Origin of the sequence: Bradyrhizobium sp. SZCCHNR1093 (genome assembly GCF_032381175.1) — a bacterium.
GTDB lineage: Bacteria > Pseudomonadota > Alphaproteobacteria > Rhizobiales > Xanthobacteraceae > Bradyrhizobium.
The window spans coordinates 57,672-161,560 of record NZ_JAUHJJ010000010.1 but is presented as its reverse complement, the minus strand read 5'-3'; the positions used below and the strand labels follow the sequence as shown (position 1 = coordinate 161,560).

Annotated in this window: 155 protein-coding genes and 8 tRNA genes (2 of these 163 cut by a window edge); 105 read left to right on the top strand and 58 right to left on the bottom strand. The window is 61.1% G+C overall.

The genetic code is table 11. The features are described from left to right. The 17 genes from QX070_RS26650 to QX070_RS26570 all read right to left on the bottom strand — a co-directional run. Positions 1-1,603: the 5' portion of a tail fiber domain-containing protein gene (locus QX070_RS26650; protein WP_315740133.1), read on the bottom strand. Its footprint begins 194 nt before the window's first position; the window shows 1,603 of its 1,797 coding nt (coding positions 1-1,603); it begins with the start codon at positions 1,601-1,603; its stop codon lies beyond the left edge, outside the window. A gap of 5 nt (positions 1,604-1,608) precedes the next feature. Further along, positions 1,609-1,839 (bottom strand): hypothetical protein, encoded by a 231-nt coding sequence (locus tag QX070_RS26645; protein WP_315740132.1) that lies wholly within the window; start codon positions 1,837-1,839, stop codon positions 1,609-1,611. Between the two features lie 12 nt (positions 1,840-1,851). Then, the gene (locus QX070_RS26640) at positions 1,852-4,125 is read right to left on the bottom strand and encodes a hypothetical protein (RefSeq protein WP_315740131.1); all 2,274 of its coding nucleotides are present in this window, start codon (positions 4,123-4,125) and stop codon (positions 1,852-1,854) included. Positions 4,126-4,201: 76 nt separating this feature from the next. Further along, on the bottom strand, positions 4,202-5,413 hold the full coding sequence (locus tag QX070_RS26635; protein ID WP_315740130.1) for a phage tail protein I: 1,212 nt from the start codon (positions 5,411-5,413) through the stop codon (positions 4,202-4,204). Between the two features lie 3 nt (positions 5,414-5,416). Continuing rightward, positions 5,417-6,292 (bottom strand): baseplate J/gp47 family protein, encoded by an 876-nt coding sequence (locus QX070_RS26630; protein WP_315740129.1) that lies wholly within the window; start codon positions 6,290-6,292, stop codon positions 5,417-5,419. Between the two features lie 10 nt (positions 6,293-6,302). After that, entirely contained in the window at positions 6,303-6,662 is a 360-nt protein-coding gene (locus QX070_RS26625; protein WP_315740128.1) for a GPW/gp25 family protein, read from the bottom strand. Continuing rightward, the gene (locus QX070_RS26620; protein ID WP_315740127.1) at positions 6,643-6,900 is read right to left on the bottom strand and encodes a hypothetical protein; all 258 of its coding nucleotides are present in this window, start codon (positions 6,898-6,900) and stop codon (positions 6,643-6,645) included. Before QX070_RS26620 ends, QX070_RS26625 begins: the two co-directional genes overlap by 20 nt. Positions 6,901-6,915: 15 nt before the next feature. Then, entirely contained in the window at positions 6,916-8,382 is a 1,467-nt protein-coding gene (locus QX070_RS26615) for a hypothetical protein (RefSeq protein ID WP_315740126.1), read from the bottom strand. Then, positions 8,382-8,966 carry a hypothetical protein gene (locus tag QX070_RS26610; protein ID WP_315740125.1) on the bottom strand — a complete coding sequence of 195 codons (585 nt, stop codon included), beginning with the start codon at positions 8,964-8,966 and terminating at the stop codon, positions 8,382-8,384. The genes QX070_RS26615 and QX070_RS26610 overlap by 1 nt, the downstream gene beginning before the upstream one ends. A 2-nt stretch (positions 8,967-8,968) precedes the next feature. Beyond that, positions 8,969-9,457 (bottom strand): phage virion morphogenesis protein, encoded by a 489-nt coding sequence (locus QX070_RS26605; RefSeq protein ID WP_315740124.1) that lies wholly within the window; start codon positions 9,455-9,457, stop codon positions 8,969-8,971. Next, the gene (locus tag QX070_RS26600) at positions 9,457-9,897 is read right to left on the bottom strand and encodes a DUF1320 domain-containing protein (protein ID WP_315740123.1); all 441 of its coding nucleotides are present in this window, start codon (positions 9,895-9,897) and stop codon (positions 9,457-9,459) included. Before QX070_RS26600 ends, QX070_RS26605 begins: the two co-directional genes overlap by 1 nt. A gap of 17 nt (positions 9,898-9,914) precedes the next feature. After that, the gene (locus tag QX070_RS26595; protein ID WP_315740122.1) at positions 9,915-10,211 is read right to left on the bottom strand and encodes a hypothetical protein; all 297 of its coding nucleotides are present in this window, start codon (positions 10,209-10,211) and stop codon (positions 9,915-9,917) included. A gap of 84 nt (positions 10,212-10,295) precedes the next feature. Beyond that, positions 10,296-11,276, bottom strand: coding sequence for a major capsid protein (locus QX070_RS26590; protein ID WP_315740121.1), 981 nt, complete (start codon positions 11,274-11,276; stop codon positions 10,296-10,298). 105 nt (positions 11,277-11,381) lie between these two features. Beyond that, positions 11,382-12,446, bottom strand: coding sequence for a hypothetical protein (locus tag QX070_RS26585; protein ID WP_315740120.1), 1,065 nt, complete (start codon positions 12,444-12,446; stop codon positions 11,382-11,384). Further along, positions 12,437-12,512: transfer RNA gene (locus QX070_RS26580), tRNA-Asn, on the bottom strand. Before QX070_RS26580 ends, QX070_RS26585 begins: the two co-directional genes overlap by 10 nt. A gap of 262 nt (positions 12,513-12,774) precedes the next feature. Then, the gene (locus QX070_RS26575) at positions 12,775-13,056 is read right to left on the bottom strand and encodes a hypothetical protein (protein WP_315740119.1); all 282 of its coding nucleotides are present in this window, start codon (positions 13,054-13,056) and stop codon (positions 12,775-12,777) included. Positions 13,057-13,144: 88 nt separating this feature from the next. Continuing rightward, complete coding sequence (locus QX070_RS26570; RefSeq protein WP_315740118.1) at positions 13,145-13,414, bottom strand: hypothetical protein; 270 nt, start codon at positions 13,412-13,414, stop codon at positions 13,145-13,147. Between QX070_RS26570 and QX070_RS26565 the strand changes: the two genes are divergently transcribed. After that, positions 13,414-13,581, top strand: a complete 168-nt coding sequence (locus tag QX070_RS26565; protein WP_315740117.1) for a hypothetical protein — start codon at positions 13,414-13,416, stop codon at positions 13,579-13,581. The genes QX070_RS26570 and QX070_RS26565 overlap by 1 nt on opposite strands. Before the next feature lie 70 nt (positions 13,582-13,651). Here the strand turns inward: QX070_RS26565 and QX070_RS26560 are convergent, their stop codons facing one another. The 29 genes from QX070_RS26560 to QX070_RS26420 form a co-directional block, all read right to left on the bottom strand. Then, on the bottom strand, positions 13,652-15,268 hold the full coding sequence (locus QX070_RS26560) for a DUF4055 domain-containing protein (RefSeq protein ID WP_315740116.1): 1,617 nt from the start codon (positions 15,266-15,268) through the stop codon (positions 13,652-13,654). 20 nt (positions 15,269-15,288) lie between these two features. Continuing rightward, positions 15,289-16,755 (bottom strand): phage terminase large subunit, encoded by a 1,467-nt coding sequence (gene terL / locus QX070_RS26555; RefSeq protein WP_315740115.1) that lies wholly within the window; start codon positions 16,753-16,755, stop codon positions 15,289-15,291. A 12-nt stretch (positions 16,756-16,767) separates the two neighbouring features. Then, the gene (locus tag QX070_RS26550) at positions 16,768-16,989 is read right to left on the bottom strand and encodes a hypothetical protein (protein ID WP_315740114.1); all 222 of its coding nucleotides are present in this window, start codon (positions 16,987-16,989) and stop codon (positions 16,768-16,770) included. Between the two features lie 242 nt (positions 16,990-17,231). Further along, positions 17,232-17,771, bottom strand: a complete 540-nt coding sequence (locus QX070_RS26545) for a hypothetical protein (protein WP_315740113.1) — start codon at positions 17,769-17,771, stop codon at positions 17,232-17,234. A gap of 15 nt (positions 17,772-17,786) precedes the next feature. After that, positions 17,787-18,041, bottom strand: coding sequence for a hypothetical protein (locus QX070_RS26540; protein WP_315740112.1), 255 nt, complete (start codon positions 18,039-18,041; stop codon positions 17,787-17,789). Then, positions 18,005-18,334, bottom strand: a complete 330-nt coding sequence (locus QX070_RS26535; protein WP_315740111.1) for a thioredoxin family protein — start codon at positions 18,332-18,334, stop codon at positions 18,005-18,007. Before QX070_RS26535 ends, QX070_RS26540 begins: the two co-directional genes overlap by 37 nt. Beyond that, the gene (locus tag QX070_RS26530) at positions 18,331-18,741 is read right to left on the bottom strand and encodes a hypothetical protein (RefSeq protein ID WP_315740110.1); all 411 of its coding nucleotides are present in this window, start codon (positions 18,739-18,741) and stop codon (positions 18,331-18,333) included. Before QX070_RS26530 ends, QX070_RS26535 begins: the two co-directional genes overlap by 4 nt. 5 nt (positions 18,742-18,746) lie before the next feature. Then, complete coding sequence (locus QX070_RS26525) at positions 18,747-21,116, bottom strand: tail fiber domain-containing protein (RefSeq protein ID WP_315740109.1); 2,370 nt, start codon at positions 21,114-21,116, stop codon at positions 18,747-18,749. Positions 21,117-21,131: 15 nt separating this feature from the next. Continuing rightward, a tRNA-OTHER gene (locus QX070_RS26520) sits at positions 21,132-21,205 on the bottom strand. Continuing rightward, positions 21,186-21,380, bottom strand: coding sequence for a hypothetical protein (locus tag QX070_RS26515; protein WP_315740108.1), 195 nt, complete (start codon positions 21,378-21,380; stop codon positions 21,186-21,188). The genes QX070_RS26520 and QX070_RS26515 overlap by 20 nt, the downstream gene beginning before the upstream one ends. A gap of 14 nt (positions 21,381-21,394) precedes the next feature. Continuing rightward, positions 21,395-21,469, bottom strand: a tRNA-Met gene (locus tag QX070_RS26510). After that, a tRNA-Phe gene (locus QX070_RS26505) sits at positions 21,470-21,544 on the bottom strand. A gap of 68 nt (positions 21,545-21,612) precedes the next feature. Beyond that, positions 21,613-22,143, bottom strand: a complete 531-nt coding sequence (locus QX070_RS26500) for a hypothetical protein (protein WP_315740107.1) — start codon at positions 22,141-22,143, stop codon at positions 21,613-21,615. Positions 22,144-22,524: 381 nt separating this feature from the next. Continuing rightward, the gene (locus tag QX070_RS26495) at positions 22,525-22,728 is read right to left on the bottom strand and encodes a hypothetical protein (protein WP_315740106.1); all 204 of its coding nucleotides are present in this window, start codon (positions 22,726-22,728) and stop codon (positions 22,525-22,527) included. A gap of 330 nt (positions 22,729-23,058) precedes the next feature. After that, on the bottom strand, positions 23,059-23,322 hold the full coding sequence (locus QX070_RS26490; protein WP_315740105.1) for a hypothetical protein: 264 nt from the start codon (positions 23,320-23,322) through the stop codon (positions 23,059-23,061). A 2-nt stretch (positions 23,323-23,324) separates the two neighbouring features. Further along, positions 23,325-23,678: a hypothetical protein gene (locus tag QX070_RS26485; protein WP_315740104.1), complete on the bottom strand. Its 354-nt coding sequence runs from the start codon at positions 23,676-23,678 to the stop codon at positions 23,325-23,327. Then, positions 23,675-24,154: a hypothetical protein gene (locus tag QX070_RS26480; RefSeq protein ID WP_315740103.1), complete on the bottom strand. Its 480-nt coding sequence runs from the start codon at positions 24,152-24,154 to the stop codon at positions 23,675-23,677. Before QX070_RS26480 ends, QX070_RS26485 begins: the two co-directional genes overlap by 4 nt. A gap of 135 nt (positions 24,155-24,289) precedes the next feature. Further along, positions 24,290-24,460 carry a hypothetical protein gene (locus QX070_RS26475; RefSeq protein WP_315740102.1) on the bottom strand — a complete coding sequence of 57 codons (171 nt, stop codon included), beginning with the start codon at positions 24,458-24,460 and terminating at the stop codon, positions 24,290-24,292. After that, positions 24,457-24,594: a hypothetical protein gene (locus QX070_RS26470; RefSeq protein WP_315740101.1), complete on the bottom strand. Its 138-nt coding sequence runs from the start codon at positions 24,592-24,594 to the stop codon at positions 24,457-24,459. The genes QX070_RS26475 and QX070_RS26470 overlap by 4 nt, the downstream gene beginning before the upstream one ends. A gap of 3 nt (positions 24,595-24,597) precedes the next feature. Continuing rightward, positions 24,598-24,843 (bottom strand): hypothetical protein, encoded by a 246-nt coding sequence (locus QX070_RS26465; protein WP_315740100.1) that lies wholly within the window; start codon positions 24,841-24,843, stop codon positions 24,598-24,600. A 16-nt stretch (positions 24,844-24,859) separates the two neighbouring features. Beyond that, a tRNA-Gly gene (locus tag QX070_RS26460) sits at positions 24,860-24,934 on the bottom strand. Further along, a complete protein-coding gene (locus tag QX070_RS26455) occupies positions 24,914-25,060 on the bottom strand; it encodes a hypothetical protein (RefSeq protein ID WP_315740099.1) in 147 nt (48 codons plus the stop codon). Before QX070_RS26455 ends, QX070_RS26460 begins: the two co-directional genes overlap by 21 nt. A 13-nt stretch (positions 25,061-25,073) precedes the next feature. Next, the gene (locus QX070_RS26450; RefSeq protein WP_315740098.1) at positions 25,074-25,259 is read right to left on the bottom strand and encodes a hypothetical protein; all 186 of its coding nucleotides are present in this window, start codon (positions 25,257-25,259) and stop codon (positions 25,074-25,076) included. Positions 25,260-25,278: 19 nt separating this feature from the next. Next, positions 25,279-25,342 (bottom strand) — tRNA-OTHER (locus QX070_RS26445). Next, positions 25,333-25,587, bottom strand: a complete 255-nt coding sequence (locus tag QX070_RS26440) for a hypothetical protein (protein ID WP_315740097.1) — start codon at positions 25,585-25,587, stop codon at positions 25,333-25,335. Before QX070_RS26440 ends, QX070_RS26445 begins: the two co-directional genes overlap by 10 nt. After that, positions 25,574-26,005: a hypothetical protein gene (locus QX070_RS26435; protein WP_315740096.1), complete on the bottom strand. Its 432-nt coding sequence runs from the start codon at positions 26,003-26,005 to the stop codon at positions 25,574-25,576. Before QX070_RS26435 ends, QX070_RS26440 begins: the two co-directional genes overlap by 14 nt. Continuing rightward, positions 26,002-26,316 (bottom strand): hypothetical protein, encoded by a 315-nt coding sequence (locus QX070_RS26430; RefSeq protein WP_315740095.1) that lies wholly within the window; start codon positions 26,314-26,316, stop codon positions 26,002-26,004. The genes QX070_RS26435 and QX070_RS26430 overlap by 4 nt, the downstream gene beginning before the upstream one ends. Before the next feature lie 97 nt (positions 26,317-26,413). Beyond that, positions 26,414-26,734, bottom strand: a complete 321-nt coding sequence (locus QX070_RS26425; RefSeq protein ID WP_315740094.1) for a hypothetical protein — start codon at positions 26,732-26,734, stop codon at positions 26,414-26,416. 109 nt (positions 26,735-26,843) lie between these two features. After that, positions 26,844-27,020: a hypothetical protein gene (locus tag QX070_RS26420; protein ID WP_315740093.1), complete on the bottom strand. Its 177-nt coding sequence runs from the start codon at positions 27,018-27,020 to the stop codon at positions 26,844-26,846. Between the two features lie 710 nt (positions 27,021-27,730). Here QX070_RS26420 and QX070_RS26415 point away from each other — a divergent pair. Genes QX070_RS26415 through QX070_RS26405 form a run of 3 tightly spaced genes read left to right on the top strand, consistent with a single transcriptional unit; the run spans position 27,731 to position 29,260 of the window. Beyond that, complete coding sequence (locus QX070_RS26415; protein ID WP_315740092.1) at positions 27,731-28,216, top strand: hypothetical protein; 486 nt, start codon at positions 27,731-27,733, stop codon at positions 28,214-28,216. 34 nt (positions 28,217-28,250) lie between these two features. After that, entirely contained in the window at positions 28,251-28,523 is a 273-nt protein-coding gene (locus tag QX070_RS26410) for a hypothetical protein (protein ID WP_315740091.1), read from the top strand. A gap of 5 nt (positions 28,524-28,528) precedes the next feature. Further along, a complete protein-coding gene (locus tag QX070_RS26405) occupies positions 28,529-29,260 on the top strand; it encodes an SOS response-associated peptidase (RefSeq protein WP_315740090.1) in 732 nt (243 codons plus the stop codon). 90 nt (positions 29,261-29,350) lie between these two features. Here QX070_RS26405 and QX070_RS26400 read toward each other — a convergent pair whose 3' ends face one another. Continuing rightward, on the bottom strand, positions 29,351-29,965 hold the full coding sequence (locus QX070_RS26400; RefSeq protein WP_315740089.1) for a hypothetical protein: 615 nt from the start codon (positions 29,963-29,965) through the stop codon (positions 29,351-29,353). 567 nt (positions 29,966-30,532) lie between these two features. Between QX070_RS26400 and ligD the strand changes: the two genes are divergently transcribed. Next, positions 30,533-31,450 (top strand): non-homologous end-joining DNA ligase, encoded by a 918-nt coding sequence (gene ligD, locus QX070_RS26395; RefSeq protein WP_315740088.1) that lies wholly within the window; start codon positions 30,533-30,535, stop codon positions 31,448-31,450. A 147-nt stretch (positions 31,451-31,597) separates the two neighbouring features. On the opposite strand, the gene QX070_RS26390 is transcribed toward ligD, so the two are convergent. Beyond that, entirely contained in the window at positions 31,598-31,777 is a 180-nt protein-coding gene (locus QX070_RS26390; RefSeq protein WP_315740087.1) for a hypothetical protein, read from the bottom strand. 976 nt (positions 31,778-32,753) lie between these two features. Here QX070_RS26390 and QX070_RS26385 point away from each other — a divergent pair. From QX070_RS26385 to QX070_RS26235, 31 genes are all read left to right on the top strand, one after another. Beyond that, positions 32,754-32,978, top strand: coding sequence for a hypothetical protein (locus QX070_RS26385; protein WP_315740086.1), 225 nt, complete (start codon positions 32,754-32,756; stop codon positions 32,976-32,978). Between the two features lie 1,029 nt (positions 32,979-34,007). Further along, positions 34,008-34,205, top strand: a complete 198-nt coding sequence (locus QX070_RS26380; RefSeq protein ID WP_315740085.1) for a hypothetical protein — start codon at positions 34,008-34,010, stop codon at positions 34,203-34,205. Next, entirely contained in the window at positions 34,202-34,342 is a 141-nt protein-coding gene (locus QX070_RS26375; RefSeq protein WP_315740084.1) for a hypothetical protein, read from the top strand. The genes QX070_RS26380 and QX070_RS26375 overlap by 4 nt, the downstream gene beginning before the upstream one ends. Positions 34,343-35,051: 709 nt before the next feature. Beyond that, positions 35,052-35,837 (top strand): hypothetical protein, encoded by a 786-nt coding sequence (locus QX070_RS26370; protein ID WP_315740083.1) that lies wholly within the window; start codon positions 35,052-35,054, stop codon positions 35,835-35,837. Positions 35,838-36,034: 197 nt separating this feature from the next. Further along, a complete protein-coding gene (locus tag QX070_RS26365; RefSeq protein WP_315740082.1) occupies positions 36,035-36,511 on the top strand; it encodes a hypothetical protein in 477 nt (158 codons plus the stop codon). Further along, a complete protein-coding gene (locus QX070_RS26360) occupies positions 36,511-36,705 on the top strand; it encodes a hypothetical protein (protein WP_315740081.1) in 195 nt (64 codons plus the stop codon). The genes QX070_RS26365 and QX070_RS26360 overlap by 1 nt, the downstream gene beginning before the upstream one ends. Before the next feature lie 15 nt (positions 36,706-36,720). Continuing rightward, positions 36,721-36,984 (top strand): hypothetical protein, encoded by a 264-nt coding sequence (locus tag QX070_RS26355; protein ID WP_315740080.1) that lies wholly within the window; start codon positions 36,721-36,723, stop codon positions 36,982-36,984. A gap of 110 nt (positions 36,985-37,094) precedes the next feature. Beyond that, positions 37,095-37,379, top strand: a complete 285-nt coding sequence (locus QX070_RS26350) for a hypothetical protein (RefSeq protein WP_315740079.1) — start codon at positions 37,095-37,097, stop codon at positions 37,377-37,379. 518 nt (positions 37,380-37,897) lie between these two features. Beyond that, complete coding sequence (locus tag QX070_RS26345; protein WP_315740078.1) at positions 37,898-38,068, top strand: hypothetical protein; 171 nt, start codon at positions 37,898-37,900, stop codon at positions 38,066-38,068. 362 nt (positions 38,069-38,430) lie between these two features. After that, the gene (locus tag QX070_RS33070; RefSeq protein WP_409999104.1) at positions 38,431-38,670 is read left to right on the top strand and encodes a ribosomal protein L7/L12; all 240 of its coding nucleotides are present in this window, start codon (positions 38,431-38,433) and stop codon (positions 38,668-38,670) included. A 102-nt stretch (positions 38,671-38,772) separates the two neighbouring features. Next, on the top strand, positions 38,773-38,949 hold the full coding sequence (locus tag QX070_RS26335; RefSeq protein WP_315740077.1) for a hypothetical protein: 177 nt from the start codon (positions 38,773-38,775) through the stop codon (positions 38,947-38,949). Beyond that, positions 38,946-39,281, top strand: a complete 336-nt coding sequence (locus tag QX070_RS26330) for a hypothetical protein (RefSeq protein WP_315740076.1) — start codon at positions 38,946-38,948, stop codon at positions 39,279-39,281. Before QX070_RS26335 ends, QX070_RS26330 begins: the two co-directional genes overlap by 4 nt. Further along, positions 39,278-39,490, top strand: coding sequence for a hypothetical protein (locus tag QX070_RS26325; RefSeq protein WP_315740075.1), 213 nt, complete (start codon positions 39,278-39,280; stop codon positions 39,488-39,490). Before QX070_RS26330 ends, QX070_RS26325 begins: the two co-directional genes overlap by 4 nt. A gap of 1 nt (position 39,491) precedes the next feature. After that, positions 39,492-39,704 (top strand): hypothetical protein, encoded by a 213-nt coding sequence (locus QX070_RS26320; protein WP_315740074.1) that lies wholly within the window; start codon positions 39,492-39,494, stop codon positions 39,702-39,704. Beyond that, the gene (locus tag QX070_RS26315) at positions 39,691-39,873 is read left to right on the top strand and encodes a hypothetical protein (RefSeq protein ID WP_315740073.1); all 183 of its coding nucleotides are present in this window, start codon (positions 39,691-39,693) and stop codon (positions 39,871-39,873) included. The genes QX070_RS26320 and QX070_RS26315 overlap by 14 nt, the downstream gene beginning before the upstream one ends. Positions 39,874-39,881: 8 nt before the next feature. Further along, complete coding sequence (locus QX070_RS26310) at positions 39,882-40,388, top strand: hypothetical protein (RefSeq protein WP_315740072.1); 507 nt, start codon at positions 39,882-39,884, stop codon at positions 40,386-40,388. A gap of 21 nt (positions 40,389-40,409) precedes the next feature. After that, positions 40,410-40,595 (top strand): hypothetical protein, encoded by a 186-nt coding sequence (locus QX070_RS26305; RefSeq protein WP_315740071.1) that lies wholly within the window; start codon positions 40,410-40,412, stop codon positions 40,593-40,595. After that, entirely contained in the window at positions 40,592-41,065 is a 474-nt protein-coding gene (locus QX070_RS26300) for a hypothetical protein (protein ID WP_315740070.1), read from the top strand. The genes QX070_RS26305 and QX070_RS26300 overlap by 4 nt, the downstream gene beginning before the upstream one ends. A 480-nt stretch (positions 41,066-41,545) precedes the next feature. Continuing rightward, positions 41,546-41,761, top strand: a complete 216-nt coding sequence (locus tag QX070_RS26295; protein ID WP_315740069.1) for a hypothetical protein — start codon at positions 41,546-41,548, stop codon at positions 41,759-41,761. 11 nt (positions 41,762-41,772) lie between these two features. Then, on the top strand, positions 41,773-42,000 hold the full coding sequence (locus QX070_RS26290) for a hypothetical protein (RefSeq protein ID WP_315740068.1): 228 nt from the start codon (positions 41,773-41,775) through the stop codon (positions 41,998-42,000). Between the two features lie 295 nt (positions 42,001-42,295). Further along, positions 42,296-42,622, top strand: coding sequence for a hypothetical protein (locus QX070_RS26285; RefSeq protein WP_315740067.1), 327 nt, complete (start codon positions 42,296-42,298; stop codon positions 42,620-42,622). Beyond that, positions 42,609-42,986 carry a hypothetical protein gene (locus tag QX070_RS26280; protein ID WP_315740066.1) on the top strand — a complete coding sequence of 126 codons (378 nt, stop codon included), beginning with the start codon at positions 42,609-42,611 and terminating at the stop codon, positions 42,984-42,986. Before QX070_RS26285 ends, QX070_RS26280 begins: the two co-directional genes overlap by 14 nt. A 55-nt stretch (positions 42,987-43,041) precedes the next feature. Next, positions 43,042-43,629, top strand: a complete 588-nt coding sequence (locus QX070_RS26275) for a hypothetical protein (RefSeq protein WP_315740065.1) — start codon at positions 43,042-43,044, stop codon at positions 43,627-43,629. A 234-nt stretch (positions 43,630-43,863) separates the two neighbouring features. Further along, a tRNA-Glu gene (locus QX070_RS26270) sits at positions 43,864-43,938 on the top strand. Positions 43,939-44,182: 244 nt separating this feature from the next. Beyond that, positions 44,183-44,497, top strand: a complete 315-nt coding sequence (locus QX070_RS26265; protein WP_315740064.1) for a hypothetical protein — start codon at positions 44,183-44,185, stop codon at positions 44,495-44,497. Between the two features lie 106 nt (positions 44,498-44,603). Further along, a complete protein-coding gene (locus tag QX070_RS26260) occupies positions 44,604-44,801 on the top strand; it encodes a hypothetical protein (protein ID WP_315740063.1) in 198 nt (65 codons plus the stop codon). Then, positions 44,801-45,337 carry an HD domain-containing protein gene (locus tag QX070_RS26255; RefSeq protein ID WP_315740062.1) on the top strand — a complete coding sequence of 179 codons (537 nt, stop codon included), beginning with the start codon at positions 44,801-44,803 and terminating at the stop codon, positions 45,335-45,337. The genes QX070_RS26260 and QX070_RS26255 overlap by 1 nt, the downstream gene beginning before the upstream one ends. 10 nt (positions 45,338-45,347) lie before the next feature. After that, positions 45,348-45,728 (top strand): hypothetical protein, encoded by a 381-nt coding sequence (locus QX070_RS26250; RefSeq protein ID WP_315740061.1) that lies wholly within the window; start codon positions 45,348-45,350, stop codon positions 45,726-45,728. A 12-nt stretch (positions 45,729-45,740) separates the two neighbouring features. Further along, positions 45,741-46,262, top strand: coding sequence for a hypothetical protein (locus QX070_RS26245; RefSeq protein WP_315740060.1), 522 nt, complete (start codon positions 45,741-45,743; stop codon positions 46,260-46,262). Between the two features lie 26 nt (positions 46,263-46,288). Beyond that, a complete protein-coding gene (locus QX070_RS26240; protein ID WP_315740059.1) occupies positions 46,289-46,492 on the top strand; it encodes a hypothetical protein in 204 nt (67 codons plus the stop codon). Position 46,493: 1 nt separating this feature from the next. Beyond that, entirely contained in the window at positions 46,494-46,925 is a 432-nt protein-coding gene (locus QX070_RS26235) for a hypothetical protein (RefSeq protein WP_315740058.1), read from the top strand. Here QX070_RS26235 and QX070_RS26230 read toward each other — a convergent pair. After that, positions 46,909-47,568 (bottom strand): hypothetical protein, encoded by a 660-nt coding sequence (locus QX070_RS26230; protein ID WP_315740057.1) that lies wholly within the window; start codon positions 47,566-47,568, stop codon positions 46,909-46,911. The genes QX070_RS26235 and QX070_RS26230 overlap by 17 nt on opposite strands. A 3-nt stretch (positions 47,569-47,571) precedes the next feature. Here QX070_RS26230 and QX070_RS26225 point away from each other — a divergent pair, with 3 nt between their 5' ends. The 25 genes from QX070_RS26225 to QX070_RS26105 all read left to right on the top strand — a co-directional run bounded on the left by QX070_RS26225 (position 47,572) and on the right by QX070_RS26105 (position 64,889). Continuing rightward, positions 47,572-47,907 (top strand): hypothetical protein, encoded by a 336-nt coding sequence (locus QX070_RS26225; RefSeq protein ID WP_315740056.1) that lies wholly within the window; start codon positions 47,572-47,574, stop codon positions 47,905-47,907. Continuing rightward, on the top strand, positions 47,900-48,292 hold the full coding sequence (locus QX070_RS26220) for a hypothetical protein (RefSeq protein ID WP_315740055.1): 393 nt from the start codon (positions 47,900-47,902) through the stop codon (positions 48,290-48,292). The genes QX070_RS26225 and QX070_RS26220 overlap by 8 nt, the downstream gene beginning before the upstream one ends. Positions 48,293-48,379: 87 nt before the next feature. Then, complete coding sequence (locus QX070_RS26215; protein WP_315740054.1) at positions 48,380-49,135, top strand: hypothetical protein; 756 nt, start codon at positions 48,380-48,382, stop codon at positions 49,133-49,135. 74 nt (positions 49,136-49,209) lie between these two features. Beyond that, positions 49,210-49,584: a hypothetical protein gene (locus QX070_RS26210; protein ID WP_315740053.1), complete on the top strand. Its 375-nt coding sequence runs from the start codon at positions 49,210-49,212 to the stop codon at positions 49,582-49,584. Next, positions 49,581-49,874 carry a hypothetical protein gene (locus tag QX070_RS26205; RefSeq protein WP_315740052.1) on the top strand — a complete coding sequence of 98 codons (294 nt, stop codon included), beginning with the start codon at positions 49,581-49,583 and terminating at the stop codon, positions 49,872-49,874. The genes QX070_RS26210 and QX070_RS26205 overlap by 4 nt, the downstream gene beginning before the upstream one ends. A 149-nt stretch (positions 49,875-50,023) precedes the next feature. Then, on the top strand, positions 50,024-50,554 hold the full coding sequence (locus QX070_RS26200) for a hypothetical protein (protein ID WP_315740051.1): 531 nt from the start codon (positions 50,024-50,026) through the stop codon (positions 50,552-50,554). Positions 50,555-50,978: 424 nt separating this feature from the next. Next, positions 50,979-52,502 (top strand): hypothetical protein, encoded by a 1,524-nt coding sequence (locus tag QX070_RS26195; protein WP_315740050.1) that lies wholly within the window; start codon positions 50,979-50,981, stop codon positions 52,500-52,502. Positions 52,503-52,523: 21 nt separating this feature from the next. Then, positions 52,524-53,534 (top strand): M28 family peptidase, encoded by a 1,011-nt coding sequence (locus tag QX070_RS26190; protein ID WP_315740049.1) that lies wholly within the window; start codon positions 52,524-52,526, stop codon positions 53,532-53,534. A 39-nt stretch (positions 53,535-53,573) separates the two neighbouring features. Beyond that, positions 53,574-55,709 (top strand): ATP-binding protein, encoded by a 2,136-nt coding sequence (locus QX070_RS26185; protein ID WP_315740048.1) that lies wholly within the window; start codon positions 53,574-53,576, stop codon positions 55,707-55,709. A 17-nt stretch (positions 55,710-55,726) separates the two neighbouring features. Beyond that, positions 55,727-56,191, top strand: a complete 465-nt coding sequence (locus QX070_RS26180) for a hypothetical protein (RefSeq protein ID WP_315740047.1) — start codon at positions 55,727-55,729, stop codon at positions 56,189-56,191. Positions 56,192-56,199: 8 nt separating this feature from the next. Then, on the top strand, positions 56,200-58,212 hold the full coding sequence (locus tag QX070_RS26175; RefSeq protein ID WP_315740046.1) for a hypothetical protein: 2,013 nt from the start codon (positions 56,200-56,202) through the stop codon (positions 58,210-58,212). Positions 58,213-58,223: 11 nt separating this feature from the next. Continuing rightward, on the top strand, positions 58,224-58,640 hold the full coding sequence (locus QX070_RS26170; RefSeq protein WP_315740045.1) for a hypothetical protein: 417 nt from the start codon (positions 58,224-58,226) through the stop codon (positions 58,638-58,640). A gap of 150 nt (positions 58,641-58,790) precedes the next feature. Continuing rightward, on the top strand, positions 58,791-59,129 hold the full coding sequence (locus QX070_RS26165; protein WP_315740044.1) for a hypothetical protein: 339 nt from the start codon (positions 58,791-58,793) through the stop codon (positions 59,127-59,129). Between the two features lie 151 nt (positions 59,130-59,280). Then, positions 59,281-59,652 (top strand): hypothetical protein, encoded by a 372-nt coding sequence (locus QX070_RS26160; protein ID WP_315740043.1) that lies wholly within the window; start codon positions 59,281-59,283, stop codon positions 59,650-59,652. Next, on the top strand, positions 59,652-60,023 hold the full coding sequence (locus QX070_RS26155) for a hypothetical protein (RefSeq protein ID WP_315740042.1): 372 nt from the start codon (positions 59,652-59,654) through the stop codon (positions 60,021-60,023). The genes QX070_RS26160 and QX070_RS26155 overlap by 1 nt, the downstream gene beginning before the upstream one ends. Positions 60,024-60,092: 69 nt before the next feature. Beyond that, positions 60,093-61,718, top strand: a complete 1,626-nt coding sequence (locus tag QX070_RS26150; RefSeq protein WP_315740041.1) for an ATP-dependent helicase — start codon at positions 60,093-60,095, stop codon at positions 61,716-61,718. Continuing rightward, positions 61,718-62,086: a hypothetical protein gene (locus QX070_RS26145; RefSeq protein WP_315740040.1), complete on the top strand. Its 369-nt coding sequence runs from the start codon at positions 61,718-61,720 to the stop codon at positions 62,084-62,086. Before QX070_RS26150 ends, QX070_RS26145 begins: the two co-directional genes overlap by 1 nt. Positions 62,087-62,106: 20 nt before the next feature. Beyond that, positions 62,107-62,865: a hypothetical protein gene (locus QX070_RS26140; RefSeq protein WP_315740039.1), complete on the top strand. Its 759-nt coding sequence runs from the start codon at positions 62,107-62,109 to the stop codon at positions 62,863-62,865. Beyond that, the gene (locus QX070_RS26135) at positions 62,865-63,050 is read left to right on the top strand and encodes a hypothetical protein (RefSeq protein ID WP_315740038.1); all 186 of its coding nucleotides are present in this window, start codon (positions 62,865-62,867) and stop codon (positions 63,048-63,050) included. The genes QX070_RS26140 and QX070_RS26135 overlap by 1 nt, the downstream gene beginning before the upstream one ends. 9 nt (positions 63,051-63,059) lie before the next feature. After that, complete coding sequence (locus QX070_RS26130; RefSeq protein WP_315740037.1) at positions 63,060-63,383, top strand: hypothetical protein; 324 nt, start codon at positions 63,060-63,062, stop codon at positions 63,381-63,383. Further along, positions 63,367-63,636 (top strand): hypothetical protein, encoded by a 270-nt coding sequence (locus QX070_RS26125; protein WP_315740036.1) that lies wholly within the window; start codon positions 63,367-63,369, stop codon positions 63,634-63,636. The genes QX070_RS26130 and QX070_RS26125 overlap by 17 nt, the downstream gene beginning before the upstream one ends. 72 nt (positions 63,637-63,708) lie before the next feature. Continuing rightward, a complete protein-coding gene (locus QX070_RS26120; RefSeq protein ID WP_315740035.1) occupies positions 63,709-63,906 on the top strand; it encodes a hypothetical protein in 198 nt (65 codons plus the stop codon). Beyond that, entirely contained in the window at positions 63,903-64,088 is a 186-nt protein-coding gene (locus tag QX070_RS26115; protein ID WP_315740034.1) for a hypothetical protein, read from the top strand. Before QX070_RS26120 ends, QX070_RS26115 begins: the two co-directional genes overlap by 4 nt. A 154-nt stretch (positions 64,089-64,242) precedes the next feature. Continuing rightward, positions 64,243-64,500: a hypothetical protein gene (locus QX070_RS26110; protein WP_315740033.1), complete on the top strand. Its 258-nt coding sequence runs from the start codon at positions 64,243-64,245 to the stop codon at positions 64,498-64,500. Next, a complete protein-coding gene (locus tag QX070_RS26105; RefSeq protein WP_315740032.1) occupies positions 64,497-64,889 on the top strand; it encodes a hypothetical protein in 393 nt (130 codons plus the stop codon). Before QX070_RS26110 ends, QX070_RS26105 begins: the two co-directional genes overlap by 4 nt. Position 64,890: 1 nt before the next feature. Here QX070_RS26105 and QX070_RS26100 read toward each other — a convergent pair whose 3' ends face one another. Both QX070_RS26100 and QX070_RS26095 read right to left on the bottom strand, forming a co-directional pair. Beyond that, entirely contained in the window at positions 64,891-65,616 is a 726-nt protein-coding gene (locus tag QX070_RS26100; RefSeq protein WP_315740031.1) for a helix-turn-helix transcriptional regulator, read from the bottom strand. Positions 65,617-65,846: 230 nt separating this feature from the next. Then, positions 65,847-66,470, bottom strand: coding sequence for a hypothetical protein (locus QX070_RS26095; protein ID WP_315740030.1), 624 nt, complete (start codon positions 66,468-66,470; stop codon positions 65,847-65,849). A gap of 127 nt (positions 66,471-66,597) precedes the next feature. On the opposite strand from QX070_RS26095, the gene QX070_RS26090 reads away from it, so the two are divergent. The 33 genes from QX070_RS26090 (at position 66,598) to QX070_RS25930 (ending at position 89,366) form a co-directional block, all read left to right on the top strand. Further along, a complete protein-coding gene (locus tag QX070_RS26090; protein ID WP_315740029.1) occupies positions 66,598-67,425 on the top strand; it encodes a helix-turn-helix domain-containing protein in 828 nt (275 codons plus the stop codon). A 270-nt stretch (positions 67,426-67,695) separates the two neighbouring features. Then, positions 67,696-69,207 (top strand): DnaB-like helicase C-terminal domain-containing protein, encoded by a 1,512-nt coding sequence (locus QX070_RS26085; protein WP_315740028.1) that lies wholly within the window; start codon positions 67,696-67,698, stop codon positions 69,205-69,207. A 62-nt stretch (positions 69,208-69,269) separates the two neighbouring features. Continuing rightward, positions 69,270-69,884 carry a single-stranded DNA-binding protein gene (locus QX070_RS26080; RefSeq protein WP_315740027.1) on the top strand — a complete coding sequence of 205 codons (615 nt, stop codon included), beginning with the start codon at positions 69,270-69,272 and terminating at the stop codon, positions 69,882-69,884. 170 nt (positions 69,885-70,054) lie between these two features. After that, positions 70,055-70,444, top strand: coding sequence for a hypothetical protein (locus tag QX070_RS26075; protein WP_315740026.1), 390 nt, complete (start codon positions 70,055-70,057; stop codon positions 70,442-70,444). Positions 70,445-70,447: 3 nt separating this feature from the next. Continuing rightward, positions 70,448-70,804 (top strand): hypothetical protein, encoded by a 357-nt coding sequence (locus QX070_RS26070; protein ID WP_315740025.1) that lies wholly within the window; start codon positions 70,448-70,450, stop codon positions 70,802-70,804. Further along, positions 70,785-71,375 (top strand): hypothetical protein, encoded by a 591-nt coding sequence (locus QX070_RS26065; RefSeq protein ID WP_315740024.1) that lies wholly within the window; start codon positions 70,785-70,787, stop codon positions 71,373-71,375. The genes QX070_RS26070 and QX070_RS26065 overlap by 20 nt, the downstream gene beginning before the upstream one ends. Continuing rightward, the gene (locus QX070_RS26060; protein WP_315740023.1) at positions 71,365-72,006 is read left to right on the top strand and encodes a hypothetical protein; all 642 of its coding nucleotides are present in this window, start codon (positions 71,365-71,367) and stop codon (positions 72,004-72,006) included. The genes QX070_RS26065 and QX070_RS26060 overlap by 11 nt, the downstream gene beginning before the upstream one ends. A 22-nt stretch (positions 72,007-72,028) precedes the next feature. Further along, complete coding sequence (locus QX070_RS26055; RefSeq protein ID WP_315740022.1) at positions 72,029-72,403, top strand: hypothetical protein; 375 nt, start codon at positions 72,029-72,031, stop codon at positions 72,401-72,403. Positions 72,404-72,415: 12 nt separating this feature from the next. Next, complete coding sequence (gene dnaQ, locus QX070_RS26050; protein WP_315740021.1) at positions 72,416-73,114, top strand: DNA polymerase III subunit epsilon; 699 nt, start codon at positions 72,416-72,418, stop codon at positions 73,112-73,114. A gap of 17 nt (positions 73,115-73,131) precedes the next feature. Continuing rightward, complete coding sequence (locus QX070_RS26045) at positions 73,132-74,097, top strand: YqaJ viral recombinase family protein (RefSeq protein WP_315740020.1); 966 nt, start codon at positions 73,132-73,134, stop codon at positions 74,095-74,097. A gap of 36 nt (positions 74,098-74,133) precedes the next feature. Further along, positions 74,134-74,919, top strand: a complete 786-nt coding sequence (locus tag QX070_RS26040) for a hypothetical protein (protein ID WP_315740019.1) — start codon at positions 74,134-74,136, stop codon at positions 74,917-74,919. Then, complete coding sequence (locus QX070_RS26035) at positions 74,909-75,109, top strand: hypothetical protein (RefSeq protein ID WP_315740018.1); 201 nt, start codon at positions 74,909-74,911, stop codon at positions 75,107-75,109. Before QX070_RS26040 ends, QX070_RS26035 begins: the two co-directional genes overlap by 11 nt. 4 nt (positions 75,110-75,113) lie before the next feature. Then, positions 75,114-75,620 (top strand): hypothetical protein, encoded by a 507-nt coding sequence (locus tag QX070_RS26030; RefSeq protein ID WP_315740017.1) that lies wholly within the window; start codon positions 75,114-75,116, stop codon positions 75,618-75,620. After that, entirely contained in the window at positions 75,620-76,027 is a 408-nt protein-coding gene (locus tag QX070_RS26025; protein ID WP_315740016.1) for a hypothetical protein, read from the top strand. Before QX070_RS26030 ends, QX070_RS26025 begins: the two co-directional genes overlap by 1 nt. Before the next feature lie 134 nt (positions 76,028-76,161). Then, positions 76,162-76,428 carry a hypothetical protein gene (locus QX070_RS26020; RefSeq protein ID WP_315740015.1) on the top strand — a complete coding sequence of 89 codons (267 nt, stop codon included), beginning with the start codon at positions 76,162-76,164 and terminating at the stop codon, positions 76,426-76,428. Further along, positions 76,425-76,970 carry a hypothetical protein gene (locus QX070_RS26015; RefSeq protein WP_315740014.1) on the top strand — a complete coding sequence of 182 codons (546 nt, stop codon included), beginning with the start codon at positions 76,425-76,427 and terminating at the stop codon, positions 76,968-76,970. The genes QX070_RS26020 and QX070_RS26015 overlap by 4 nt, the downstream gene beginning before the upstream one ends. Beyond that, entirely contained in the window at positions 76,967-77,203 is a 237-nt protein-coding gene (locus tag QX070_RS26010) for a hypothetical protein (protein WP_315740013.1), read from the top strand. Before QX070_RS26015 ends, QX070_RS26010 begins: the two co-directional genes overlap by 4 nt. Before the next feature lie 4 nt (positions 77,204-77,207). Then, positions 77,208-77,630: a hypothetical protein gene (locus QX070_RS26005; RefSeq protein WP_315740012.1), complete on the top strand. Its 423-nt coding sequence runs from the start codon at positions 77,208-77,210 to the stop codon at positions 77,628-77,630. Next, a complete protein-coding gene (locus QX070_RS26000) occupies positions 77,630-78,184 on the top strand; it encodes a hypothetical protein (RefSeq protein WP_315740011.1) in 555 nt (184 codons plus the stop codon). Before QX070_RS26005 ends, QX070_RS26000 begins: the two co-directional genes overlap by 1 nt. Before the next feature lie 43 nt (positions 78,185-78,227). Then, positions 78,228-78,737 carry a hypothetical protein gene (locus QX070_RS25995; RefSeq protein WP_315740010.1) on the top strand — a complete coding sequence of 170 codons (510 nt, stop codon included), beginning with the start codon at positions 78,228-78,230 and terminating at the stop codon, positions 78,735-78,737. Between the two features lie 196 nt (positions 78,738-78,933). Then, positions 78,934-79,275 carry a hypothetical protein gene (locus QX070_RS25990; protein WP_315740009.1) on the top strand — a complete coding sequence of 114 codons (342 nt, stop codon included), beginning with the start codon at positions 78,934-78,936 and terminating at the stop codon, positions 79,273-79,275. Positions 79,276-79,307: 32 nt separating this feature from the next. Beyond that, positions 79,308-79,553, top strand: a complete 246-nt coding sequence (locus QX070_RS25985) for a hypothetical protein (RefSeq protein WP_315740008.1) — start codon at positions 79,308-79,310, stop codon at positions 79,551-79,553. After that, positions 79,550-82,972 carry an adenosylcobalamin-dependent ribonucleoside-diphosphate reductase gene (locus QX070_RS25980; protein ID WP_315740007.1) on the top strand — a complete coding sequence of 1,141 codons (3,423 nt, stop codon included), beginning with the start codon at positions 79,550-79,552 and terminating at the stop codon, positions 82,970-82,972. The genes QX070_RS25985 and QX070_RS25980 overlap by 4 nt, the downstream gene beginning before the upstream one ends. 253 nt (positions 82,973-83,225) lie before the next feature. After that, positions 83,226-83,681 carry a Tellurite resistance protein TerB gene (locus QX070_RS25975; RefSeq protein ID WP_315740006.1) on the top strand — a complete coding sequence of 152 codons (456 nt, stop codon included), beginning with the start codon at positions 83,226-83,228 and terminating at the stop codon, positions 83,679-83,681. Positions 83,682-83,748: 67 nt separating this feature from the next. Then, positions 83,749-84,402, top strand: a complete 654-nt coding sequence (locus tag QX070_RS25970) for a TerC family protein (RefSeq protein WP_315740005.1) — start codon at positions 83,749-83,751, stop codon at positions 84,400-84,402. Next, positions 84,402-84,737, top strand: coding sequence for a hypothetical protein (locus tag QX070_RS25965; protein ID WP_315740004.1), 336 nt, complete (start codon positions 84,402-84,404; stop codon positions 84,735-84,737). Before QX070_RS25970 ends, QX070_RS25965 begins: the two co-directional genes overlap by 1 nt. Then, on the top strand, positions 84,721-84,867 hold the full coding sequence (locus QX070_RS25960) for a hypothetical protein (protein ID WP_315740003.1): 147 nt from the start codon (positions 84,721-84,723) through the stop codon (positions 84,865-84,867). Before QX070_RS25965 ends, QX070_RS25960 begins: the two co-directional genes overlap by 17 nt. Then, positions 84,864-85,370 carry a hypothetical protein gene (locus QX070_RS25955; protein ID WP_315740002.1) on the top strand — a complete coding sequence of 169 codons (507 nt, stop codon included), beginning with the start codon at positions 84,864-84,866 and terminating at the stop codon, positions 85,368-85,370. The genes QX070_RS25960 and QX070_RS25955 overlap by 4 nt, the downstream gene beginning before the upstream one ends. Positions 85,371-85,431: 61 nt before the next feature. Further along, positions 85,432-85,821: a hypothetical protein gene (locus QX070_RS25950; RefSeq protein WP_315740001.1), complete on the top strand. Its 390-nt coding sequence runs from the start codon at positions 85,432-85,434 to the stop codon at positions 85,819-85,821. 210 nt (positions 85,822-86,031) lie between these two features. Beyond that, positions 86,032-86,490: a hypothetical protein gene (locus QX070_RS25945; protein ID WP_315740000.1), complete on the top strand. Its 459-nt coding sequence runs from the start codon at positions 86,032-86,034 to the stop codon at positions 86,488-86,490. Positions 86,491-86,708: 218 nt separating this feature from the next. Beyond that, on the top strand, positions 86,709-87,641 hold the full coding sequence (gene thyA, locus QX070_RS25940; RefSeq protein ID WP_315739999.1) for a thymidylate synthase: 933 nt from the start codon (positions 86,709-86,711) through the stop codon (positions 87,639-87,641). Next, complete coding sequence (locus QX070_RS25935) at positions 87,638-87,955, top strand: hypothetical protein (RefSeq protein ID WP_315739998.1); 318 nt, start codon at positions 87,638-87,640, stop codon at positions 87,953-87,955. Before thyA ends, QX070_RS25935 begins: the two co-directional genes overlap by 4 nt. A gap of 214 nt (positions 87,956-88,169) precedes the next feature. Then, complete coding sequence (locus QX070_RS25930; protein WP_315739997.1) at positions 88,170-89,366, top strand: tyrosine-type recombinase/integrase; 1,197 nt, start codon at positions 88,170-88,172, stop codon at positions 89,364-89,366. Positions 89,367-89,673: 307 nt separating this feature from the next. On the opposite strand, the gene QX070_RS25925 is transcribed toward QX070_RS25930, so the two are convergent. Continuing rightward, on the bottom strand, positions 89,674-90,813 hold the full coding sequence (locus QX070_RS25925; protein WP_315739996.1) for a hypothetical protein: 1,140 nt from the start codon (positions 90,811-90,813) through the stop codon (positions 89,674-89,676). Between the two features lie 27 nt (positions 90,814-90,840). Next, positions 90,841-91,617, bottom strand: coding sequence for a hypothetical protein (locus QX070_RS25920; protein ID WP_315739995.1), 777 nt, complete (start codon positions 91,615-91,617; stop codon positions 90,841-90,843). A 56-nt stretch (positions 91,618-91,673) separates the two neighbouring features. Here QX070_RS25920 and QX070_RS25915 point away from each other — a divergent pair, with 56 nt between their 5' ends. Beyond that, the gene (locus QX070_RS25915) at positions 91,674-92,417 is read left to right on the top strand and encodes a DUF3800 domain-containing protein (protein ID WP_315739994.1); all 744 of its coding nucleotides are present in this window, start codon (positions 91,674-91,676) and stop codon (positions 92,415-92,417) included. Between the two features lie 164 nt (positions 92,418-92,581). Here the strand turns inward: QX070_RS25915 and QX070_RS25910 are convergent, their stop codons facing one another. Together QX070_RS25910 and QX070_RS25905 are read right to left on the bottom strand one after the other, a co-directional pair. Further along, the gene (locus tag QX070_RS25910; RefSeq protein WP_315739993.1) at positions 92,582-92,734 is read right to left on the bottom strand and encodes a hypothetical protein; all 153 of its coding nucleotides are present in this window, start codon (positions 92,732-92,734) and stop codon (positions 92,582-92,584) included. A gap of 128 nt (positions 92,735-92,862) precedes the next feature. Beyond that, positions 92,863-92,939: transfer RNA gene (locus QX070_RS25905), tRNA-Pro, on the bottom strand. 229 nt (positions 92,940-93,168) lie between these two features. Between QX070_RS25905 and QX070_RS25900 the strand changes: the two genes are divergently transcribed. From QX070_RS25900 to QX070_RS25885, 4 genes are read left to right on the top strand one after another with little or no spacing between them, the layout of a single operon-like run. Next, entirely contained in the window at positions 93,169-94,167 is a 999-nt protein-coding gene (locus QX070_RS25900) for an L-threonylcarbamoyladenylate synthase (protein WP_315739992.1), read from the top strand. Positions 94,168-94,185: 18 nt separating this feature from the next. Continuing rightward, positions 94,186-95,613: an FAD-binding oxidoreductase gene (locus tag QX070_RS25895; protein ID WP_315739991.1), complete on the top strand. Its 1,428-nt coding sequence runs from the start codon at positions 94,186-94,188 to the stop codon at positions 95,611-95,613. A gap of 15 nt (positions 95,614-95,628) precedes the next feature. Then, on the top strand, positions 95,629-96,084 hold the full coding sequence (locus tag QX070_RS25890; protein WP_315739990.1) for a GNAT family acetyltransferase: 456 nt from the start codon (positions 95,629-95,631) through the stop codon (positions 96,082-96,084). A gap of 9 nt (positions 96,085-96,093) precedes the next feature. Next, positions 96,094-96,675, top strand: coding sequence for an NUDIX domain-containing protein (locus tag QX070_RS25885; protein ID WP_315739989.1), 582 nt, complete (start codon positions 96,094-96,096; stop codon positions 96,673-96,675). A 160-nt stretch (positions 96,676-96,835) separates the two neighbouring features. On the opposite strand, the gene QX070_RS25880 is transcribed toward QX070_RS25885, so the two are convergent. After that, positions 96,836-97,606, bottom strand: a complete 771-nt coding sequence (locus QX070_RS25880; RefSeq protein ID WP_315739988.1) for an SOS response-associated peptidase — start codon at positions 97,604-97,606, stop codon at positions 96,836-96,838. An 86-nt stretch (positions 97,607-97,692) separates the two neighbouring features. On the opposite strand from QX070_RS25880, the gene QX070_RS25875 reads away from it, so the two are divergent. The 4 genes from QX070_RS25875 (at position 97,693) to QX070_RS25860 (ending at position 99,563) form a co-directional block, all read left to right on the top strand. Next, positions 97,693-98,214 (top strand): hypothetical protein, encoded by a 522-nt coding sequence (locus QX070_RS25875; protein WP_315717204.1) that lies wholly within the window; start codon positions 97,693-97,695, stop codon positions 98,212-98,214. Positions 98,215-98,278: 64 nt separating this feature from the next. Beyond that, positions 98,279-98,698, top strand: coding sequence for an NUDIX hydrolase (locus tag QX070_RS25870; RefSeq protein ID WP_315739987.1), 420 nt, complete (start codon positions 98,279-98,281; stop codon positions 98,696-98,698). Between the two features lie 31 nt (positions 98,699-98,729). Further along, the gene (locus QX070_RS25865) at positions 98,730-99,128 is read left to right on the top strand and encodes a TIGR02301 family protein (protein ID WP_315717206.1); all 399 of its coding nucleotides are present in this window, start codon (positions 98,730-98,732) and stop codon (positions 99,126-99,128) included. Between the two features lie 168 nt (positions 99,129-99,296). Continuing rightward, on the top strand, positions 99,297-99,563 hold the full coding sequence (locus QX070_RS25860) for a hypothetical protein (RefSeq protein ID WP_315717207.1): 267 nt from the start codon (positions 99,297-99,299) through the stop codon (positions 99,561-99,563). Positions 99,564-100,416: 853 nt separating this feature from the next. On the opposite strand, the gene QX070_RS25855 is transcribed toward QX070_RS25860, so the two are convergent. Further along, the gene (locus QX070_RS25855) at positions 100,417-100,716 is read right to left on the bottom strand and encodes a hypothetical protein (RefSeq protein ID WP_315739986.1); all 300 of its coding nucleotides are present in this window, start codon (positions 100,714-100,716) and stop codon (positions 100,417-100,419) included. Between the two features lie 364 nt (positions 100,717-101,080). On the opposite strand from QX070_RS25855, the gene QX070_RS25850 reads away from it, so the two are divergent. Further along, positions 101,081-102,475, top strand: coding sequence for a serine hydrolase (locus QX070_RS25850; RefSeq protein ID WP_315739985.1), 1,395 nt, complete (start codon positions 101,081-101,083; stop codon positions 102,473-102,475). A gap of 198 nt (positions 102,476-102,673) precedes the next feature. Here the strand turns inward: QX070_RS25850 and QX070_RS25845 are convergent, their stop codons facing one another. After that, positions 102,674-103,117: a CBS domain-containing protein gene (locus QX070_RS25845; protein ID WP_315739984.1), complete on the bottom strand. Its 444-nt coding sequence runs from the start codon at positions 103,115-103,117 to the stop codon at positions 102,674-102,676. A 735-nt stretch (positions 103,118-103,852) separates the two neighbouring features. Here QX070_RS25845 and QX070_RS25840 point away from each other — a divergent pair. Continuing rightward, positions 103,853-103,889, top strand: the 5' portion of a protein-coding gene (locus QX070_RS25840; protein WP_315739983.1) for a protein phosphatase CheZ. It continues 485 nt past the right edge of the window; only the first 37 of its 522 coding nucleotides appear in the window; the start codon lies at positions 103,853-103,855; its stop codon lies off the right edge, out of view.

The following is a 103,889-nucleotide window of genomic DNA, read 5'->3' as shown; positions in this document are numbered from 1 at the left end:
CCTCACGCAGGTCCTGCGCCAGCAAACCAGCCTTCCGCCGCTTCTGCTCAGGCGCGTCCAAAACCTTGGCTAGCCTGCTCTGAGACCACGTAACACCGCGAAGTTTCCGGATTTTCACCAGCGCATCAGCGATGACCTGGATCTCGTCCTTCAGGCGAATGTCAGAGTATCCGTACGTGATGTCGCCTGTCGCGACGATCGAGCCGCCAGCGCCAGTTGGCAAAGCACCGACTCCAAGAGATCGCCGGAAATATCCGTCACCTGCAGCAGACACGCCGAAGCGCCAGTTCGCCCCATCCGACCATCCGCCGATTCGCCACCAGTTATCGCCATCGAGGCCGGCCTGCACCGCATAGGCACCGCGGTGATAGGTGACGAATGCGGCGCCCTGGTCAGGCGCATAGACCGCTAGGCCACCGTAGGTGTTGTGGTTGAAGCCGTATGTCTGTCCAGAGCTGAACTGGTGAATATGTTTGCCGGTCCACGTCGGCTGGATCGACATGTCGAGCCTGATGCTCGCATCCGACCGCATATAGGTCGTTGCCGTTCCGGCCGAAGCATTCATCGTCGCAGCCCCAGTCGGGGTCGCGAACGAGATGCCGAGGTTCGTCAGAGCCGCGGCCTTGTTCGGCAGGTCCCCGAGGTTCTGATCCTTCTGCAACCTCCCAGCCACCGAAGTGGTCAGTGCGCCGACGGCGCTCTCGTCGGACGCCAGCTGATCCGCGATCTCCTTGAGCGTGTCCAAGGTCCCGGGAGCACCATTGACCAGAGCGTCGATCGCGTTCTTGACGTAGGCGGTCGATGCCGCCTTCAGCGAGTTATCGCCGGCCGTGACGGTCGGTACTGTCGGGCTGACGGTGAAGTTGACAGAGGCGCTGAACGTGCCGCCGACGTCCTTCTTGATGTAGAATGACGGATCGAAGATCTGGGCGTTCGCCGCATAGGTCGCACACTGGTCGCGAGCTGCAAGAGCATCCGACTTCATCTGAGCGACCGCGGACTTGTCCTGACCGGTCTGGGTCGCGTACGTCGAAGCCGTGTCCCGATAGGCCTTCGCTGCGTCGCGGGCTGCCTGAGCATCCATCAACGCCTGCGTCACCACCTGCGGCAGCGCGGTGCCAACGTAGATGATCCAGTCCGAGAACGGTCCGGCATTGCCGAAAATCTGGATGGGCTGCAGGGTCAACTGGCCGCTGCTGCGGTTCCAGTTGACGAGCTTTGCGAACGCATAGTCGGTGGTGTTGGCCTGCCTGACGATCGTGACGAACGGCGATGGCGCGAAGAGGTCACGCTCTGCCTCATCAGGGATCGCGAAGGTCTGGGTGGTCGCGACGTTCAGCGTCACCGAGTTGTTGGCGTGCGCCAGCAGGAAGCCCTGCTCGGACACCAGCGCGATCTTGTCGAGCGCGGGCGCCAGAACGAGATCGAGACGGTTGAGTGCGAGTCCCTCGACGTAAGAGGTCAAGCCGCCGATGGCAGCAAGACCGTCCTCGTTCGAGTTGATTCGGCGGTCGAGGTCTTCGAAGCGCTGGTTCCAATACTCGGGGTCACCGAGATTATCCCTCGCCTTGACCCGATAGAATTGATCGTACCTGCGCGCCATCGGGCTTAGACCTCTTCGTAGCCGATGACGGCGTCACCGAGGCCAGCGATCAGGTTGCCCTTGACGATCACCTCGTGCCCGGGACGCGCCCAGATCTTGGGAGCGACCTCGATGGCCCGCGCGAGCTTCAGGCGATAGCTCTTCGCCGGATCGACGGCGAGCTTCGGAGGAGTATTCGTCGGCACAGCAACGGGTGCAGCAGCCGCCGGAGCGGCTGCGTTTTCAGTGTCGGCCATGAGGTTGGTTCCTTACTTGCTGTAGAACGACCGCTCGGCAACGTGGTACGTGACCTGCGGCGAGTTGGTCGTTCCGGTCTGCTCAATCGTGAACTGTGTGGTTCCGGCCGGCAGACTGAAGGTGTAGGTCTTCTCGTATCGCTTCGCCTTTGCATCCTTCAGCACCGTGACCGTGGTGTCGGGCGAGTATTCCGTCGAGCCGACCCGAACCGTCATCGCGTAGGTGTGCGGCGTCGGATCGAACATTTCGAGCAGGTTGACGAAGGTCAGGTTGTGCGTGACGTTCGACAGAGCCGGCACCGTCATCGTCGTCGAGACGTGCTTGAGGGCCGTCTTCGGCCGCGAGACATGGACGCGCGATCCCGTGAGATGCAGGATCGGCATCATGTCCCTGGTGCCGACGAAGCGAGCCCGGAACTGAGCCAGCGGCGGAGCGACCGCGAGCACGCCAGAGTTATCCTGGGTCAGCGGCTGCCACTCGCCGGTACCGTTCGGCCGCATCTCGTAGACAAGCTCGCACGAGCCCGGCACCCACTGCTCAGCGAGGATGTCGATGTCGCGGAAGCCGCCGTCGAGGTTGATCGGAGCGAACTCGATCGCGACCTGGGAGGAAGCGAACTGAGCGCCATAGACCTGGATCATCATGTCCTTGGTCAGGTCACCCATGTAGTAGATGCCGTCCGTCGAGTAGAAGAACGTACCGTCCAGATAGGACTGACCGTTGGTCATGCCGATCTGATGGTTCGCGTTCGAAATGAACACGAAGGCATAGCGCTTGCCCTTCGCGAGGAAGGTCGGCTGGATCGGACACAGGTTCCAACCCGTGACGATGTTCTGCTGCGCGTAGACCGTCTTTAGCACGACCTTTTCGAGGTCGGGCTGGCCTGCAGTCACCTCGCAGAGAGCGACGTGGATGTCTTCGTTCGCGGCCTTCTGGGTGATGTAGAAGCCCACCTGAGTCGCGATGATGTCGTTCGACACCAGGAAGGTCTGTGCAACCTGAGCACCAGTCACGGAGAGGTTCGTGGTGACCTCATACATGAACGGCTCTTCCCAGGTGTCGAGCCAGTAGTAGTCGGTCCGCTGTGACCAGGCGCCGTCACCGTTGCCGTGAACGTTGTAGTTGTTCGTGACCGTCGAGTATTCGATGGTGTTGAAGTCGTACAGATTGGTGGTGTCGACCGGATTTCCGGGCGTGCTCCAGGCGTTGCCGTTGGTGCAGACCGTGTAGCTTCCGCCGTACCGGATGCGGGTGCGGGACATGTACCCGACCTTCATCGAATGCACCTGGTAGCCGTACTGCGCGATGCCAAGCGACTCGGTGTAATTGCCGGTCTGGATCTTCAGCACGTTGGTGTATTTCGGCATCAGGTAGCCGCCGGCCATCGCCGCGTTCGGATCGTTCGCCGAGAACAGCGAGATCTCGAACTGGTTCGCGTTGGCGTTGTTGAAGCGGATGCCCTCCTCGACCCTGGCGTCGAAGCCCAGCAGCTTGCTGTTGGTCATGTCCGACTTCGTCTGATCGAGGAAGAAGTCGGTATCAAAGCCGGAGGCGTCAGCCGGATAGCGCAGGCTCTCCTTGACCCGAGCCAGGTCGAGGTAGATGCGGGACAGGTCGGAGGCGCTGCTCAGGCCGGTCATGCGGTTCGCGAGGTCGGCGAGGTCCGACGCCAGCGAGGTGACGCGCGGCTCGATGATCGACCGGAAGGTCTCCAGCAGGTCGGTCCGGATATCCAGTGCGTCGGTCGAGACGACCTTGTTCTGGTCCTGGATGTCGATCGAAACGATCTGCGTGGTGTCCAGCATCACATTCGCGATCACCACATGGGTGGCCGGGACAGCAGCCGGGACAGGGTCGGCAGCCTCGGCGCCGGCCGTGAAAACGATCTGGACGTTGCGGGAGCGGGTCATGGCGACCGAGCGCGGCTCCACGGTTCCCGTATCGACGTCCGTCAGATAGTCGCGCTGCTCGTCGTCGGTCTCGACCTCCTGGCCATAGGCCGAGATCGTCACGATGCGCCGGGCCGCTGCGGCCACGTAGGTGGCGAGCGACTGGGTCAGGACCGAGCGGAGTGCATAGACGGCGCCCGTATCGTAGACGCGACCTGCGCCGACCGTGACCTCGACCTGCCCGGTCTTGGTGATCATCAGTCCGGAGTACTTCCGTGTCGCAGAAACGGCATCGGCGACAATGTGGTCCATCGCCGTCTGAACGTATTCCTGGATGTTGTTGTGATCGGTCGCGGTCTGTTCCTGATAATCGCGAAAGATGACTTGCTGGTCCATCTAAGGGCCTCTTGCTGCGAACGCGAAAAGGCCCACCGTCCCCGCGGACGATGGGCTTAATGCATTCTGGTTATTGTCAGATGATGATCGGGCTGCCCGCGAACCGCGGCAGGCCGGCGACGAAGCCAGGCTTGGTGTCGGTATCGAGCAGGATCTTGTCGGTCATGCGCTTGGCCGCGATGATGGCCTGTCGGTTCTTGGTCATCAGCGTGCCGTCATGCGGCGTGAAGAAGCGCGTTTTCGGAGCAAATGGCTGCGCGAGACGTGCCTTGTATTTGCTCCACCGCGTCTGCATCTGGATCTTCAGCTCGGCCGAGTGCGGCTCGATGCCATACCGCCCGACGCCCATGAATTGGATCGATGGACGTTTGGCGTCTGCAGCGGACCCGTCATTGACCGCATACCGCTCGTAGGTGTGGTACGGTGCCATTGAGGGCACGAAGAACCGCTTGTGGATGGGGCGACCGGAATAGACGGCTTTGCCTTCCTTGCCGGAGATGGTGATCAGCTCCGGCGTGGTTGACACCGGCTCGATCTGCGGACCGACCGCTCTGCGCCATGGCGCGATGACGATCGGGGCGATCGTGACGATCCTGCTGGCTGCCGTGGATGGGATCGGAAACTTCTTCTTCAGGCCAAGCGGCGTGTTGCAGAATGTCGAATACGGCCGGACAGCCTTGATGTAGAGCCTGAAGTAGGTACCTTCGTTGTCGATCTTGGTGTCGGTCTCGACACCATTGACGACCCAGGACGCTCGCTTCGAAAGCCGCGTGATCGCCTCATTCGGCGTCGGGAACTTCTTCTTCAGAAAGCTGCTGTAGCGGCTTCCGCCTGAGAAGATGCGACGCCGGGCGGCGCCGCGCAGGTAATTCTGGTAGATCCGAACCTGCGGCAGCTTGGCGAGCCAGGCTTCCCGCTGCTCCTTGTTGAGCGAGGGGCCTGAGAACACCTTTGCCGGCGGCGTCGTGGCCTTCAGGACCTTGCTGTCGACGAGGTCGACGTAGGTCTCGATGGCCTTCAGCGTGCCCTTGATCTGGTGATGCTTGATCGCATTCGCGACCACGCTCCGGCGCTTCGTCAGCGGCCATTCCGAGTCCCACAGGTCTACCGAGACAGCCCAGGCCAGGTAAGGCAGCAGGTTCTCAGGGCAGGTCCACGGATTCCAGAGCTTCCGGATCGGGATGTCGATTTCGAGCAGGCGTTCGACCTGGGAGGCCAGCGTGCGCTCGTACTCCGTCGCATTCGGGGACAGGATGTGATCCATCCTGCGCGTCGGGAACGGGGCCATGGCTTACTCCAATCTAGTCGGGAGCGGCGTGACCTTCGCGGAATCGATGACGACGCACTGGTCATTGCCGGCCACGACATCGGCAGCCGGCGAGATCAGGTCGACGTTCTGGACGCCATTCTGGTTGAGCGCCGAAATGATTGCCGACCTGGTCAGATCGCGTCCGATCATGGAGACGTTGGTGCGGACCTTCGTCAGGGCCGTTCCGATGTCGCTCATGACCAGTGCGGCATCGGGTCCTGGATACAGCGTGACGTTGGCAACGATCTGCGTCCGCAGCGGCATGACCGGACAGACCGAGATGACGTCGGTCAGCGGCTTGATCCCTTTCTGGTTCAAGCGCTTCACGACGTTGGCGATGATGTCCTTGGTCGGTACCGGGTCGGTTCCGCTCTGCATGACGGCGACTTTGACGCCGCCGAATTTGTTGACCTTGGTCGCCGTTGCGTCGCGGATGCGGACGTCGGCGCTCAGGGCCTGGAAGATGTAGGCTCCCTCGGAGCCGGCCGTCGAATAGGCTTCTGGCGCCATCTGAGCGCGGCGCCGGAGGCTGTCATCCAGCTCGTCCGGCAGGCGCTCAACGCCGAAGAAGGCAGCCAGGTTTTCGAGGTCCGCGCCCTTGGCGAAGGCCAGCATGACGGCGCGTGCAGCGGCGTTGACCCGCGCTCGCACCAGGACCTCGCCGTAGGCCTGCGGCTCCAGGATGACGTTGGTCGGAGACTGTTCGAGGGCAAGCGCTGCCTTCAGCTTCGGGTTCTTTTCGAGAACCTCGTCCTTGTAGCGCTGGAGCAGAACCTCGTAATCAATGGTCTCGATGACGTCGGGTGGGGGAAGACGCGCGAAGTCGATATACAGCGCGGGCGACGTGTAATTGGGCATTCAACCCTCGCTAGATGGTGACCGAAGTTCTCCGCAGCACCTGCTCTACGAGGTCGATTCCATCGATGGTGATCGTGATCGCACCGGTCGCGTCGGCCTCGTCAATAGCCACTCGCGTGACCTTGAACTCCGGCTCGTAGGTGTTGATCGCGGCGATCGCGGCCATCATGCCGGACATCATCGTCTCCTCGTTGGAGGGCTTGTCCTGCATGTCCTGAAACTTCGACCCCCACCACGCCCGCATCAGGCGAACCTTGAGGCGGGTGGTGAGGATGACGAAGATGCTCTGCTTGATCCGGGGCCAGCCCTGGATCAGTTCGCCGGTCTCACGATCGATGTCGACCAGGTGCTCACTTGGAAGCGTTGCCATCGGCCGGCTTCTCCGAAGCAACGGCACCGAGCACCTTGGTCTCGACAGCCTTCGCCGCGGTCACCGCCTTGGTGACGGTCTCCTCGACCTTGGCCACGACGGCCTCGGCCTCTTCGACCTTCTCCTGCACGACGTGCTTGAGATACTTGACCTCAGCCTCGACCGCGGTGATGACGGAGCCGGCCGGCACCATGATGCCCTTGCGCCAGAAATCCTTGATAACTTCGTAGGTCTTCATTTTTCTTCTTTCTCGCTACGCGATCTTGGCCCAGACCACCTGAGATGGTCCAGCCTCTGTCATAACGCGCTGGTCAGCCTGCTCATTGGGTCCGGAGACTCCGAGGTTGACGCGCTCCTTCGTGATGTTGACCCATCGGCCATCGACGCCGGCCGAGCAGCTGTTCGCGCCCTTCACCTCGACGTGGTCTTTGTGGAATGTGACTGTCGTCCCATCGCCGTGCTTCAGGACAATCGCGTCCTGGTCCAGCTTGATGTTGGCTTGGTTCTCACCGTAGGTGACGTTCAGGTAGTTCTCAGTCCACTTGACGCTGGCCTTCTTGTCCTTGAACTGGATCTTGACCTGGTTCTCGTCCATCAGGACGTCGCCCTTGGCTCCCTTTTCGCCATAGCGGACGTTGACCAGCTTCTCATCCTGCCTGTAGTAGGACTTATTCTTGCCGACCGTCTTGAGGATCTTCTCCTTGTCGGCCAGCTGCCGCGTGACGCCGTCATCGCCCTCTTCCGGCACTTCCGGAAGCTTGGGCGGCTGCGTCTGCTGTGACTGCTGCTGTTGATCGGACGATGAGGCATCCGAGCTGCTCGTGTCCGAGCTGCCAGATCCGCTTCCACCTCCACCGCCGCCACCTCCTCCACTGCCGCCTGCAAGGCTCGCCGGGATGCCGGCCGCTCCGCCCGCGCCGCCGCCGATCATCTGACCGACGACGCCCATGAGGTTGCCGGAGGCGACCTGGTTGGCGATGCCGGCGAGATTGCCGAGTTGGGACAGCCCTGGGAGGCCGGACAAGTTGGCGAGCTGGCCAACATTGGCGAGCTGGCCGAGGTTGAGGCCCGACAGCTGCGAAAGGCCCGCCATGTTGGCGATGTTCGAGATGTCGAGGTTGGCGAGGTTGCCCAGGTTGCCGAGATTGCTGAGGCCGCCGAGCATGCCGGAGAAGTCCATGCCGCTTAGGCCGGCCATCTGGCTGATGCCTGCGAGATCGCCGAGACCAGAGATATCGCCGAGTCCCGTGGGGGCGCCCTGCTGCTTCTTCTTGGTCTTGATGATCAGGTGGTTCGAATCCTTGGTCTGGTGGATCCAGTGCTGCTGATCCTCTTTCTCGTGGATCAGCCCGACCGTCTCATCCTGCTTGCCGTGTGGCGATGGCGTGTCCGGGCCGTAATGGAACGGCTCGACCGTCCCCAGCTCGGGGATGCCGCCGACCGAGCGCAGGATGCCGTGCATCCCGATCTTCGGCGGAACCGAATACTTGATCGTCGCATGCGAGTGGCTTTGCCAGGGCTGCCAGTCGCTCTTGAAGGTGTCTTGCTTCGAGTAGGTCTCATTCCCGCTCGGGGTCTGATCCTCGCCGTCGTTCATCTTGACGTACCAGCGATTCTTCTCGAACTTGACCGCGACGATCTTTCCGAGCCGCTCCTTGTTCTGGAACTTGCGCTCCAAATCCTGGAGCCGGCGCTCCATCGCGTGAATTGCACGCACCATTACGGCACCTCGGGTGTCACATCGACCGTCTCGTCGCCGGACAGACCCGCTGCAGTCTCCACATGACCGAGGATCTTTGCCTTGGTGCTCGGCACCTTGGTGACCATCTGGCCGCTATTCCAGACGAAGTCTCGCTGCAGCACCTTGTTGGTGCCGATCATGAGATCGCTGTGCCACTCGACCACGCCGACAGAGACGCCTTCGCGCCTCAAGACAGGCTGGCTGATGCGCTTGAACTGGACGTTCTGAGCAGGAGCGGCATCGGGATGTCCAAACTGATTTTGATGAGCCCAGGTGGCCACGGTCTCGACCATGTCCCAGGCCCGCGAGTCGCCATCGAGCGACACGTATTTGTTCTCGTCGATCAAGACCACGACAACCCGGAGCAGAGCATTCAGCTCGCCCGTGAAGGTCGGATCGCTCTTCGAGGCCATCACCGCGACGCGAGCGCATGGCGTCTTCAGCGTCCAGTCGGCGATGTCTTTCTCATCGAACAGGCCGTCGTACCATTCGACGTCCATTGTCGGGTACAGCGTCTTGATCCCGTCGATGATCTTCTGGCGGAAGTCGACGACTTTTCCCATCATCAACCTCCGTGCGCGATATGGTCGCGGAGCATTTTCGAGATGCGTTTGACGTTCTCTTCCGAGAAGCCCATGAACGGACGCGCCGGCACCTTGTCGGCCTTGCTGTAGCGCTTGCCGCCACGCCGCGCCTTTCGGCCGGCATGGTTGAAGCCCTCCTGCATGAGCGATGCGTATTCGGTATCCGCCGTCAGCTCGAAGCCGTGGTCGTTCACGTCAGTGACCTCGATGCTGCGGGACAGCTCGCCGCTTTCGAACAGCGGCCTGTCATGCCCCTTCAGCGCGATGGTCACGTCGGACAGCGCAGCCCACAGCTCACCCTCTGGCGAGCGCTTGGTGCGAAGGATGCGGTTGATGGTGGCACGCTGCATGTACTCGGCAGCCTGCTCCATCACCGGATGGAGGTGCTCGGCGTCCTGTAGCAGCTTGGTGAGGCGGGCATTGAGGCGGGCGAGGTCTTCGGCATTCAGATCGACCGCAAAAGCGCCCATCAGGCCCTCCCGCAGTCGAACGACCGGCCACCTCGTGTGACGTTCGGGTTCGTGGTCGTGGTCACCGGGTTGCCATTGGCATCGGTGCCAGTCGTGGTGACCGGCGGCAGGCCGAGGCCGACCTTGCCGGAGGAAATCTTCTCGAGGATTGAAAGCGCGTCCTCGTAACGCACGCGCATCTCATCGGTCCGGCCAGTCCGGCCGAGTGCGATCTTGTAGACCGCGATGTCGATGGCGCAGTTCTTGACGATGCCCGGCGTCGGGACAACCGGGACCGTGTATTGCGACGACAGATAGGCGTCGCAGATCTCGTCGGCGCCGTCGAGTCCACGCTGGACAACCAGCGGGTCTGGTATGCCGTCACGGTCATAATCGGCTATGCGAACGAGGAGATCGGTCCCATAGAGATCGTCGATGTCATCCTTGGTCGCGTAGCCCATTATGAACCTCTGTCAGGTTACTTCTTCTTGGTCTTGGTGGCCGCAGCAGCGGCTTCGGCAGCAGCCTTGTCGGCAGCTTCCTTCTCAGCGGCTTCCTTGGCAGCAGCTTCAGCAGCAGCCTTCTCAGCAGCTTCCTTGGCGGCGGCTTCGGCAGCGGCCTTTGCAGCAGCATCGGCTGCAGCGTCGTCGGCCGACGCATTGCCGTGGAGGTTGGCGAAGCGCGCGGCGCGCACCTCGGGCGATACGATCCGCTGCTTGCGCAGACGAATGTTCGCAGCCGCCTCACGGGCTCGGAAGCCAGTCGTTCCAATCATGGATGTCTCCAAATAGCGAAAAAGCCCTCCCCGGCTTTCACCGAGGAGGGTCGATTTCAGTTCCTACCGTCTGAGGTCAGACGATTAGGAGCCCAGCTTGTGCTTGAACGCGACGATCCGGATGACCTTCGGATCGTAGACGCGCTGCCAGTTGGCGACGTCGGCCAGCTCGGAGTTCGCGGGGGTGACGCCGACCTGGTTGGCGCCGAGCCACTTGATGCCGCGGGGATGCATGACCCACTGGCGGCGCTGCACGATGTACTCCTGGCCCATGCCCTTCAGAGCCTGGCGCTCGACCTCGACCGGGGTCTTCGGCGACTTCTCGCCGTAGCCGATCGCGCCGGGGCCAAAGATGTAGGTGGTGAACACGCGGTTCGCGCCGGAGCCAGTCACCGGCATGCTGTCGTCCACGATGACGGTCTTCCCCATGTAGGTCGGGATCGTCAGCTTGCCCTCGGAGTCCGGCATGAACTCGATGAGGTCGGCCTTGACCATCGCCTTCAGGGTCAGCGAGTGGACGGCGACGGCGTTCAGGCCGCCCTGCTCGTCACCGAGCAAGAACGCGGCGTCGATGAACGAGTCGGCGTCGAAGTTCTCGGCACCGCCGGTCAGGCCGGAGATGTCGTTGACGTTGGCTGCCATGCCGGCCGAGCCCATTGCGCCCGCCAGGGTCGCGAGCAGAGCGGTCTGCATGCGGCGATTCCACCACTCGGCGAACCGGTTGGCGATCAGCTGGATCGGGTCGGCGCCGGACAGGTCGGACGACAGGTCGGACGCACCGAACGCCTTGCCGCGCAGCAGCTTCACGGCCACGTCCTGGCCGGTCGAGGTCTTGCTGACGGTCAGGTCGCTGTTGTCGTCGAGCACCTGCTCGGCGTCCGCGGCGTCCAGATCGTTGAAGAACGGCATGTTGACGGTCTTGCCGCTGATCTCCGCGTCGATGACGCTGGTCAGGTCGGTGATGATGCCCGACTGGAACAGGGCCGACTTCTGCGTCGAGAGCACCTGCACGTAGTTGTTGAATTCGGTCGGGACGATCATGTCCGCGAGACGAGTCTCAGTCATTTCTCACTCTTGCTTTTGTTGAGACGGCGTTTGCGGCTGCTTGCATTCAAGCAAACGCCCGGACAGAATCCGGGCGCATGCAATTGTTCGGATGGGCGAGAAGGGTTACTTCACGCCGGCCGCTGCTTTCAGCTGCTTGGCCAGTTCGGGTTTTTGGTTCGACAGCAGCATCTGCTGCGTCATGTTCCAGGTGTCCTTCATCCAGGGGTTGGTCTGACCACCACCTGCCGGAGGATTGCCGTGGGTGCCGGGTTGCGTTCCCAGACCGCGCTTCTCTTCCGGCTTGAAGAGCGAGGCGCGGCTCTCGCGGATCTCGGCGACGAGATCGGCGACAGTGAAGGGGGTGCCATTCACGTCCTTGATGCGGGGGTTGCCGTTGGTGTCGAGCACCTGGACGGAGACCTGACCGTCCTTCATGGACGTCTTGACGAACTTGGACACCAGCAGTTCGACGGCATCCCGCGCGTCGTCCAGTGGGTTTGCTTTTGCGACTTCAGACTTGATCTGGCTGTCGGCCATGATCGTCTGCAGTTGCCCCGTGAGGCTCTCGACCGTAGCGTTGGCGTTCTTGACCTGGGTGCTCAGCTCGGTCTCGCGCAGAGTCCACTGCGCGGTGAGCTGACCCTTCAGGGTCTCGAACTTCTCGCCTGCGATCCGATCCGCCTCTTTCGCGGGATCGAGCTTCGACAGTCGTTCTGCGGTTTCAACAGCCGTCCTGGCTGCGTCAGGGGTGATCTCTCCGAAGGCGGAGACACGCTCGATCGCGGTACGAGCCGCGCCGGCATCGAGGCCTTCGTAGGGCTTCAGCTGCTCTTTGAGGACTGCAACGTTGTTGCGCTCCGCTCCGAGAGCCGTCTTCAGGCCCTTGACGTCGTCGAGTTCGTAGCCTTCGGCCGGCGTGACGTTGAGGAAAAACTTCCCGTTCTTCTCGACGTAAAAGGCGCGATGGGCTTCATCGACGGTGTTGATATCGGTGACTACTGCTTTGAGCATTCCAATCCCTGGAAATGCGGGGCATCCCGCCCCTCGTGATAAAAGACCGCTCAAGCATCCCGCCTGAGGGTCGGTGATATCCCCGAGGATCCGGGGAATCGGAGATGCCAGCAGCGATCGTTCCGAGGCCGTCCCGGCGCTCGGTTGGTCATTGCTGGCGAATTGGATGGCTGGCACGGCAGGTCTCGAACCTGCGACCTCCTCGTTAACAGCGAGGCGCTCTACCGTCTGAGCTACATGCCAACGGAAAATGTTCAGCGGCGGCGCGGGCGTGCGGCACGCTCTTGGATATCTCTGCTCGTCTTGTGCGGGATGCGAGCTGAGACCGCTGAAGCCGCGCTCGACCATTCAAGGGAGCGCGGAACCGAAAGAGGTGGCCCGCCGGGCCAAAAAAATGCCCGCCAGGCGCGAACCGGGCGGGCAAGTGTGAGTGAGTGACCGATGCAGAAAAGCCGCCAGGGAGGTCCCGAGCGGCTTCTGGATGCTCTATGGAGAGAGCGTCGGATTACGCTGCGATCTGCAGCTCCTTGACGGGTTCGAGCTTGTCGAACTCCTCCGGTTTGGCGAACTGGATGGTGTCATCCTCGGTCAGGAGGACGACGTCGCCAGCGGCACAGGATTGCACGCCCCACGCCGACGACATGGTCAGACCCCCGAGGGAGTTGACCTTCAGCTCACCACTCTGCAGACGGCTGACGAGCCATTGCGGCGCGACCTCCTCGGCAGCCTGCCCCCAGAGGGGCAGTTTGAACGCTTGGACCAAGATCTTGCGGTGAAACAGGTTCATTTGCACACTATCTGCATTTCACCTGACTTGAACCACAATATACGCCCTTTGTCAAGTGTTCTGCAAACAGAAATGCAAATCGTGGAACTCAGCCATAGATCCAGACGTGGATGATGATGTAGAGGATGAAAATCCCCATCAGCGCCTTAAACGGGTGCATCAGGACCGGCTGCATCATGAGCCAGAAGTTGGTCTTCTCCTGCTCCCGAACCAGCCGCTCCAGCGCGAGCTGCTCGGGCGTCGGAGCTGGGGCCGGAGGTGGCGACGAGACGGGGGCCGGTGCCGCGCGTCGCGGCTGAACGCCTTCCTCGGGCAACCCCAGAAGCTTCTCCCACCACTTCAGCTTGACTGGTTCCATTGACCGGCTTCCTCCCCTTGACCGTGAACTTCGGCTCGAAGCAGATCGGGCAGCACCAGTATTCGTCACCGATCAGCTTGCCGAAGGCCACGACCGAGCGAGGGATCATCCGCACCAGCTCGCGCACGGGCGTGCCCTGCCTGTTGGTGCAGGGCTCGCACACGTAGCCTTCGCATTTGAATGAAAGCTTCTCGGTCATGGGCTGAACCGCCTACAACTTGCACGAATGCAAGTCAATTAGAACTGCGGCGTCGGGCGCGTCGAACCATTCGGGAAGTTCGGCTTCGGCTGAGTTTGGTTACCCGCGGGTGGTGTGGAGGCATTGCCTCCGGCTGGCGCCGCGGTGCCGTTGCCTGCCTTCGCCGGATCTGCCTGGGTCCACCGACCCGGCAGCATGTTCTCGCCGGCCGCCTGCATGTTCTCGTCAACAGCCTGCCACAAAGCAAGTTCCGCCTTTAGGTCGAACTCGTCGCCGAGCAGGTTGCGATCCCTGATCTCCTGCAGCAGCACTTCGCGCGACAGGCCGCGCTGAGACCACAGAGTGACGAGCTGGGCGACCTCAGCCAGGCGGTCGGCTGTGTTCGAGAACTCGGTGTTCAGGACCACGTTGACGTTGGAGTAGTCGGCGCCGGTCCAGTTGCCCATCATGCGGATTGCGCGCTCTAACGCATCCTGACAGTTGATCGCCATGTCGTGGACAACTGAGTGGACTCTGGTCTCCTGGATGTCACGCTCGTTCTGCGGGACGTACTGACGGTGCGTGCCCGTGACCGGGTTCAGCGCCATCATGTCCATCTGCATTTCGAGCTTCTCCAGATCCTTCATTCCTGAGTCGATCGCGGTGCCGCGGGGCTCGACGTAGTACCAGCGGCCGTTGGCCTCGGGTGCGTACAGCACCTTGTAGGGTCCGATGGCGAACTGCGCCTCGTCTTCCGGGTCGATCTGGACGCCGGAACAGGCCAGCATCGGGAAGCGGGCGGCCGACAGGATCGACCGCTGATCCGAGCTGGAGATCCAGTGCTCGATCTGCTTGTAGGCGAGGTCGATGAAGACCGGCCGCACCTGGTAGTCTGCTTCCTTCTCTCCGGCATAAAGGGTGACGAACGGCACCTCCGTCATATTGGTGAGCGGGGTCTCTTCGACGAATGTCCAGTTCGAGCCGCCAGAGGTGGCGAGCTGTTCCCAGAGCTGCACGATGCCCTTGCCATTCGACGTCGGGTCGATCTCAATGACCCGCATCTGGTTGTAGAGCACCTCCTTGAAGCCATCGCGATCGGCGCGCTGGCCTCGGATGCGGACGTGGACGGTCTTGGTGTCGCCGCCGACATACGCATCGTAGGCCGCGGCCACGTCGTCGACCTTGTACATCTTCATGAATGGCCGTGCGCCGGAGGCCTTCTGGTCCGCCAGGCTCTTCATGTTGTAGGTGTCGGGATGGTCCACCAGAATATGGCACATGCCGTCCAGCATGGCATTATTGAAGAACTGGTGGGCGAAGACGTGCAGGTGTGTGCCGATCAGGTCGATGTCCTGAACCCACAGATCGAGGTTCGGATCGCTGTGGATCACCTTCAGCAAGGTGCGGAAGGGCTTGGCTGATGCAGCATCCACCGCCTCGCGCAGCTTGTTGAGAGCGAACGTGGATGCCAAGCGCGACGCATAGCGGCTGTCGGATTCCTTCTCGTACTGAGGTAGGAATGTCGCCCCTTGGGCGCGCATGGTCTCGGTTCCGCCATAGACGGCGCGGAGCATCCTCGTGCGCTGCTGCATGGTCGTCGCGGCTGACGACAGCAGTCCAGGGTTACCGTCCTTGGGAGACGGCGTATACTTGATCTGTTGGATGGCGGTTGCCATGGTGGTGAGATGTCCTGACGTTACCAGTCAAGGACCGCCGCTCTCTTCGGACCGAGGAGTGAGTTGAATGCGTCGGCAGCAGCATCGACCTGGTCGTCGTAGGTGCCGAGTGGGAAGGTCTCCAGCTCGTCCGTGAAGACGGTGTTCCAGGAGCCTGGGACCATCTTGACGTTGCCGGCTTCCGCCTGCGCAGCGAATGCGGCAGCACGGACTTCCTTCGATCCTGTGGGGCGGGCAGTCTTAACGATGTAGCCGGCGAGCCGGCGAATGAAGCCCTGGACCTGGCTCTTGCCGGCCTGGCCTGGGTCTTGCGGGAGAAAGATCTGGACCGAGCGACCGTCGTTCTTGGCGGTCTCCTGGATCTTCTTCTCGACTTCGAGCGGCGATCCACGGAAGCGGATGACATGCTCGATGTAGAAGACCCCGTTGGAGTCCTTCGACATCAGGACGCCAACCGTGTAGTCGCCGTCAGAAGATGCCGCCAAATCCCATGCGCGGACCTTTGCCCGGCGCGGGGGAAGCTCAGCAACGGCGACCGGAGCGAACCAGTCAGCGCGGAACATGCCACCGTCGTCAGACATCGGCTGCTGCTGGTACAGGGCAGAGAACGAGCGCTCGCCGAGAACGTCGAGGCGATCCTGCAGAGCCGCGTAGGAGAAGCGGTGCGGAGCCAGCGGCTCGTTCGGCTTACGTCCGAGCGCGTCGCCCGGGACAGTGCCATCCTCGTTGAGGATCAGCTCACCGTCGGGTGTTTTCTTCACCCATGGCAGCGCCGGCAGATACAAGATCTCCCAGGGGAGGCCCTTGCCATCTTCCATGGCCTCAATGATGCGGCCGGCGATGTCGTCGTAGTGCCAGCGGGTCAAAGTCAGAATGATGGGCGCGTCTTCTTCGAGACGGGTGTAGACGACGTCGCGGTACCAGTCCCACTGGTCGTCGCGGAACGTTGCCGACTTGACCTCTTTGCGGTCCTTGATCGGGTCGTCGATCAGGAAGAGATGGGCACCCTTACCGGTGGTGCCGGTGCCGACGCCAACCGCGTAATATTGGCCGCCGCCGGACTCGTCCGTGAGCTGCCATTCATCGGCAGCGCGGATGTCGGGCCTGATCTTGATGTGCGGGAAGAGTCGCTCGAACTCCTTGCCCTTGATGATGTCTCGGACGTTTCGGCCGAAGCCGGTGGCGAAGTCGCCGTTGTAGGATGCCGAGATGATGTTCTTCGACGGATTCCGTGCCATGAACCAGGCGGGGAAGCGCCTGGTCGACAGCTCTGACTTTCCGTGCCGCGGCGGCGCGAAGATCATCAGCCGTTTGCACTCGCCGCGTTCGACACGCTCAAGGGCCTCTGCGATCTTGTAGTGGAACGGATCAGCGTAGTATTTCGGGAGTGTGTAGGTGGTGAAATCGATGAGGTGCTCGCGGCCCCTCCTACGACGCAGGATCTCGGCCGCTGCCTCCTCGGGGGAGACATCGGTGACCAAATTCACGATGATGGCCTTTTAGAACTTGAAGCCCGGCGCCTGGATCGTGAGATCGTCTTTATTGGCGGAGCGCGACTGGACTTCAAACATCACGGTAGGGGCGCCGTTGGTGATCGGGTCGCCGTAGAAACGGATGGTGCGGAGCCAGTTTCCATCGGTTTCCTGGACCAGGTCCGACACGGTGATGAGACGGGCGTCTTCCAGATTCACCTTCTGGTGCAGTGTGCTGAGCGCGGACATCTTCTTGATTTTCTCGAGTTTGTACTCCGGCCGATGCATCGAGCACCGACCAGAGCGACGCCGTGCGTCTTACGCTGGGAATGCCGTGGCGACAGGGGCCACAGGCTCGGGTATTGACGCCGGTTCTGCCCGCATGGGCTCCGGCTTGACATGAGGCGCGGCCACCACCATCGGCGGCTGCCGCATGAGCGCGGCGATGCGTTACCGGCGCACATCTTCTTCAAGTGGACGCCGGCTTCCCATCAATGAACGCTCTCTGGCTTCTCCTCAGCCTTCGGCTTCTTCGCGCGGCTCGCGAGTTCGAGCAGCTCATCCTCCGACATCTCGGAGGCCTCCTTGCGGACATTGAGGTTGGTGTGGTTCTCGTCCTTCTGGCCGAGGTAGTTCTTGCCAAGGAAGATGGAGGCTGGCGCGTTCTTGTCGGCCAGTGCCATCTGCTTACGTCTCAGGGAGACCTTGGCGTGCTGCAGCCCGTCATCCCAAACCTCACGCGCCTCAGGATAGACGTTGAAGAAGTTGGTCAGGGTGCGAGGGCTTACGCCGAGGATTGCGGCAGCCTCGTCTTGTGTGCCGAAAAGGCGGGCAATCTCGGCCAGAGCACGTAGCGTGTCCTCGTCAGGTTGAAGTTTCGTCTTGCGACGGCCGATCGGGCGGGCGAGAAGCTCATCGAGAAACTCGGTCTCTTTGGCGTCCTTCTCGGCGGCGGCTTTGGCTGCGGCTTCGCGAGCAGCCGCCTCCTCTTTCGTCGGCCGGCCGCGGCGACGCTTGGGCAGGTCGGTCATTGTTCTTCTTCTTGTTCAGTGGGGCCTGTCTTCGACCTGCACTCGGCCATCGCTCTTGATGTCTTCGATCGAGATCGCAGTCACCAGGCCTTCACCAGGCCATTCGACCAGGATGTATTCTGCCTCGTTGTGATCGTCGGTCTCTTCGTCGAAGCGATCGAACATGGCGATGATCGGAACGGCGAAACCGCCGTCGTAGACGATCGACATGGAGTCGAAGTCGATCGTGGAGCCTATTCCTTGGCCCCGGGAATCGCCGTCTTGATCCATTGCAAAATCTCAGCCTTGGAGCCGGCTCCGATGCGTGTTGCAGTCACGACGCCTTTGTCGATTGCGACGAGAGCTGGGATCTGGTTCACGCGGTAGAGCTGAGCTGCATTCATGCACTGCTCGACGTCCGCGACATAGAAGTCCACCTTCCCGTAGAGCTGCTTCTCGATATCATCCAACAGCGGCTTCATAGCCTTGCAGGGGTTGCACCAGCGAGCCTCGAACTTGACGACAATGGGACGCTTGGCCCCGTGGATCGTTTCGAGTGTGGTGGTGTCCGTGATGGATTTCATCGACTGAAGATCTTCTTGAAGGCCGACACGCCGCCGATACCGCAGACGGTCAGGATGATGTTGTTCTGCATGTTAGCGTACATGCCGGGCAACGATGCGACATGCCAGCTGCCGATTTCATGGCCGAGCAGCGGCATGGAGTCGAAGACGACAGCCGCGGCGTGCGATAGGAAGATGCCGAACGCCACCGGCACCATCCAGGCCGTGAACCAGTGTTCACGGTCTGCGGACCGCTGCTGGTTCACCATCCTGGCGATTTCGATCTTCGATCTGATGTCCTCGACGCCGATGGTCGTGTCAGCGCCGACCGCCGCCTTGTATTTTTCAAGGTCAGCGTCGGTCTTCTTGTTGAGCCAGGTCAGGAGGCCGTTGGCCAGACCCGGGATGAGAGAGAGTAAAGCCCACATGATCGTTATCCGTTAAAGCCGTTCGAGCGCGCCCAGCTCAACAGAGCCTCGATCTCCGTCTGCTGCGCCTTGATACCTTCGATGAGCACGGGAACGAGCTTGTCGTAGGCGACGGTGCGCCAGCGTTTTCCGTCGTTACCGTCGTCTGGAATCGAGAGATTGACGAGTTCGGGCAGGACGGCCTCGACCTGGTCGGCCAAGACCCCGATGTCACGTTCGCCCGACCTTCCAATCAGCTTCGTCTTACCGTTCCAGGTGAAGCGCACGCCGTCGAGCCGCCCGATGATGTCGAGTGCATCTGCGATCCTGACAATGTCGTCCTTCAGGGCAGGATCCGAATAGGCGGTGATGTTGCCGCCTGCAGTGACGTTGCCTGACGGGTCCGAATAGAAGGACCACGGTGCACGAGACCAGCCACCGAACCCGAAATATCCGTCAGCTCGGATGCCGAGCTTCAGCGCGTACGAATCGTTCCAGAAGGTCATGCCGGCGAGATTGCTGTCGCCGCTGCTGGGGGCGCGACAAACGAAGCTGCCCCTCGTTGCGCCGCCATCTTGCGACATGGCCATGCTGGCCGAAGCGCCGGTCAGCGATCCCGTCAACTGGACTGAGCCGTTGAGCGGCACATAGCTCGCCGGGTTGAAGTTCCCGGCGTGCCAGACACCATTGCCGCTGACAGTCAGCGTCGTGAAGGTACCATTGGTGAAGCGAGAGTCGTCGCCCGCAGCGACAGTGCCCGAGGCAGTGCCGACGTTCCTTGTCGCCGCGCCACCAAGGCCGGAGATGTCGCTGTAGGACAGCGTCACCGCACCGACGCGACCGGCAACGCTGGTCACTTCCGTCGCAAGTCCGTCGATCTTGTCCCAGGTGGTACCGTTGAAGACGATGCAGTCGCCCTGGTTCCACTGCGAGATGCCGTCGATCGCAGTCGTGCCGGCGACAGAGACCTTGTAGAGGGTGCCCTTCCTGCCGGTGCCAGAGGCAAGAGCCGGCGTGTTCGTAGAGGCGTTCCAGGTCCCCTGATAGTTCACAGAGCCGATGAGTGGCGCCACCGCGTTCGTGACGTAGGCCGTCGTTGCAATCGCCGTACTGTTGTCGCTTGCGGCGGGCGTCGGAGCAGTCGGGGTGCCCGTGAAGGCTGGCGAGTTCAGCGGAGCCCGCGTCGTATCGACAGGATGGACATGATCCTCGTGTGCCCACCTCGCGCTCGAGCCGACCGTTCCTGAGCCGCTGGGCGCGAGAGGCGTCGCGGTGCCGATCTTCGCGTCAACATAGGCGGTCGTCGCGATCTTGGCGGAGTTGTCGCCGGCTGCTGGTGTCGGTGCGGTCGGAGTGCCCGCAAAGGCCGGAGACGCAAGCGGCGCATAAGCTCCCAGGGTCGAAGTTAACGTTGACGAGGTGACGTACGCGGCCAACGTAGTCGTCAGCGCGGTGGAAGACACGTAGCTCGCCAGATTGGCGCTCACGTAAGCCGTGGTAGCAATCTTGGTGCTGTTATCCCCGGTGACCGGTGTCGGCGCGGTTGGAGTTCCGGCGAATTCCGGCGAGTTCAGCGGGGCGCCACCGAGATTGTGCAGCCCCGTCGAAGCACTCGCGACATCCGACAGATTGTTGATCGACAGCATGTCGCCGAGACCAGGAAGCCCCTGATCTCCCTTCGGACCTTGCGGGCCGACATCGCCCTTGTCGCCCTTTGGTCCCTGGATGCCCTGCAGGCCTTGGTCGCCGGTATCACCCTTCGGACCCCTGATGCCCTGGATACCTTGGAGACCTTGATCTCCGGTGGCGCCTTTGTCGCCCTTCGGTCCCTGAGGACCGATGGGGCCATCATCTCCTTTGTCGCCGTCATCGCCTTTGTCGCCCTTGGGGCCTTTCGGACCGATGTCACCTTTGAAGCCCTGAGGGCCGCGGAAAGGCCCGATGCCGATCCAGATGCCCTGCCTCCAAACCCATCCTGTGCCCGTCGCAGAAACGACATAGGCGTCACCGTCTGGGGCATTGGTCGGAAGATCCTCGTAGGCACCGACTTCGCCCTTCAGCGAAAAGCCACGGCCGGGATCGCCCTTGTCGCCCTTGGGACCAGGTTGGCCTGCTGGACCGGGAGGGCCCTTGATGCTCGGGAACATGTCCCTGAGCTGGGTGAGCGAGACGGTCCTGATCTGGTTGTTGACGAGGATGTCAATAGAGACGTCATCCTCATTCGGCCCTGATGGCGGACCGTTCGGCGCTTGCTCAGATGCGAGAGCGATCTGCCGGTTGAGGAGGAAGTACTTCGCGCCCTTCGCCGTCAGCTTGACAATGGAGTTTGCTGGGCAGAAGTCCGTGCCAATGTAGATGCCACTAGGTGCCCGCACCCGATAACGCAACGTGCTCATTGTTCTTCTGTTTGTTGGCACCAGGGGAGAGACTCGAACTCTCGCAGCGCAGTTTTGGAGACCGGCTGCCTACGCCGGAGGACCCTGATACGATCGCTTGTTGTGTGGTGAGGCCTGCCAGATGAAATCGTGCCGCTCGGCAACAGTTAGGTTGATTGAGGTGTCTGATTTGCCGCGCACGGTCAGACGAACGACGCCGGTCTCCGGATTCCGTTCAGCGCTGATCGAACCATCGGTGTTGGCGAGTGCTGCGACGCAGGTCATGGCGATACCGTGATTGGTGCCGGGGGCAAGGATCGAACTTGCGACAAGCGGATTATGACCCCGCTGCTCTACCGCTGAGCTACCCAGGCTGGTGTCAGGAGATGGGATCGAACCACCGCGCTCCGGGTTTCAACCGGAACCTCTTCCGTCTGAGCTATCCTGACGAAAATGGGCAAAGCCTTAGCGGGCGCAGGCCCACGTTAGGTGTATCCTGCGCCTCGCTTGTTCTGTTCTATGCGAAGATGCTGTCGATCTCCTCGTAGGTCGTGATCGTTCCGGCCGATATGCCTTCTAAAGCGACCTTCAGCTTTGCAGCTGCAGCCTGAGCCAGATCGTAGATTTCGACCGACAGCTGAGCGAAGACCTCCGTAGGGACCTCAATCACGTTGAACAGGCCGACTTGAAGGTAGATCGAAGTCGGCGGATTTGGCTGCTGCAGGCGAAGACTCAGACCATTAATCACCGTCAGGACGTCGGTCGTCGCAGGAACGGCAACCTGTGCGTCGCCGATCGTCACGATATAGCTCGACTTGGTGCCATACATCGAATTGGCATAGCCAAATAGCTGCCACTGAGCAGGAGGCGGCGGTGGCGGAGCTGTGAACTGGGTGCCATCCCAATGCCAGCCAGGGCCAGCCTGATCTGACTGCACCGCAATGATGCCATCGGGGAAGCCCGGCGGAGGATTACCAGGATCAGACTCGTATTCGACGACGTTGATGACGGTTCCGGTGCTGGTGTCAATAATTGCATATCGCGCCATGAGCGCTCTTCTCCGTGATGTTTCTGGCGTAAAACTGTTGGAGCTTCCACGGGGCGCAGGCCCTCCACTCCCTGACTATCCTGCGCTGCTCTGGCGCGACGCCAGCGCTCGGCTTGACGCATGGCCTCATTTAACCCGCCACCCCTATGTCTTCAGGTGACAGCCGGCGAGCACCGAGAAATTCACGCCCAGGAGCGACCCGACTCCTATCGTCTTTAGGGGCTTGTGGGTCAGCAACGCCACGGCGCGGTTCCCGCGCTGGATGCTTGATTGGCATCGTCGCTCGATGGGGCTTGTATGTCGGGATTTCCGCCCGATGTCCCTGAGCGCTCAGGGTCTGCCGGCACGCAGCGGGGGCGACCCGAGCCGTGCCGGCGGTGCTCACTTGTCCTTGCGATCCTCGAAGTGGATCATGGGCTGCAGCAGCGCGATGTAGAACGGCAGCAGGCCGATCACAACGGCCGCAAGCTCTGCGCTCATATACTGGGTCAGGAGCGGCTTCAGGTCGATTACCTGGAGCTGCTGCAGCAGAACCGGCGTGGCGCAGGTGAGAGCGGCGATGAAGGCATGCCAACGAATCCGCACTCGAGCCCGAAACTCTCGTACCTTGTCCATTGTTCTTCTTCTTGGTAGGCGTTTATGGGGCTCCGAGGTTTTGCAGCCGGTGGGCGCCGGCTGATTTGTTCTCGGAGCAGCACGGGGCGGGTAAAGGAGGCAAACCCCGCAGCCGTGCGGCCGGGCCGGGTCAGACGGTCTGCGCTATTTTTGGCGCAGCTCCCTGTTACACAACAGCTCCGGGTATTCGTGCACGTCAGCCGGCGGCCTTGCGACGCGCCCGCGCTTTGCGCTCCAGGCGCAGGTCGGTGATGATCCTGGCCCTGGAGACCTTCTTCTTCTTTTTCTTCTTTGTGGCCATCAGGCGATATGCTCCTGCGGGAGCCGCCAGTGCTGCGGCAGCGCGTCGATCGCCATGCTGGTGCTCGGGATCAGTTGCTCCAGAACCCAGTCGCAGTGCTCGTCCGAGACGCCGCGGGCGGGGTAGACCAGCAGGGAGTTCGAATACAGCTTGGCGATCTTCTGCCCGTATGTGACGGGCTCCCAGTCCTTGGGGTCAAGTCGCAGCCAGGCGATCATCACCTCGGCGTGCTTCTTGGTGTCGGCAACCATTGCGTTGCGCATGGTCAGTCTTTCTGGGCAATGGCGCGATCGATCCAGGCATAGATCGCTGGATTGTCGCGGCGAGCCATGATCATGACCGGCGTCAGCCGGTTCACGACGGTCTCCTCCTGGGCGCGGCTCTTGAGCGAGGCGGCGTGCCAGCAGGCATGATTGATCTCGTGTTCGAGGACTTCAGCGAACGATGAGTCCGGAAGGTCGTCTCGAACGTGGATGATGAAGTTGAAGCGGTCGCATAGACCCATCAGGTCTTGCTCGTCCGCGACAGCGGGATCCCAGTGCTCCAACTGGTAGACGAAGATCCCGATCTTGATCGTCGACGGAAGCTGGCGGCGATCCGGCAGAACGCCGCGTGTCATCTCAGGTCGTCCTTCGTGCAGTCACGCGCGATCAGGCGAACCTTCGTTCCCTTGACCCAGATGACCTCGGGGTGCGGGATCTCCGGCCGGTCACCATTCCAGCCCATGCCCCTGACCATCTTGCGGACCCGCGGCGGATACATCCGCCACATCAGAGACGACATCTCGACGGCGTGCCCTTCCCTCATGACGCCATTCTCATCGCGCCATCGCGAGGTCGCGGTATGGAAGCCGAATGCTGCCGCCTGGGTGGCACAGAACTGAGCACTGGGAAGCATTCCGAGCATCATGGTGCATGCGGAGGCGCAGTCGCCATCGACCACCACTGCCTCTCCTGAGGCCCGCAGACGGGAGTATTTGTCGATGAAGTCGACGATCTTCCCGCCGGGATCGTTCTTGATCACAACGGTGGCTTCGGCATGGGTAAAGACAAGCGCAAAGAGCCCGGCCAGAGCCAGGCGGACCAGGGCTTTCATGTCGGGGACTCCGGCTCGTCTCAACGGGCGGTCAAATGCTGGAGCGCATCTCGGCGAGGTTGAAGGTGAAGGCGCGCTCGATCGAGGTTTGCCAGATCACGTAGCTGAAGAGGAAGATCGACAGCGGGAACGGCATCAAAGATCCTCGTCCTCGTCTTCGATGTCCTCGAACATCGCTTCGAGCGTTTCGCTGATCCGGATTCCGGCCTGCTCGATGCCATCGCCGATATTGCAGATTCCTTGGCCGACACTTGCCAGGCCGAAATAGATCGCCAAGGCGATCATGAGGGTCTCGATGAAGCTCATTGTGCCTCGATGCAGAACAGGTTGTTGATTTTGTCAGTGGCCTCGTGTGCCTTGATGACGGCAGCCAGGTTCATGGCAGCGGAACGGGTCAGCAGAACCGCCGTCGCGATGCCGAACAGCCTGGCGGTACGCATTGATCAGATGATCGTGAGATGTCCGCAGCGGACGAGCCGGGTCATCCAGGCCTTCGCCTGGCCCTCGAAATCGATCATCTCGCCGCCGCTGGTCTGCCAGTGCGGGCGGATGATCACGATGCGATCGAACTGATAGCTGCGCGGGCTGTCGCCGTGCCGAAACACGCGCCAATGCCGGGTATCAAGATCAAACGCTGAGATGTATTTCTCGGCAATGTCCGTGCTCGCCGCGATGATGGCGTTCCCCATGGAACAGTCCTTGAATTGGAGCGAGGGGCGGGACTCGAACCCGCAACCATCTGCTTGGAAGGCAGACGCTCTACCGTTGAGCTACCCCAGCAATGAGATCTTGCAGCCGCTTCTCTTCCTGGCGGCACAGGGCTTGGCCGAGATCGGTGCGACGCTTCGGGTCTGTCAGGCAGGCCTTCAGATGCTTGATCTCGATCGGGATCAGAGAGGGCTTCATGCCGATTTCCTTGTTACGGCCAAAAGCCGAGCCAGATGCCCCAGCCATGGATGACGCCAACAGGCCATGCGATGGTGCCGACGAGCAGCAGAAGTGTGCGACCATCCTTGATGGTGGTTACGCCATGCGTGATCCAGGCGCTGGCCGCGATGATCAGGCAGCCGAAATACCAGTAGAGTAGCGTTGGGCTCAGCCTCATGATTCCTCATACGTTGGGTTGCCGAAGACTGGGCTCGAACCAGCGCATCCCCTGCGGGCATTCTCCCACTGAACTACTTCGGCGAAGGTGGCAGGAAGGGCTCCTCGAAGAGCCCCCTTTCCATGGCGACGGCGCGCATGGCTTTGAGGACGTCGTCGATCCGACGTTCCTTGATGGCGCCGACCGGCGTCAGGCCGCCGAGCATCTCATTTCCGCGGGCCATCCAGGCCTGCGCTTCGACCGTTCCGACCACCTGGTCCAGATGCTTGATGACTTGGTAGGCCTGCTTGGCGAGAGGCGATGTCGAGATCGGATCAGGCTTCGTCATGTCGAAGCACCGTTCGTGGTCCAGCCGATGCAGGATCGTAGATGCAGGCGATCTCGACCGCCTGTTCAGCATCCGCTCCGGCGCACATTGCGCCGAACGCATACTCCTTGCCAGATCCGATCGCAGTCCAATTCACCTTGCAGCGGTATGAACCGCCTTGCTCGAACACATCCACCTCCGGCTCACCATTCCTGGCGATGAGCCCGGTGTCGTATTCGCTCAGCTCCGGCGGATCTCCGATCTCACCAGCCAGAAACCAGCGGTGAAAGGCCTGAGCCCAGTTCAAGTTGCCAGAGCAGCCGCAAAGGGCTCCGTCGTCGCGCCTTACGATCTTGGTGACATGGCCAAACTTCGTCGACCCCTTGATGATGAGGGTGTCAGCCGCCATGACGCCGTCCTTGTAGGCAACTGTGGTCATGCGCCGGCCTTGATGAGCTGGCAGCCGTAGTTCTGGCCGCGCTTGATGAACTTGAATGAGCCGGTCACCGAACCCTTGACGAGGTGCGGGATCATGGCCTCGAAGTCCTTCAGGAAGACGATGACGATCTTGCCGTTGTGGTCCTTGAAGTCGAAATAGGCGGCGGACCTGCCGCGGCTGTAGCCGACATAGGTCAGCGTCGCCACGAACGGAGCGTTGTCGCGCCATTCGAGATCAGTCATCCAGCGGTCAGCCCAGTGCTGCTGGTTGCCATCCTTGTCGAATGGGATCTGGTATTGCCCCTTCGGCATCAGCGCTTCCCTGCCTCGACGTCTGCGACGAGAACCATGAATGCAATCGCGATAGCGAAGCCGATCAGGATCTGTGTGATCTCATGCGCGATCATGTTCACGCTGCCTCCTGCCGGCGGCGACGGCGGCGCCCAGGTACTGGCGCCTCAGCGGTCGTGACTGCATTGACCGCAGCGCTGGTGATGTCGTCCTGGACGGCTTCGAGCGCCTTCTCCATCGCGTGGAAGAACAGGAACTGGTGAACTAGGTCGTCGGAGACGTCATGATGCTGGATGGTCATCTCCTCGTGAGGAACGATGTCCGGCCCGATGGTGAGCGGCATCAGCATGTTCAGCGACTCGTCCCGGCGCAGCTGGGTCATGCCCGGCCGCCAGGTGCCGTGGCGCGTCCACAGCCTCAGCTCGTCGTCGAAAGCCATTTGCGCCTTCGAGATCAGTGCAGCACTCACGCCCATGAGGTCTGGCCTTCTCGCTTTGAAAGGGTGAGCCGGGCTGCCGTTGGCGAGCACCGGTCTCTGGGAAACTGGTTCAGAACGGACGACGCCGCTTGGGCTGCTCCGGCTTGGAGCGTCCGTAGAGGTTCTCGACGAGCAGAGTGCCGAGAGCGAGGATCGTGACGAGCGCCATGGCGACGAAGCCGAGGGTGATGAGTTTTAGGATCAGCTGGCTGATGACGACGACGAACTCGACGTCGGCGAGAATCACGAGCGTGCTCCCGGCGGCATTCCGAACCACCGCAGGATCCAGAACAGTCCGAGCACGGCGGCGAACACGGCCGGCGTCAGGACGAGGGATGCGAGTGGAGCCACAGGTGATCCTTTCCGCGCCTTCCCCCGGGGGACGCCAGCGTTGGAGGCCGGCGTTCCCGGGATCAGGGCGAACTGTCAGGTTTCTTGAATTTGCACGAATGCCAATCTAACTGTTCTGTACCCCAATATACGCCTTTCGTCAAGTCCACTGCAAACGCGAATGCAAATCACGGAACCTGATCGTCCCTGACCGGCTGCAGATGACGTGGCCGGCGCCCGCCGCCAGGCGGAGATGACATGGTTAGAATGGGGGTTATAGTGAGGGTTCTAGTATACGGTTATTGGTGTCGGCCAGTTTGACAGGGGGTGTCGGCGTATTTGACAGGGGGTGTCGGCCAGCTTGACAGGGGGTGTCGGCCAGTTTGACACCCCCTCCCCCTCCGCGGCGCCCTGTTTCGGTTGAGATCTGGGCGCGATAGCGCCCCCGCCCCTGGTGCGGGCAAACAGCATGGCCAGGACTGGCAACCTCAAGTATCGGGTCAAGCCCTGTCTCGCCCTTGGCTAGGAATTAGGAGATCAAGGGCCGGCTATTGGGGCACCGCGGTGACGGACGCCCCCAGACATAGCGGCTTCCCTTCCTCATCGATGTCGGGAATCCTGGGCGCCATGTCCCCGCGCATCATCCAAATCCCACTGTCCGGTGGCGATCGCAAGGCTCAGGCCAAGGGCGTGCGCAATGCTCATGGTCTGCACGACAGCTATTTCGCTCAGTCGCAGCTGATCCGCAGCGCGGCCGAGGAGAAACTTCGCGAAGCCGATCGGCTGGAGTGCGAAGCCTGGAACGCGATCATGTGGGCCGGCGGACCGGCTATGCCCGCGCCAGGCGAGCCGCAGGCTAACCCGACGATCGGAATGGCGCTCAATGCCGGTTTCGACTTTGTCGAGGCCAAGTGCAATCGCTGCCGGCGGATTTCGGTGGTCGCCCTGCGCGCGCTCGATCGGCCGCCGGCAACGCCGATCTGGAAGCTCGAGGCAGCGCTCTATTGCGAGCCGTGCAGCGAGAAGAGACGCTGGGGTCGGCAGCGCGCACACATTCTACGGCTCGCCTTCGCGGCACCGGATCCGGAGCCTGGTCGGGCCCGGGAGAGCTAACTATCCAGATTGTTGAGCTAGATCAGAGGTAGTCATGGACACCGAGAAAGAAATTCATTCCCTCTCCGCCGAAACACTCGCGCTGAGCATCGTTGTGGGGAATGTTCTAAGTAAGCTGGCGCTAAACCCCACACTCCGACAGGCAATTGCGGAAGGTTTCGACCAATCAGCCGACGTTGCTCAGACTCTAACTGAACATTTTGGAGCATCCGCCTCCCCAGATCACACAGTGAAGACCATAAAGATCGTCGAGGAGCTGAGGCAAATGGTGCTGGGGAAGGAAGGCCCACCTCGGCACTTCGTGTAGTTTCTATGTGCAATCTCTACTCGATGACCAAGAACGTCGACGCTATTCGCCGCCTGTTTGGCATCGCGCCGGAGCACAATCGAACCGGCAACCTGCCCTCCCTGCCCGGCATCTTCCCCGATTATCCCGCCCCGATCGTGCGCAACGCTGGCGATGGCCGCGAGCTCGTGATGGCGCGCTGGGGCATGCCTTCGTCACAACAGGCGCTGATGAACGCGACCAAGCGACGTGCCGAACGGCTTCAGGCCAAGGGCCAAACTGTCGATTTCAAGCAGCTGCTGCGCCTAGAGCCCGACAGCGGCACCACCAATATCCGAAATGTCGCGAGCAAGCATTGGAAGCGCTGGCTGGGCCCTGACCACCGCTGCCTGGTCCCATTCACCTCCTTCAGCGAATACGACGAGGTCAACGGCAAGAAGGTGCCGGTCTGGTTCGCGGCCAGCGAAGACCGTCCCCTGCTGGCGTTCGCAGGCTTGTGGACGCACTGGACCTCGGTTCGCAAGATCAAGGAGGGCGAGGTCTCGATCGACGTCTACGGCTTCCTGACCACTGATCCGAATGCGATCGTCAAACCGATCCATCTCAAGGCCATGCCGGTCATCCTAACCACGGCGGAAGAATACGACGTCTGGTTGCGTTCCCCATGGGACGAGGCGAAGGCGCTGCAACGGCCGCTGCCGGACGATGCGCTCCGGATCGTCGCGCGCGGTGCGCGGGAAGATCCTCAGGAGACTTAGATCATTGTGAGCATTCGAGGAATCGAAAGTCAGCGATCGATCCGCTGACCGACTGATTGAGCGGCGAGGGTGGGCTTCGTCACCGAGCCTCTAACCGGTATTAATCCCGATGAACAAATAGATTAGATCGTCGATTTCTGGACTGTTTGGCTTGTCAACCGTGACTTTGAGCCTAGTCGAGCTTTCAATTGCGGCTTTGATTGCTCCGGCTTTCTTCGGCCCGGGACCGGCAATGATACCCAGCTGACTCCCACCACCATCAGTCAAGGTGACGCCAGTCCAGCCAGCTCCTTTAAAGGCTTCATAGATCGTTTCCGCCAGCGGCCTTCCGAGTTGATTCAAATACATCAGCTGAACTCGGTGTTGCACCATCGGCCTCAGTTTTTCGGCTAAAGCCGCGATCTCCGCGTTTGACAGGACATCCCAATGCTTTCCCACGGTGACTGAGAGGACTTTGTTCATCCCGGCCAGTTCACCCTCCAACCGATCAATCTTTGTCTTGGCCTCATCCGGTGATCCGACCTTCAGTTTACTTTCGTATTCCGCGATACGCCGATCCAAAATCGAAATTTCGCCGTTCTTGAACCATGTGCCTATTACATACCCCCCTCCAAGCATAACAACCGCCAAGCTAACGAACGCCCAAGGCGCTGCGGTGAGAGCAGCCCAGTTCTCTGAGAACCATTTGACTGTGTCGGGTGACATGTCGTGATCGATTGTTTTCTATGGCGGGACCGTAACTCGCGCCCGCCGGTGGAGAACGCCAGCATACCCAAGACGGGTATTCAACTTCTACCTGACACTGGCGCGCGCCATCGGGCTGCCGTAGTTCGCCATGCTCAATAATCGCTTTCCCAAGCTGTTGTCTTCCCCAGGGCGCTTGGGATGGCTATTCCCCAACTTGCTCGCGATCTCGATAACGCCTCAGCAGGCGAAGGCATTTGTGCACAGTTCCGCGATGAAACTCCACCCAATGGGCGGTGGTTTCGCTTCTGTTTCGAAAGCTCCGGAAACCCCGCCGATATTCTGAGAGCGCCTTCCGAGAGCGCCGAATTTGATCCCATAGGGACTCTTTGGCAGAATCAAAGTGGCTCATGCTTTCAAATATTGCACTCGGATTTGCCCCTCCGCCACCCCTGTCGTCTACTACGATCAAACTTACCCACTGACCCGAGAGCTTTTCGCTCGCCGGGGCACGCAGGCAGGTGACGCACGGAACCAATCACGCGCCAAGGACTCGAATCGGTTATTTGTCTCTGGAGTCCCTGTGCAGTGGCGTTGCGTCGGCGGCCGAAAGCGATCCACACCAAGTTACCTTATCCCGGCTTCATCGAGCCGGCGCTCGCCACGTCCGTCGATCGCGTTCCCGCGGGTGAGCGCTGGGTTCATGAGATCAAGTTCGATGGCTATCGGGTCCAGGTGCATCTGCGCGAGGGCGCGGTAACGGTCTATACACGCCGCGGCCATGACTGGACGAAGCGCTTCCGCAAGGTTGCCGACGATGTTGGAGAGATCGGCGCGGGATCAGCGATCATCGACGGTGAGGTCGTGGTGCCCCAAACCAACGGTGCGACCGACTTTTCCGTGCTGCAGAACGAGCTTAAGGGGCGCTCCAAGAAGATCGTCCTGGTCGCCTTCGACCTACTCTATCTCAACGGATCAAACCTGCTCCAGCTGCCGCTGTTCGAGCGCAAGGCACAGCTTAAAAAGCTGGTCGCCGGCACAGACGTGCAATTCAGTGAGAGCTTCGAGATCGACGGCCACGAGATGTTTAGTCACGCCTGCAAGATCGGACTGGAAGGCGTCGTCTCGAAGGTGCGCGACAGCCGATATGTCTCCGGCCGCGGCAACGTTTGGGTCAAGAAGACCTGTGCCCAGCGCGAGACCTTGCCGATCGCCGGCTTCGCGCTCGACGGCGACAACTGGGACGGCATCTATCTCGGCCGCTACAAGGGCCGGGACCTTGTCTATGCCGGCAAGGTCGACCATGGCTTCGACCGCAACTCCGCCGACGAGCTACGGAGCCGGCTGAAGCCGCTGATCCGGGAAACACAGCCCTACGCGAAGCGCGTCGACCATCGCGGCGTTTGGGTTGAGCCGAGACTGCTCGCGGAGATCGAGTACCGGACAAAGTCGGCCGAAGGAAAACTCCGCCACCCCTACTTTAAGGGTTTGCGGGAGGACCTATGACGTGGACGCTGCTTTGGCAGAGACTACGCCTGGCGGCGTAGTCAATCTCATGCGGCCCAATGGGGCAACTACTGCTCGAGCAACACACTGGCGTTTGCTGCGGAAGTCAGGCCAACGTGAGTCACAGCGGAGCGCTCGCCAGCCTGCCTAATTGAACATACGACGCGAGGTCGGACGACCTTCCATGATGTCGTCGAGCATGAGCGAGATCAGCTCGACCAGTTCGTCATTCTCCATGAGCCGAAGCTCCGCCGTGACCTCTTCAGGACTATCGATACGCTCGTCGGTTAGGTGAATGTGAATGCGTTGGATTAGGCTGTCGCTCATGCGGCTTCCTCTTCGGATTGCCAGAACAGTGTGCCACATCCCGCACGTTCCTGCAATGTTCTTTTTCGGATTGACAGAAACACTATATGTCGGTATCGCGGACCGCACCTCCCGCATATTCGGTTGAGCCTGTCGGCGCATCACGGCGTACTGGATCCTGCTGCTCGCCCGCGGCATGGCGCATCGGAGATCATGCGTGCGGTTCTGGAGCGCCTAGTGAGCCCTGCCCGCTTTGCAATGTGGGAGAGGTCCCGCTGATGCCGGATGGATTCGTGGCCGAGGCGACCAACGACGAGCCGCTCGCCGATCTTCAGGATCTTGATGAGGTCGAGGAGGCTTTGGCGGCGCTTGTGGAAAGATCAAAAAATCTCAGCTAATCAATGAGATAGAACCGATATTCGCGCCAATCTGGTGCCATGGCGCGCACTCCCCTCATTGGCGGTCCGGATCGCAAGCCCGCTGCCGACATCGAACAGCGCCAGCCGTTCGGAGCGGAGGCGGACGAGATCCTAATATGCTCCCTGTGGTAAACTCATTTTAACGAGGTGCATGCGAGTCTGACGGTAAGCGGGGTAGGTCATTGGCCCTGTGAAACGGGAGAGGATGCGTCAACACCCTCTCCCATTCCCGTCCACCTTATGGAGGCTTGGTTAGATGCCCGCTCCACAAGATGACTTTTGGCGTTTCGTCGAGCTAATACTCGACGTCACGAAGCTGATCCTGCTGTACTTCCGCAGGTAATCTAAAAGCTTCACAAGCTGTTAGGAGGGCCCCGGACGTTTTCCGGGGCCTTTTCCTTGTTGGTTCTTGATTTTAACCTTCCCGCAGCCGGGTTAAAGAGTGTTTAATTGAGCGTCGCTCATTCTCTTCGCAAGCGTCGATTGGGCAACATTCGTTTCATAGATAGTTACCATGGAGCGCCACCCTGGCGTGGTCTGATCAATTCGATGACGAGATCGCTTTGCCGGATGGCGGCGTGGCGAGGACGCTTCGCGAGGCAGCCAACTACATCCTCTCGCTGCCAGGTCATATTCAGAAGCAGCGCGAGTGGCAGACCGCGATCGAGATCCTGATCGGCGCCGCGGAGGATCGTGACTTCCGGCTGCACGCCTGGATCGCGATGAAGCAGGCGCTCGGCAAGGACGCCCTTCATCCGGAGCCGCCGAAGAAGCGCGCCAAGAGCTACAAGACCATTCGGTAGAATCCCGGTAACTAATCACGGTCTCGTGAGTCTTGCCGGGCTATATGTGGATAAACTGCTGTGTAGCTTGCACTCAGGCCCCATCCGCCGTCTTCTGGCTGGCGGTGGGAGGGGACCGGTATCCGTCCTGCAAGATCGAAACCGGCCCCGCTCGCCTGGCGCGCCCAGCAGCAGGTGGTCTATCAGCGTAGAGTCGATAGGCCGCCTGCACTGGTCATTCACAAGCTGTGAACTGCGCAACAGTGTCAGCATCGTCCGGCTTGTTTGGCAAGACCCGATTGTACGAGCGGCGTACGGAGTTAACAGGATTGCACCGATCTGGTTCCGGGACGCCACACCGCGACAACTTGGCTCGTCCCAGGAACAGGTTGACGAGCTTCCTGTTGCCGGCCCGCCATCCTGGCACGACGGCCTCGGGGCTTGATCTCTCCCTGGTCCGCCCTAGCTGCCGAGGGGCGTGATTTCATGCTGCACTCCTGGATCGCGATGAAGCAGGCTCTTCGCAAAGACACGCCTGCTCCCGAGCCCCCGAAGAAGCGGGCGAAGAGCCATCGGATCATCCGATAGCTCACCCCCCTCACGGTCGACTAGGGAGCGGAGAACCAGTCGCTGATTGGGGTCGAAAATGTCTCTGGCTGCGATGCCTGTTTCCCCTGTGTCTCGCCCGAAACTCCTGCCGGCAGCGGCGCTCCTGAAGCGGCGACCACGTCGGACGTCTGGCTAGAATATCTTCGAGCACGAAGCTGATCACCTCGACCAGCTCGACATTGGTCATAAGCTCGATTTCTGCGTTGGCTTCGACCCGGTTATGGATCCGCTCGTCAATGAGGTGGGTTCGTATGCGTTGGATCAGGCTATCAGACATTCAAGACTCCACTTCGGAATGTCAGAAGAATACCGCAACAATTCTGTACACGCAATGTTCTTTTTCAATCATAGGTAACATATTGCTGCCTCACCACGTTTGCATTTTGTTTGCATTCGTGCTAACCGGGCGAGATGCAACTTCACGAAGTCGAAATCATCGAAGTGAGCCGGACCGCTCGCCTGGCCGATAAGTTCCAGGGCGCCGCGATCTGCCTGCAGACCCTCGCAGAGGCTCTGGCGGAGAAGCGGTTGATCCAGAACCTGGTCATGGCGAAGCTCGGCGGCGCGACCATCGATGACGCGCAGGCGATGTTCATCTGCGACCAGGTGATCACGGCCTGCGAGCGGAGGATGTCATGACCTCCGCCGTCGACAGGATGATGGCCGATGCCCTCGCCAATGCCGAGGCCACCAAGGCGCCGAACATGATCGGCGTCCGCATGCGGGACGCGACGCGAGGTCACGCTGACGAGCGCTCGCCGGAAATGGCCTTTTAGGGGTACGCGCCGCGGAAACGATTGAAAGGGTGACGCCCGATTTTCTGGGCCACCCCCCCGTCTTCATACAGCCAGGGAGGGCCGTGGAGAGGCGGGCTGCGGGACAGGGCACAGGCCATGGTCGAGTACAGCCAGCTCCTATGCGAGGCCTGTAGCCACGATGCACCATCGTTTGAAAGCAGGCGCTCGGTCGTCTCGGCGTAATTCATCTTTTAGGCGCGGGATCTGTCGGGCTCACGGCCATGCCAGCCCCCCTGTTCGCATAAAAAATTCTGATTTCCCGCACACGCACCTCGCGAGAGGGAACCTGTCATTTGCATACGAGGCATGCACATTTGCATACGATAAAAATGCAAAAGCTATTAGTTAGATGATTTTTCGATATCCATTTGTTTTCATTGTATTTTTTGCCCTGAACTAATAATGAAACTCGAAGTCTTCGGAATGTCAGAAGTATAAACCATTGATTTTACAGCGAAATCTTTTCCTTGAACGATTTGCATTATCAACTATTGTCTAGATGTCAGATGCAAACGAGCAAACGGGAGTTTCGGAACACGGTCTAGGTTTTTCGCGCGATACGAGTCTCTCGACTCGCATGGAACTCAGGAAACCTCGTTTCCAGAGCACGGGAAACCTTTGTCTCCACGCCGAAATCTTCCGGCACCTCCCGGAAACTGCATCTAGAGCAAAGGAAAGGGAACCGACGATGACCACGACTCAGAATGCTACCCCCGCGCGCTCGCTTGGCCAAATCGTTCTTGATGCGGCCGTCAGGGCTGTCAAGGCGGACGATGCCGCCGCGTTCACGGGCACCGTTTCGCTGGCCCTTGTCATGGCAAACAAGCAAGTGGAGCTCGCCGAGTCCGACAAGGGAATCGACGACAAGGAAAACAAGAAGGTGTTCCGCGCCTTCCTGAAGTATTTCGCCAGCAAGGGAAACCCGGTGTGGCGCGACACGGATCATTTGGTGTCCGGCTTCATGGCGCTTCGCGACAAGAAGGCGCGTGAGGCTGCCGTGTCCGAATATATCGACGGCGGAAAGAGCGTGAAAACGCAATTCGCCAAGCCGGAAGGCGCCAAGCTCAACGAAGGGCTGTCCAAGCTTCGCACGTGGTCTTTCCGCCTGATGACGGACGTCTGCACCAATCACGCGGACGTCATCCGGGACATGCTGGCAAAACAGAAGGCCGGCGCATCGGGCGAAGCGCTGGTGCAGAATTTCACGGATTTCGTCAAGCGGACCTATGGCGGTTCCTTCGCCAAGATGACGGCCGCGCTGTCCGTCGACAAGCCGCAAAAGCAGGTTGACGCAATCGAGTCGATCGTCAAGCGGGCGGACGGCATGACGGACGGGGAACTCTCCGTTCTCATTCGGCGGCTCAATGAGATTGTCGCCAAGCGCGCCGCGACCGATGAAACCATCGAGTCGGTGTTCGGCGAAGCCGCGACCGAGGCGCCCGCCCTCATCCCGGCAGAGCAGAAGGCCGCCTAAGGGCAGCACAGCGAAACCAAATCCCGCGGAGTAGACCAAGCCCTGCCCGGCTCACCGGGCGGGGTTTCGGTGCGGTCTTTTTTTTGACTTTTTCCGGCAGGGGCCGGCGCTGACACGCAGCGCGAGCTGGCCGGGTTTGGAAATTTTCCCGCTCACACCAGAGCGACCCCCACCCTCAAATCTTTGGAGTTGCAACGATGGGCAAGCGCTTCATCGAACGCCCCACTGCGCGCCAAATCGTCGACCGTGCCGAGCGCGAGGCGCAGCTGGAACGCAGGCTGGACATGGCGAAGGACTGGCTGGCCGCGAACTATGCGCCGTCTGCCCCGCCCCCGCTGCCGACGAAAGCCGAGTTGAAGGCTCGCGAAGAGGTCGCCACCTTCAACCGCTTCTTCGACGAGTACGAGCACAACGAGATCCCCGATCGTCTGGGCAAGACCGGCCAGTATGAGCCGAAGTCGATCTACTCGCCCGCCCCCGCCGCACGCATCCGCCGTGAAGCGCCCCGCAAGCGCAAGGCTGCCGAACGCAACGAACGCGATTGCGAGCTGCCGACCGACTTGCGCCGGCATCACACGCTGCACGTCACCGATGGCCGTGGCCGCGACAAGGCGACCATCACGGTCAACCCGTTCTCGAAACGGATCACCATCACCGGGGCTGGCTTCCGATGATGCATCCGCGCTTCGAGGAGGCGCAAGGCCGGCTGTCCCGGCTCGGGCGCCACATCCGCTGCCGCCTGTCCCGCAAACAGAAGCGGACCTACGCGGCGATGTTCCACACCGCACTCGAGAAGGACGAGCGAGGAGACCAAGCGGTCCGCCTCATCGACGACCTGATCGAGCAGAACCGACCCCTGAAATGGTGACCATGAGGAATGACTATGGCCTACGCCTTTGATACGCTCGGCTATTCGAAGCGGCTACAGGATGGGGGTATCCCCCGACCCCAGGCCGATGCCCAGGCGGAAGCCGCAAGGGACTTCATCATGGCCGAGCTTGTGACTAAGACTGACCTGGCTGCCACCAAGACCGAGCTGACCGCAGCAATCGACAACGCGGTGCTGCGCCTGACCGTCCGCCTCGGTGGAATGGTCGCAGCTGGCATCGCCGCCCTGGCGATCCTGGAGCGCATCCTGCGACCGTAAGGTCTGCCGACACTCCATCTCACCTGATCTGAGCAACGCGCTGCACCCTCTGCAGCGCGTTTTTCTTTGCGCCTCCCACAACCCGCCAACTCGAACACATGGTGACTGCCATGACCATCATCCCTGCCCTCGACTGGCTCAAGCTGGTCTCCCAAGACGACGTACCCGTCCCCGGCCTGTTCAATATCCGCGATCGCTCCGGTCGCATCATGCTCAACCACGACGTGGAGCGCTTCGAGGCCGAGCAGTGGCTCGACTACATGCGAACCCGCTACGCCCCCGGCAAGCCCTTCGAGAACGGCAAGGGCATCCACCCCGATCACGGCTTTCACATCGTCGAGGTCACCGCTGACGGTGCCTACGAGGAAGCCGTCGTTGAGCCGTTCGCTGCGTGAGGTGCGCCATGGGTCTGCTCTCGTACCGCGTCGACCCGTTCTGGAGTGTCGTCATCATGCTCGCAGCCGCAAGCGCCGGCTGGATCACCGGAGGAATTTGGTGGTGAACACAACATCTGGTGCCTGAGGCCTCGAAAAGGGGGTCTCAGACCCGGTTTTGGGACCATTTTGACCCCTCAGCACACTAGATCTGGTGTTTCCAGGGTGCGTTGAGGCGCGAAAATGCAAATTTGTTCTTTTATGGCGAGGGAAGGTTGAGATCGACGAACCTGGCGCTCTGGCTGCGATTTGCATCGATTTGCCGGCTTTAGGTGACCGTCGAGACTGGTGGGTCCGATTGGGTGATTAGCCTCCCCCCTCCTGGTCTCCCTGCCTCTACTCCCTCTCCTGTCCCCTCTGCATCCCCTGTCTCTGCTCTCTCTTGAGGGTGTGCTTGTCCGGCGGCCCGCGAATGGGCGGCCCCTGGATTTTCGGCTGTTTCTTGGATGTTTCGTCAACTCTAACGCACGGAGCCAATCATGCTCGACATGCTTCAGAAGCTCTACCAGGAGCTTCGCTTTACCCCATCGAAGACCCTGGAACAGTGCTACGCCCTGAACGAGGTAGCCTACCTTCTGGGGTCTGGTAACGCCTCGGCCGGCTTGGTCCGTATGGCGTTCGAGTACCTTCAGGCGGCCTTCGGAAAATGAGGCCGAAATTCCCTCGCGGGAATTTCTGACGGGGTTTTTCGGGAATTAATCGACCAATTTCCTGGACCGGAACTTTCGCTGTTCCCGCCCCCTGATCTGGTGCCAATCCAGTCAACTCCGTTTGCATTTTCTATCAGAAATGCAAAGGAAAGTCAAGGGCTTGCCCCTTGGATGGTGTGATGGCCAGGCGTGAAGGCACGTCCCGGTAACGGGCTTTGGGGTCGCAAACGCCGGATGGCTACCATGCACGTTCGATCCGTGCCCTGGCCATCTCACCATCCAAAGTTCCATGCCGAGGGCACACATGCGCCCTTGCGTTTGCTTTCGTCTTCGTGCAAATGCACATGCCAACGAGGTTCGACATGATCACGCTCGACACAGACTTCATCGCCAGATTGGTCCGCTACGTCGTCGACGCCGAGAAAGGCCGGTCGCGGCAGATCGGCAGCAACAAGATCGCTGCCATCAAGGCGCTGCGTGAGATCACCGGCCTCGGCCTGGTCCACGCCAAAAGCCTCGTCGAAGCCGCCGAGGCTGCGCCGACAGATCCGCTCATGAGCGCGATCAAAGATATCCAGTACATCCTTTCCACCGAAGGCTGACCGGGAGCCTGACCATGCACGGACACATCGGTGAATACATCATCACCGGCGGGATGATCCTCTCCGCCCTGGGCGCCTTCCTCTACATCTGGCGAGGCTGACATGATCCGACGCAATCCGCCGCCGGGCTGCCACCAGGCTCGAATGCAGCTGCTGTTCGGCCTTCTGCTCACCGTGGCGTTCGTCGGCGCGGTCACCATCGGTCCACTGATCGGCATCCTCGCCACCTGCGCCGGCTTCACCAAGCTCGCCGCGTTCCTGTTCGTGGTGTTCGCATGAGATTCCCCGAAGGCTTCAAGCCACCGAGCCAAGAGACGATCGATCGCGTCAACAATTCCGCGACATTCGTCGTCGCGACGTGGAACGGCATCGCTGCCGATCACACAGGCAAGCGCGACGTCCGTTACCTGACAAGCCGGGTCGCTCCATGGAGCGAGACCGAGCTGTGGAGCAGCTGGCGCAGCAACGCCCGGCAGTTCGCCACCATGACCGAGGCCGAGGCCACCATCGCCACGCTCAAGCTGAAGTGGCTTCGAACGTACGCCAAGGTCTGCCCCAACTGCGAAGCCCACGTGTTGACCGGCGGCATCGCCGGCAAGGAGCTGACATGACCGAGGCCAGCGAGAAGCTCTGGAAGGATCTGTGCGGCTTCACCCCACCAAGCTGTCCCGTGTGCGCCAGGACCGCCGTGCTCGATGAGGATGGCTACTACTGCGAGTGGTGCGGCGATCCCGCGCATCCCAATCCCGCAGTCGACGACATCCCGAACGGCGCCGAGTTCGATGAGATCTTGGAGCGCTACAAGGCTGCGAGGAGCTGACATGAAGCATGCTGTTCTCGTGATCCTCGACGTCGAGGGCAACATCGATGATGCGGGTCTCTTTGCCCTGGCACGCGACAAGCTCGCAGCCCCGCCCATTGCGCTCGGCGACGACGTCATTGCCGGAGAGCTTGAAGAGGTTGCCAGCGCTGGAATGGAAATCGCCCACTCCGAGCAAGAGATCGACGAGGAGGATGACGATGCCGACGACTAACCAGCTCCTCCGTGAGATCGAACGAGTCCTGTCGCCCGGTCCGACGATCGAAGCTCGCTCCGCCGCCTATGAGTCCGAGCTGGTCCGCCGCTATCACGCTGGCGAACACCTCTCATGCGCGGACAAGCGCGAGGCTCGCCGGATCATCCATCGCAACACGAGCCACTGAGGCCAGCCATGCCGCATATCTTCGATCACGAGCCGAGCGCTCAGGAAGTCTTCGATCAGGCCTGTGTCTTCTTTGCCACGTCCGAAGGGCCGTCCGCGATCCCCAGCACACGCAATTGCGCTGGCTACGAATGCGTCTACCGCAGAGATGACGGCCGGGTCTGCGTGGCAGGCTACTTCTTGCCGGATGAGAGCTACGATCCGGATATGGATGATCCGGAGAGTTCCTCGGACGGCTCCGATGTCCATGCACTGGTGAAGCACTACGGAGACCAGATTCCGTCCTGGTTCGGCCAGCACGTCGAACTGCTCAAGCAGCTGCAGCAGATTCACGACAACGAGTTTCACTGGACCGCCGATCACGCCTGGAACTATGCCGAGCTGATTCGTGATCTAGACGTCGTGGCCGACGATAACGGCCTTACCAAGGTTGCGATCGATCAGGTACGAGCCAAGGTCCCGAAACCGGAGTTCACGGCCGCTGACGAGCAGCTGCTGCGGGAGCTAGACCAATGAGCACATATTGGAGGAGTCCGCATGAAACGAACCAAACGGCAGCAGAAGATCGACGCCGACCGCATCCAGCGTGCCATTACCGGCATGATTCTCTCGATGACGGCGATCCCGCGCATCTACGCTCACGCCGAGAAACTGATCGAGGACGGCGCGACAGACGAGCAACTCAAGGCGGGCATCCGCCAATATCTGGGAGAGCCGGCATGATCGTCACGGCCAAATCGCAGGCAGCCTACGACACTGCGGCCAACCTGCCCTTCTCACTGCCACTCGGCCACATGCAGGTGGATGTCGATCCGGAATATGTCGGGAGCCTCAAGGCTTCCGACTATGATGGTCTGGAGCCGCCGTCCTTCAAGCCTGGACAGCTGGTGTGCGTCGTCGTCGGTTCTGGCAAATCAACGGTCGGCAAGGAGCGGCTCGCGTGCGTCGCCATCAAGCGCGATGGTGAGGTGAAGGGCGGACTGCGCTCGCACTATGAGCTGCGGCAATCGATCGACCCGAACGATCCAGATCCCCGGGTCGGCAAGCCCGACGATATCGACGGCTTCCTCACGTCCACGGGTCGCTTCGTGACGCGCAAGGAAGCCCGAATCATCGGCATCGAGTCCGGCCAGCTTCACCACAGCTGGAAGGATGCCAAGCGAGACGTGCTCTCGTCTGACATCAACTGGTGAGGTCCCCGGCGTGCGGTAAAGCGGTCTGCACGCCCATCTTATGGGGAGATCCGCAACGGTTCTCACTCAGAGCCCGAGCTAAAGGCGCGTGAAACCGTGCGCCTGGCTGTGACGGCACCCATGACCACGCAGGACGTTTGAGCGGAGAGACAGCACCGCTCTCATGAAGAGGCTACGCGAGCCGAGATCGCGACACCGAGGCCGGCGGTATAACCGGCCAACCTTGCTCTTCTGCGAGCGCGGGCATCCTCCCCCATAGCAAGCGAGCCCGGCTGTATATGCCGGTAGCTGCCAAATCCGGATGATCGCCGCGCTCACACAAGAGCAACGGAGGTAGGCCATGAAGAAGTAATCGAACCTTTCTGAAACCCTGACTGAGTGCAACTACGTTTTATGACCGGTGAAGCCGGGAGCGACCGGACCCATAGCCCGACCAGCGGCGGGCCAGCCAATTCCGCTGGTGCAATTCAAGGTGCAGCCATGTCGACCGTCACTGTTACGATCCACTTCGCGAACGGATCACATGACCAGCATCCGTTCCCCTCGTTCATCGAGGCGCGGGACTTCTACCGGAATCGTATCTGCTATTCCAACCGCGTGAGCCGCGTCACCGTCGCCGATCTGAGCAACTCAGCCCGCTCGGTGTGGGACGCATCGTGGGATGATCTGAGCAAGTACCACGGACTGAACGACTGAGAGGATTAGCTATGAGCGACGCACTACTTCGCGGCACCGATCACATCTACCGCAACCTGTATCTGACGCACAATGGCAGGTCGGAATCGCTTGAAGATATCGACACCGACACGGTCCCAGGCCTGACGCCAGCACAGCGCAAGGCGATCGGCGCGATCAGCTCTGGTGAAGCCGACATCATCATTGCCGATGACGGCACGATCAGGCTTTGGATCCACGGAGAAACGGTCTCGCGGTGAATCGTTAGGCAAGCGGGTCTCAGTCGCGAGCAGACCTGGTCTGGACCCAAGTACCTAGCAGGCCAAGCACCCCATTCCCGCCCGAGGTGCGCCTTGGACTTTGCTTGAAGGCAAATGCAAATGACGTTGACACAGCTGCAGCACTACGAAGTGGCGCGTCGCCGGCTCGCCGATGCCGACATCGCCTTCATGGAGATGGTCGCGCATCCGACTAACCCGTACCAGCCGCCCTCACGCCGCATGTATGGGGCGACATTCATTCCTTTGGTGCAACCATCAGCGAACGGAGCGAGCTGTGAGCTACACCCCGCCTGACTACATGGACGACCTCAACCGAGCGCTTAACGTTTCGCTGGACACCGATGACTGCGAGCTGCAGGCGACGGCGGCCATCGCAGAAGTTGACCGACTGCAGGGCATCGAGAAGCTGCTGCGCGACAACCTTGTCCACATCATCGCAGCCCTGGAGCAGAAGCGGGATAGCGACGCCGATAACGACCGTGAAGGCGAAGCTGAAGAGGCCGGCACACTGATCAGGCTGCTGCGAAGCCTTCCCGATCAAGCTCCAGCCGAGTCCTACATCGAGGACGAGGAAGAGGAGGACGAAGATGGGAGTGAGTGAGCACGCTTCCGGAACCAGCTCCGGCTGGCGCTATGACAATCCCGAGAACGACAGGATCATCCTGTCGATCTACGGTCCGAAAGGCGCGACCAAGTTCTGCGGCGTTCTTAGCACAATCGACGCCCGCAACCTGCGGGACCAGCTCGATATGGCGCTCAACAAGATCGTCGACGCCAGGGCGAGGACTACGGTCTATGTCGTGGTCGAGAATGCCGGCTACGAGGGGGAGCGAGATGCGCAGCAATGCGCCAGCTATGGTGACGCCATCGAGTGGATGACCAGCAAGTATTCTCCAAAGGAGATCGAGGAGAAGCGGATGGCGATCTGTCGCGACATCGCCGGAGAGCGCAGCTACGATCTGTGAATTTTCTTGACTTTTGCTTTGCTTGAATGCAAATATGCCGCAAACGGAGGACGGAATGAAAATCTCACTGAAGCGAGCGTTGAAGCTCCGTAAGGAGCTGGAGGCGATGCTCGCCAAGATCGAGCTGCCGACCAACGTCAGCCTGTCGCTGCTGATCCAGCAGAATGTCGATGATCCGGCGGAAATGGTGATCCGACCCGGCGTCCGGACGCTGACGCAGCGCATCGACGAATACATGGCGCTCTCCCTGGTGCTGGCGAACCTGCGCCAGGCGATCGCCAAGGCCAACGTCGAGCAAGGCGTCGAGGCAGCCCTCGCCCAGGCGGCGCACCACAACCGCGTCATGGCGATCCTGAAGAAGCTGGCGTCCGCTGGTGTCACGCCGGCCGAGGAGCAGCTGAAGGCCGAGCTGGCTTTCAGCCTCAGCGCCCTGCAAAGCGCCGAGCGCAGCTATGGCGTGAACCGCGCTGTGAACGTGTCGGTGGTGTTGCCCGAGCTGCGGGACAAGGCCGCCGCGGGCTACATCGAAGCCAAGCGGTCGCTCGAAGCGATCGAAGATAATCGCGCCGGGCTGAACGCCGCGGTGCATCTGGAACTCGCAGAAGGCGATGCAAACCTGCTCCGGCAGACAGGCCTCATCTGACGCAAGTGGGCGGGAGACTTACCGAAGGCACACCGATCGAAAGATCATCATTGGCAAACAACGCCCTCACCCCGAGGTCGCAACGCTCCTCGTTACCCGGCTGAACCCGCTCCCCATCGTGTGGAGCTTCGTCACTCGTCCGGTTTTATGAGCGCTCGTTGCTTGTGGTTTGTTCCTCGTTGATCGTCCCTCGTTCGTGCTCTGACGTTCGTCTCCCGCTTCTGACCTGAGCAAGCTCCCGTCGTCTATCGGCAAGGACACCGCCCTCTCAAGGCGGAAAGGAAGGTTCGATTCCTTCCGGGAGCGCCAGGACGCTTAGCAAGCGATTGCATCGGCCGAGGGGTGAATCTGATCGTCGAAGATCAGGCGAGTCCAATTGGGCTCGGTAGCCAACAAGCGTGCGTGGGGACGTCGCCCCTCGCCCGATGCAATCCCTGCGATCCACCCCGACATCGCTGACCTTCCGCCCTGCGCTTCATCACGGAGCGCAGCACGGAGCGACATGCGTTGCTCTGCCGGACAACCTCCGGTTTCATCACAAGGAGTCTGCTACATGATCAAGAAGTTCGCGTTGCTTGCCGCTGCCACCATGCTCGCTGCACTGTCCGTGATGTCGTCCCCGGCCGCTGCCGGCGACTATACGGTCTACAACTCGGCGACCGGCCAGGTCGGCACCGGCAACCTGCATCTCGAATACACGGCGCCGTCCACGATCGTCGAGAGCGACGTCAAGACCTGGCCGAGCATCGGCGCCGGTTCGATCGACAGCCGGCCGTCGCACAACTTCTCGAAGAAGGCCTACGCCAAGAGCACCATCGTCGAGAGCGATCCGTCGACCTGGTACATCTTCAGCGCATCGGCGCGCTGATCAGCTGAACGTGACTTTCGGGAGGGGAGCAATCTCCTCCCGGGTTGCGTTTGTTTTGTGTTGCGTTTGCACGAATTGCGATGCAAATTTGGAGCAGGAGAAGCTCATGTTCGCCTTCGTAACAGGTCCGGAGTACCGCCTGCCCTTCGGCACATTCACCATCTGTCGCTTCCGGAAGAACCATGTGCATCGCGACTTCCAGAACCTCAGCTGGACCGAGCCGATGGACCTGAGCGTCAGCGTCCCGGCGCTGGACCTGGCCGCCATTCACCCCGCCAACAACGACAATGAGAGGGTCGCCTGATGGACCTGCACTGGATCCAGAAAGCCAGAGACTTCGCCAAGCACGCCCACGGCGCGCAGCTCCGCAAGTATACCGCCGTGCCGTACTGGCACCATCTGGAAGAGGTGGCCAACATCCTGCTGCGCCACACCGCGAACCCGCAGCTGGTCGCCGCAGGATGGCTGCACGACACGCTGGAAGACACCACGACCACGTTCCGGCAGCTGGTCGACGAATTTGACCAGACCATCGCCGAGCTGGTGCTCGAAGTGACCGACGTCAGCCGGCCCGAGCATGGTAATCGCGAAATGCGAAAGCGTCTCGATCGACAATACCTGGCCGGCGCCTCGGCCTTCGGCCAGATGATCAAGTGCGCTGACACCATCAGCAATACCAAGGACATCGCCGAGCACGATCACGGGTTTGCCCGCAAGCACTACATCCCGGAGAAGGCAGAACTGGTGCCTATGCTCGTGAACGCCAAGCAGTTCTGCTACCCGCTGTGGCGCGCAGCGTTCGATGAAGTGGAGAAGGCCAAGTATGCCCTCGCCGCCTAAGATTCCGTCAGTGGCAGAGCGCCGCGCCAAGAATATCCGGTTTCGGTGGCGCTCAATCAAGCAGCTTCACGATCAAGGATGGTCGAAAAAGAAGATCGTCCATGGTCTGAACACCACGTACGAGGATGTCGCAAACGCCCTCGCCTATTACGCTGCTCATGGCAATCACAAGCGTGTCTGCAATAACCCGGAATGCGGCATCGATATCTCGCAAAAGCACGGCAAGGCCAAGTTCTGTTGCGACTCCTGTCGCAAGAAGAGCACTTCACGGGCTGCTTACGACAAGGCCGTACTAGCCGTCGATCTAGCCAGGTCATTCGGCTTTTCCGCTTCGGTTGCGGATCGAACAACCTGGGTTAACTGGGCAAAAACCATCGGCGTAACACTCTAAAGGAGAGAGAAAATGCTGCAAGTCGTCACTGAAACCACAACAGCGAAGTTGCCGAACCGTAGACGGCAGCAACCGGCTACGCCCATGGAGCTTCTGGTTCAGATTGAGAAGCGGAATCCTCGAATGAACCGGGACGAGATACAGGACCTCTTCGTCCAGCAGATAATGCTTCCGAAGAATGCATCTCTCATGGTGATCGCGCTGGAAACCGTATTCTCCCTCAACTACGGCAAGCTGCATTCGGTCAAGAGGCCGAAGACCACCGCACAAAGCCGTGCTGCCTCCGCTGCGAAGCGCGCTCCGGTAATTGAGGCAATGCGGGACGAGGCCGTCAAATACGTCGTCGAGGTTGGCTTCTGGGACTACCCTATGCCGAACGGTAAGCGCCTCCACGAATGTACCGTCAAGGAAGCCAAGTCGATGAAGCCGAAGATCGGCGGCCTGCTCACGATTATCGATAACTTGCGGGGCAAGCCGACCGACGTCATCGGCGACATCTACACCAAGTCTCAGTTGAAGAAGCTGGCGACCTGATATCGCGGCCTAAGGAGGCTCTCAAAATGATCCGCACAATCCGTGCGCTCTTCCGCATCAGGCAGCTGATGCGGATTGAGCAGGTCGCCAGGAATGTCACTCTTGAGATCGACCAGTACGACAGTCGGCTTAACGGGACTCCGCCTCGCGGCGACGACTCGCGGCCGCCGAACGGCGACGACTACAACCGCATCCTCTCCATCACGGATGACCTGAAGCAGGTGCTGTGAGATGCCGTACGATCATGACGTCAAGCAGCTGGCCTACACGCTCGATCCTGCGTGCTGGGTCAGCTACAGCGGCAAGGGTCGATGGTTCAAGGCGGCCATGGATGATCGGCGCAACGCCTCATTGATACAAGCACAAGCGCAGATCGATGCCGTGAAGGCGCGTCACGCTGCTCGGCGCGAGCAGAGGCACCGAGAACAGCGTACCGGAGCGCACGTCCTGGAGACCGCAATGTCTCTGGGCTGGACAGACGATGGCGAGGGCGCGCTGGAGTTCCTGCTCCGGCGTGCAAGGGAAGTTGCGATCGAGGACTGTAAGGGCGAAACCGAGCAGGTTTGCGTGGCGTGCGGACAGCCCTGGACCGGCGAAGCCTGCGGTCAGAAAGACAAGGGCTGGCCGTTCGAGGTTTGCGCGCCAGTCAAGCCCGAGCGATAGCCTCCTCGATCTTCCGCCTCCGCGCCGACCGAACTTGCTCCAGCAGCTCGCCATGCGACAGGAACCTGATCCGGGACCTGTCGGTGGCGAGACGCATCGCCTGCACGGCGAACTCCGCCGTGACATCGAACCAGCTGCCGGCGAGGCGCCGGTTGCCCTTGTCGAATACGCTGCAGACGTCGCCAGCGATACGGTTGGCGAGCAGCTCACCATCCACCCAGATGATGTGATGGACCTGCAACTCCTTCCAGCAGCCGAGCTGCATGGTCTTCAGACTGCTCTGCAGGTTCGCTGAGACGCCGATCCGCAGCGGCCGGCCGCCATCAGGCCCCACTGCATAAACGGAGCAGAAGCCCAGCTTCGTGAAGATCTCGCGCTCCTGCTTCGTCGAGAACCAGGGCAGGCCGTTTACGATTTCAGATTTCCCCATTCCACCAGTATGGAGGCAGATGCGCTTGAATGCAAATTTTGCTTGCGTCGCGCGCAAATGCAAATTACCCAGATCGCACCCACTCAGGAGGGATAGATGACCGATAGAAGACCAGTGCTTTCCGCTGACGCCCTTCAGATCATGCCAGCGGAACACAAGGCGTTGCTCGAAGTCCGTGAGCTGTTCGCCAACGGCGCTTTCCACCACGACCACGAGATGAATTTCGGCCAGCAGAACGGCTTCAACATGGAGTGCCTGTTCGACAAACGCGAGTGCGGGACGACCGCCTGCATCGGCGGCTGGATGTGGGCTGTCATGAAGCGAGATGGCGCCACCGAGAGCAAGAGCGGAGCCCGATACGTCAAGGACGATCGCAGCTATCGCCTTCAATTCCTGTTCTATCCGCCGCTCGATGACCTCAACGGCATGACCTACGACTACATCACGCCCGGCGCGGCCCTGGCGGCGATCGACAATTTCCTGTCCACGGGCGAGCCGAATTGGCCGCAGGCCTGCGGTATCGATCAGTCCTTCGAGGTCGAAGATGCTTGACTTCAGTAAGCCCATGCAGACCCGGGAGGGGCGCCCTGCCCGGTTCATCGGCCGTGGCTTCTGGAATGGCCCGGGCTGCGGACCACTGTTGTTTGCTGTTGATTGCGATGGCGTCGAGCGCCTCGCCTTCCGTGAGGAGGACGGCCGGTATCCGAAGTGTTACCGCGGCGGTGAAGAGCAGTCCATGTGGGACATCGTCAACGTCGGCCCTGACGTGGTCGTAATCGTGCTCGGCGGAAACGCACATGTGGCGCAGATGAAGCTCGGCATGTCGGTCGAGATCCGCGACTACGATGTCGAGGCCTTCTCCGAGGATCCTGAAAACGGAATCCTGAGGGACAACCACGGCCGACTGTATCAGTGCAGCCACTACAGCTGCTCCTAACCAACACCCCCGTTGAGCAAAGCGCGCCGCCCTCTGACGGGGGTGGGAATGCACGGCACGCACCAACCACCACCAAGGAGAGACTGAATGGACCCCACCATGGGCGAGGCCACCTTCGACGTTTCCGAGTCCGCTTCCGCGCTCGTGAACGAAACCGCCGTCGTCACCACGACGTCGCCGGCAACTGCTCCGGAGACAAATTATCCGGTCGGTGTCGTCGACTTCAACAAGCCGTTCGAGGTGTTCGACTCCAACGACGACGACGATCGACACAGCAACGCCCGCGTCCTGGCCGTCCTGGCCGGCAACAACTATCCGGTGGTCGTCGTCTCGAACGACGGCAGCGAGGAGGTTGTCACTCAGTTCGACACCGATGGCAACAGCCTCAACGGCGACCTGAGCGTCGAGAACGTCGGCCCCGCGGTCGAGCAGCTCAAGTTCGTGATCATCTTCAAGGACCGTCGCGAATTCTCGCTCGGCGCCGAGCTGTATGACACCGAGCAGGCGGCGTTCGACGTGGCACGCAACGAAAGCGATGTCTTCGCAGTCCTGCCGGTCACGATCCCTGCCCTCAAGCAGGAGATCCCGCCGGTCCAGGTCGCCGCCACGTCCGATGACGACGAGGAGGACGAGGGCGAGGCAGTCGATGCCGGTCCGAAGTACGTCGCCGGCATGACGCTGAAGACCGGCGACAAGGTGCGTGCGTATCGCAAGAACCGCGGTTCGCGCACCTGCACCATCCTCAAGACCCGCCACTACCCGGCACACAAGCAGCTCTACATCCAGGCGGATGCCGAGAACCCCTACTGGGCGCTGAACAAGAACATCAGCCGCAACTGGTGATGCGACCTGCCCGCTCTCTACGGAGGGCGGGCACCCCACCCATTTTCTTCGACCATCAACAACAAGGCCGTAGCATGAAAGAGCCAGTCCGAGTCATCGATGAGCCGACCTTCGCCGCTCGCCTTCGCGAGGTGCTGTCGAGCACCGATCTTTTCCAGGTGAATGCCGTCACCGGCCCCGGGCGATCCGGCGCTGTCGCCGCCGTCTATGCCTCGCATATCCTGCACATCCCGTATATTCCGTACGGAGCCCGCTGTCCGGCAGGCTTCAAGCTGCTGATCGTCGACACCGCACGTGAGAGCGGCCGAACGCTGCGCAAGGCAGCCCGGCGCTACACGGACTCCGATCCGACCGTCGTGGTCGCCTTCGAGGAACCGCCTCGCGTCATGTTCTGGTACGAGGCGCCGAAGCCGCAGTTCTACCGGCACGAGAACAAGGTGGCGGCATGAAGCGCGCCATCCTCATGGCAGCTCTGCTGCTCGCCGGCTGCGACGACGGCGATAACGGCATTCCCAAGCCGCGCCTGACATGCACCCAGGTCACAGCTCAATACCCGTGCGGACGCGGTGGCACATGCGAGCAATGCGGCAACTGGCAGATCGGATGCCCAAAGCCGCTGGAGCTGCATCAGCAAATCGCGACCGGCAAATACGGGAAGGATGAAACCCAGCTCGTCTGTCGATTGAAGGAGCATCGCGATGTTTCTGCGTCGTCGCCGATGGCGGCACCCCTGCGATAAGGGCGATCCGGCGCAGCGCGCCATTGGGGCTGCGTTCCGCTTCCTGCTCGAAGAGCGCACCTGGAAGCGCCATCCCGAACCATTCTCGAAGAGCAAACGAGGACGCGAACGTCGGGCCGTGAGGCGCTTCGTTCGCCGTGGAGACCACCATGAAGCTGAAATACTGGTCTGACCGCGAGCAGCAGATCCTGCGGGACAATCCGCAGACGCCGGTCAAGGAACTGAAGAAGAAGCTTCCCGGCAGATCGGAACAGGCGATCAGACGGAAGCGAGATGATCTCGGGCTCGCCGCCATTCGCGAGTACAAGAACTGGTACCCATCCGACGATCGGCAGCTGATCGAGCACGCGAAGACCAAGGGCGCGATCGAGGTGGCGCGGTTGATGGGGCGCGGTGAAGGATCAGTCCGCACGCGAGCCGAAACCCTCGGCATCAGGTTTAAGAGCGAGGTTTCGAAGTATGCGACGACCGGCAACGCGCTCGTTGATGCGATCCGGCGTCGCTGCGAGGAGGATGGCATCGCAGTCCGAGACCTCGATCGCGAGCTAAAGACAGGGGCGTATTTCTCGAGTCATTGCCTGGGGTCGAAGGCCAGGCGCCGACTCCCGATGATGAAGCACATCGCCAAGGCCGTCGACTTCTTCGGCGGTGAATTGGTCATCAACTGGAAAGACGAATAGAGGAGGGAACAATGGACGCAAGCCGGCCGCGATCTCGGGGCGGCCGGTGACTGAAAAGCGCGGTAACGAAGGGACATAGGCAACAGTGAGAACTCTTCTAGGACGGGCGGAGAAGAGTAGAAAGAACAGAGTATGCGTCACAACAGGACAGGCGGTCTCGTTCGGCGGGTCCGCCTTTTTCGTTCACGGGACAGACCGGATCGGACAACGACAACTCCAAATCCCGCACCCAGGAGACGTTGCCCGTGACCACTATTCGCTACCGATCAAGGGATAGACCACAAGAGGCGCTCAAGCGCCCAAACTTTTCGCTTGCTCTTTTGTTTGCTTGAATGCACAAAGCGAACGGGAGAGGACTCCTCGCCGGCAGACGTGTGTCAGCTCGTTTGCTTGAATGCAATTCGCATGCACACCGGAGAAATGCATGTCCTTCTACCTCGTCCGGCTTGAGCCGGATCCGAACCAGCCCGGCGTCTGCACCGATGTGCCGCTGCCGGAATACGGTCCCTACGAGAAGGGGAGTGAAGCCGCCAAGGAGGCCAAGCGCGTCGGCGACTACCTTGGCGTCCGTGTGCAGCCTCGGCGCATGAGCCAGGCTGGAGATTGGCGCGAACGCCATCGCAAGCGCCTCGCTGATGGCATCGAGCGCGGCATTCTCAAGGCACTGCCGGCGAAATGGAACCTTCCGCCGATCGCGGACCACTTCGCCCATATCCAGCTGGTGGGCGCACCCACCATGATCACCTTCGTCGCAACCGAAGAGGACGCGATCCTCGACAAGTTCACCTCGATCACCCCTGGCCGGTACATCAGCCGGTACTTCGATATCGGCGACAGCAAGATCCCCGACGACCAGCGGCGCAAGCTGATCGCGGCGATCGACCCCAGCGGCGAGATCCATTTCGCCTTCTCTCCCGCAGATATCGCCCACGTGTACGCGAATGGCCCCTCCTCGTGCATGGACGGCGACCACTCGTTCTCAACCCCGGTCCGTCCGGTCTCGGTGTACGGGGGCGGCGACCTGGCGGTTGCTTACACGGTGAATAGCCGTGGCAGCATCCAGTCTCGTGCAGTGTGCTGGCCGGAGAAGAAGGTCTATGGCCGCTGCTACGGCGACGTGCAGCGTCTGGAGTCTGCTCTTCAAGCAGATGGCTTCGAGACGCCGCGCGACGATCACTCCGCCGATGGCAACGGCCCCACCTTCGTCGGCGCCAGGATGCTCAAGGTGTTCCTGCGTAACGACGAAAATTACGCGGTGATGCCCTACTTCGACGACCTCAAGGTCTGCATCGATGCGGGAGATCACTGGATCACAGCGGACAAGGAGCCGCCTATCGACGCGGCCGATCATCCAGACATCGTCAAGAGCGGTGGGACGAACGGCTACGCAGAGATCCAGCGCTGGTGCCCGAAGATGCTTCGCTACTTCAGCAAGCGGTCCTTCAAGCACGTCTACGGCGTCGAGCAGCAATGGTCGGCTGGAGCGATCGAACATTACGCCTTCAGGTGCGAAGGCACACAGGAGCTGTGGCCTGACGAGGCGAAATACAAGGTCGTCATCCCAGATGGCGGTCGCTACGGCAACGACATGTACGTCTCCAAGAAGTGGTTCGAGGAGAACGGCGCGATTTGCGAGGTGTCAAATTTGCCTTGCAAAAAGTCCGATCTCGTCGAGCACAACGGCAAGACGGTCTCCCGCCATTGGGTACGGCGGGAGAAGGAGCGCACTCAACGTGAATACGCTCGCAGGCCGTATGGCGGATTGAATGTCTGGGTCGATGAGTATGAACAGATCCCGATCAGCCGACTCACCATGCCACGTCCGGACTTCACCATCCGCGACATGCTCGAAAGCCGCTTCGATCCTCCGGCCCCAGCACCCCGCGAAGCTGAGTACGTGACGGCCCAAACGATCGATGGCCGCACGATCCGTCGACGCATCGCCTAATCCCCGACGAAAGCATAAGCAATGAGCAACAAAGACCTCGAAACCCTCACCGCGATGCTGACCTATCGCCGCCCGGCGGGATCGCCTACGGAGGCGGAGTTCATCGAACGCTTCCTGATGCCGCTCGGCGTCAAGAAGGACCAGTTCGGCAATCATTTCCTCATCATCGGCGAGGAAAGCCCGACTGTCCTATGGTCGTCGCACACCGACAGCGTCCACAATCGGACCGGCTACCAGAAGGTCCATTACGACGGCAAGTTCCTCCGCCTGCCGGAGAAATCGAAGTCGAATTGCCTCGGCGCCGACTGCGCTTCTGGCGTGTGGATCATGACGGAGATGATCAAGGCCAAGGTGCCTGGTCTCTACATTTTCCATGCTGCAGAGGAGATCGGCTGCATCGGCTCCAGCGCGATTGCTGAGAAGAACCCGAAGTTCCTGGAAGGCATCCAGGTGGCTGTGGCGTTCGATCGTCGCCGCACGCACTCGGTGATCACTCACCAGGGACCGCGCTGCTGCTCGGATACGTTCGGCAACTCGATCGCTGCTCAGCTGCCCGAGGGCTACAAGCTCGACCCGACCGGCTTCCTGACCGACACCAAGAAATACATCAACCTGGTGCCGGAGTGCAGCAACCTGTCGGTCGGCTACTTCGAAGAGCACCATCCGACCGAGAAGCAGGATGTTGATCACCTGATCAAGCTGCGCGACCACATGGTCAAGATCGACCAGAGCAAGTTCGTGGTCGAGCGTGATCCGAAGAAGCCAGAGCTGCCCAGCCAGATCCTGAGCAAGCTGTCCAGCTACCGGCGCAAGCGGCCATCCACGGTCTACGACCTGGTCTATCACAACCCGGGTCCAATCGCTCGCTTCCTGCAGGATGAGGTCGGCCTCACCTTCAAGGAAGTGAACACGATCATCGAATGCCAGAACCAGAAGCCTGACATCGATCAAGGCGGCAATCTCTCGATCTCTGACCTGTTCGATGACGACGACGATTTCGGCTTCGGCTTGGGCTCGAAGATCGCCTCCTGATCCACACAACATCACCACTGACAACAGAAAGACCACGCCATGAAGCTTGGAATGCAGGATCACGTCGACGTCGCATCCGGTGTGCAGTCGGAGATCAAGGTCACGTTCGACATGAACGCGGTCGCCTTCTACGCCCAGATGTCGGGCCTGGCGAAGGACAAGATCGGCTACCCCATCCGCGAGATCTCGACCAACGCCTGGGACGCCTCCCGCGGCAATTACGAGGTCCATCTGCCGACCGGTCTGAACCCGGTGTTCCGCGTCCGCGACTTCGGTCCTGGCATGACGCCTGAGCAGATGCAGGACGTCTACGCCAAGATGTATGCGTCGACCAAGCGCGAGAGCAACAACGACGTTGGTGGCTGGGGTCTCGGCCGCTTCTCGCCCTTCGCCTACCTGATCGGCGAGAACGGCGCTGGCTCCTACAACGTCGTCTCCTACACCGGCGGCATGATGCGGGCCTACGTGATGTCGCTGGCTGCCGGCGGCTTTCCGGTGCTGCGCCTACTCGCAGAGGTTCCGTCCGACGAGCCGTCAGGCCTCGACGTGTCGTTCCCGGTCCGCCGTGAAGACGTCCACGCCTTCAACAGCCGTGCCAGCCAGATCCTATGGTCGTTCAATCCGCGCCCCAGGATCACCCCGGCGCCGCAGTGGAATGATGCTGAGGTGTCGTCCTCCGGCGAAGGTTGGACCTGGTACAAGGACCATACGGTTCCGTTCTACGGTCCGCAGGTCCGCATGGGCTGCGTCATGTATCCCATCGATCTGCGCCAGATCGAGACCACCGGCTTCCTGCATCACGACGACACTGTGCTGTTCGACGCTCCGATCGGCTCGCTGAAGGTCACGCTATCCCGTGAGGAGCTGGCTTACGACGAGAACACCAAGGGGACGCTGAAGAGCCTGGTCGCGTCGTTCGAGCAGAACTTCATCAACCAGGTCCGCCGGAAGGTGGATGCGGCCAAGACGCTGTTCGAGGCCTGCAAGGTGTTCGAGACCGAGCAGGAAGAGCTGGGCATAACCCGGCTGGAAAAGCTGCGCAACCTGATCGAGTGGAGCGGTCGCCGCCTGCACCAGCACATTCTGAAGAGCGACTTCAAAACAGCCAAGCTGCATGACGGATGGCGGTCGTTCGAGAAGTTCGATGACATCGAGGTTCGCACGTCCTGGGCTGCGGACGCCACGATCGTCATCGAGCATAATCCGAGCTACTCGCTCAGCCGCTTCATGATGGCGGAGCTGGTCGGCAAGAAGGTGCTCTGGGTCCGCTGCAAGCGTATCAACCGCGATGCCACTCTCGCTCGCCTCGGCAATCCCGAGAATGTTGTCGATCTCGACAGCTTCAAGGTTCCGGTCGAGAAGCGTCGCGGCAAGACGGTCCGCAAGCGCCGCACCCTGGTGGTCAGCGCAAGCGGCCTGCACAAGATGACGCAGGACGTCGATCTGGCCGATGGTGGCGAGTACATCGAGGAGTCGACCGCGGGTTACGGCCGGCGGCGGCGCCACGACAGCTGGTTCTATGTCAACGGTCGCTCGATCAGCCTCTACGACCTCGACAGCGTGGTTGCTGACTGTGTGCGGCTCGGCATCCTGGAAGTTGGTCAGATGTTCCTGATCAAGGGCCAGGACGCGGTGACTCCGGACAACTGGTCGGAGCTGGACATCGTCTCCGACCTGAAGGCGAAGGTCGATCCGGAGCATCTGACCGAGAAGGACAATCGCACCTCGCTCAATAGCAACCTCTCGGTCTGGGCCAAGAGCCGTCAGATCGAGCGGATGCCGGACGATGTGCAGGCCTTTTGGTCAAAGCTGCACCAGGCTCAGTCCAGCCTGTCGCGCCGCGGCGCCCGGGAGACCACGCCATCCGACATCGCTCACGGTGCCCTCAAGAAGCTCGGCATCTCCGTCGAGATCAAGAGGGCAGATGATCCCGTGGTCGTGGTCGAGAAGGAATATGCCGCATTGGGCCAAAAGTACCCGCTGCTCCGGTCGATCATCAATCGCGCCGGCTACTACAGCTTCGACGGCGAGACCTACCGACAGCTGACGCACTATCTCGGCCTCCTGGTTGACAGCCAGGAGTTCCGGAAGTTGGCGCCGGCCAAGGACGAGAAGGTCATCGTCGAAGATGACGAGGATGCAGACCTCGACGAAGACCTCGACGAGGCGGCCTGAAACCAACGGAAACCGTCATGATCCCGAGCATCATCACTGACACTTCGATCACATTCATCGCACAGGGCCGTCCATGGGTCCTGGCGATGGACCATCCAAAGTTCGACGAGGTCAAGGAGCTGCTGCAGGCGGGTGCTGCCGACGCGGACAAGCTCGTTTGTCTCGCTGACGTGCGGGTGGCGGTCGAAGCGGCCACCGATGGAGCGGCCGTCCTCAATGAGGACGGTCTGTTCCTGAACGGCGAGAAGCTTTCGGAGGCGTGGGAACAAAAGGCTCAGGCGGCTCCGGATGCGATGAAAGTCCTGCTCGTGAGCCCGGGAGACCGGGTTCGCGTCCAGGGCGATCCCGATGCGCCTGACGGCATCTACACGGTCGGCGATGTCGACAATGCGGATGCCGACAAGCGCGTCTACGTCGAGAGCGACGAGGATTTCTTCGGCTTCGTCGCCAATATCTCCATCATCGAGATCATCAAGGAGTGAGAAACCACATGGACTTCTCTCTGTTCAAGCACGCCGTCTCGGCACAGTTCAAGAAGATGCGCGACGGCCATCTGTTCTGCACGGCGGTCGACAAGGACCTGCTGTGGGACGCCTATCTCGAAAGCTTCCCCGCGGGCACCAATCCGGTATTCCGCGAGCGCAGGGAGCATGACTGCAGCTGCTGTCGTCAATTCATCCGTGCAGTCGGCAACGTGGTCTCGATCGTCGACGGAAAGTTGGTCTCGATCTGGGATGGCAAGGTGGCCGATCCGGTCTATCAGACAGTCGCCGATGCGATGTCGCGGCTCGTGAAGTCCCGGGCGATCGCGGACGAGTTTTTCCACTACGAGGCGTCGGTCGGAACCGACAAGAACTTCGAGGACGTTCTCGGCAAGGTTCGGGCCTGGGAGCACTTTCACCTGCACCTGCCGGCGGGCCGCGTCATGCGTGGCGACATGCTGGTTACCAAGCGTTCCGAGATCCGCTCGGCGCACGACGTGTTCCATCGTGCTCTGACCACCCTCTCCATGGACTCGATCGACACCGTCCTGGAGCTGATCGGCCAGAACTCGCTCTACCGCGGCCACGAGCACAAGTTCGCCGTGGAGGCCTTCCGGAAGGCCAAGGTTGCGTTCGATCGGCTGCCGGAAGATCAGCGCGACCCGTTCGTCTGGCTCGCTGTGAAGGCCAATCCGGGCTCTGTGACGGGCATCCGCAACACCTCGATCGGCACCCTGCTCATCGACCTGTCCGAGGGCATGGACATGAACGGCGCGGTCCGCAAGTTCGAGGCCATGGTGGCCCCGGCCAATTACAAGCGGCCGACTGCCTTGGTGACCAAGGGCATGATCGAGAAGGCCAAGGCCACGATCACCGAGCTGGGACTGACGGGCGCCCTGGAGCGGCGCTACGCCCGCACGACGGACATCTCGGCGGCCAACATCCTGTTCGCAGACAACGCGACCAGGAAGGTGATCGACGGCGACGTGTTCGACTCGATCCCGGTCAAGTCGAGCACCCGGAAGATCGACAAGGTCGAAGAGCTGCCGATCGAGAAGTTCCTCTCGCAGGTCGTTCCGAGCGCCGAGTCGATCGAGGTGATGTTCGAGAACAAGCACATCTCGAACCTGGTCAGCCTGATCGCGCCGGTCGATCCAGGTGCCTCCCGGCTGTTCAAGTGGGACAACAACTTCTCCTGGTCCTACAACGGTGACATGGCGGACGGCGTCCGCGAGCGCGTCAAGCAGGCCGGCGGCAACGTCAGCGGCGACCTGTGCTGCCGTCTCGCATGGTCGAACTACGACGATCTCGACTTCCACATGCGCGAGCCGGACGGGAACGAGATCTATTTCGGCAACAAGGGTCAGCGGTCTCGCTGTGGCGGCATGCTGGACGTCGACATGAATGCCGGCGCCGGCCAGAGCCGACATCCGGTCGAGAACATCTTCTACAGCTCGCAATCGACGATGCGGGAGGGCATCTACGAGCTGATCGTGGAGAACTTCTGCAAGCGAGAGTCGGTCGATGTCGGATTCGAGGTCGAGATCGACTGGCTCGGCCAGATCACGCGGTTCGCCTATCCCAAGGCGGTCCGCCACAAGGAGAAGATCTCTGTCGCGAAGCTCAAATACTCCCGAGCCAAGGGCATCGAGATTATCTCCTCCATGCCGTCCACGCAGTCGACCAAGACGGTCTGGAACATAGCGACCCAGGCCTTCCACCCGGTCAACCTGATGATGCTGTCACCGAACTACTGGGACGGTCACGGCGTCGGCAACAAGCACTACTTCTTCATGCTCGAAGGCTGCCTGAACGACGGACAGGCACGCGGGTTCTTCAACGAGTTCCTCCGCGAAGATCTCTCCAAGCATCGGAAGGTCATCGAGATCGTCGGCTCGAAGATGAGGACGGCCGAGTCGGCCGACCAAATCAGCGGCCTCGGTTTCTCCAGCACACAGCGCAACGAGATCCTGGCCAAAGTGAAGGGCAATTTCACCCGGACCGTCAAGGTCATATTCTGAAGGAGAACTGAATGTCAGATTTGTTCGAGAAGGCCTCTCGCCTGAAGCTCCGCTTCCCCTCCCCGCTCGGCGGTGGCGGCCTGACGGTCGAGCAGCTCTGGGACCTGCAGATCAGCAGCAGGGCCAAGAACAGCGCGGACTTGACCAGCATCGCCCGCGAGCTGAACCGCCGGCTCAAGGACAGCAGCACCGACGATGACCTGCCCTGGCTCAGCAGCTCGTCGAAGGCTGACAACGAGCTGCAGCTCGCCTTCGACATCGTCAAGCACGTCGTCGAGACGAAGAAGGCAGAGGCCGAGAAGGCTGCCGAGACCGCGGCGAACCGCGAGAAGAAGCAGCAGATCCTGGCTCTGATCGCGGCCAAGGAGACCGAGGAGCTGGGCGGAAAGTCACTCGACGACCTCCGCAAGCTCGCTGCAGAGCTGTGATGCGCCGGCCGGGTGGCCTCTTGCTGCCCGGCCATTTGCTTGAATGCAAACAGAACAGAGGATCCGATGCCAGAAACGGCAAAATGCACCCTTTGCGCCGCGGTGGACTCACCTGGCTTCTACACCGGCTGTATGGTCAGGGACGGTGAGGTGACGGACTGGCGATGCGATGGAAAAGGGCACCTTACTCGCGCGACCTTCCGTGAGGCCCTCGACATCTTCTACCAGGGCTGCCAGCGGATCTCCGAGGAGCACCGCGCAGCGAATTACTCGTCGATCCCCAAGTACACCTGGCACATCGTGGAGCTGAACAAGCGCTGGAAGATCATCCAGGGGACCGGCGTCCACTGCTTCGTCGACAAGGCGACCGGCGACGTCCTCAAGGCCGAAAGCTGGTCCAAGCCGGCCAAGCACGCCCGCGGCAACATATTCGACGAGCATAACGGGCTCGAGAAAATGGGACCGTCCGGTCCAGCGTATCTCCGATGAGGCCCTACGGAGCCAAGCGCACCTTCGCCAGGTGCCGCACCTTCATCCGCAGGATGGGCGGGAAGGTCCATGTCATCATCGCGGTCAAGAACCGGAAACGAGATCGGGCCGCAGCAAAACTCACGGCAAAAAGGGAATCAGAGGCGACGCCATGACGGAAGACGAGATGATGGCTGTCCGGCAGGTCGATAAGACCCCGATCACGGTAAGCCCTGACGATGGTCCCGACCGGACCTTGCTCTACGGCTACGACTGCGAACGCTACACCTGGCACATCTACCAAAAGGACGGACAGATCCATCGGGCCATCTACCTCGGCAGCAATCCGAGCCCGCAAAGCTTCGATAGCGAAGCTCATTTCGTCGCATCGGCTCTTGTGCCGAACAAGCGTCTTTACCCCGAGCATTGCGACTTCGACTTCTGCATGAAGCTGGCCGCGCTCGGCATCCACCTTCCTTTCACAACCTACGGATCCGCAGCAGACGGCGTGAACCGGAAGCCGTTTGCCGGGAGGACTTTCTGATGGCAAAAACTTTCACAGACCTGCAAAACCAGATCATGGCGCGGGCGATCTCGCAGAGTGTCAGCGAGACCATCTACCTGCGCAAGGGTCACTTCCCTGCGACGCGAAGCCTGATCGAGAAGGGATTCCTCGATCCGCACTGCTATGGGATGGTGCAGACCCAGCACGTGACGCCGGAGGGCAAGACCGCCTTCTTTACCGAGCACGGCGAGGTGTTTGCGATCCCTGACATCTACGACAACTGCTGGATCGTCTTCGAGGATCGCAAGGTGATCGCCAAGCCGCGCAGCGAGGAGAACGCAAAGCGCATCGTCGCCGCGCTGAAGGTGCTTCGCCAGAAGGATCGCCTTGAGCAGAAAACCGCCGCTTGATTTGCTTTTTTTATTTGCATGAATGCTAATCGATGCTAACGTGTCCGCACCCAACCAGACGAGGAACAAATGTCCAGCACCGCGGCAGCGCCCGCCATCTACGTTCCGTCGCCGCAGCAGGCTGCCTTTCAGGATGAGGCCTGGAACGGGACCAGCTCGATCGTCCTGATCGCTGTAGCCGGAGCCGGCAAGTCTACCACGATCGTCCACACGGTTAGCCGCATGCGCGGCAGCAGCGTCATCCTGGCGTTCGGCAGGAAGATCGCCGCAGAGCTGAAGGACAAGCTCCAGAAGCTGGGCATCGACTGGAAGAAGGCAGAGGCCTCGACCTGCCATGCGATCGCGCTCCGGAACCTCCGGAAGGACCGGCGCTTCTCCGGCGTGAGGATCGACGAGGAGAAGGTCGGCCGGATCACGGCTGGCTGGATCGACACCAACCGCATCGATGCCTCGCTCGCTCCTCATGTGGGCGTCGTGGTCCAGCTCGTGGGCCTTGCCAAGCAGTCAGGCATTGGCATCCCTGGCTGCGGCGATATCGAGGATACCTCGGTCTGGGAGGATCTCGCCGAGCACTTCGACCTGTTCGATGAAGAGGCTCTGGAGAAGAAGGCGGACGACCTGATCGATCTGGCGATTGAGGTGTTGAACGAGTCGAACAGCAATCCGCAGGTCATCGACTTCAACGACATGATCTATCTCGCCCTGCTCTATCGGGTGAAGATGTGGCAGTACGACACCGTCATCATCGACGAGGCGCAGGACACCAACACGGTGCGCCGGCTGCTGGCTCGGGCGTTGATGAAGCCGAACACCGGCCGGCTGTTCGCGGTCGGAGATCCCCACCAGGCCATCTTCGGCTTCACCGGTGCCGACAACGACAGCCTGGACATCATCAAGCAGGAGTTTGGCGCGAAGGAGATGCCGCTCACGGTCACCTACCGGTGTCCGAAGACGGTGGTCAAGTTCGCCCAGACCTGGGTCAACCACATCCAGGCTCACCCGAGCGCGCCGGAGGGCAGGATCAGCCTCGAAAGCTTCGAGCAGATGATCCAGCAGCGTGACCGGCTGAACGGCGATTCGGCGATCCTGTGCCGCAACACCAGGCCGCTCGTGAACGCCGCCTTCGCCCTGATCCGGGAGAAGGTGCCGTGCCGGATCGAGGGCCGGGACATCGGCGAGCAGCTCAAGAAGCTGGCCACCCGCTGGAAGTCCATCAACACCATCCCTGAGCTGGAGGACAAGCTGGAGGACTGGCTGGAGAAGGAGAAAGAGCGCTGGCTGCCGAAGAAGAAGATGTCGAAAGTCCAAGAGGCCGAGGACAAGTTCGAAACCCTCAAGGTCATCATGGATGCGTGCCGTGAGGACAAGCACGACAGCATCTCCGCGGTCGTGGCCTATATCGACAACATCTTCGCCGACAACGTCGAGGGCATTCTGACGCTCGCGACCATTCACCGGTCCAAGGGCCGGGAATGGAAGCGGGTCTACTGGCTCGACCGGTTCGGCACCTGCCCTTCCAAATACGCCAGCATGCCGTGGGAGAAGGAGCAGGAGATCAACCTGCAGTACGTGGCCGCAACACGTGCCATGGACGAGCTGATCGACCTGATGCCGCCGCTGCCCAAGGTCAAACCGGTCAACGACAACCAGCAGCCCGCCCAGGGTCAGCTGCCGCTGACGCAGAAGGTGGCTTGATGCTGCCGAAGCTCGTCTACCCCTACGGCCGGCCTCCTAATGGGAGTTCGGTCCTCTGGCGGTGCGAAGCCCAGCGATATTCCGTGTGCATCGATCCTGACGCCGATCGCTACGGCGTCACGGATCCGCAGCTGGAAATGCGCTGGCATCGCATCATCAGTCGAACCCCGAAAGGGGCCTGGATCAGCGGACGCTTCGTCCTGCTGACCGCAACCAAGCGATGGGCCTGTCCGACCGAGGAAGAGGCCCTCGAATCCTTCATCGCAAGGAAGCGCAAGCAGATCAGCATCCTGAGCCACAAGCTCCATCGCGCGGAGCAGGACCTGGCGCTCGCTTTTCCCCATATGCACGTCCTCAGACTTGCTTGAATGCAAACAAAGGAAATCCCATGAACGGATGTATCGTATGGAAGGGGCCGTCCGAGGTGGACGGCAGCCCCATTATGCTGCTCGCCACCGGTCTTGAGGACGGCGGCAGCAACTCCAAAACCGGTGCAATGGTGCAGCTCTACATCCTGCGCCAGGACATGAACCCGCTGAAGGCGAGCCAGATCGGCGCCGACAAGGCGATCTGCGGCAGCTGCATTCACATGGGCAGGGTGGTCACCGATCCCAAGACCAGGCTTCGCCGAAACGAGGGCCGCTCCTGCTACGTGATGCTGTGGCGCGGTCCGCACGTGGTCTTCGATGCCTACCAGCGCGGCGTCTATCCCGAGGTGACCCTGGCCAAGGCCAGGAAGCTTCTGGCCGGCAAGCGCGTTCGTGCCGGCGCCTATGGAGATCCTGGCGCGATCCCGATGGCTGTTTGGGAGACGATCCTCGCCAAGGTCAACGACGTCACCGGCTTCACCCACATGTGGCGCGAGAAGCCCGAGCTGGCGGCCTTCTGCATGGCATCCTGTGACACGGAGATCGACCGGGTGCTTGCCAAGGCGCTCGGCTTCCGAACCTACCGCGTGCGCCCTGAGGGCGCTCCGAAGCTCACTGGTGAGGGCCACTGCCCCGCGTCCAAGGAGATGGGCAAGGCCACGCAGTGCGCCCAATGCCTGCTCTGCGGTGGCCACAAGACCGCGGCGAAGGCCGACATCACTATCCAGATCCACGGGCCTGGCCGGAACAACTTTCAACCAGTGCTGCAGGCTGCGTAATGGCCAAGAACGCTGAATATTTCGGCCGCGGCTCCGTTGGCCTGCTCGAATCGCTCGATGGCGAGGAGGACATCGCGAGCCTCATCAGAACCTCGCGCGGCAGCAACCGCTCCACCCTGCGCGCCACCGATCACCGCCGCCACGATGAGGCGGAGGATGGCTACGACGAATTGGACTTCGCATAGGAGACGACATTGGACAACGAAAAGATCGAGCGCCAGATCGCCGAGAAGATGGTCGATGACGCTCTTGCAGCCGGCTACACGATCGACGTGTGGGACGGCGGTGATTTCCCCCTGAAGCAGAGCAGCGACCGCGAGGCGATCCTCAAGGCAATGTTCTCGACCGACGAGGACAGGCTGTACCTGACCAAGGACGGCAAGACCGCCTGGGTGTGGCTGGTCTACGGCAACAGCTACCACCTGATCAGCGATTACACGATCAGCCTCGCAACGGTCCTGGCCGGCGCCGAGAAGCTCTCCGATGAGCTGGAGGACCAGTATGGCCAAGCTGCTTAAGGAGGCGTTTGGCTTCAAGGCCGAGCAGCGCGTGCGTCTCAAGATCGAGACCAAGGGCGCGGACCACGAGGACATCGAGCACACGATGCCGGCTGGCTCGATCGGCATCATCGACCACATCGAGGTCTACACCGGAAGCCAGGGGATCGTATTCCACGTCTGGATCCCCGTCGACGAGACCAACGAGCGCGGCATCGTCAATTCGTTCGACCAGCTCGATGGACCAATCACTAACTTCCTGGAGGCACTGTGAAGGAGAATCAGGAGCTTACGGAGGCGTTCGGCTTCAAGGTTGGCCAGAAGGTTCGGATTCCTTGAAGAGACGATGGGTTCGGATCACGAGGACATTGAGCACGTCGTGGCGGCCGGCGCTACAGGAACGATCGAGATCATCGAGGTTCTGCGGGCGCAAGGCACTGCATTCCACGTCGCCATCCCGGTCGACGACACCAACGAACGTCACATCATCAACGTCTTCGATGAGCGCGACGGTCCCATCACCAATTTCTTGGAGGCACTATGACGAAGCGTAATTTCCGATCACCGCCGTTGTTCTATGTCGCGCAACGGAAGGACGGAAAATGGGTACTGATGGCGACCGAGCCTGTGCTCAGGACGGCGGCGATACGTCTCGTCGCGTCGGCGTGGAAGGAAGGCAACCTCGCCCGCATCCGGGATGCTGATTCGGTGAGGAAGGCTGCATGATCGTGGGTGCTGATTTGCATAAATACAACCGCGTGTGCTCTAAAAATCACAGGACCGGTGTTTACATGGCGGTAGGAACATTCCTTTGTTCGTGGTGTATAGGCCTGTTGGCCGCCGCCGTGACACAATCGGGACCACAGCAACGAGGTGGGAAATGCCATCGCAGGCACCCGACAACGAGAAGTTTCTGACCGGTGAGGAGACCAAGCTGTGGCGGATTTCCCGCGGGCTGAACCAGGCCGAAGTTGCCCAGTGGCTGGGCATCACGCCGCAGGCGGTCAGCAAGCAGGAGCGGCGCGGCGTCTCAAAGATTGTAGCATTGGCGCTGGCGGCGCTCGACCGTGGTCTGCCGCCATTTCGTCCATCCCAGGAGGACTACGACGCCACCGAGAATAAGGGAAAACGGGAATGAAATCTTCCATCATAGAGGATCCACCTAATCCGGTTCGTAGGGAGATCAACCCGCGCTTCAAGAGCCGGCTGCCCGTCATCATCGGACGGGCATGCGACTGCCTCGTCAGGATCGAGCCCGAGATCAAGAAACTCGAAGTCTTTCTGAGGGAGTTCGCAGAGTATCTCGACTTCGAAATCGAGAAGGTCCGTCTCGAGATTGCGAAGACGGAATGGCAGGATCGAGTCGATCGAGCCCAGCTGGATGATGCTAGGGAGTGGCTCGCAAAGCTTCGTCAGCTTCGGAAGGACTTCGACATCGACCTGATGACGGCCCCTTCAGGCTACATCAGGTCAATGGTCGCTAGGGTCGAGACGCTCTTTGGAGCTATCGACGTAAGTCAGTGCTGACTTACAAGCGCACGATCACGGCGACGATGGCGATCTCAGCGACGTCGTCAAATGCCATCCGCTCTTCATCGCCGGCCGGCATCGTCTTCGTCATGACGAGGCCTCGCTCGTCGATGCTGGTCAGCAGTCGAACCTTCGACTTCCCGTCCTTGCCGGTCACCAGGATCATGTCACCGGCAACGGGATCACGGCGCTTCGTGCCGTAGCAGAGCGACCCTGCCTTCAGCCACAGACCAAACGAATCATCCGGCACATGGAACGCGAAGCCCGTCTCGTCTCCGTCAAGCTGAGGCGGAGCCGGAACGTAGCCATCCCTTCGGCTCGAAGCTGCAGCCTGCAACGAAGCCGGCAGAGCGGACACATGCTTGAACTCGACGGTCGCCGTCCTGGCGGCGATAGGACGCAGTCCAGCGCGCTTCGACATCCCTTCCGGGACTTCTGTGCCGTTCTCCTCCGTCTCAGCTCCGAGAGCCTCCATGACCTTCTTCGTGATCGGGATGCCCGAAGCGTCCGCGATCTTCGCAAGAGTCTTCTGAGTAGGAAGGAAAGGATGCTCAGGGTTGTTGAGGAGGCGCAGCAAAGTCGACGGAGCGAGTTCCGCCTTCCTTGCAAGCTCCGTAGCATTCCACCGCTTTCGATCGAGGATGTAGTCGATCCACTCGATCACGACCTGCTTCGGAGTTTGTGCTTTTGTTTTCGCTGCCACTTTTTCGAGAGCCAAGGTCATTGCAATGCGCCTTTTTCTATCAGTCTTTAGAAAATGAAACTAGGGTTGAACGGGATTTCCTCCCAGAATCGTTTTCGAGCAGTGATCTTCTGGTCAAGAATTCCGTTTGCATGCCGGCCCCATCCATTTGTTTGGATGCTAACACCTCTCCCCTAGTCTAGGTTTCAGGCGAATGCAACGAAATTTTCGTTCGTCATCCGTTCTCATTTTTCCGCAAATCTATAATAAAATCAATAACCTGCTGCTTGCGAGGCGGGCGCAGCAATTTTGAGCATTGCTAACAATTGCCTGAACTCCTGCAAATGCAGGCCTGCATGTACGATGGCGATCGCATCTGCAACATGCTCATTGTCCAGATGCAACTCGCCTTTCCGGTTCAGAATCTTACCGCCTTTCCCAATCGTGTCGCGGTCGTAGAGCTTCCAGGGAGCCTCTGGATAGCGCCGCGCAGCCCAGGAGATGATCTCCGGCTTCTCGGCCTTTGGATTGCCCACGCTCCCCTTCTTCGTCTCCAGCGGCATGACCTGGAAGAGCGGGATCTGGATCGACGCGAGAACGCCAGCGGCAGCTCCAAAGCCGTAGGAGGCTCTTGCAGCCTTGGCGCCTGACGGGATCTCCGCAAAGGCCACCGTGCAGCCGGCAAGCTCCTCGTGGAGCCCGGCATGCAGCTCTCGGGCACGTCGCAGGTCATCCGAGTTCTGCCGGATCAGCTTCTTTTTGCCGGCCAGCTTCTCGGTCGAGATCGTTCGGAATCTATCGAGCTTCAGTTCCAGCGTGCTGAGGTCGAGCCACATTCGGGCGATCCCGAAATTGGCGAACGCCGGATCGAGGCCGGCTACGAGGATGGGGTTCATCGGTCCCTAGTGGGTGTCGGTGTTGCCGCATCACCACATCTCGTGGCTTGCCTTTGCATTTGCATTCGGGCAAATACATCACCCCTCGCCGGCCGTCAAGCTGGCGACAGCCAACAAGAAACATCGCATGAGCCTCAGAGCACTCACCTGGGCGTTCGACCTTGTCGACGCGGATCTCACACCCACCCTCAAGCTGGTCCTCATCACGCTGGCGAACTACGCCAACGAGAAGTTCGAGACCTATCCGAAGCAGAGCACGATCGCCGTCAAGTCCTGCTTGACCCGGCAGACGGTCTGCACGGCACTGACCAAGCTGGAAGATCTCAACCTCATCACCTCCACCCAGCGCTACTACGACAACGGCGGATTCCGCTCGAAGGTCTACCGGCTGAACGTGCCGGCGGCGCTGGAGGAGAGCATCAATGATGATGACCCCCTGTCAAATACGCCGACACCGGGGGTGTCAAATTCCCCGACACCGGGTGTCAGCGACGATGACAGGGGGTGTCCGCCTCCCCGACGAGCCCTGTCAAATACGCCGACAAGGGGTGTCGGCGAGGCCGACAACAATAACCGTGTACTAGAACCAGACTCAGAACCGAAACCAGAACCACGTCGCAAGCAGCGACGGACGGCGGAGTGGCCTTCGGATTACGAGGAGCAGTTCTGGGCGGTTGTTGCCAAGAAAGTCGGCAAGGAAGCTGCACTGGCCAAGCTCGCTCGGATCGAGAAGGCCGACAAGGTCGAGTTCAAGGACATCATCGAAGGCATGCGCCGGTACGCAAACAGTCCGGACGTGCGTCGAGACCTCCGTGATCCGGATCGTCGCCGGTTCGTCATGCATCCGACAACCTGGCTCAACCAGGGCCGGTGGTCGGACGAAGACGGTATGCCGCCGGAGTCATCCGATGATCGCCATCGCCGGGTCCTGGCACGACGCACGGTGGCGATCTGATGGCTGGCGTCGATGTCGGAAAGGTGCTGGCTGAGCACGGTATCAAGCTCAGGTCCCTGAAGTTCGGCAACCAGTACACGCTCTGTCCGATGTGCTCGCACACGAGGAAGGGGGCTCACAAGAAGATCCGATGCCTCAGCGTCAAGATCGACGATCGAGGCGTCGTCTGGAATTGCCACCATTGCACATGGAGTGACGGAGAGAATGCTAAGCGAGAAGCACGCGAGAGGACTGGAGGACAGAGGCCTGTGCCCCGAACTGGCGGTGGCTATGGGGCTCTACAGCGGGAGTCTCTCGCGCGATGGGCAGGACCAGGTCATTGTCGTTCCGGACCCGGACGGTAAGGTTCTGTGCTGGCCCTATTTCGAAGAGAGCGACACGGAGGTCAACTGCAAGTACCGCTGGGCGCAGGACGGCGAACGCCGCTTCATGCAGAAGCGGAACGCTGCCAAGACCCTCTACAACGCGAAGATCTTCTGGGACGAAGCGATCATGAACCGGCTCGAAGCCGGAGCGGAATCGCTCATCTGGACGGAGGGCGAGCCTGACTGCCACGCCGTGCTCCTGTCCGGCTACGATACCTGCGTATCCGTGCCGGATGGAGCGCCGCCGGCTCGCGACAAGAACGGCAAGCTGATCCACGTTCCTGACGATGATCGGGACATCGACCCCGAGGACGATGACAAGTTCTCGTTCATGGGCCGGCTGATGGACTCGCTGCAGCGGGTCAAGCACCACATCATCGCTGTCGATGGTGACGAACCTGGCGGCCGGCTCGCGAAGGAACTGGTGCGGCGCCTCGGCGCGGCCAAGTGTCTCTGGGTCGAGTACCCAAAGGACGAGGTCGTTCCGGACAAGAAGCGCAGAGGCAAGAAGCGCGCTTGCAAGGACATGAACGAGGTCAAGCTGTACCTCGGCGCCGAGAAGGTGCGGGAGCTGATCGATAACGCCAAACCGTGGCCGGTCAAGGGCCTGTTCCGGCTGAGCGACTATCCCGAGGTTGAGATCCCGCCGATGGCTGAGGTCGGGATTTCGGACATCCTCGACAAGCACATGAAGTTCTACCCCGGCCAGTTCGTCGTTGCCACCGGCATCCCGAACGTCGGCAAATCGACCTTCATCAACCAGTGCGCCGTGCTGCTCGCCAAGCGGCACAAATGGCCGGTCGCGATCTTCTCAGGCGAGAAGGACGTCAAGCCGTTCCTGGCGCACGAGCTGATGACCGCCTGCCTCGACAAGCCTCGCGAGGACTGGTCGATGGAGGAGAAGCTGCGTGCGACGGCATTCGTTCAGCGCTACTTCCAGTTCATCGACTACGACGACTCGATGGAAGGCGATATCGACCTGAAGTTCGTCCTCGACACGGCTGCTGCCGCGGTCTTCCGAGACGGCGTGAAGTTGCTGATCATCGATCCCTGGAACGAGCTGGAGCACACCAGGCCGCCCAGCGTGTCGCTGACTGAATACGTTGGAAAGGCTATCAAGCAGATGAAGCGCTTCGCAAAGCAATTCGGCGTCTGCGTCATCGTCGTGGCTCACCCGACGAAGCTGGACCCGAAGGTCACGCCAGGCCTCTACAACATCTCAGACTCGGCGCACTGGGCCAACAAGGCGGACCTGGGCATCGTCGTCAACGCTGATCCCGAGCGCGCGGCAGAGGCGCCAAACGAACGTCAGATCATCATCCCAAAGGTGAGGCTGAAGCGGATCGCCGGTATGACCGGCACCGTGGATCTGACCTTCGACGATCGAGCGAGCCTGTTTCGCAAGTTCGATTTTTGAAAAAGTGTTTGCATGAATGCAAATGCTATGGTAGTGCAAACTGGAAAAAGGAGAGACCATAGATGTCAGGTTCAGTGAACATGGTGATCCTCGCCGGCAATCTCGGCAAGGATCCTGAGGTGAAGAACCTCAGCAACGGCAAGTCGGTGTGCAACTTCTCGATTGCCACTTCCGAGACCTGGAAGGATCGGGACGGCGAGCGCCAGGAGAAGACCGAGTGGCACAACTGCCAGGTCTGGCAGGAAGGCCTGATCAAGGTCATCGAGCAGTACCTGTCCAAGGGCGACAAGGTTCACGTCGTCGGCAAGATCCAGACCCGCAAGTGGGAAGATCAGGATGGCAAAGATCGCTACTCGACCGAGATCGTGGTCGACAAGCTGACCATGCTGTCCACGAAGGGCAACGGCGGCGGCCGTGACGATGATGACCGCGGTGGTCGCTCGCGCAGCCGCGATGATGATGGCGGTGGCCGCTCGCGCGGCGGTGACGAAGGCGGCCGAAGCCGCAGCCGCTCCCGCGACGATGACCGCGGTGGCGACGATCGCGGTGGCGGTCGTTCGGCGAGCCGCAGCTCGTCCCGAGACGATCGTGGTCGGGATGACGACAGGGGCTCCTCGCGCTCGTCGAGCCGCTCCTCGTCGCGCAACAACGACATGGACGACGACATCCCCTTTTGAGAGCCAGAAGGCCGTCGACATCCTTACCCGCATGAGATGCGGTGAATTCTACTGAGCTTCCCCGTTGAGCGGGGAAAATGCGGGGGCGCCTCCTACTTGGTTGGCGTGCAGGGGGCGCCCCCCCTCTGCCCTTTGATTTGCATGACTGCCAACGGGAGCACAGAAAGCAAATGAGAATCTTCCAGGTTTCGTCGGATGGCATGGCTTCGCTGTTCGACGCGCATCATGCCAAGGAAGCGGCCGAGCACGGCGAGTGCTTCTGCCCGCCTGGTATCTGCCTCGATGGCGCCACGCATGCCGAACCCGGCATGTCCGGCTTCCCACCTCTCGAAGAGGTTCTCGGTGACCTCATGACGATCCTCGCGGAGGATGGTCTCGACGAAGAGGACGAGAATGGCGAGCTGATCATCGATTTCGAGCCGGACTTCAAGCTGAGCGATGAGCCAGCGTCGCGTGCCAACCAGCTCGACCAGCTCGGCTCCATCGTCGAGGACGTGACATCGCTCGCGGTCCTCTATGCCACGATGGTCCACGAAGACCGCAGCCGGGACGAGGATTGAGCAATGGCTCGCACAGTCCTGGACGTCTCTCCCGGCGCCCTCTCGGACTACTACGACTGGCTCAAGGCTGCGCCTGCCGGCGACGTCCTGGTCTACTGGAGCGGTGACCTCCAGTACGACCGCCAGGTCGTGATCCCCGAGACTGACGTACTGCGCGGCAACGAGCGGCTCCGTCTCGCAACCCTCAACGTTCTCGCCGACCGCGTCCTGGAGGACGCCAAGGATGGTCACCTCCTGCTCACGCAGAAGCGGATCGGCACGAACATCTTCGAATACCGAGCAACTCGCCGCCGGCAGCCCGCTTTCGGCAGCGACATCACGGGCAAGAAGATCACACCGCATGACCTCGTCCTCGCATGAGGATCGCACGAATGCTCTGAGCTGGCTGGCGCACGGTGCCCAGCTGGCTTTCGAGCTGAAGGGCGATCAAGCCAAGCACAGTGACGTCATCTGGCAGCTCCTGGTCGAGGCGATCGAAGTGATCGACAAGACGCCAGACCAGGAACGCCGTTGGCTGACTTCCGGCAACCGCTCAGGCGGTTGGAACATGGTCGGCATGTCGCGTGCCGAGCTGCTCGTGATCGAGCGTATCCGCCTCCTCAGTGCGATGAAACCTTATGACGGACAGACCAAGGTCTCCCCCCAGAGAGACGATGTTGAACGATCTCTTGGCGTTCTGTCGTGGATGCGGTGGTGCAACGCCGCAAGACTGGCAGATCGACTTGTTAAGGCAGCTGTCGCGCTGGCACGCGGCGGGGAAGCCGAGATTGTGCATCGACTTTACTGCCCGACGCGGAAGTCTCGCAACCGGCAGGCTGTCTACGAAATCAGACAACGCACGGTCGGCTTCATCCTGACCGGACTCAAGAACGACCTCGGCATCGTGCCGAGTCATGGCCTCTCATTCCAGGAGCTGAACCATGCTGCATGATCTGCCGCTGCCGAAGAGACTCGACGTCGATCAGATCGTCGAGCATTCGTTCAAGGACTACCACGTCAAGGGCTTCGACTATCTATGCCTCCAGCACTCACCGGAAGAGACGGTGAAGCTGTACTTCTTCGACGGCGACATCTCCAAGCTGCCCGAGGTCGTGGCTCCGCACAATCACCGCTACGATTTCGAGACCTACGTCGCGGCCGGCCTCAGCGAGAACGTCTGGTTCACGCGATCGGCGATGCGCCCTGAGCATCAGGGCAAGGTCTTCAACTGGTTCGAGTATCGCACCCCGCTCAACGGCGGCGACGGCTTCACCTTTGCGGGCGAGGAAGAGCTGTTCGAGGCCAAGCGCGGTCGGTTCGGGGCTGGCGACTCCTACTTCATGCACGCCGAGGATCTGCACACGATCCGCATCGTCCAGAATGAGACGCTGCTGATGCTGGTGCAGTTCGAGGACATCGTGCCGCTCGACAAGCCGACGTGGACCTATTGCGAGAGCAACGCGCCGTCCCTGGACGGCCTCTACACCAAGTTCACTGCTGATGAGGTCATCAGCCGGCTTCGCAAGTTCGAGGAGCGCACTGGTCTGGTGTTCAACTCGATCGGCTCCCGCAGCGCCGCCTGAAGCCTCTCTGAAAGGTACCGAGATGAACCAACTTGCCGAACAACTTGGCGCTGCAATCGCCTTCGTTGAGAAAAACGAAGCGACGATGGAAGCGCGAATGAAGGAGCTGGAGGCGCAGGGGTATCGGATCGTCAGTGGCGGACACGTCATCGAAGACGTGTACGAGATCACAGATCAGCGAACCGACAAGGTGATCTGGCGCGGCGAGGGATACGAGGGCTACGAAGCTGCCTGGAAGGACAACTACTACTCATATGACCGTCTCATCGAGGATCACCTCGATGTCGATTATCCGAACCCAACCGACATTCCACACGACATCGCTGAGGCCATCCAAGAGTGGGTGGAAATGAACATGGAAGAAGCCAAGACCTGGCTCGCTTCCATGCGCAGCTGAGCACGGTAAATCATGAAGCGCGAGATCATCCTCGACACAGAGACGACGGGACTCGATCGAAAGACCGATCGGATCGTCGAGATCGGCTGTGTCGAGGTGATCGACCTGATCCCGACCGGCAAGACGTTCCACAAATACATCAACCCGACGCATCCTGTTCACAAGGAAGCGTTCAAGGTCCATGGGCTCAGCAACGAGTTCCTGAAGAAATTCCCGACGTTCCGCCGGCAGGTCAACCAGTTCCTCACCTTCATCGAGGGTGCGACACTGGTTGCCCACAATGCCGGCTTCGACGTCGGAATGATCAATGCCGAGCTAGACCGCCTCGATCTACCGCCGCTGCAGAACGAGATCGTCGACAGCCTGGCGCTTGCCCGCGAGAAGCGCCCCGGGGCCAGGCACACGCTCGACTCGCTGTGCAAGACGTTCGGCATCAACCTGAGCAAGCGTGACAAGCACGGCGCGCTGCTCGATGCCCAGCTGCTTGCAGAAGTCTACTGCGAGCTGCGCGGCGGCCGGCAGATGGGGATGTCCTTGGACCTGTTCGCAGAGTCCTCAGCAGCAGCTCCCGTCGCCATCAGACATCGGCCTGGGCCGCTTGCACCCAGGATCACAGACGAAGACCGAGCCATTCACGCGCAGTTCATCAGCGAGATGAAGGACGCAATCTGGCTCGACTATCGCGACCAGAAACTCGAGACCGCAGCTTAGCCAACAAGGAAAGATCAATGAACACACCCGCCCTTTACAGGCGCACGGGCAAGAACGGCATGTCCGATGAAGCCCGTGCTGCTCGCCGCTTCTCCATTGGAGGATCGGACGCCAAGATCATCATGTCTGGCGATCAGCTCGCCATCGAACGCCTCTGGGCTGAGAAGCGCGGCGAGATGGCTCCGGAGGATCTGTCCGAGGTCATCTTGATCAACCTCGGCAACCTGACCGAGCCTCTGAACGCCGACCTGTTTGAGAAGGACACCGGACTGTGGGTGACCAACGAGCAGGACAAGGTCTTCTACGAGGACTGGGACAAGGCGCATGCCACGTTGGATGGACTCGTCCGCGAGACGGAGACCGGACCGGTCATCTCGATGGTCGAGTTCAAGTTCATGTTCCCGTTCGGCTTCTCGTTGGACAAGGCGATCGAGAAGTATTTCCCGCAGTGCCAGCACAACATGATGGTGACCGGTCTGCCGACCTCGCAGCTCTGCATCCTGACCGGTGCAGCGCAGTGGTACCGCGTCGAGATCGAGGCGGACATCTTCTACCAGGTGAAGCTGCTCCAGCACGAGAAGGACTTCTGGGAGTGCGTCGAGACCGGTCGGATCCCCGGAAACCCGGTGATCGAGGTGCCGCTGGTCGAGCGCGTCAAGGTCGTCGACATGAACGAGAGCAACGAGTGGGGCGCTCAGGCAGCGATCCTGCTGAAGACGTTCACCGCGGCTAAGAAGCATGAGGCTGCCAAGACCGCCATCAAGAAGCTGATGCCGGAAGACGCCATCCAGGCGGCTGGCAAGGGCGTGACGGTCAAGCTGTCGAAGGACGGCAAGAAGCTGATCGATTGCGACAAGGATCAGGTCGCGAAGATTGACGACGAGCAGGCCTGGTTCCCGCCGGATCCGAAGAAGGCGGGCGGCGGCAAGAAGAAGGCCGCGAAGGCCGACAACGACAACAACGAGGAAGCAGAGGCGGCCTAACCGCCCCTGCCCTCACCTTTTACCAAGAGGAAGACCATGAGCAACGCATCCGAAAATCTCGCGATCTGGAACGAGGTCGAACAGACCGACCCCAACTTCACCAAGTCGTTCAATCGCGGCGGCGGCTTCAAGGGTACGGCGACCAATGCCACGTACCTGATCAAGAAGGCCACGAAGATGTTCGGCCCGATCGGCATCGGCTGGGGCTGGACCATCGTCGAGGACAAGTTCCAGCCGGGCCAGGACAAGGATGTGGTCCACATCCTGCGTCTGAAGCTCTGGTACATGTGGGGCGACAAGAAGGGCGAGATCGAGCACTTCGGTCAGACCACCTTCGTCGGCAAGAACAAGAACGGCTGGTACACCGACGAGGAGGCTCCGAAGAAGTCCCTCACGGACGCGCTTTCGAAGGCGCTCAGCACGCTCGGCTTCGCTGCCGACATCCACCTCGGCATGTACGACGACAACCGCTATGTCAGCGACCTGAAGCAGGACTTCCGCGGCTCCGACGAGTTCGACGGCGCCAACGATAACCAGGATCGCGGCGGCAAGTCGTCTGACAAGGGCGGATCCTCGAAGGGCGGCAAGTCCAAGCGCGGACCTTCCGTCGACGAGAAGGAACAGGATTCCATCCTCGACCACTGGGAGGATCAGATCGCCCAGGCCAACTCCGTCAAGGAGATCATGGAGATCATCGCCGAGAAGGCGTTCGCCGAGGATCTGGCGAAGCTCCACGAGGATGACGAGGCCCTCATCCGCAAGAAGGCCAGCGACCGCTCGCAGGAGCTGAAGTCGGCCAAGACCAAAGCGAATGCGGGCTAAGTCACGCGCATACGTCCAGCTCGCCTTGCAGGTCATCCCGCTCGCCAAGAGCACGGATGATCTGCGGGCCTGGTGGGCGGCCGAGAGAGATCACCGCTACGACTACGGCCTGACGGACGATCAGATCGAGCGGCTCAAGGAGGCGTGCAAGGAGCAGGTCCTTCGCCTCGGTGGAGAGCTACGGGAATGAGCAGATGAGCAAGACATCGAGCAAGTCGAGCAACCCCTGGATCTATGCCGTCAAGAACGAGGATGGGCACCTTGTTCCCTATGCGAACTATGACCGCGAGAAGTTCGACGAACTGCCGGTCAACAAGCTGCTGCGCGTCAACATCGTCCAACAGCGCAACGCGCCGCGGCACCGGCTCTATCGGGTGATCCTGCGCCTGGTTGTCCAGAACACCGACCTGTTCGTGTCGGAGGACAGCCTGCACAAGACCCTGCTGGTCGGATGCGGCGTGGTCGAGCCCATCATGACGGTGGCCGGCGAGATCATCATGGTCCCCTCGTCGACGGCCTACGACGCCATGGATGAGGATGTATTCAAGCTCTACTTCGACAACGCCATGAGCATCATCGAGACCAATCTCCTCCCCGGGATCGACCTGGATGAGCTGCTGAAAGAGGCGAGGCAGCAGGCGAATTACAAGGAACCGGCGAACGACAACGACGATCGCCACAAGGATGAGGATGCAGCGTGATGGCAAACGTGGTGGAAGGCGAGCCGCGCAACAGCCAGGAATGGCATGGCTCCTATCTGGACGAGGATGACATGGTTGCCGACATCGTCGCAAAGCTGAAGGCAGACCCGGTCGCGCTGCAGCGCTGGCTTGATCCGGTCAGCTGGCGCCCGCCGATCATGAACCCATACCTTGCCGAGCTGAAGAAGGAGCCTGATCACGCCGGATGCCTTTGGCATGCCGGCATGTCGATCCGCAACTTCTATGGGCTCTGGCACGCCAGCAACCCGCACACCGCCTTCGACATCCACGATGACGTCGAGATCATGGACGGCATGATCACCGACAAGCGGCATCCGGACAATTTTTCGGACCGCGTGATCCAGCGCGTCAAGGCTGAGCTGGCGAAGCTGCCGGAGGCTGCGTGAACGTCTATCGACCGATCATCAGCCTGCCGACTGGCTTCTGGGGCGGGGAATGGGTGTTCCTCGCAAATCAGAAGGCGATGCCTTCCGGATGCTCGGCAGGCGGATCGAGGCCGGCAAGGTGAAGTGGACACCGCATGAACAACGCTGACCAACTGGCGCTGCGATGCGTGGAGAACATCAATTTCCACGCCACGAACGGACTTCCGGCCGAGGACGCTGGGATCATGATCACAACTCCGAAGGGATGGACGGCTCCGCCCAAATTCCCTCGGAGGCAGCTCACGACCGCCAATCCGAACACGGGCGATCGAGTCTACCGCATCTCCGCGGCGCGGCTCTTCGCCTATCTGATCGGAAACAACCTCACCACCATCAAGATCGAGATGAAGACCCTGAAATGAGCATTGCAATCAAGCTTGACGCTCCCGCTCTCACCAAGCTGATCGAGGATGATCCGGCATTCAAACTGGAGCTGCAGCGTTCCGTGATCGCCGAGGTGACTCGGAAGATCTACATGAAGGATGTTGTTGGCGACATGGAGCGCCTCGTCCATGCGGCGTTCCATCAGCACAAGACGGACCTGATCCAGGCTGTCAAGGAGGATGAGGCGGTCCGCGCCTACATCGACGAGCGCCTCAGTAGCCTGGTTCGATCGATCCGCGGAGGAGCCTGGGGCTATGTCCAGCAGAAGGAGCTGTCGGATGACCTGAAGGGTAAGGTCAACGTCTTCGTTGACGGCAAGGTGCGCGAGGAGTGCGAGCGCCAGCTCGGCAAAGTGTCCAAGATTGTCGAAGACCAAGCCAAAATGGTGCAGGAGCAAGTCATGGCCCGGCTCGGCAAGGTCTCTGGATACATCGAGCACAACGTCAAGGTCGAGATGCTGAAGCAGATCCAGGCCGATGTCGCAAAGACGATCGCCTCAACGTTGGGGGTGAAGTCGTGATCGCTCTGGAAGATCAATCGACATGGCCGGCAATCGGCAGTGTCTGGTCGCACACCAATGGCAACCTCTACCAGGTGGTGACATTTACTAACATCGAGACCGGGCGGCAGGACAAGTATCCGACGACGATCATTTACCGCAACGTCAAGAACACCAAGCTCTACAGCCGTCCGCTGATGGACTGGGAACGCTCCATGACGCTGAACGTCGACATTTTGCCCATCACTGGATGACCCCATGAACCCGAAATATCTACCCACCACCCTCTGGGGCAAGCTGCATCGCCTCTCCGAAGAGGCCGACGAGATCGTCAAGGCGGTCGGCAAGGCCGGCAGATTTGGAAGCCTGGATGGCGGTCCACCGGACGGCGGGCCGAACAACGCCGCCGAGATCCTTTTGGAGGTCGCGGATATCCGGCATGCCATCTCCGTCGTCGAGGGCGAGCTGCAAGGACTTGCCGCGATCAATGTCGACTCCGGTCATCTCATATGGACCGACACGCTGATCCCCACCTCGGAGTTGCGGCAGCTAATCGGCGATGAGGAGCATGAGACCGACGAGGACTTCGGAGCCGCCCATAAGTGGATCCCAGTCTGTCACGGATGGTGGGTCCGCGAAGGCCTCGACTGGCGCTTCTATGTCGACCAGGAGTTGGATTGATGGTCAGAGCGATGTCGAAGGCTCAGCGCAAGCTGATGGACGAAAACTTCATGGCCTTCGCAAACTGGCTGAAGGCCGGAAGCGACGGCATTGGGATCAAGGTCGAGCGCTACCAGCAGCGGATCGTGGACGCCATGCAGCGTAAGGGGTTCCTGACCGAGCGGTTGAGCGTGACTGACCTGGGCCAGATGGCCTGGAAGAAAGCGCTCGCAAACGAGCAGCGGGCTCTGGCGAAGCAGGTGGAAAAGAAACTGAAGGGCGGATCCATGACCGAGATGATCGAGCGTGCTGCGATCCAATGTGACCACGTTGTGTGGACAGTTGCCAGGCCTGGCAGGCACCACGACGTGATCGCCTACATCGCCCGAGAGCGCCCCTGGCTGGTTCCGATCCGCGGCGAGCAGGGTTTCGTCACGTCCACAGGTCGCTTCGTCGAACGCGAGGAGGCCCGCAAGATCGCAGAGGCCGCGAACCAGCTCATCCCGACCAGCGGCGAAGATGGCGTGCCGTTCATCCGGCAGCATCCGCAGCTGTTCTCGGAAGACGTCTGGTGAACATTTGCTTGATCATTTGCTTGAATGCAAATATAAAGGATGAATGCAAACCGTCCTCGATCTTACTCCCCCGAAGGGCTTCCGGAAGGCCATTCCGGACAGAGTGAAGGTGCTGGTGATCCTGCACCAGAACGCCGCCTGCACGAAGTGCGGTGAGCGCCTGGGTAAGATCGAGGACTGCGAGTTTGACCACGTCCCTGCCCTGCAGCTGCGGTGCTGGGACGCGGCAGCCAAAGACACGACGCCGAGAGCGAATGATCCGGCGTTCATCGAAGCCAAGCACAAAGACTGTCACGCGAAGAAGACGTTCGGCTCGCACGGCGAGCTGGCGCGCGGCGACGTGACCGAGATCGCCCGCACAAAGCGGATCGCGAAAGAGACCGAGAATTTCAGGCGTCGAATGCTGGCAAAGATCGACCCTGATGCGGAGGTCGATGAGCCGCCGCGGCGCCCCAAGAAAGCATGGCCAAAGCGGCCTTTTCCGAAGCGGGGCAAGCAGAATGAAAAAAGAGGTCAGAGAGGTCCAGCAGGAAGTTCAGGTCCTGAAGGATAACGGAGAGATCGAGGACTTCCGGCTTGGCCACAGCGCCAAGCACAGGACGGTCAACTTCCAGTTCCGCGGTGCCTGGTACTCGACCGTTTTTCCGTCAACGCCTCGCACGCCCTACGCCAACAACTTCGTTCGACAGCAGATCAGGCGCCAGATCAGGCGTCTGGTGATGCCTTAGTTTCATCAGAGAGAGGAAGACATGGACGCTCTACGAGTCGAAGACACGTCGATGGGGTTGATGAAGGCGCTGCACTTCATCACCACGCAGCAACAGAGACGGAAGATCAAGCCGAAGTACCAATATGCTCCGGCTGGCAGCACCACACGCGCAACGCGGTGCCTGACGCGCTTCGAGCGCAGCCACATCACCGAGCTGGTGCAGCAGCTGTCCGCTCTCGACCCCAAGACCCAGCAGGACGAGATCGCGCAGATCATCCGTGAGCTGTCCGGTCAGCCGATCAAGTTTGTGCCGGTCAAGCACGAGATGCGGATCGATTATTCGAAGACCTATTCCTACCGCTCAACGAAGCGCGGCGGATGATCAGGGACGCGCACCTCACCAAGGCCCAGCGAGTGAGCATGCCATCCGGCGGCTTCTCGCTGCGCGGTGTGATCCACGGCGACAACACCGGCAAGTATCGCGACGGCTGGTTCATCTACACCTCCAAGGTCAAGGAGGAGATCGATCCTGACGTCTTCAAGACTGCGACCGGGAACATCTACCGCATTGACAGCTGGGCGCCGCCGTCAAAGACGACGTCCGAATACGCACCTGTCCCGGCCGACTGGCCAACCTACCGCAAGAGTGAGACCGAATGAGAATTGAACGACGATACACCACTGTCGGAGTCGATCCGTACAGCCTGATCGAGTGGCGCAAAAGCGTCAGCGAGATCAAGAACCCGGACGGATCGGTCGTCTTCCGCATGGAGGACATCGAGGTTCCGGCATCCTGGTCCCAGGTCGCTGTCGACGTCCTGGCGCAGAAATACTTCCGCAAAGCTGGCGTGCCGAAGAACGTGGTGAAGGTAAACGAGGAAGACATTCCGTCCTGGCTGCAGCGCTCTGTGGCAGAGCCCTACCCGTCCGAACGCGCGAACGAATTCCTGGGCTCCGAGACCTCAGCGAAGCAGGTGTTCGATCGCCTCGCCGGCTGCTGGACCTATTGGGGCTGGAATGGCGGCTATTTCTCGCCAGGAGTCATGAGCCAATTTGCCTCGACGAAAGCGTATGCTCAGGCCTGGGAAGAATGCGCTCGCGCCTTCTACGATGAGCTGCGATACATGCTCGCCACCCAGATGTTCGCGCCCAACTCCCCGCAGTGGTTCAATACCGGGCTCCACTGGGCTTATGGTATCGATGGTCCCGCGCAGGGCCACTTCTATGTGGATGACAGGTTCGGAGGTCCGATGACAGGCGAACAGGCCTGCATCGCCGCGTCGACTTCAGCCTATGAGCGCCCGCAGCCGCATGCCTGCTTCATCCAGGGGATCCAGGACAACCTGATCCAAGACGGCGGCATCATGGACCTGTGGGTCCGCGAGGCTCGCCTGTTCAAGTACGGCTCCGGCACCGGAACCAACTTCTCGAGCCTCCGCGGCAAGAACGAGAAGCTCTCCGGCGGCGGCAAGTCGTCGGGTATGATGTCGTTCCTCAAGATCGGCGATCGCGCTGCCGGCGCCATCAAGTCGGGCGGCACCACGCGCCGCGCTGCCAAGATGATCGTCGTCGACGTGGATCACCCGGACATCGAGGAGTACATCACCTGGAAGGTCGAGGAGGAGCAGAAGGTCGCGGCGCTGGTGGCTGGCTCGAAGGCCGCCAAGAAGCTGCTGCAGGAGGTCTGGGAAGCGTGGGGCGATGGCGAGAGCCGCGATACCCCATCCATGAAGGAGGCCATCCTGGCCGCCAAGCGGGCCTTCATCCCGGACACCTACATCAACCGGGTAATCCAGCTCGCCGAGCAGGGTGAGAACTTCTACGCCGAGGAGTTCGATCTCGATTGGCAGTCCAAGGCCTATGAGACCGTGTCCGGCCAGAACGCCAACAACACGGTGTCGGTGACCAACGACTTCCTGAAGGCGGTCGAGTTGGACACGAAGTGGAATCTGATCGGTCGTACCACTAGCAAGACGGTGAAGACGGTCGATGCCACCTATCTCTGGGACACCATCGCTCGCGCGGCGTGGGAGTCAGCCGATCCAGGCCTGCACTTCAACACCACGATGAACGAGTGGCACACGTGCCCGGCCGGCGGTCGCATCCGTGCGTCCAATCCGTGCTCGGAATACATGTTCCTGGACGACACGGCGTGCAACCTGGCATCGGCGAACCTGATCAAGTTCCTGATCAATGATCCGTCGCGGGTCGACCACCGCGAAATCGACACGGACTCGTTCATCCACGCCTGCCGGCTGATCCAGATCGCACTCGAAATCTCGATCTACATGGCGCAGTTCCCATCGAAGGAGATCGCCCTGCTCTCCTACGAATATCGAACCACGGGCCTCGGCTACGCCAACCTCGGCGGCCTGCTGATGACCATGGGCCTGCCCTACGACTCCAAGGAGGGGCGTGCGCTGGCGGGATCTCTGTCGGCCATCATGACGGGCACGGCCTACCTCACCTCCGCCGAGATGGCGCGGGAGATGGGTCCGTTCGTCAAGTTCGAGGAGAACCGCGAGGCCATGCTGCGCGTGATCCGCAACCATTATGCGGCTGCGGAGAACGGGCAGACCGAGTTCGAGGGACTCACGATCAAGCCGGTATCGCTCGATTGGGACAACTGCCCACAGGCTGATCTGCCGGCACGCGCGTCCGGCATCTGGGCTTCGGCAGTCGAAATGGGCGAGGCATACGGCTTCCGCAACGCCCAGACCACGGTCATCGCGCCCACGGGCACGATCGGCCTGGTGATGGACTGCGACACCACGGGTGTTGAGCCTGACTTTGCTCTGGTGAAGTTCAAGAAGCTGGCCGGCGGCGGCTACTTCAAAATCATCAACCAGTCCGTCCGGCCGGCGCTGGAGCGGCTCGGATACACGGATCAGCAGATCCGCGACATCATCGAGTACGTCATCGGTAACGGCTACCTGCCTCAGGACTTCGTCGATACTGCCGAGAATGCAGGCGGCAAGATCCTGAACGCCGAGGTCAAGTCCGCATTCACGATCCGCTTCCTGGCGGATTGGAAGGCGCTCGGCTTCGATGATGGGCTGATCAACTGGGTCGACCAGCAGGTCTGCGGAACGATGACGCTCGAAGGCGCCCCTCACCTCAAAGAGGAGCACTACGCGATCTTCGACTGCGCGAACAAATGCGGCAAGCTCGGCACTCGGTTCATCTCGACCGAAGGCCACATCCTGATGATGGCGGCAGTGCAGCCTTTCATCTCTGGCGCGATCAGCAAGACCATCAACATGCCCTCGGAAGCAACAATCGAGGACGTGAAGGCGGCCTACATGCTGTCGTGGAAGCTCGGCCTGAAGGCCAACGCGATCTATCGCGATGGTTCGAAGCTGTCCCAGCCACTGTCGGCGGCGCTGGTCGACGAGACGGAGATCGTCGAGGAAGCACCCAAGACTGTGGTCCAGGTGGTCGAGAAGCTCGTCCGCAAACGGGAGAAGCTGCCGCACAAGCGGTCAGGCTACACCCAGCGGTCGATCGTCGGCGGGCACAAGCTCTACCTGCGGACCGGGGAATATCCGGACGGCCGGTTGGGCGAGATCTTCATCGACATGCACAAGGAGGGCGCCGCCTTCCGGTCGGTGATGAATGCCTTCGCCATCGCTGTGAGCCTCGGCCTGCAGTATGGCGTGCCGCTGGAGGAGTTCGTCGATGCCTTCACGTTCTTCCGGTTCGAGCCCTCTGGGTTCGTCCAGGAGCATGATCGCATCAAGAACGCCACCTCGATCATCGACTTCGTGTTCCGGGATATCGCAATCAACTATCTCGGTCGCGAGGACCTGGCGCACGTCACCCCGGAAGAAAGCGGCCACACCGCGATCGGAAGCGGCGTCATGGGTCAGACGGCCATCACGGTCGAGATCAAGGAGCCTGCACCGCGCAGCGTGAGCGATACCCGACTGATGGGCCACACCAAGCTCGACAAGCGCTCTGTTGCCAAGCTGAGCGGATACACCGGAGACACCTGCAACTCATGCGGGAATGTCACGATGATCCGCAACGGAACCTGCCTGAAGTGCGACACCTGTGGCGAGACCACGGGATGCTCATGAGCTGGCTGAAGCGTCTCGTCTGTGTCGTGTTTGACCACAACCGGGTCAGCGACGACAGCTGGGGCGGGTACGGATGGACCTGTCCTCGCTGTGGGAAGAACGACTACGGCATCCACGACATGTGAGCCGTAGGCGACAAGAACGGAACGGATCTACGGGTCCGCTCGCCTTTTTTGCTTGCTTGAATGCAAATTTTGCAGTAATGCAAATACACGCAGGCGATCTGCCTGCAACCCAACCAAAGGACTTCGCAATGGGCTTCCTCTCCTCCCTCCTGAATCAGGCCGAGAAGGCGATCAACAGCTATACGGGCGACAAGGCGTTCCTGGCTGGCGTCGCTGCTGCGGCTGCCAACATAACCGCAGCTGACGGCTCGATCGACGACGCCGAGATCAATGCTGCGATCTCCGGCATGCTGGCGAACCCGATCGTGTCGGCCTCCTACGGCGCCTCGCAGATCGAGGAGGCTCTCAACGCCGCCCTCACCCGCGCCAAGAGCCGCGCCGGCCGCATGGAGAACAAGCGCGCCATCGAGGCTCTCATGACCCGCGAGATCAACCTCCGGCAGGACGTGTTCCTGATCGCGGCCGACGTCGCCGACCAGGACGCCGCGAACGGCGAGAAGGGCATCGGCAAGGACGAGCGCGTGGTTCTGGCCGAGATCGCCAAGGCACTCAACGTCGACGACAACAAGCTGCTCGCCGCCTGATCCGGCGTTTTCGTCTGAACGGGGCGGTCCTGCGGGGCCGCCCTTTTTCTTGAAGTGGAGATTTTTCATGGACCATCTGTTCTGGGTCGCGCTGCTCGGTATCGTGTGGATCGACCTCCTGCTCTCCGGCGACAATGCGGTCGTCATCGCCCTCGTCAGCCGGCAGCTCCCTCCCAGTCAGCAGAAGTGGGGCATCATCGGCGGCACCGCGGCGGCGATCGGCCTGCGGGTCGTCATGTCGTTCTTCACGGCATTCCTGCTGAACATCCCCGCTCTCAGCATCATCGGAGGATCCTACCTCCTCAAGGTGGCAGCTGACCTCCTCATCGGCGGCGACGAAGCCGGAGAACCGGACGCAGCCTCGACTCTGAGGGCCGCAATCATCACGATCGCGCTGGCCGATGCCAGCATGAGCCTCGACAACGTCATGGCGATCGCCGCGCTGTCCCACGGCAACATGCTCCTCATGGCGCTCGGCGTTCTGCTCTCGATCCCTCTCGTGATCGCCGGCAGCGCCATCATCTCGATGGTCATCAGTCGCTTCCCGGCTCTCACCTGGGCCGGCGCTGCGCTGCTGGGCTGGGTGGCTGGTGGCATCATCGCCGCTGATCCGCTCGCGAGCCCCTACCTGAATCATTATGCGGCCTCGGTCGTGGGCCTGCTGATCGTGCTCGCCGTGGGCTGGTTCTACAGCGGCCAGGAGGCTGAAGCGGTCGCCTGATGTTCACCGAGCTGGAGATCGTCGAGCGCTGTCTGCTGATGTTCTCCAAGCCTGGGCGCTGGACACAGAAGACGCTCGCGAGGGACCGGGAAGGCAAGCCGGTTCCGGTATTCAGCGAGATGGCGCGGTCCTTCGACATCGAGGGATGCATCAGAAGAGCCGCTGGCATCGAAGACCGAGGCGCGTACGCGCGCTTCGTGCCCCTCATCAAGAGCCAGGTCGGCAAGCAACCATTCGACTGGAATGACCAGCGAGGCCGCATCCAAAAGGAGGTGGTCCGGATGTTCGAAGACCTGGCTGACGAACTGAGGTTTGGAAATGGATGTGACGGTTGACCAGCTCTTGGAAGCCCTGAAGCAAGTGTGCGGAAGCAACCCAGACAAGTCGCAGATCAAGTCGCTCGTCGTCGTGCGGCGCGAGCACATCAAGGCCGCGATGGCCATCGCAAAAGGAGAAAAGCGTTGAACGACAATTTCACCCAGGCCGACCTGGACGAGCTGAAGAGATCGGTTCAGTCGATCGTCGACATCTGCCACAAGATGAATGCCCATTGGTGGATCGACCCCAAGACCGGTGCCGATCTGCGCGACAACCCTCTGATCGTTCCCACCAAGATCGCGCTGATCCACAGCGAGCTGTCGGAAGCCATGGAAGGTGACCGCAAGGATCTGACGGACGATAAGCTGCCCCACCGAAGCGCGATCGAAACCGAACTGGCCGACGTCGTGATCCGCGAGGGAGACCTGTCAGGAGGCATGAAGTATCGCCTCGCCGAAGCAATCGTTGCCATCGCCGGCTTCGACAGGAAAGAGATCGCCCTCGCGCTGGCGCTGCGATCGACTGCAGACCTCAGCGGGGCGCTCGGCCTCGACCTCGCTGGAGCCGTCGCTGAGAAGAGTTCCTTCAACCTGGTCCGTCCGGACCACAAGTTCGAGAACCGGACGCAGAAGGGCGGCAAGAAATACTGATTTTGCTTGACGAGCATTTTGCTTGAATGCAAATTCAATAATGCAAACCAGGAGAATGAGAGTGGACGTACAACAGGCCCAGAGCAAGGTCTTCGAGTTGGTCTTCGCGGAGATCAGCAAACAGAATGAGATGTGGGGCGCCATGAACGAGTGCGCCGACGTCACCAACGGCGAACTGCTCATGGCCGGCATCGGCCAGCTCGACGCGGTGTTCGATCGTCGCAACGGCGACGAGACTGCGTTTGACGAGCCGCCGATGATCTATCCGCAGAACTGGAGCGGGTTTCGCAGCTACGGCGGCGATATCCCGAACATCATCGTGGCAGCTGCCTTCGCGCTGCAGGAGGCGAAGCGTCTGCTGATGAATGGCGAGGATCCGACCCGCCTCGCTCGACGCCCAGACCAGAAGTTCAACCCCGAGACCGGCCTGCCGGCAACGATCGAGGCCTGACATGCCGGTTTTCGGTGTCTTTCTCGCCAATCACGTTCTCGATGCGATCGGCCTGCTCACGATCATCGCGAGCGCCGTCAAGATCACCAAGGGCTATCCGATCAGCCGCTGGTTCTTTTGACGCCCAGGCGTTTGCTTGAATGCAATCGACGGCCGCCTACGGCGTCCGTCCTCTTTCATTTTGTCCATTTTCAGAGCGCGGAGCGAGGCATGAGCAGGTCGGGATATAGCGAGGATTGCGACGACGATCGGTGGGGCTTCATCCGGTACCGTGGCATGGTCGCCAGCGCCACGCGCGGCAAGCGCGGACAGTCCATCTTCCGAGACATCCTGATCGGCATGAACGGGATGATCTGCAAGCGCCTGATCGCCGATGAGCTGGAGCAGGAAGACGCAGTCTGCGCTATCGGAGCCGCCGGCAAGGTTCGCGGTGTCGACATGTCCAGCATCGATCCTGAGGACACCGACACGGTCGCCGGCAAGTTCGATATCGCCGACTGTCTGGCTCGCGAGATCGTCTGGATGAACGACGAGTGCGGTTCGACAGGCGAGTGGCTCGAAGACAAACGGCGGTGGCGCCGAGAGACCCCAGAAGATCGCTTCAACCGCATGCGCAAGTGGGTCCGTTCGCAAATCACAGACCCCCTGTTCGACGTGGTCTGGTGCTGAGGGAGTTCAATCATGACAACCATGAGCAAGACCATCGTCAAATTCCTCCCGCCCGAGGAGGTCGGTGAGGACCAGGCTGGATAGTGGCTACTCCACATCGACATGAATGCGGATGGCACTGAGGCTGGCTGTTACGACGCCGCTGGCCCGTACGACAGCAAGGAAGAAGCAGACCGCCTGGCTCTGCCCTGGACCAATGATCAGGAGGCTGCCGCAGCATGAAAAAGTACCACGACCTGGTCCAGAAGATCCTCACCGAAGGCGTGCAGAAGGGCGATCGCACCGGCACGGGCACATTGTCGATTTTCGGTCACCAAATGCGTTTCGACCTGAACGAGGGTTTCCCACTGCTGACCACGAAGCGTCTGCCGTTCAAGGCTATCGCGATAGAGCTGCTGTGGTTCCTGCGTGGCGACACCAACATCAAATTCCTGCACGACCACGGCGTGACCATCTGGGACGAGTGGGCGGATGCCAACGGTGATCTGGGCCCGGTCTACGGCGCGCAATGGCGGTCATGGCCGGCATACGATCGAGCGCCAGACCACATGCAGGATGCCTGCTACGTCACGTACACGGGACGCAATATCGACCAGATCGCCAACGTCGTCGAGATGATCAAGCGCAATCCGGACTCGCGACGTCTGATCGTCTCGGCCTGGAATCCGGCCGAGGTCGATCAGATGGCACTGCCGCCCTGCCACTGCCTGTTCCAGTTCAATACCAGGCCGATGACGTTGGAGGAGCGCCTCCAATTCGCAGGCGTCACAGCTGATCAGGTAGACGACCCCGAGGTGTTCCTGGGCGTGAATCGATACCCCTCACGATACCTCGACTGCCAGCTATATCAGCGCTCGGCAGACGTGTTTCTCGGCGTCCCCTTCAACATCGCGTCCTATGCGCTGCTGACGCATATGATGGCGCAGGTGACCAACATGGCGCCGGGTCATTTCGTGCATTCGTTCGGCGACACGCACCTTTACCTGAGCCATCTGGAGCAGGCGAAGATGCAGCTAACGCGAGAGCCGCGACCATTGCCGAAGGTTGGACTCGACCCAGCCCGGATGGACATCTTCGGGTTCACACATGACGACATCGTCCTCTACGGCTACGACCCGCACCCATCGATCAAGGCGGACGTGTCCGTATGACGAAGGTAGCAAGCTCGTTCTACTCTGCGGCGGTCCCGCATCGGGATATCGATGGTCTCTATCACGCGACCTTCGGTATCCCGGGCGACCAGCCGCAGTGGGTCAATGGTCAGGATGGCAAGCGAGACGTTTTCCGCAGCCATGATGCAGCCGTCCTGGCTGGCTTCCGGGTCCTGGTGGCCAAGCTCAATCGAGCGCGCCAGGAGCAGACCTTCCAAGTGAAGGGGCATGTTCATCCAAGGACGAGGAGTTGGACTGCACCGGTCGACACCAGAGAACCAACTATTGAGCAGGTGTTCGGGAGTAAGAAATGACTGGTCTACCAAAGATCAATGGAGTTGGTAATGTCGACCTCATCGGGCCCAACACTCCGCTGAGACTGGAGACGGCAGCAAGACTCGCCTTCCCGGACGGGTCGATGAAGCTGGCCGGACTGCGTCGAGAGATCGCTCGCGGCCGGCTAACCTATGAAACGATCGCAGGCAAGCATTACACCACGCTCGCGAACATCGAGGCCATGAGAGAGTTATGTCGCGTAACAGCAAAGGCCCCCGTCTCTACAAGCGACCTTCGCGACGAGAGGGAGGCAAACTCAAACCGGCAATGTGGGTCGTCCGAGACAAGCAGAAAGTTGTCTCCACAGGAATTGCTGCGGGAGCGGCTGAGACTACGCCGCCAATCGAGGCAGAGCAGTTCCTGAGCAAATACATCGCCGACAAGCATGACCCGACCCGGCGAGCCAAGGACATCGCCAACATCCTGATCGGCGACGTGCTGACCATCTACGACCAGGACAAGGGAGGTGCCGCCAATCCGGACAAGAACCTGTCCGGACACATCGAGCGTCTCAACGATTTCTGGGGCGACAAGACCCTGATCGAGATCAATCCAAAGACCTGCCGAGATTATGTCGCAACCAGGCCCGGCAAGGGTGGCGCGCGGCGTGATCTCGAAGTCCTGCGCGCAGCCATCAACAACCACTCAGCCCAGAACCTGCACTTCGGCATGGTCAACGTCACGCTGCCGCCGAAGGGCGAGGCGCGGCAGGAGTGGATTACGCGAGACCAGGCCGCAGCCATAATCTGGGCCGCTTGGCGCTACCGCGAGATGCAGACAATCCACCGCGGCGAGCGGAAGGGAGAAGTGGTGGTCACCGATAAGCGACCGCTGCGGCACGTCGCGCGCTTTCTTCTGATCGGCTGCTATACCGGAACCCGCGCTGGCGCCATCGCCTCCGCCTCGGTCAAGAAGGAAGCCGGCAAGTCATACGTTGACCTGGAGGCCGGCCTGTTTCACCGGCTGGCGGTCGGCAAGCGTAAGACCAAGAAGCAGCAGCCGACAGTGCCCCTGCCACCTCGCCTGCTCGCCCACATGCGGCGCTGGGTCGCCAAGGGCATTGTGGCCGAAAACTTCGTCGAGTACCGAGGCCTGCCGGTCAAGCGGGTGAAGAAAGGGTTCGCGTCTGCGGTGCGCCTCGCCAAGGTCGACATCAAGGTCACGCCGCACACGCTTCGGCACACGGCCGCGACCTGGCTGATGCAGGCCGGCGTCGATGAGTGGCAGGCTGCCGGCTATCTCGGGATGTCAGTTGAAGTACTACGCGAGGTCTACGGACACCATCATCCGGACCACATGAAGGGTGCAGTCGATGGGATCACGGCGAAGAAGGCGAAGACGCCGAAACAGCCTCAATCTGTGCCCCGATCTGTACACCAGAAAAACTGAGAAAGTCGGGGTTATGAGAGGGCTTCGGGCCAAAAGCTGCCTTTCGGTTCTGCCGTGGGTTTTCTTCCGGTTGTTCCTCGAAAGCGGACAGCGCCCGCGCCGACCGAAAGGTCGAGATGCGCCAACGGACCTCTCATCAAAGCCCGGGAGTGTCCGTTAAGGGCGAGCAACGGACGTGACGAGGTAGTCGGATTAAGTCTTGATTGACCCAACGAAGACCTTCGGAGTAGGCGTTCGCGAGGTGACCGGGGCTGTGCGGCGACGATCAAGATGGAAGCCCTCCTCCCGGGAGCTTTTTTCGGTCATCTCAGGGCCACTTCTTGATGTTGGGAGAGAGTTGACCGTTCCGGAGATCGTTCCATTCGTCGGCCGTAAAGCAAATCGAACCTAGGGCGCTTTCGGCATCGCGCTGGTGGCTCTCAAACGCGAATTGACGTTGTCCATAGGCAATTTGCTCTGCCGCGGCCTTAGGTGGCTTCTCTTTCCACTTGAGGTCCAGGAAGGCGGCCAGAGCCATCCGATACAGCACAGAGGCGTAGGATTGTATTGCTCGGTGAGACCGCTTTGTGACCATGTGGTCATCTCGAACCTTATTTCCGTGCAAGAAGTCGTTTCGATACTGATTGAGCTGACCATAAATCCAAACGGGGAGGTTCGAGCGCATCCCTCGTTTATGTGGGTATGGGCTGAAGCGCTTCTCCTTGCAGCGCGAGTTCTCCCAGTTGATCGATTTTAGAAGCGCATAGACCTGCTTCCAGCCATTGTTTTTCCCATAAGGCGGATGAGCAAGAATCTCGAACGCGCTTACCCATAGTGCGACGAGCCTGCCGAGGTCGTATTGCGTCATCTCGGCGTGGACAGGGAGGTTGGAAGCTGCATTTGCCATATTGAGCGAGCGGAAGAGCGCTCGATCCTTCCAATACGGTTTATCGCTCGCATAGCGGCGCACCCAACGCTTCAAAAGTTCGATGAGCAAGGCATCGTCTATGTGGGTGTGGATCAAGCGAGAAATAGCGACGCCTGGCGCCGATTGGCCCCGCATCTTCGCCAGCTCGTTAGCGCCGAATACCGCAAGGCTGCGCATGCCGACTTTGTCGTAGTTCTTGTCGAGCAGCCAAGGGTAAAAATTGAAAGTATTGGAGTATCGGGGTCCGTCCATATAGGGCCCGAATACCAGGATGTTTGCCCAAGTCTTCGAAACACATGCGATCGAGATGGCGTCACGGTAGCTGGCTAGAGCATCGACGCGTTTGTAGATCTCAGGCGCGTCGTCCCGCACTATGATGGTGCTCGGATTTATCTTGGTGCCGAACTCGTTGGCGAACCGGTTGAGGTATTCGTCGTACTTCGGGTATTTGAGGCGAAGGGCTTTAATCCGGTCATCGAAAGCAGCAACAAAGGCGATACCATCGACCTCGATGGGATTCTGAGGGATCACGTTCGGCATCGCGAACATCGGTATCCACTCGGGCATTCACTTGCCATGATTCACAAGCCAGTCGAGCCATTGGACGACAAGCTGGCACGTGTATATGTGGGCGACATTGAGCGGGATTAATGGCCGTGTGGAATCCACGCGACTTCCATGGCGCGCGCCCTCCCGAATATTCCGGCTGCTGTTGGCCGAATTGGTGAGGTCGCTGAGTTGGTCATCGGTCAACCAGCCGAGCTTCTTCAATGCAGGCTTACCGCCAACGTTCGTCGAGATGGCATCATAGACCAAATAGAGCGAGGCCCACGTCGCTGGAAGCGTCATGGCATCGAGGACGAAGTTTACCGCGGGGTCGGCTCCGGCAAGCCTGAGCGCTCGCGCGGAGAGATCACGGTAAGATGCGCTCAGGAACGTGGAGTCCCTATTCGGTGTCCAGTCCCCAGCTGTCATTGCTCCAGCGCCATTCTCCTTGGGGTAGGAGAGATGGGTAAGTCGAACGGGGGCAAAGGTTGGGTCGAACGTCCGCGCCAGACCGTTCAACCGGGTAATGATCTCATCGGCGACCGCCCTCAGGTCGCGCAAATCTCCTGTGGTGCCGTCCAGGACCAACTCGTCACAGGTGAGCTGCCCTAAAACATCGTAGCCTTGCATGCGGAAACGGGCTCGCTGGTCAGGGTCGTTCACGTCGAACGTCGGCCGCCCGTTCGGCTTTGTGGCCACAACCAGGGTCTTCGATGAATCCGAGCCGTCGAACAGTTGGGATAATCCCCAGAGGTCCCACGGATGGCCTTGCAAAGTTGCGGTGACCCTGTGAAGCATTCTGGGGTCCAGAATTGAGCTGTCTGCCAATAGCACCTTATGCGTGTGAAACAAAGATGCTGAAGGTCTACATTGATGATAGCAACGTAGGGGTCGAGCCGGTCTCCGTGCTCAGCGGCTGGGCTGCGGATGAAGGGACCTGGGCGAGTTTTGAGAAGGAATGGTCTGCCGCGCTCGGGATGTCGCCGCGGCTGGCCTACTTCAAGGAAACCGAGGCAAACGGGCGATCGGGCGAGTTTGCGGGTTGGAGCGACCAGTTATTCGCGGAAAGGATGCACTTGCTGATGCGGGTAATCGCCGACCATAAGCTGTTCGGGCTGATTTCCGCGGTCCCGACGAAGCTCTATTTCGAGGTGTTCGGTAAAAACGCCGACAAGGTCCTCGCGTACCCATATTTCTTCATGATCCATGACCTTGTCTCGCGCATGGGCTTCTGGCTGGAGAGGAATGGATACACGGGGAAGGTCCAATTCATTTTCGATGAACAAAAGGGGCAGGAGGAAGCGGTAAGCGCCTCGTGGCCTCGTCTCCTGAAGTCCGCGCCGCCCAACGTGAGGCCGCTTCTGACCGATTATCCGATATTCAGAAGCGACAAGACTACCATAGCGCTTCAGGCTGCTGATTTCAGCGCCGGACACCTTCGTCGCGATCTGGTCGAGTTTATGGATGGCAGAGAGAGACCAGACGCGCCGTGGATCGCGAAGATGAGCGAAATCGTTATCCTTGGTAAGCTGTGGGACGAGGTGAGGCTTCTTGAGCTTGCTCAAGCAACGCCGGACTTCGGACGCTACATGAGCTAGGGCATGTACTCATTAAGGTCCGCATTGGGCTGAAAGCGGACTCCAGCAAATTGATTGCAAAGGTCCCACTGGGGCAGAGACAGACCTTCACGCGAGCTGGCGGCCAGGGTCGTAATGGGCTCAGAAGCAGGCGTAGGTGGAGCGACGGCACGGCGGTTCGTCTGTCAGCCGCCAGGGCCGTCCTTCATGAGGCAGCCCATCAGGTCGCCCACGTTGTGCTCCAAATCCCGGATGATGTTCTTGACGACGTCTCCGATCGAGATCACGCGCGCGACCCTGCCCGCGTCCAGCAAGGGAATCGTCGCCGAGAACTTCATCGATTATCAGGGTGTGCTGGTGAAGCGGGTAAGGCCGCGAAACAGTCTCAATCTGTACCCCAACCTGTACCCCAGACGAGGGGGAAGAAATCGGCGTAAGGGAAAACACTATACTTGCAGGGGAAAAATGGTCGGAGCGGCAGGATTCGAACCTGCGACCCCTGCGTCCCGAACGCAGTGCTCTACCGGGCTGAGCCACGCTCCGACTTGGGAAGCCGGCTTATAGCGTTGGGTTTCCGTCTTCGCAAGGACACAAGGCAGGAAATCGCATCGAAATCGCTGATCGTCGGCAGAGGGGTTAACCGCTTGAGGCCGTGGGGCTTTGTCCGGCGGCCATGGCGCGAGCGCAATGCGACAGGCGATTTGCGCGCTTCATTCGAACGTCCGCGCCCGCTATAGCCGAGCGCGGAAGCCACTGCCGTCCCGTACCATCGATGCCCGCCCCAGACATGCAAGCGATCGAGACCAGGATCCTGCCCGCCGACGCGGCTGGAATCGCGCAAGCCGCGGCGACGTTCGCCCGCGGCGGACTGGTCGCGTTCCCGACCGAGACCGTCTACGGCCTCGGCGCCGATGCGGCCAATGCCGCGGCCATCGCCCGCCTCTATCAGGCCAAGGGCCGGCCCGCCTTCAATCCGTTGATCGCCCATGTCGCCGATATCGCGGCGGCGCAGCGCATCGGCCGCTTCGATGCCACCGCCGAGCGTCTGGCCGCCGCGTTCTGGCCGGGACCGCTGACTTTGGTGGTGCCGCAGGCCGCGGGCTGCACGGTCGCAGATCTCGCGACGGCCGGTCTCGACACGGTCGCGATCCGCATTCCCTCGCATCCGATCGCGCGAGCGCTGCTCGCGGCGTTCGCCGGCGCCGTGGTGGCGCCCTCCGCCAACATCTCCGGCCACGTGTCGCCGACCACCGCGGCTCATGTGGCGGCAGATCTCTCGGGACGAATCGACCTGATCCTGGACGGCGGGCCGGTCGAGGTCGGTGTCGAATCGACCATCGTCGGCTGCTTCGACGAGCCGACCTTGCTGCGCCCGGGCGGGGTTCCCAGCGAGGCGATCGAGGCGGTGCTCGGCCGTGCGCTGGCGCGGCCCGCCGCAGAGACCAATACGTCCGAGCAGCCGCTGGCGCCGGGCATGCTGGCCTCCCACTATGCGCCGCGCGCCGCCGTCCGCCTCGACGCCAGCGAGGTCGCGGCCGGCGAGGCGCTGCTCGCCTTCGGTCCGGTGACCTTGCCCGGGGCCGACCAAGCCGCCGCGATCCTGAACCTCTCGCCCTTGGGCGATCCAGCGGAGGCGGCGATGCATCTTTTCGGCTATCTTCGCAGCCTCGATGCCAGGGGTGCGCGCAGCATCGCGGTGATGCCGATCCCGAACGACGGACTGGGCGAGGCCATCAACGACCGGCTGCGCCGCGCCGCCGCGCCGAGATAACACTGGAAGCGACTGACCATGAACATCAGCCAGCCTGCCCTGCCGCCGCTGCCGCCCGATTTGATCGCGCAATTCGCCGCCATCGTCGGCGAGCGCCAGGCGCTGACGGCGGAGACCGACGTCGCCCCCTACGTCACCGAGGAGCGCAACCTGTTCCACGGCCGCTCGCCGCTGGTGCTGCGCCCGGGCTCGACCGCCGAGGTCGCGGCAATCTGCAAGCTTGCCAGTCAGCACCGCATCGCGCTGGTGCCGCAGGGCGGCAACACCGGTCTCGTCGGCGGACAGACGCCGCACAATGGCGAGGTGGTGGTGTCGCTGAAGCGCATGGACAAGATCCGCGAGGTCGACACCGCCTCCAACACCATGATCGCCGAGGCCGGTGTCGTGCTGCAGGTCGCGCAGCAGAAGGCCGCCGAGGTCGACCGGCTGTTTCCGCTGTCGCTCGGCGCCGAGGGCAGTTGCACCATCGGCGGCAATCTCTCGACCAACGCCGGCGGCACCGCCGCGCTGGCCTATGGCGTGGCGCGCGAGATGGCGTTGGGGGTCGAGGTGGTGCTGGCCGACGGGCGCGTGCTCAATGCGCTGTCGAAATTGAAGAAGGACAACACCGGCTACGATCTGCGCAATCTCTTCATCGGCGCCGAGGGCACGCTCGGCATCATCACCGCGGCGAGCCTGAAGTTGTTTCCGAAGCCGCGCGCGGTCGAAACCGCGTTCGTCGGCCTGAAGTCGCCGGATGACGCGTTGAAGCTCTTGGCGATCGCGCAACGCGAGGCCGCCGGCAACCTGACGAGCTTCGAGCTGATTGCCGCGATCGCGCTCGACTTCTCGATCCGCCACGCCGCCGGCAACCGCGCGCCGCTGTCGGGCGCCCATCCCTGGTTCGTGCTGATGGAATTGTCGTCGTCGCGCGACGATGCCCGCGCCACGCTGGAGACGATCCTGGAAAAGGGTCTCGAGGAGGGCATCGTCGACGACGCCGCGATCGCCGGCAGCCTCGCCCAGCGCATGGCGTTCTGGAAGCTGCGCGAGGACATCTCGGCGGCGCAGAAGCCGGAGGGCGGCTCGATCAAGCACGACATCTCGGTGCCCGTTGCGGCGGTGCCGGCGTTCATCGCGGAAGCCAACGCCGCCGTCGTGAAGCTGATGCCCGGTGCGCGGCCGGTGCCGTTCGGTCATCTCGGCGACGGCAATATCCACTACAATGTCAGCCAGCCGATCGGCGCCAACACGGCCGACTATCTCGCCCGCTGGCACGAGGTGAATGCTGTCGTGTTCGAGATCGTGCTGCGCATGGGCGGCTCGATCTCGGCCGAGCACGGCATCGGCGTGCTCAAGCGCGACGAGCTGCCCGACGTGAAGGACCCGACCGCGATTTCGCTGATGCGCGCGATCAAGGCGCAATTCGATCCGCTCGGGATCATGAATCCCGGCAAGGTGCTCTAGGCTTTCGACGCTCCCATGGACAGTGCCCCTGCTCTCGCGGTTTCCGACATCACCGATGCCGACGTGCCAGCCATCATCGCGCTGTGGCAGCGCTGCGGCCTGACGCGGCCGTGGAACGATCCGGCCGCCGACATCGCGCTCGCCCGCCGCGGCGACAATGCGACCGTCCTGGTCGGCCGCAGCGGCGGCGCGATCGCAGCCTCCGTCATGGTCGGCCATGACGGCCATCGCGGCTGGGTCTACTACGTCAGCGTCGATCCCGAGCATCGCGGCCACAACCATGGCCGCGCCATCATGGCCGCGGCCGAGGACTGGCTGCGCGCACGCGGCGTCGCCAAGCTGATGCTGATGGTGCGCGGCGACAACACCGCGGTGCAGGCGTTCTACCAGGCGCTCGACTATGCCGTGCAGGACAGCGTCGTGTTCTCGAAATGGCTCGACGGGCGCCCGCCGACGCCCGGAATGAAATAGAGGCGAGCGATGAGCATCTCCGACCGCATCCGCGTCCACGAGACGCGCGTGCTCTCCGACCATTACGGGACGCTGACCTCGACGAAGTTCGAGTGGCGGCGCGACGACGGCACGTGGCAGATGCAGAGCCGCGACGTGTTCGAGCGCGGCAACGCCGCGGCGATCCTCCCCTACAACCTCGCGCAGCGCAGCGTCATCCTGGTCAAGCAGTTCCGCTATCCCGCCTTCCTCAATGGCTACGACGATCTCCTGATCGAGGCCGCCGCCGGCCTGCTCGACGATGCCTCGCCGGAGGAGCGCATCCGGCTCGAAGCCGAGGAGGAGACCGGGTTCCGGCTGCACGACGTCAAGTTCGTGTTCGAGGCGTTCATGAGCCCGGGCGTCGTCACCGAGAAGATCCATTTCTTCGTCGCCGAATACGAGCCTCGCATGCGCGTCAGCGCCGGCGGCGGGCTCGCGCATGAGGGCGAGGAGATCGAGGTGCTGGAACTCTCGATCGACGACGCGCTGGCGATGATCGCCGACGGCCGCATCCAGGACGCCAAGACCATCATGCTGCTGCAGCACGCCGCGCTGAGGATCTTTGGCTGAGCGCGGCCAACGCTCGGTCGCGGGTCTTGCTTCTCTGTCGTCCTCCGCGAAGGCGGGGGACCCAGTCTTCCACCGGCAGCCGTTTCGGCACGAGAGGCCACGGCGTACTGGATCCCCGCTTTCGCGGGGATGACGATCTTCTCTGTCGATATATCCCGCCTCAGAACAAACTCCCCTGCCCGTCATCCGCAGCCGCAGGCGAAACTTTACGAGATGCAACCTTCTTCGCCGGCTTGCGCTGCGCGTCCTCGGCGGCGCGCATCTCCGCGGTCATCGGCAGCAACAGCTGCTCATCGTCGTTGGCCACCGCATTGACGCGCGTGGAGACCTCGTACCACGCGAACTCGCCCTCGCGAGGCGGGATCAGCAGCCGCATGGCCTCGTCAGGATCATCGGAACGGCAGTCGAGCCACAGCGCGAAATCATCCGGCCTGATCGTCACGGGAACACGATGATGCAGCGTGGCGAGATCGCGGCTCGCAGCTGCGGTGACGATCGCCACCGTATCGACCTCCTCGCCGTTCGGCCCGCACCAGGTCTCGGCGAGGGCCGCGAAGCCGAGCAGCGCGCCGTCACTGCGGTGGATGAAGAACGGCCGCTTGCGACCATCGATCACCTGCCACTCGTAATATCCATCAGCGGGCACTAGCACGCGGCGCCGCCGGATCGCATTCTTGAACGCCGGCTTCTCGCGTACGGACTCCGAACGCGCATTGATCAGCAGCGTGAAATTACGGGGATCCTTGACCCAGGCAGGAATGAATCCCCAGCGCATGAGCCGAAAATGCCTGATGTCCTGGTCCAGAAGAACTACGGGAATCGGCTGCGTCGGAGCAATATTGTGCCGCGGCGGAAAGTTCGGCTGTTCCTCGTAGCCGAAAATCTGCCTGAGAGCCGCGGGTGGTGAAGTGATCACGAAGCGTCCACACATAATCTCACTCAAATCGTCGTGTGTTCAGCACCTTTTAACTTAGGTTGCCAACACTGCAGCGGATGACCGCAGCGGCGACCCATTCCGTGCCTACCGATCGCACGACCCAACGACCGGCGGGCAGCGCCATTGACCCGGCGCGGGCCGCGATGCTGCGCGCCGCCAACATCAATCCGCGCACCGGGCTCGCCACCGACTATCTGAATCATTTCAACGAAGCCGTGATGCTGCTCGAAATGATTCCCGATATTCCGGAATGCGCCGAGGATTTTCTGGCGTGGTCGCCGCTGACCTATCCAGAACATTTCACGCACACCAATTTCAAGGCCCGCGATCTCGTCATCGAGGCCTATGAGCAGGCCGACCCTGCGATTCGCGACAAGTTCGATCATCTCACGAAGACCATGACCGACATCCTGCTCGCGGTTGGCAGCGCGATGCGCGCTGCCAAGCAGGACGCCACCAAGGCCAAGCTCGCCGAGCAGGCCGCGGCGTGGGTCAAGCCGCTGGTGACGCAGGCCGGCGGCATCATCAATGGCGACATCGAGGTCGACCCTGACCCGGTCGACGAGGTCGACGCCGTCGACGCCATCATGGCAAGCTTCTGAGCAGCACGGGCTGCCGGCCCGGTCGTCTTCACGCTATGGTGCAGACCACGCCTGGAGCCATTGCATGACCGCCCCGACGCCGCCCCGCCACCCCCAACTCGCCGTCAGCGCCGCCATCTTCCGCGACGGCAAGCTCCTGCTGGTGCGCCGGGCGCGTTCCCCCGCCAAGGGCGTCTACACGCTGCCCGGCGGCCGGGTGGAGCTCGGCGAAACCCTGCATGAGGCCGTCGCGCGCGAGGTCATGGAGGAAACCGCACTCTCGATCGCAATTGTCGGGCTGGCCGGATGGCGCGAGGTCCTGCCGGCCCAGGGCAGCGGCGGCCACTATGTGATCCTTCCCTTTGCGGCCCGCTGGCAGGCCGGAGAGCCCCGGCTCAACCCGGAACTGGACGACTTTCAGTGGCGCCTCCCCGATGCGCTCGAGGGCCTCACGCTGACTGACGGACTGCCGGAGATCATCGCCGCCGCACGGACCCTGGTGTAGGCGCCTTGCGTCCGCCGTCCGGCAAAGGCATATGACGTCGGTGTTCCCCATGATCCCCAAGCGCCTCCTGGCCGTCCTCATGCTCGTTGCCGCCTGCGCCATTGTGCCCGCGCGCGCGCAGGATGCGGCCGCGCCGTTCGATGGCGATCTGCAGCGGCTGGCCGAGATCCTCGGAACCCTGCATTACCTCCGCGGCATCTGCGGCAGCAATGAAGGCGCCAAATGGCGCAACCAGATGCAGGCCCTGATCGATGCCGAGACGCCGTCGGGCGAACGCCGCGCCCGGATGATCGCCGGCTTCAACCGCGGCTATAACGGCTTTCAGCAGACCTACCGGACCTGCACGCCGGCGGCGATGGTGGCGATCCGCCGCTACATCGACGAGGGCTCGAAGATCTCGCGCGACCTCACGGCGCGCTACGCCAACTGACGGCCCATGGTTGACGGCGCGCGGGCGTTATCCACGTTTGCGTTAACCTTGTTAACCTTTCCTAAAGAACTGGCCTAGGCGTCCGCCGCCTGCGTGGTAAACCTCACTGGTCCGGCGCGTCCGCGTTCGGAATTCAACGCGCCTCGCGGCCCCGCCAGACTGAATTCAATGAGCTTTCCCGTCACTTTCAGCGCCCTCCCCGCCGTCCTGCCCGATCACGAGCAGAAGCAGGCCGCGCTCAGCTACCTCAACGAAGCCTGGGCGGAAGCGCGCCACGACGGCGTCGACGGCGACTGCCTGGCGCAGGCCAGCCTGTTCGCGGCGCTGGCCGAACTCGTCACCACCTATGGCGAGGACGCGGTGGCGACCTTCGTCGAAGGCCTGCCGGAGCGCGTCCGCAACGGCGAGTTCTCGCTGTCGCGCGCGACGCAGTAGGTTCTCACGCTCCTCGCGGGTAGCCCGGATGAGCGCAGCGACATCCGGGGTCTCATCCGCAGCCTCGTTGAACCCGGATATCGCTGCGCTTATCCAGGCTACGACAACTACGTCGACAAACTCCGCGTCATTGCGAGCGCAATGACGGAGCCAAAACGAAGAGCGCCCATCGGGGCCGAGATCCGTCTCCACATCTCAAACAGCATCGAGACACGCCTCATCGTCCTCGCGGCGCGATGCGTCCGAGCGATGACCGACGTTCGGCCCTCATTCAATCGAGGGCGCAGGGAAGGCTGGGCGTCGGCTGACGCCCATGGCCCCCGTGCGAACAAAAGTGCACGGGGCAGGAACCACAGGTGCAGCCGGATGAGCCCAGCCTTCCCTGCGCGATGGTTTTAACGCTTCTTTCGCGCTCTCCCTGGGGACCGGCTTGATTGCCCCCATCGCCTGCGCCGATGCTCTCGCATCACGCTCAGGCTTGACCTCGGCATCGGGAGGCCAGGACCACGCGACTTAACGTCCGCATCGGGATTGTTCGTCCGCGCAGCCAAAGCCACGCTGCAACCCGACACGTCCACCGCCTGCCCGCCTCGCGTCTCGTGACGACCGCGCGTACGCCCCTCTCGTTGAGGCGGGATGGGTGGAGGATAGACACGTATTCTGGAAAAACGAAAGTGAAATCTTTCGCCCGGAAGGTGCTGCGGGCGCGATCACGTTGAGACAATGCGCAAAATTGCCGTTTCGGCACAGGCGTTTCGTGTAGTTGCGGCGAACCCGAACGACGGCGTTACAAACAAGATCGCGCGACTGATTCGCCCGACGGGCTCTTTTGCTTTGCGTTTCTTGCGGCGCTTCAGTCCCAATCCATTCCGCCGATGACGCCAAGAAACCAGCCGCCGATAAAAGCGGCCGTAAGCGCCATGAGATCGATCGTCACGGAGGGACCAAGCTCCTGGTTGTCTTGAACATGACTAAGTCCAATCAACCCAAACTCAAGAATTGCCGCGCAGAATACAGGCCAAAGCGCCCGCCGCCGCGCTGCCAGCCGCTGGGCCGGGCCAGCCCCCCGAGCGTTCCGTGATAGAGCCATGGATCGACGAAGCGACACCACGGCAGTCAAGACGACCACGATCATAAAGGCGATGAAGTACACCAGACACTATCCTTGGGGCCAACCCTACCGTCTTGAAGGTCACAGGCGAATAGCGCGAACCGGTTTTCTCAACCCTAAGAAGATAACAAGATACAGCCCCGTCGGAGCCCTGTTGCCGGGCACCTGCTTCCGGTTGAGCATCAGAAGCAGACCTTCACGCGAGCCGGCGACCAGATCCGTTATGGGCCTTTTCACACAGCCAGGGCCACAAGCGGACATTTGTCTCGTGTTGAGGGATCGAGCTACGTTAACGTCGGCTGCCTAGAGGTATCAACCGATGATTGTGATACGGTTTTGCTTGCTGACCGCTCTACTGTGTCTCGGCGTACTGTTGTGGCGATCAGAAAAGATTGAGGCTCAGGGGATGATCTCGCCCGAAATCCAGCGTCGAATCGATGATGTCTGCGCGTGCCTCAGGACGAAGGTGGTGGAGAAGGACGATCCTCACATTTGTCAAAGGCTCCCGGACCGCATGGCCGCTGATCGAGTGCCGGGCGTCAGCATTGCGGTGATCCATAATGGCGCCGTCGAATGGGCGCAGGGATTTGGCGTCGCACAACTCGGGGGCGGCCCCGTGACGGCCGATACCCTGTTCCAGGCCGGTAGCATCAGCAAGCCGGTCGCGGCGATGGCTGCGCTTCATCTCATCGAGCAAGGCAAGCTGGCGCTCGACTCGGACGTCAATCAGGCACTGACCTCGTGGAAGATCCCCGCAAGCGCAGCTGCGCCAGGCGCCGTGGTTACGCTGCGTGAGTTACTCAGTCACACTGCCGGGCTCACGGTGCACGGATTCCCGGGCTACTCGGCGGGTGCTCCGATTCCCTCGCTCGTCCAAGTCCTAGATGGAGAGAAGCCAGCCAACACCGCCCCCGTTCGCCTGGAGGCTGCTCCGGGAAGCCGTTGGAAATACTCCGGCGGTGGCTACACGGTGATGCAGCAGTTGCTGCTCGACGTCTCGCATCAACCGTTCCCTAAGCTCATGCATGACACAGTGCTTGCGCCTATCGGCATGACCCGCAGTACCTACGAACAGCCGCTGCCGGTGGAACTGCGCTCCAGCGCTGCGACGCCCTACAAGGCAAACGGCGCTCCTGTAGAGGGCGGGTCCCACATCTATCCGGAAATGGCGGCTGCAGGACTTTGGACGACGCCGACTGACCTCGCGCGATACGCGATCGAGATTCAGCGTTCGCTGCTGGGCGATTCAAATCGAGTGCTTTCGACTGAGATGACCAAGCAGATGCTCGTTGCCGGTCAAGGCAATCACGGTTTGGGTTTTCCGATCGGGGGCTCGCAGGAAAATCCCTTCTTTTCGCACGGTGGTATCGACGAGGGTTTCGAAGCGGTGCTCGTCGCCTATCAGCATAGTGGCGATGGAGCGGTCATCATGACCAACGCGCAAGGCGGCCAGCTACTAGCGACCGAGATCTTGCGCAGCATCGCTTCGGTCTACGGCTGGCCGGATTTTCATCCGATCGTCCGCACGAGCGTAGAGGTCGATCCCGCTATTCTCGCGACATACACTGGCGTCTATGACTTTACGCCGACGTTCTCGATCACCATCACTCTGGAGAATGGGCAACTGATGTCGCAAGCGACCTATCAACGCAAAATCCGGCTATTTCCCGAGTCGCAGAGCAAGTTCTTCGCGAAAGTCGTTGACGCCCAGTTGGAGTTTTTCTCGACGGACGCCGGGCAGATCTCCCATCTAGTTCTTCATCAGAATGGCAACGACGCGCGGGGCGAGAGAAGGCATTAGCGCGTCAGACCTGACCACATTCCTGGGCTGACCATGCACCGCGAACAACGTCGGCCTCGGGTCACAAGCGGCCCCTGCGCTTCCACGGTCGTTAACTTCCGGTGCACCCCGACAGCGGACGTCGCGGGGCCGGGCGGAAAGGTCCGAGATGGGTCACAAGCAGATATCGGCGGAGAGCGACGGCACCACGTTCGTCCGTCAGCCCCCGGGGCCGTCCTTCATGATGTAGCCCATCAGGTCGTCCACGTTGTGCTCCAAGTCCCGGATGATGTTCTTGACGACGTCTCCGACCGAGATCACGCCCACGACCTTGCCCGCGTCCAGCACCGGCAGATGGCGAAAGCCACGTTGAGCCATCATCGCCATGCAACTGTCCAGCCGGTGATCCGGCTTGACCGTCACCGGGTTGCCCGTCATCACCTGACCCACCGGCGTCTGCTTGGCGTCGAGCCCGGGCAGCAGCACTTTGATGGCGCAGTCCCCCTGCGTCACGATGCCGACCAGCGCGCCGTCGTCGATGACGAGCACCGACCGGACCCGGTTGTCGCGCATCTGGCGCAAGGCTTCGACGACCATGTCGTCGGAACGAACATGGATCAGGGCGCCACTCTTCTGGGCCAGCGCGCTTCTTACTGTGCTCATCGATGTCCCCTCCTGGACCCCGTCCTGCCCCGCCTTGATGGTCCGGATGGCAGGATAGTCGAAATATCCGGCTTCGTCAGCGCCTCGCCGATGCGGTGCGCCTGGCCGCGAACCGAACGATGATCGGGGGTCACAGGCGGCCTAGCGATTCCTGGGATTGCAGACGTCAGGTCGTCCCCGAGAGCGGAACCATCGGGTGCCGGCAAAAATGTTGCTCGGCAAAACGCAAGTCGATCGACGATCGCGGTCAGTAGAGAGCTCTGGGTCAAGAGGCGGCGTACTGGAATTTCTCCCCCACGTCCGCGTCGTCCCTGGCAGCGGACATTCGCATTCGTCTTGGCCGGCCGCCGCCGCCTGCCTCCTGTCGTGACGCCCGCTCGGACATCCAGGCTCCAAGGGCCGTCCCGGCGTCGCGGAAACCGACAGCAGACCGAGCACTGCCCAACGGCCCCCCTCGGCAGCCATGTCGCTCGGAAACTCTTCACAAAGCAATTTGAAGGCTTTGACGGGAATGAACATGCGCCCTTAACGAAAACGGGCAAAAATAGGTCGCTGATCTTCACCTACCTGACCACAGTGCCGTTTCGAGCTTACGCGAAATCTCGATAGCCGCGTCGCGAGCCGGTCACCGCCGAAGCGAAATCCGAAATGCCTTCACAGAAGAGCAGGCCGGGGTTTGCAACTGCCGCGTGAAGAATTGGTAAGGAAACGTTAAGGAAAAGTCGGGGATTTCTGATGATTGCGCCGGAAGAAGAGAGGTTGCTGAAAACCT

Excerpts from the sequence above, each read along its gene's own strand:
- QX070_RS25935 (WP_315739998.1), top strand. The coding sequence starts at position 87,638 with ATGACGAAGGTAGCAAGCTCGTTCTACTCTGCGGCGGTCCCGCATCGG.
- QX070_RS25925 (WP_315739996.1), bottom strand. The coding sequence starts at position 90,813 with ATGCCGAACGTGATCCCTCAGAATCCCATCGAGGTCGATGGTATCGCC.
- QX070_RS25920 (WP_315739995.1), bottom strand. The coding sequence starts at position 91,617 with ATGCTTCACAGGGTCACCGCAACTTTGCAAGGCCATCCGTGGGACCTC.
- QX070_RS26155 (WP_315740042.1), top strand. The coding sequence starts at position 59,652 with ATGGCAAAAACTTTCACAGACCTGCAAAACCAGATCATGGCGCGGGCG.
- QX070_RS25895 (WP_315739991.1), top strand. The coding sequence starts at position 94,186 with ATGAACATCAGCCAGCCTGCCCTGCCGCCGCTGCCGCCCGATTTGATC.
- QX070_RS26020 (WP_315740015.1), top strand. The coding sequence starts at position 76,162 with ATGAACAACGCTGACCAACTGGCGCTGCGATGCGTGGAGAACATCAAT.
- QX070_RS26140 (WP_315740039.1), top strand. The coding sequence starts at position 62,107 with ATGAACGGATGTATCGTATGGAAGGGGCCGTCCGAGGTGGACGGCAGC.
- QX070_RS26525 (WP_315740109.1), bottom strand. The coding sequence starts at position 21,116 with ATGAGCACGTTGCGTTATCGGGTGCGGGCACCTAGTGGCATCTACATT.
- QX070_RS26535 (WP_315740111.1), bottom strand. The coding sequence starts at position 18,334 with ATGAAATCCATCACGGACACCACCACACTCGAAACGATCCACGGGGCC.
- QX070_RS25870 (WP_315739987.1), top strand. The coding sequence starts at position 98,279 with ATGACCGCCCCGACGCCGCCCCGCCACCCCCAACTCGCCGTCAGCGCC.
- QX070_RS26440 (WP_315740097.1), bottom strand. The coding sequence starts at position 25,587 with ATGACGAAGCCTGATCCGATCTCGACATCGCCTCTCGCCAAGCAGGCC.
- QX070_RS26540 (WP_315740112.1), bottom strand. The coding sequence starts at position 18,041 with ATGGATCAAGACGGCGATTCCCGGGGCCAAGGAATAGGCTCCACGATC.
- QX070_RS26465 (WP_315740100.1), bottom strand. The coding sequence starts at position 24,843 with ATGGGGAACGCCATCATCGCGGCGAGCACGGACATTGCCGAGAAATAC.
- QX070_RS25995 (WP_315740010.1), top strand. The coding sequence starts at position 78,228 with ATGCAAACCGTCCTCGATCTTACTCCCCCGAAGGGCTTCCGGAAGGCC.
- QX070_RS26240 (WP_315740059.1), top strand. The coding sequence starts at position 46,289 with ATGATCCGCACAATCCGTGCGCTCTTCCGCATCAGGCAGCTGATGCGG.
- QX070_RS26095 (WP_315740030.1), bottom strand. The coding sequence starts at position 66,470 with ATGAACCCCATCCTCGTAGCCGGCCTCGATCCGGCGTTCGCCAATTTC.
- QX070_RS26635 (WP_315740130.1), bottom strand. The coding sequence starts at position 5,413 with ATGGCCCCGTTCCCGACGCGCAGGATGGATCACATCCTGTCCCCGAAT.
- QX070_RS26310 (WP_315740072.1), top strand. The coding sequence starts at position 39,882 with ATGCCGCATATCTTCGATCACGAGCCGAGCGCTCAGGAAGTCTTCGAT.
- QX070_RS25980 (WP_315740007.1), top strand. The coding sequence starts at position 79,550 with ATGAGAATTGAACGACGATACACCACTGTCGGAGTCGATCCGTACAGC.
- QX070_RS26190 (WP_315740049.1), top strand. The coding sequence starts at position 52,524 with ATGAGCAACAAAGACCTCGAAACCCTCACCGCGATGCTGACCTATCGC.
- QX070_RS26025 (WP_315740016.1), top strand. The coding sequence starts at position 75,620 with ATGGCAAACGTGGTGGAAGGCGAGCCGCGCAACAGCCAGGAATGGCAT.
- QX070_RS26355 (WP_315740080.1), top strand. The coding sequence starts at position 36,721 with ATGGCCTACGCCTTTGATACGCTCGGCTATTCGAAGCGGCTACAGGAT.
- QX070_RS26225 (WP_315740056.1), top strand. The coding sequence starts at position 47,572 with ATGAATTTCGGCCAGCAGAACGGCTTCAACATGGAGTGCCTGTTCGAC.
- QX070_RS26370 (WP_315740083.1), top strand. The coding sequence starts at position 35,052 with ATGACCACGACTCAGAATGCTACCCCCGCGCGCTCGCTTGGCCAAATC.
- QX070_RS26320 (WP_315740074.1), top strand. The coding sequence starts at position 39,492 with ATGAAGCATGCTGTTCTCGTGATCCTCGACGTCGAGGGCAACATCGAT.
- QX070_RS26125 (WP_315740036.1), top strand. The coding sequence starts at position 63,367 with ATGGCCAAGCTGCTTAAGGAGGCGTTTGGCTTCAAGGCCGAGCAGCGC.
- QX070_RS25860 (WP_315717207.1), top strand. The coding sequence starts at position 99,297 with ATGAGCTTTCCCGTCACTTTCAGCGCCCTCCCCGCCGTCCTGCCCGAT.
- QX070_RS25910 (WP_315739993.1), bottom strand. The coding sequence starts at position 92,734 with ATGAAGTTCTCGGCGACGATTCCCTTGCTGGACGCGGGCAGGGTCGCG.
- QX070_RS26315 (WP_315740073.1), top strand. The coding sequence starts at position 39,691 with ATGCCGACGACTAACCAGCTCCTCCGTGAGATCGAACGAGTCCTGTCG.
- QX070_RS26500 (WP_315740107.1), bottom strand. The coding sequence starts at position 22,143 with ATGGCGCGATATGCAATTATTGACACCAGCACCGGAACCGTCATCAAC.
- QX070_RS26040 (WP_315740019.1), top strand. The coding sequence starts at position 74,134 with ATGAGCAACGCATCCGAAAATCTCGCGATCTGGAACGAGGTCGAACAG.
- QX070_RS26375 (WP_315740084.1), top strand. The coding sequence starts at position 34,202 with ATGACCTCCGCCGTCGACAGGATGATGGCCGATGCCCTCGCCAATGCC.
- QX070_RS26600 (WP_315740123.1), bottom strand. The coding sequence starts at position 9,897 with ATGGGCTACGCGACCAAGGATGACATCGACGATCTCTATGGGACCGAT.
- QX070_RS26590 (WP_315740121.1), bottom strand. The coding sequence starts at position 11,276 with ATGACTGAGACTCGTCTCGCGGACATGATCGTCCCGACCGAATTCAAC.
- QX070_RS26305 (WP_315740071.1), top strand. The coding sequence starts at position 40,410 with ATGAAACGAACCAAACGGCAGCAGAAGATCGACGCCGACCGCATCCAG.
- QX070_RS26595 (WP_315740122.1), bottom strand. The coding sequence starts at position 10,211 with ATGATTGGAACGACTGGCTTCCGAGCCCGTGAGGCGGCTGCGAACATT.
- QX070_RS26620 (WP_315740127.1), bottom strand. The coding sequence starts at position 6,900 with ATGAAGACCTACGAAGTTATCAAGGATTTCTGGCGCAAGGGCATCATG.
- QX070_RS25975 (WP_315740006.1), top strand. The coding sequence starts at position 83,226 with ATGGGCTTCCTCTCCTCCCTCCTGAATCAGGCCGAGAAGGCGATCAAC.
- QX070_RS26630 (WP_315740129.1), bottom strand. The coding sequence starts at position 6,292 with ATGCCCAATTACACGTCGCCCGCGCTGTATATCGACTTCGCGCGTCTT.
- QX070_RS26405 (WP_315740090.1), top strand. The coding sequence starts at position 28,529 with ATGTGCAATCTCTACTCGATGACCAAGAACGTCGACGCTATTCGCCGC.
- QX070_RS26515 (WP_315740108.1), bottom strand. The coding sequence starts at position 21,380 with ATGACCTGCGTCGCAGCACTCGCCAACACCGATGGTTCGATCAGCGCT.
- QX070_RS26280 (WP_315740066.1), top strand. The coding sequence starts at position 42,609 with ATGGGAGTGAGTGAGCACGCTTCCGGAACCAGCTCCGGCTGGCGCTAT.
- QX070_RS26470 (WP_315740101.1), bottom strand. The coding sequence starts at position 24,594 with ATGCGTACCGCCAGGCTGTTCGGCATCGCGACGGCGGTTCTGCTGACC.
- QX070_RS26070 (WP_315740025.1), top strand. The coding sequence starts at position 70,448 with ATGGCTCGCACAGTCCTGGACGTCTCTCCCGGCGCCCTCTCGGACTAC.
- QX070_RS26435 (WP_315740096.1), bottom strand. The coding sequence starts at position 26,005 with ATGACCACAGTTGCCTACAAGGACGGCGTCATGGCGGCTGACACCCTC.
- QX070_RS26075 (WP_315740026.1), top strand. The coding sequence starts at position 70,055 with ATGAGAATCTTCCAGGTTTCGTCGGATGGCATGGCTTCGCTGTTCGAC.
- QX070_RS26430 (WP_315740095.1), bottom strand. The coding sequence starts at position 26,316 with ATGCCGAAGGGGCAATACCAGATCCCATTCGACAAGGATGGCAACCAG.
- QX070_RS26005 (WP_315740012.1), top strand. The coding sequence starts at position 77,208 with ATGAACCCGAAATATCTACCCACCACCCTCTGGGGCAAGCTGCATCGC.
- QX070_RS26350 (WP_315740079.1), top strand. The coding sequence starts at position 37,095 with ATGACCATCATCCCTGCCCTCGACTGGCTCAAGCTGGTCTCCCAAGAC.
- QX070_RS26175 (WP_315740046.1), top strand. The coding sequence starts at position 56,200 with ATGGACTTCTCTCTGTTCAAGCACGCCGTCTCGGCACAGTTCAAGAAG.
- QX070_RS26150 (WP_315740041.1), top strand. The coding sequence starts at position 60,093 with ATGTCCAGCACCGCGGCAGCGCCCGCCATCTACGTTCCGTCGCCGCAG.
- QX070_RS26645 (WP_315740132.1), bottom strand. The coding sequence starts at position 1,839 with ATGGCCGACACTGAAAACGCAGCCGCTCCGGCGGCTGCTGCACCCGTT.
- QX070_RS26265 (WP_315740064.1), top strand. The coding sequence starts at position 44,183 with ATGATCAAGAAGTTCGCGTTGCTTGCCGCTGCCACCATGCTCGCTGCA.
- QX070_RS26550 (WP_315740114.1), bottom strand. The coding sequence starts at position 16,989 with ATGTCCGCGCTCAGCACACTGCACCAGAAGGTGAATCTGGAAGACGCC.
- QX070_RS26000 (WP_315740011.1), top strand. The coding sequence starts at position 77,630 with ATGGTCAGAGCGATGTCGAAGGCTCAGCGCAAGCTGATGGACGAAAAC.
- QX070_RS25990 (WP_315740009.1), top strand. The coding sequence starts at position 78,934 with ATGGACGCTCTACGAGTCGAAGACACGTCGATGGGGTTGATGAAGGCG.
- QX070_RS26215 (WP_315740054.1), top strand. The coding sequence starts at position 48,380 with ATGGACCCCACCATGGGCGAGGCCACCTTCGACGTTTCCGAGTCCGCT.
- QX070_RS26485 (WP_315740104.1), bottom strand. The coding sequence starts at position 23,678 with ATGACACGCGGCGTTCTGCCGGATCGCCGCCAGCTTCCGTCGACGATC.
- QX070_RS26045 (WP_315740020.1), top strand. The coding sequence starts at position 73,132 with ATGAACACACCCGCCCTTTACAGGCGCACGGGCAAGAACGGCATGTCC.
- QX070_RS26345 (WP_315740078.1), top strand. The coding sequence starts at position 37,898 with ATGCTCGACATGCTTCAGAAGCTCTACCAGGAGCTTCGCTTTACCCCA.
- QX070_RS26295 (WP_315740069.1), top strand. The coding sequence starts at position 41,546 with ATGTCGACCGTCACTGTTACGATCCACTTCGCGAACGGATCACATGAC.
- QX070_RS25845 (WP_315739984.1), bottom strand. The coding sequence starts at position 103,117 with ATGAGCACAGTAAGAAGCGCGCTGGCCCAGAAGAGTGGCGCCCTGATC.
- QX070_RS26065 (WP_315740024.1), top strand. The coding sequence starts at position 70,785 with ATGACCTCGTCCTCGCATGAGGATCGCACGAATGCTCTGAGCTGGCTG.
- QX070_RS26105 (WP_315740032.1), top strand. The coding sequence starts at position 64,497 with ATGAAATCTTCCATCATAGAGGATCCACCTAATCCGGTTCGTAGGGAG.
- QX070_RS26035 (WP_315740018.1), top strand. The coding sequence starts at position 74,909 with ATGCGGGCTAAGTCACGCGCATACGTCCAGCTCGCCTTGCAGGTCATC.
- QX070_RS26400 (WP_315740089.1), bottom strand. The coding sequence starts at position 29,965 with ATGTCACCCGACACAGTCAAATGGTTCTCAGAGAACTGGGCTGCTCTC.
- QX070_RS26290 (WP_315740068.1), top strand. The coding sequence starts at position 41,773 with ATGAGCGACGCACTACTTCGCGGCACCGATCACATCTACCGCAACCTG.
- QX070_RS26575 (WP_315740119.1), bottom strand. The coding sequence starts at position 13,056 with ATGAACCTGTTTCACCGCAAGATCTTGGTCCAAGCGTTCAAACTGCCC.
- QX070_RS26085 (WP_315740028.1), top strand. The coding sequence starts at position 67,696 with ATGGGGCTCTACAGCGGGAGTCTCTCGCGCGATGGGCAGGACCAGGTC.
- thyA (WP_315739999.1), top strand. The coding sequence starts at position 86,709 with ATGAAAAAGTACCACGACCTGGTCCAGAAGATCCTCACCGAAGGCGTG.
- QX070_RS26015 (WP_315740014.1), top strand. The coding sequence starts at position 76,425 with ATGAGCATTGCAATCAAGCTTGACGCTCCCGCTCTCACCAAGCTGATC.
- QX070_RS25890 (WP_315739990.1), top strand. The coding sequence starts at position 95,629 with ATGGACAGTGCCCCTGCTCTCGCGGTTTCCGACATCACCGATGCCGAC.
- QX070_RS26360 (WP_315740081.1), top strand. The coding sequence starts at position 36,511 with ATGCATCCGCGCTTCGAGGAGGCGCAAGGCCGGCTGTCCCGGCTCGGG.
- QX070_RS25850 (WP_315739985.1), top strand. The coding sequence starts at position 101,081 with ATGATCTCGCCCGAAATCCAGCGTCGAATCGATGATGTCTGCGCGTGC.
- QX070_RS25960 (WP_315740003.1), top strand. The coding sequence starts at position 84,721 with ATGGATGTGACGGTTGACCAGCTCTTGGAAGCCCTGAAGCAAGTGTGC.
- QX070_RS26160 (WP_315740043.1), top strand. The coding sequence starts at position 59,281 with ATGACGGAAGACGAGATGATGGCTGTCCGGCAGGTCGATAAGACCCCG.
- QX070_RS25930 (WP_315739997.1), top strand. The coding sequence starts at position 88,170 with ATGTCGCGTAACAGCAAAGGCCCCCGTCTCTACAAGCGACCTTCGCGA.
- QX070_RS26170 (WP_315740045.1), top strand. The coding sequence starts at position 58,224 with ATGTCAGATTTGTTCGAGAAGGCCTCTCGCCTGAAGCTCCGCTTCCCC.
- QX070_RS25885 (WP_315739989.1), top strand. The coding sequence starts at position 96,094 with ATGAGCATCTCCGACCGCATCCGCGTCCACGAGACGCGCGTGCTCTCC.
- QX070_RS26115 (WP_315740034.1), top strand. The coding sequence starts at position 63,903 with ATGACGAAGCGTAATTTCCGATCACCGCCGTTGTTCTATGTCGCGCAA.
- QX070_RS26245 (WP_315740060.1), top strand. The coding sequence starts at position 45,741 with ATGCTGCAAGTCGTCACTGAAACCACAACAGCGAAGTTGCCGAACCGT.
- QX070_RS26325 (WP_315740075.1), top strand. The coding sequence starts at position 39,278 with ATGACCGAGGCCAGCGAGAAGCTCTGGAAGGATCTGTGCGGCTTCACC.
- QX070_RS26100 (WP_315740031.1), bottom strand. The coding sequence starts at position 65,616 with ATGACCTTGGCTCTCGAAAAAGTGGCAGCGAAAACAAAAGCACAAACT.
- QX070_RS25865 (WP_315717206.1), top strand. The coding sequence starts at position 98,730 with ATGACGTCGGTGTTCCCCATGATCCCCAAGCGCCTCCTGGCCGTCCTC.
- QX070_RS26410 (WP_315740091.1), top strand. The coding sequence starts at position 28,251 with ATGGACACCGAGAAAGAAATTCATTCCCTCTCCGCCGAAACACTCGCG.
- QX070_RS26220 (WP_315740055.1), top strand. The coding sequence starts at position 47,900 with ATGCTTGACTTCAGTAAGCCCATGCAGACCCGGGAGGGGCGCCCTGCC.
- QX070_RS25915 (WP_315739994.1), top strand. The coding sequence starts at position 91,674 with ATGCTGAAGGTCTACATTGATGATAGCAACGTAGGGGTCGAGCCGGTC.
- QX070_RS26490 (WP_315740105.1), bottom strand. The coding sequence starts at position 23,322 with ATGCGCAACGCAATGGTTGCCGACACCAAGAAGCACGCCGAGGTGATG.
- QX070_RS26145 (WP_315740040.1), top strand. The coding sequence starts at position 61,718 with ATGCTGCCGAAGCTCGTCTACCCCTACGGCCGGCCTCCTAATGGGAGT.
- QX070_RS26135 (WP_315740038.1), top strand. The coding sequence starts at position 62,865 with ATGGCCAAGAACGCTGAATATTTCGGCCGCGGCTCCGTTGGCCTGCTC.
- QX070_RS25965 (WP_315740004.1), top strand. The coding sequence starts at position 84,402 with ATGTTCACCGAGCTGGAGATCGTCGAGCGCTGTCTGCTGATGTTCTCC.
- QX070_RS26300 (WP_315740070.1), top strand. The coding sequence starts at position 40,592 with ATGATCGTCACGGCCAAATCGCAGGCAGCCTACGACACTGCGGCCAAC.
- QX070_RS26195 (WP_315740050.1), top strand. The coding sequence starts at position 50,979 with ATGTCCTTCTACCTCGTCCGGCTTGAGCCGGATCCGAACCAGCCCGGC.
- QX070_RS26030 (WP_315740017.1), top strand. The coding sequence starts at position 75,114 with ATGAGCAAGACATCGAGCAAGTCGAGCAACCCCTGGATCTATGCCGTC.
- QX070_RS26060 (WP_315740023.1), top strand. The coding sequence starts at position 71,365 with ATGCTGCATGATCTGCCGCTGCCGAAGAGACTCGACGTCGATCAGATC.
- QX070_RS26610 (WP_315740125.1), bottom strand. The coding sequence starts at position 8,966 with ATGGGAAAAGTCGTCGACTTCCGCCAGAAGATCATCGACGGGATCAAG.
- QX070_RS25880 (WP_315739988.1), bottom strand. The coding sequence starts at position 97,606 with ATGTGTGGACGCTTCGTGATCACTTCACCACCCGCGGCTCTCAGGCAG.
- QX070_RS26625 (WP_315740128.1), bottom strand. The coding sequence starts at position 6,662 with ATGGCAACGCTTCCAAGTGAGCACCTGGTCGACATCGATCGTGAGACC.
- QX070_RS26570 (WP_315740118.1), bottom strand. The coding sequence starts at position 13,414 with ATGGAACCAGTCAAGCTGAAGTGGTGGGAGAAGCTTCTGGGGTTGCCC.
- QX070_RS26450 (WP_315740098.1), bottom strand. The coding sequence starts at position 25,259 with ATGAGGCTGAGCCCAACGCTACTCTACTGGTATTTCGGCTGCCTGATC.
- QX070_RS26255 (WP_315740062.1), top strand. The coding sequence starts at position 44,801 with ATGGACCTGCACTGGATCCAGAAAGCCAGAGACTTCGCCAAGCACGCC.
- QX070_RS25945 (WP_315740000.1), top strand. The coding sequence starts at position 86,032 with ATGAGCAGGTCGGGATATAGCGAGGATTGCGACGACGATCGGTGGGGC.
- QX070_RS26120 (WP_315740035.1), top strand. The coding sequence starts at position 63,709 with ATGGGTTCGGATCACGAGGACATTGAGCACGTCGTGGCGGCCGGCGCT.
- QX070_RS26480 (WP_315740103.1), bottom strand. The coding sequence starts at position 24,154 with ATGAAAGCCCTGGTCCGCCTGGCTCTGGCCGGGCTCTTTGCGCTTGTC.
- QX070_RS26615 (WP_315740126.1), bottom strand. The coding sequence starts at position 8,382 with ATGGTGCGTGCAATTCACGCGATGGAGCGCCGGCTCCAGGATTTGGAG.
- QX070_RS26530 (WP_315740110.1), bottom strand. The coding sequence starts at position 18,741 with ATGTGGGCTTTACTCTCTCTCATCCCGGGTCTGGCCAACGGCCTCCTG.
- QX070_RS26080 (WP_315740027.1), top strand. The coding sequence starts at position 69,270 with ATGTCAGGTTCAGTGAACATGGTGATCCTCGCCGGCAATCTCGGCAAG.
- QX070_RS26200 (WP_315740051.1), top strand. The coding sequence starts at position 50,024 with ATGAAGCTGAAATACTGGTCTGACCGCGAGCAGCAGATCCTGCGGGAC.
- QX070_RS26365 (WP_315740082.1), top strand. The coding sequence starts at position 36,035 with ATGGGCAAGCGCTTCATCGAACGCCCCACTGCGCGCCAAATCGTCGAC.
- QX070_RS26560 (WP_315740116.1), bottom strand. The coding sequence starts at position 15,268 with ATGGCAACCGCCATCCAACAGATCAAGTATACGCCGTCTCCCAAGGAC.
- QX070_RS26475 (WP_315740102.1), bottom strand. The coding sequence starts at position 24,460 with ATGAGCTTCATCGAGACCCTCATGATCGCCTTGGCGATCTATTTCGGC.
- QX070_RS26640 (WP_315740131.1), bottom strand. The coding sequence starts at position 4,125 with ATGGACCAGCAAGTCATCTTTCGCGATTATCAGGAACAGACCGCGACC.
- QX070_RS26055 (WP_315740022.1), top strand. The coding sequence starts at position 72,029 with ATGAACCAACTTGCCGAACAACTTGGCGCTGCAATCGCCTTCGTTGAG.
- QX070_RS26545 (WP_315740113.1), bottom strand. The coding sequence starts at position 17,771 with ATGACCGACCTGCCCAAGCGTCGCCGCGGCCGGCCGACGAAAGAGGAG.
- QX070_RS26605 (WP_315740124.1), bottom strand. The coding sequence starts at position 9,457 with ATGGGCGCTTTTGCGGTCGATCTGAATGCCGAAGACCTCGCCCGCCTC.
- QX070_RS26425 (WP_315740094.1), bottom strand. The coding sequence starts at position 26,734 with ATGGCTTTCGACGACGAGCTGAGGCTGTGGACGCGCCACGGCACCTGG.
- QX070_RS26110 (WP_315740033.1), top strand. The coding sequence starts at position 64,243 with ATGCCATCGCAGGCACCCGACAACGAGAAGTTTCTGACCGGTGAGGAG.
- QX070_RS26185 (WP_315740048.1), top strand. The coding sequence starts at position 53,574 with ATGAAGCTTGGAATGCAGGATCACGTCGACGTCGCATCCGGTGTGCAG.
- dnaQ (WP_315740021.1), top strand. The coding sequence starts at position 72,416 with ATGAAGCGCGAGATCATCCTCGACACAGAGACGACGGGACTCGATCGA.
- QX070_RS26260 (WP_315740063.1), top strand. The coding sequence starts at position 44,604 with ATGTTCGCCTTCGTAACAGGTCCGGAGTACCGCCTGCCCTTCGGCACA.
- QX070_RS26335 (WP_315740077.1), top strand. The coding sequence starts at position 38,773 with ATGATCCGACGCAATCCGCCGCCGGGCTGCCACCAGGCTCGAATGCAG.
- QX070_RS26180 (WP_315740047.1), top strand. The coding sequence starts at position 55,727 with ATGATCCCGAGCATCATCACTGACACTTCGATCACATTCATCGCACAG.
- QX070_RS26390 (WP_315740087.1), bottom strand. The coding sequence starts at position 31,777 with ATGAGCGACAGCCTAATCCAACGCATTCACATTCACCTAACCGACGAG.
- QX070_RS26090 (WP_315740029.1), top strand. The coding sequence starts at position 66,598 with ATGAGCCTCAGAGCACTCACCTGGGCGTTCGACCTTGTCGACGCGGAT.
- QX070_RS26330 (WP_315740076.1), top strand. The coding sequence starts at position 38,946 with ATGAGATTCCCCGAAGGCTTCAAGCCACCGAGCCAAGAGACGATCGAT.
- QX070_RS26275 (WP_315740065.1), top strand. The coding sequence starts at position 43,042 with ATGAAAATCTCACTGAAGCGAGCGTTGAAGCTCCGTAAGGAGCTGGAG.
- QX070_RS26415 (WP_315740092.1), top strand. The coding sequence starts at position 27,731 with ATGTCCCCGCGCATCATCCAAATCCCACTGTCCGGTGGCGATCGCAAG.
- QX070_RS25900 (WP_315739992.1), top strand. The coding sequence starts at position 93,169 with ATGCCCGCCCCAGACATGCAAGCGATCGAGACCAGGATCCTGCCCGCC.
- QX070_RS26235 (WP_315740058.1), top strand. The coding sequence starts at position 46,494 with ATGCCGTACGATCATGACGTCAAGCAGCTGGCCTACACGCTCGATCCT.
- QX070_RS26205 (WP_315740052.1), top strand. The coding sequence starts at position 49,581 with ATGAAGCGCGCCATCCTCATGGCAGCTCTGCTGCTCGCCGGCTGCGAC.
- QX070_RS26210 (WP_315740053.1), top strand. The coding sequence starts at position 49,210 with ATGAAAGAGCCAGTCCGAGTCATCGATGAGCCGACCTTCGCCGCTCGC.
- QX070_RS25970 (WP_315740005.1), top strand. The coding sequence starts at position 83,749 with ATGGACCATCTGTTCTGGGTCGCGCTGCTCGGTATCGTGTGGATCGAC.
- QX070_RS26455 (WP_315740099.1), bottom strand. The coding sequence starts at position 25,060 with ATGAAGCCCTCTCTGATCCCGATCGAGATCAAGCATCTGAAGGCCTGC.
- QX070_RS33070 (WP_409999104.1), top strand. The coding sequence starts at position 38,431 with ATGATCACGCTCGACACAGACTTCATCGCCAGATTGGTCCGCTACGTC.